Annotated in this window: 86 protein-coding genes, 1 tRNA gene, 1 other RNA gene and 1 riboswitch (2 of these 89 only partly in view); of the genes, 38 read left to right on the top strand and 50 right to left on the bottom strand. The window is 42.5% G+C overall.

The annotated features are described in order from the left end of the window. Together IM792_RS04190 and IM792_RS04185 are read right to left on the bottom strand one after the other, a co-directional pair. Positions 1–561, bottom strand: the 5' portion of a protein-coding gene (locus IM792_RS04190; protein WP_194100528.1) for a peroxiredoxin. Its footprint begins 75 nt before the window's first position; only the first 561 of its 636 coding nucleotides appear in the window; the start codon lies at positions 559–561; the stop codon falls past the left edge of the window. 188 nt (positions 562–749) lie between these two features. Next, positions 750–1,187, bottom strand: a complete 438-nt coding sequence (locus tag IM792_RS04185; protein ID WP_194100527.1) for an Hsp20/alpha crystallin family protein — start codon at positions 1,185–1,187, stop codon at positions 750–752. Positions 1,188–1,328: 141 nt separating this feature from the next. Here IM792_RS04185 and IM792_RS04180 point away from each other — a divergent pair, with 141 nt between their 5' ends. Then, a complete protein-coding gene (locus IM792_RS04180; protein WP_194100526.1) occupies positions 1,329–1,775 on the top strand; it encodes a thioesterase family protein in 447 nt (148 codons plus the stop codon). Here the strand turns inward: IM792_RS04180 and folB are convergent. Continuing rightward, the gene (gene folB / locus IM792_RS04175; RefSeq protein WP_194100525.1) at positions 1,772–2,137 is read right to left on the bottom strand and encodes a dihydroneopterin aldolase; all 366 of its coding nucleotides are present in this window, start codon (positions 2,135–2,137) and stop codon (positions 1,772–1,774) included. The two genes, IM792_RS04180 and folB, sit on opposite strands and share 4 nt — an antisense overlap. Positions 2,138–2,556: 419 nt before the next feature. On the opposite strand from folB, the gene IM792_RS04170 reads away from it, so the two are divergent. Together IM792_RS04170 and IM792_RS04165 are read left to right on the top strand one after the other, a co-directional pair. Next, positions 2,557–4,461 carry a tetratricopeptide repeat-containing sensor histidine kinase gene (locus IM792_RS04170; RefSeq protein ID WP_194100524.1) on the top strand — a complete coding sequence of 635 codons (1,905 nt, stop codon included), beginning with the start codon at positions 2,557–2,559 and terminating at the stop codon, positions 4,459–4,461. Positions 4,462–4,577: 116 nt separating this feature from the next. Further along, positions 4,578–5,399 carry a HAMP domain-containing sensor histidine kinase gene (locus IM792_RS04165; protein ID WP_194100523.1) on the top strand — a complete coding sequence of 274 codons (822 nt, stop codon included), beginning with the start codon at positions 4,578–4,580 and terminating at the stop codon, positions 5,397–5,399. A 9-nt stretch (positions 5,400–5,408) separates the two neighbouring features. Here IM792_RS04165 and IM792_RS04160 read toward each other — a convergent pair whose 3' ends face one another. After that, on the bottom strand, positions 5,409–6,767 hold the full coding sequence (locus IM792_RS04160) for a GH1 family beta-glucosidase (protein WP_194100522.1): 1,359 nt from the start codon (positions 6,765–6,767) through the stop codon (positions 5,409–5,411). A gap of 294 nt (positions 6,768–7,061) precedes the next feature. Between IM792_RS04160 and IM792_RS04155 the strand changes: the two genes are divergently transcribed. From IM792_RS04155 to IM792_RS04130, 6 genes are all read left to right on the top strand, one after another. Then, positions 7,062–7,529, top strand: coding sequence for a DinB family protein (locus IM792_RS04155; RefSeq protein ID WP_194100521.1), 468 nt, complete (start codon positions 7,062–7,064; stop codon positions 7,527–7,529). A gap of 29 nt (positions 7,530–7,558) precedes the next feature. After that, complete coding sequence (locus IM792_RS04150; RefSeq protein ID WP_194100520.1) at positions 7,559–7,972, top strand: hypothetical protein; 414 nt, start codon at positions 7,559–7,561, stop codon at positions 7,970–7,972. Further along, positions 7,972–8,625, top strand: a complete 654-nt coding sequence (locus tag IM792_RS04145; RefSeq protein WP_194100518.1) for an SCO family protein — start codon at positions 7,972–7,974, stop codon at positions 8,623–8,625. The genes IM792_RS04150 and IM792_RS04145 overlap by 1 nt, the downstream gene beginning before the upstream one ends. Continuing rightward, positions 8,622–9,041, top strand: coding sequence for a cytochrome c (locus IM792_RS04140; RefSeq protein WP_194100516.1), 420 nt, complete (start codon positions 8,622–8,624; stop codon positions 9,039–9,041). Before IM792_RS04145 ends, IM792_RS04140 begins: the two co-directional genes overlap by 4 nt. A gap of 116 nt (positions 9,042–9,157) precedes the next feature. Then, positions 9,158–9,536: RNase P RNA component class A (gene rnpB, locus IM792_RS04135), an RNA gene on the top strand. A 144-nt stretch (positions 9,537–9,680) separates the two neighbouring features. Next, positions 9,681–11,063, top strand: coding sequence for a sigma-54 dependent transcriptional regulator (locus IM792_RS04130; protein WP_194100514.1), 1,383 nt, complete (start codon positions 9,681–9,683; stop codon positions 11,061–11,063). A gap of 42 nt (positions 11,064–11,105) precedes the next feature. Here IM792_RS04130 and IM792_RS04125 read toward each other — a convergent pair whose 3' ends face one another. Further along, positions 11,106–11,354, bottom strand: a complete 249-nt coding sequence (locus tag IM792_RS04125; protein ID WP_347343791.1) for a DUF3820 family protein — start codon at positions 11,352–11,354, stop codon at positions 11,106–11,108. 12 nt (positions 11,355–11,366) lie between these two features. Beyond that, complete coding sequence (locus IM792_RS04120; RefSeq protein WP_194100512.1) at positions 11,367–12,308, bottom strand: MBL fold metallo-hydrolase; 942 nt, start codon at positions 12,306–12,308, stop codon at positions 11,367–11,369. 162 nt (positions 12,309–12,470) lie between these two features. Here IM792_RS04120 and IM792_RS04115 point away from each other — a divergent pair, with 162 nt between their 5' ends. Then, positions 12,471–12,704 (top strand): hypothetical protein, encoded by a 234-nt coding sequence (locus IM792_RS04115; RefSeq protein WP_194100511.1) that lies wholly within the window; start codon positions 12,471–12,473, stop codon positions 12,702–12,704. An 85-nt stretch (positions 12,705–12,789) separates the two neighbouring features. Here the strand turns inward: IM792_RS04115 and IM792_RS04110 are convergent, their stop codons facing one another. From IM792_RS04110 to xerD, 12 genes are all read right to left on the bottom strand, one after another. Beyond that, positions 12,790–13,605: a PKD domain-containing protein gene (locus tag IM792_RS04110; RefSeq protein ID WP_194100509.1), complete on the bottom strand. Its 816-nt coding sequence runs from the start codon at positions 13,603–13,605 to the stop codon at positions 12,790–12,792. 17 nt (positions 13,606–13,622) lie between these two features. Continuing rightward, complete coding sequence (locus tag IM792_RS04105; RefSeq protein ID WP_194100507.1) at positions 13,623–15,065, bottom strand: PA14 domain-containing protein; 1,443 nt, start codon at positions 15,063–15,065, stop codon at positions 13,623–13,625. Between the two features lie 38 nt (positions 15,066–15,103). Continuing rightward, positions 15,104–16,801, bottom strand: coding sequence for an alkaline phosphatase family protein (locus IM792_RS04100; RefSeq protein WP_194100505.1), 1,698 nt, complete (start codon positions 16,799–16,801; stop codon positions 15,104–15,106). Between the two features lie 37 nt (positions 16,802–16,838). Next, complete coding sequence (locus IM792_RS04095; protein WP_194100504.1) at positions 16,839–18,458, bottom strand: DUF5008 domain-containing protein; 1,620 nt, start codon at positions 18,456–18,458, stop codon at positions 16,839–16,841. A gap of 16 nt (positions 18,459–18,474) precedes the next feature. Next, complete coding sequence (locus tag IM792_RS04090; protein WP_194100502.1) at positions 18,475–19,206, bottom strand: hypothetical protein; 732 nt, start codon at positions 19,204–19,206, stop codon at positions 18,475–18,477. 10 nt (positions 19,207–19,216) lie between these two features. Further along, complete coding sequence (locus tag IM792_RS04085) at positions 19,217–20,743, bottom strand: RagB/SusD family nutrient uptake outer membrane protein (protein ID WP_194100501.1); 1,527 nt, start codon at positions 20,741–20,743, stop codon at positions 19,217–19,219. 11 nt (positions 20,744–20,754) lie between these two features. After that, positions 20,755–23,901, bottom strand: coding sequence for a SusC/RagA family TonB-linked outer membrane protein (locus IM792_RS04080; protein WP_228084924.1), 3,147 nt, complete (start codon positions 23,899–23,901; stop codon positions 20,755–20,757). A 20-nt stretch (positions 23,902–23,921) separates the two neighbouring features. After that, positions 23,922–25,010, bottom strand: coding sequence for a DUF5007 domain-containing protein (locus IM792_RS04075; protein WP_228084923.1), 1,089 nt, complete (start codon positions 25,008–25,010; stop codon positions 23,922–23,924). Positions 25,011–25,046: 36 nt separating this feature from the next. After that, positions 25,047–26,156: a fasciclin domain-containing protein gene (locus IM792_RS04070; protein ID WP_194100498.1), complete on the bottom strand. Its 1,110-nt coding sequence runs from the start codon at positions 26,154–26,156 to the stop codon at positions 25,047–25,049. An 11-nt stretch (positions 26,157–26,167) separates the two neighbouring features. Further along, positions 26,168–27,667 (bottom strand): RagB/SusD family nutrient uptake outer membrane protein, encoded by a 1,500-nt coding sequence (locus IM792_RS04065; RefSeq protein WP_228084922.1) that lies wholly within the window; start codon positions 27,665–27,667, stop codon positions 26,168–26,170. A gap of 34 nt (positions 27,668–27,701) precedes the next feature. Further along, positions 27,702–30,509: a SusC/RagA family TonB-linked outer membrane protein gene (locus IM792_RS04060; protein WP_194100496.1), complete on the bottom strand. Its 2,808-nt coding sequence runs from the start codon at positions 30,507–30,509 to the stop codon at positions 27,702–27,704. A 726-nt stretch (positions 30,510–31,235) separates the two neighbouring features. Then, entirely contained in the window at positions 31,236–32,138 is a 903-nt protein-coding gene (gene xerD, locus IM792_RS04055) for a site-specific tyrosine recombinase XerD (RefSeq protein ID WP_194100494.1), read from the bottom strand. A 42-nt stretch (positions 32,139–32,180) separates the two neighbouring features. Here xerD and aroQ point away from each other — a divergent pair, with 42 nt between their 5' ends. Then, positions 32,181–32,594, top strand: coding sequence for a type II 3-dehydroquinate dehydratase (aroQ, locus tag IM792_RS04050; RefSeq protein WP_194100492.1), 414 nt, complete (start codon positions 32,181–32,183; stop codon positions 32,592–32,594). 76 nt (positions 32,595–32,670) lie between these two features. Here aroQ and alaS read toward each other — a convergent pair whose 3' ends face one another. Further along, entirely contained in the window at positions 32,671–35,361 is a 2,691-nt protein-coding gene (gene alaS / locus IM792_RS04045) for an alanine--tRNA ligase (protein ID WP_194100490.1), read from the bottom strand. A 149-nt stretch (positions 35,362–35,510) separates the two neighbouring features. Between alaS and lysS the strand changes: the two genes are divergently transcribed. Both lysS and IM792_RS04035 read left to right on the top strand, forming a co-directional pair. After that, entirely contained in the window at positions 35,511–37,232 is a 1,722-nt protein-coding gene (lysS, locus tag IM792_RS04040; protein ID WP_194100489.1) for a lysine--tRNA ligase, read from the top strand. A gap of 256 nt (positions 37,233–37,488) precedes the next feature. After that, positions 37,489–37,701 carry a hypothetical protein gene (locus tag IM792_RS04035; protein WP_194100487.1) on the top strand — a complete coding sequence of 71 codons (213 nt, stop codon included), beginning with the start codon at positions 37,489–37,491 and terminating at the stop codon, positions 37,699–37,701. Between the two features lie 54 nt (positions 37,702–37,755). On the opposite strand, the gene IM792_RS04030 is transcribed toward IM792_RS04035, so the two are convergent. Next, positions 37,756–38,307, bottom strand: a complete 552-nt coding sequence (locus IM792_RS04030; RefSeq protein ID WP_194100485.1) for a DUF2892 domain-containing protein — start codon at positions 38,305–38,307, stop codon at positions 37,756–37,758. Positions 38,308–38,382: 75 nt separating this feature from the next. Here IM792_RS04030 and ung point away from each other — a divergent pair, with 75 nt between their 5' ends. After that, positions 38,383–39,063: a uracil-DNA glycosylase gene (gene ung / locus IM792_RS04025; protein ID WP_194100483.1), complete on the top strand. Its 681-nt coding sequence runs from the start codon at positions 38,383–38,385 to the stop codon at positions 39,061–39,063. A 220-nt stretch (positions 39,064–39,283) separates the two neighbouring features. On the opposite strand, the gene IM792_RS04020 is transcribed toward ung, so the two are convergent. The 4 genes from IM792_RS04020 to IM792_RS04005 form a co-directional block, all read right to left on the bottom strand. Continuing rightward, positions 39,284–42,715 carry an efflux RND transporter permease subunit gene (locus IM792_RS04020; protein ID WP_194100481.1) on the bottom strand — a complete coding sequence of 1,144 codons (3,432 nt, stop codon included), beginning with the start codon at positions 42,713–42,715 and terminating at the stop codon, positions 39,284–39,286. Between the two features lie 21 nt (positions 42,716–42,736). Continuing rightward, the gene (locus tag IM792_RS04015; RefSeq protein ID WP_194100479.1) at positions 42,737–43,843 is read right to left on the bottom strand and encodes an efflux RND transporter periplasmic adaptor subunit; all 1,107 of its coding nucleotides are present in this window, start codon (positions 43,841–43,843) and stop codon (positions 42,737–42,739) included. Between the two features lie 26 nt (positions 43,844–43,869). Beyond that, complete coding sequence (locus tag IM792_RS04010; protein WP_228084921.1) at positions 43,870–45,225, bottom strand: TolC family protein; 1,356 nt, start codon at positions 45,223–45,225, stop codon at positions 43,870–43,872. Between the two features lie 81 nt (positions 45,226–45,306). Next, positions 45,307–45,924: a TetR/AcrR family transcriptional regulator gene (locus IM792_RS04005; protein WP_194100478.1), complete on the bottom strand. Its 618-nt coding sequence runs from the start codon at positions 45,922–45,924 to the stop codon at positions 45,307–45,309. Between the two features lie 156 nt (positions 45,925–46,080). Here IM792_RS04005 and purB point away from each other — a divergent pair, with 156 nt between their 5' ends. Together purB and IM792_RS03995 are read left to right on the top strand one after the other, a co-directional pair. Beyond that, positions 46,081–47,424, top strand: coding sequence for an adenylosuccinate lyase (purB, locus tag IM792_RS04000; RefSeq protein ID WP_194100476.1), 1,344 nt, complete (start codon positions 46,081–46,083; stop codon positions 47,422–47,424). Positions 47,425–47,528: 104 nt separating this feature from the next. Continuing rightward, positions 47,529–48,077 carry a NifU family protein gene (locus IM792_RS03995; RefSeq protein ID WP_194100474.1) on the top strand — a complete coding sequence of 183 codons (549 nt, stop codon included), beginning with the start codon at positions 47,529–47,531 and terminating at the stop codon, positions 48,075–48,077. 197 nt (positions 48,078–48,274) lie between these two features. Here IM792_RS03995 and IM792_RS03990 read toward each other — a convergent pair whose 3' ends face one another. The 6 genes from IM792_RS03990 to ppk1 form a co-directional block, all read right to left on the bottom strand. Then, entirely contained in the window at positions 48,275–49,063 is a 789-nt protein-coding gene (locus IM792_RS03990) for an inositol monophosphatase family protein (protein WP_194100473.1), read from the bottom strand. 24 nt (positions 49,064–49,087) lie between these two features. Beyond that, entirely contained in the window at positions 49,088–50,248 is a 1,161-nt protein-coding gene (locus tag IM792_RS03985; RefSeq protein WP_194100471.1) for a prolipoprotein diacylglyceryl transferase family protein, read from the bottom strand. Positions 50,249–50,278: 30 nt separating this feature from the next. Further along, a complete protein-coding gene (mtaB, locus tag IM792_RS03980; RefSeq protein ID WP_194100469.1) occupies positions 50,279–51,598 on the bottom strand; it encodes a tRNA (N(6)-L-threonylcarbamoyladenosine(37)-C(2))-methylthiotransferase MtaB in 1,320 nt (439 codons plus the stop codon). Between the two features lie 195 nt (positions 51,599–51,793). After that, the gene (locus tag IM792_RS03975) at positions 51,794–52,357 is read right to left on the bottom strand and encodes a UbiX family flavin prenyltransferase (RefSeq protein WP_194100468.1); all 564 of its coding nucleotides are present in this window, start codon (positions 52,355–52,357) and stop codon (positions 51,794–51,796) included. Between the two features lie 173 nt (positions 52,358–52,530). Further along, positions 52,531–53,418: an exopolyphosphatase gene (locus IM792_RS03970; protein WP_194100467.1), complete on the bottom strand. Its 888-nt coding sequence runs from the start codon at positions 53,416–53,418 to the stop codon at positions 52,531–52,533. A gap of 2 nt (positions 53,419–53,420) precedes the next feature. Beyond that, the gene (gene ppk1 / locus IM792_RS03965; protein ID WP_194100460.1) at positions 53,421–55,469 is read right to left on the bottom strand and encodes a polyphosphate kinase 1; all 2,049 of its coding nucleotides are present in this window, start codon (positions 55,467–55,469) and stop codon (positions 53,421–53,423) included. Between the two features lie 145 nt (positions 55,470–55,614). On the opposite strand from ppk1, the gene IM792_RS03960 reads away from it, so the two are divergent. Next, on the top strand, positions 55,615–56,106 hold the full coding sequence (locus IM792_RS03960) for a YajQ family cyclic di-GMP-binding protein (RefSeq protein ID WP_194100459.1): 492 nt from the start codon (positions 55,615–55,617) through the stop codon (positions 56,104–56,106). Between the two features lie 90 nt (positions 56,107–56,196). Here IM792_RS03960 and IM792_RS03955 read toward each other — a convergent pair whose 3' ends face one another. After that, positions 56,197–56,817, bottom strand: coding sequence for an NAD(P)H-dependent oxidoreductase (locus IM792_RS03955; RefSeq protein WP_194100457.1), 621 nt, complete (start codon positions 56,815–56,817; stop codon positions 56,197–56,199). 93 nt (positions 56,818–56,910) lie between these two features. Here IM792_RS03955 and IM792_RS03950 point away from each other — a divergent pair, with 93 nt between their 5' ends. Next, positions 56,911–57,828, top strand: coding sequence for a LysR family transcriptional regulator (locus tag IM792_RS03950; protein WP_194100455.1), 918 nt, complete (start codon positions 56,911–56,913; stop codon positions 57,826–57,828). 40 nt (positions 57,829–57,868) lie between these two features. Here the strand turns inward: IM792_RS03950 and IM792_RS03945 are convergent, their stop codons facing one another. From IM792_RS03945 to IM792_RS03935, 3 genes are all read right to left on the bottom strand, one after another. After that, positions 57,869–59,383 (bottom strand): M20/M25/M40 family metallo-hydrolase, encoded by a 1,515-nt coding sequence (locus IM792_RS03945; RefSeq protein WP_194100454.1) that lies wholly within the window; start codon positions 59,381–59,383, stop codon positions 57,869–57,871. 148 nt (positions 59,384–59,531) lie between these two features. Then, positions 59,532–61,934 carry a M1 family metallopeptidase gene (locus IM792_RS03940; RefSeq protein WP_194100452.1) on the bottom strand — a complete coding sequence of 801 codons (2,403 nt, stop codon included), beginning with the start codon at positions 61,932–61,934 and terminating at the stop codon, positions 59,532–59,534. 40 nt (positions 61,935–61,974) lie between these two features. After that, positions 61,975–62,556, bottom strand: a complete 582-nt coding sequence (locus tag IM792_RS03935; protein WP_194100451.1) for a HupE/UreJ family protein — start codon at positions 62,554–62,556, stop codon at positions 61,975–61,977. A gap of 117 nt (positions 62,557–62,673) precedes the next feature. Between IM792_RS03935 and IM792_RS03930 the strand changes: the two genes are divergently transcribed. The 5 genes from IM792_RS03930 (at position 62,674) to IM792_RS03910 (ending at position 69,905) form a co-directional block, all read left to right on the top strand. After that, complete coding sequence (locus tag IM792_RS03930) at positions 62,674–63,159, top strand: DUF6702 family protein (protein WP_194100449.1); 486 nt, start codon at positions 62,674–62,676, stop codon at positions 63,157–63,159. Between the two features lie 397 nt (positions 63,160–63,556). Continuing rightward, on the top strand, positions 63,557–66,643 hold the full coding sequence (locus IM792_RS03925; RefSeq protein WP_194100448.1) for a SusC/RagA family TonB-linked outer membrane protein: 3,087 nt from the start codon (positions 63,557–63,559) through the stop codon (positions 66,641–66,643). An 11-nt stretch (positions 66,644–66,654) separates the two neighbouring features. Further along, positions 66,655–68,181, top strand: coding sequence for a RagB/SusD family nutrient uptake outer membrane protein (locus IM792_RS03920; RefSeq protein ID WP_194100446.1), 1,527 nt, complete (start codon positions 66,655–66,657; stop codon positions 68,179–68,181). Positions 68,182–68,204: 23 nt separating this feature from the next. After that, the gene (locus IM792_RS03915; RefSeq protein ID WP_194100444.1) at positions 68,205–68,894 is read left to right on the top strand and encodes a hypothetical protein; all 690 of its coding nucleotides are present in this window, start codon (positions 68,205–68,207) and stop codon (positions 68,892–68,894) included. A gap of 27 nt (positions 68,895–68,921) precedes the next feature. Beyond that, positions 68,922–69,905 carry a DUF5007 domain-containing protein gene (locus IM792_RS03910; RefSeq protein ID WP_194100442.1) on the top strand — a complete coding sequence of 328 codons (984 nt, stop codon included), beginning with the start codon at positions 68,922–68,924 and terminating at the stop codon, positions 69,903–69,905. A gap of 125 nt (positions 69,906–70,030) precedes the next feature. Here IM792_RS03910 and IM792_RS03905 read toward each other — a convergent pair whose 3' ends face one another. The 4 genes from IM792_RS03905 to IM792_RS03890 all read right to left on the bottom strand — a co-directional run bounded on the left by IM792_RS03905 (position 70,031) and on the right by IM792_RS03890 (position 74,887). Continuing rightward, on the bottom strand, positions 70,031–71,860 hold the full coding sequence (locus tag IM792_RS03905) for a DUF885 family protein (RefSeq protein WP_194100441.1): 1,830 nt from the start codon (positions 71,858–71,860) through the stop codon (positions 70,031–70,033). Between the two features lie 3 nt (positions 71,861–71,863). Continuing rightward, the gene (locus IM792_RS03900; RefSeq protein ID WP_194100439.1) at positions 71,864–72,766 is read right to left on the bottom strand and encodes an AraC family transcriptional regulator; all 903 of its coding nucleotides are present in this window, start codon (positions 72,764–72,766) and stop codon (positions 71,864–71,866) included. A 901-nt stretch (positions 72,767–73,667) separates the two neighbouring features. Beyond that, a tRNA-Cys gene (locus IM792_RS03895) sits at positions 73,668–73,738 on the bottom strand. A 12-nt stretch (positions 73,739–73,750) separates the two neighbouring features. Next, positions 73,751–74,887, bottom strand: a complete 1,137-nt coding sequence (locus IM792_RS03890; RefSeq protein ID WP_194100437.1) for a cysteine desulfurase family protein — start codon at positions 74,885–74,887, stop codon at positions 73,751–73,753. A 75-nt stretch (positions 74,888–74,962) separates the two neighbouring features. Then, a riboswitch (SAM riboswitch) is annotated at positions 74,963–75,071 on the bottom strand. A 133-nt stretch (positions 75,072–75,204) separates the two neighbouring features. On the opposite strand from IM792_RS03890, the gene IM792_RS03885 reads away from it, so the two are divergent. From IM792_RS03885 to IM792_RS03875, 3 genes are all read left to right on the top strand, one after another. After that, positions 75,205–75,585, top strand: a complete 381-nt coding sequence (locus IM792_RS03885) for a hypothetical protein (RefSeq protein ID WP_194100435.1) — start codon at positions 75,205–75,207, stop codon at positions 75,583–75,585. A gap of 111 nt (positions 75,586–75,696) precedes the next feature. Then, positions 75,697–80,049, top strand: a complete 4,353-nt coding sequence (locus IM792_RS03880; RefSeq protein WP_194100433.1) for a CusA/CzcA family heavy metal efflux RND transporter — start codon at positions 75,697–75,699, stop codon at positions 80,047–80,049. 12 nt (positions 80,050–80,061) lie between these two features. After that, a complete protein-coding gene (locus IM792_RS03875) occupies positions 80,062–81,201 on the top strand; it encodes an efflux RND transporter periplasmic adaptor subunit (RefSeq protein WP_194100432.1) in 1,140 nt (379 codons plus the stop codon). A 34-nt stretch (positions 81,202–81,235) separates the two neighbouring features. Here IM792_RS03875 and gpmA read toward each other — a convergent pair whose 3' ends face one another. Continuing rightward, the gene (gene gpmA, locus IM792_RS03870; protein ID WP_194100430.1) at positions 81,236–81,925 is read right to left on the bottom strand and encodes a 2,3-diphosphoglycerate-dependent phosphoglycerate mutase; all 690 of its coding nucleotides are present in this window, start codon (positions 81,923–81,925) and stop codon (positions 81,236–81,238) included. A gap of 113 nt (positions 81,926–82,038) precedes the next feature. On the opposite strand from gpmA, the gene IM792_RS03865 reads away from it, so the two are divergent. Together IM792_RS03865 and IM792_RS03860 are read left to right on the top strand one after the other, a co-directional pair. After that, positions 82,039–82,629 (top strand): acetate uptake transporter, encoded by a 591-nt coding sequence (locus tag IM792_RS03865; RefSeq protein WP_194100429.1) that lies wholly within the window; start codon positions 82,039–82,041, stop codon positions 82,627–82,629. Between the two features lie 24 nt (positions 82,630–82,653). Further along, positions 82,654–83,037 (top strand): SRPBCC domain-containing protein, encoded by a 384-nt coding sequence (locus tag IM792_RS03860; protein ID WP_194100427.1) that lies wholly within the window; start codon positions 82,654–82,656, stop codon positions 83,035–83,037. 73 nt (positions 83,038–83,110) lie between these two features. On the opposite strand, the gene IM792_RS03855 is transcribed toward IM792_RS03860, so the two are convergent. From IM792_RS03855 to IM792_RS03840, 4 genes are all read right to left on the bottom strand, one after another. Further along, positions 83,111–84,478 (bottom strand): OmpA family protein, encoded by a 1,368-nt coding sequence (locus IM792_RS03855; RefSeq protein ID WP_194100425.1) that lies wholly within the window; start codon positions 84,476–84,478, stop codon positions 83,111–83,113. Positions 84,479–84,749: 271 nt separating this feature from the next. Then, on the bottom strand, positions 84,750–85,583 hold the full coding sequence (locus IM792_RS03850; protein WP_194100424.1) for a maleylpyruvate isomerase family mycothiol-dependent enzyme: 834 nt from the start codon (positions 85,581–85,583) through the stop codon (positions 84,750–84,752). Between the two features lie 16 nt (positions 85,584–85,599). Then, positions 85,600–86,781, bottom strand: coding sequence for an aminotransferase class I/II-fold pyridoxal phosphate-dependent enzyme (locus IM792_RS03845; protein WP_194100422.1), 1,182 nt, complete (start codon positions 86,779–86,781; stop codon positions 85,600–85,602). Positions 86,782–86,809: 28 nt separating this feature from the next. Further along, positions 86,810–87,238, bottom strand: coding sequence for an OsmC family protein (locus IM792_RS03840; protein ID WP_194100420.1), 429 nt, complete (start codon positions 87,236–87,238; stop codon positions 86,810–86,812). 314 nt (positions 87,239–87,552) lie between these two features. Here IM792_RS03840 and IM792_RS03835 point away from each other — a divergent pair, with 314 nt between their 5' ends. The 6 genes from IM792_RS03835 (at position 87,553) to IM792_RS03810 (ending at position 95,483) form a co-directional block, all read left to right on the top strand. Next, positions 87,553–87,903 carry a hypothetical protein gene (locus IM792_RS03835; RefSeq protein ID WP_194100418.1) on the top strand — a complete coding sequence of 117 codons (351 nt, stop codon included), beginning with the start codon at positions 87,553–87,555 and terminating at the stop codon, positions 87,901–87,903. Positions 87,904–88,024: 121 nt separating this feature from the next. Continuing rightward, on the top strand, positions 88,025–89,263 hold the full coding sequence (locus IM792_RS03830) for a spore maturation protein (RefSeq protein ID WP_194100416.1): 1,239 nt from the start codon (positions 88,025–88,027) through the stop codon (positions 89,261–89,263). Between the two features lie 119 nt (positions 89,264–89,382). After that, a complete protein-coding gene (locus IM792_RS03825) occupies positions 89,383–93,567 on the top strand; it encodes a PKD domain-containing protein (RefSeq protein ID WP_194100414.1) in 4,185 nt (1,394 codons plus the stop codon). A gap of 29 nt (positions 93,568–93,596) precedes the next feature. Further along, entirely contained in the window at positions 93,597–94,619 is a 1,023-nt protein-coding gene (locus IM792_RS03820; RefSeq protein WP_194100412.1) for a PorP/SprF family type IX secretion system membrane protein, read from the top strand. Between the two features lie 35 nt (positions 94,620–94,654). Next, the gene (locus tag IM792_RS03815) at positions 94,655–95,065 is read left to right on the top strand and encodes a hypothetical protein (protein ID WP_194100411.1); all 411 of its coding nucleotides are present in this window, start codon (positions 94,655–94,657) and stop codon (positions 95,063–95,065) included. Between the two features lie 10 nt (positions 95,066–95,075). Continuing rightward, positions 95,076–95,483 carry an OsmC family protein gene (locus IM792_RS03810; RefSeq protein WP_194100409.1) on the top strand — a complete coding sequence of 136 codons (408 nt, stop codon included), beginning with the start codon at positions 95,076–95,078 and terminating at the stop codon, positions 95,481–95,483. A 322-nt stretch (positions 95,484–95,805) separates the two neighbouring features. Here IM792_RS03810 and IM792_RS03805 read toward each other — a convergent pair whose 3' ends face one another. From IM792_RS03805 to IM792_RS03785, 5 genes are all read right to left on the bottom strand, one after another. Then, entirely contained in the window at positions 95,806–98,289 is a 2,484-nt protein-coding gene (locus tag IM792_RS03805; RefSeq protein WP_194100407.1) for a phospholipase C, phosphocholine-specific, read from the bottom strand. Between the two features lie 89 nt (positions 98,290–98,378). Continuing rightward, positions 98,379–101,081 carry an alpha-L-rhamnosidase gene (locus IM792_RS03800; RefSeq protein WP_194100405.1) on the bottom strand — a complete coding sequence of 901 codons (2,703 nt, stop codon included), beginning with the start codon at positions 101,079–101,081 and terminating at the stop codon, positions 98,379–98,381. A gap of 185 nt (positions 101,082–101,266) precedes the next feature. Beyond that, positions 101,267–102,466: an acetate kinase gene (locus IM792_RS03795; protein ID WP_194100403.1), complete on the bottom strand. Its 1,200-nt coding sequence runs from the start codon at positions 102,464–102,466 to the stop codon at positions 101,267–101,269. Positions 102,467–102,486: 20 nt separating this feature from the next. Continuing rightward, the gene (pta, locus tag IM792_RS03790) at positions 102,487–104,580 is read right to left on the bottom strand and encodes a phosphate acetyltransferase (RefSeq protein WP_194100402.1); all 2,094 of its coding nucleotides are present in this window, start codon (positions 104,578–104,580) and stop codon (positions 102,487–102,489) included. A gap of 224 nt (positions 104,581–104,804) precedes the next feature. Continuing rightward, entirely contained in the window at positions 104,805–107,450 is a 2,646-nt protein-coding gene (locus tag IM792_RS03785) for a PQQ-dependent sugar dehydrogenase (protein WP_228084920.1), read from the bottom strand. Positions 107,451–107,568: 118 nt separating this feature from the next. On the opposite strand from IM792_RS03785, the gene IM792_RS03780 reads away from it, so the two are divergent. Beyond that, positions 107,569–108,906 (top strand): sigma-54 dependent transcriptional regulator, encoded by a 1,338-nt coding sequence (locus IM792_RS03780; RefSeq protein ID WP_194100400.1) that lies wholly within the window; start codon positions 107,569–107,571, stop codon positions 108,904–108,906. A gap of 30 nt (positions 108,907–108,936) precedes the next feature. Here IM792_RS03780 and argS read toward each other — a convergent pair whose 3' ends face one another. Then, positions 108,937–110,703, bottom strand: a complete 1,767-nt coding sequence (gene argS, locus IM792_RS03775) for an arginine--tRNA ligase (protein WP_194100399.1) — start codon at positions 110,701–110,703, stop codon at positions 108,937–108,939. 387 nt (positions 110,704–111,090) lie between these two features. On the opposite strand from argS, the gene IM792_RS03765 reads away from it, so the two are divergent. Together IM792_RS03765 and IM792_RS03760 are read left to right on the top strand one after the other, a co-directional pair. Next, on the top strand, positions 111,091–112,527 hold the full coding sequence (locus tag IM792_RS03765) for an arginine deiminase family protein (protein WP_194100395.1): 1,437 nt from the start codon (positions 111,091–111,093) through the stop codon (positions 112,525–112,527). Positions 112,528–112,647: 120 nt separating this feature from the next. Beyond that, positions 112,648–113,565: an arginine deiminase-related protein gene (locus IM792_RS03760; protein ID WP_194100393.1), complete on the top strand. Its 918-nt coding sequence runs from the start codon at positions 112,648–112,650 to the stop codon at positions 113,563–113,565. 108 nt (positions 113,566–113,673) lie between these two features. Here the strand turns inward: IM792_RS03760 and IM792_RS03755 are convergent, their stop codons facing one another. Beyond that, entirely contained in the window at positions 113,674–114,780 is a 1,107-nt protein-coding gene (locus IM792_RS03755; protein ID WP_194100392.1) for an L-dopachrome tautomerase-related protein, read from the bottom strand. 202 nt (positions 114,781–114,982) lie between these two features. Here IM792_RS03755 and IM792_RS03750 point away from each other — a divergent pair, with 202 nt between their 5' ends. Further along, positions 114,983–115,343: the beginning of an arginine decarboxylase gene (locus IM792_RS03750; protein WP_194100391.1), read on the top strand. It continues 1,034 nt past the right edge of the window; only the first 361 of its 1,395 coding nucleotides appear in the window; the start codon lies at positions 114,983–114,985; its stop codon lies beyond the right edge, outside the window.

Raw genomic sequence — 115,343 nt, 5'->3', positions numbered from 1 at the left:
ATCCTCAGTTTTAATAGCGGGCACAACTACAACATCCTCCCCTTCTTTCCAGTCGGCCGGGGTGGCTACACTGTAGTTAGCGGTAAGTTGCAATGAATCTATCACGCGTAATATTTCCTGAAAGTTTCTGCCGGTAGATGCAGGGTAAGTAATGATCAGTTTAATACTTTTATCGGGCGCTATAATGAACAGCGAACGCACTGTCGCGGTTAATGATGCGTTAGGATGGATCATATCATACGATTCAGCAATTTCACGATTTTCGTCCGCGATTATCGGGAAATTTACTTCCACATTTTGTGTTTCGTTTATGTCGTTAATCCAGCCCTTGTGCGATTCAACACCATCAACACTCAAGGCGATAACCTTAACATCGCGTTTGTCAAACTCCTGTTTTAGCGATGCGGTACGGCCAAGCTCGGTTGTACAAACCGGTGTATAGTCCGCCGGGTGTGAAAATAGCACTCCCCAGCTATCGCCTAAATATTCATAAAAATCTATTTCACCTTCTGATGTTTGCGCTTTAAAGTTTGGCGCTTTGTCTCCTAATCGTAAGCTCATGATAAATGTATTTTGGGTTTATTGATGCTAAGTTATATTGATTTAAATAGAATATCTACAAATTCTATGGATTTTTTTCTGAGCATCTACAGATAATGATACTATCATGACGACAGACACAAAAAAAGAGGCCACCCTCTCAGGTGGCCCCCACATCAAACCAACTCTATTATGAAAAACAAAACTTATTATTTTACAGCGATCTCTCTGGCCTGTACTTTGGCTTCTTCTTTTTTAGCCACATTAAGTTTCAGGATGCCATCGGTATAATCAGCTTCAATGCGTGATTGATCGGCAGTTTCAGGCAAGGTAAATGAGCGTACAAATGAGTTGTAGCTGTATTCGCGTTTGCTGTATTTTTTACCTTCGTCAACATTTTCCGCTTTTTTCTCAGCAGCAATACTCAGTACGTTCTTATCCAGATTGATCTTAAAATCTTCTTTCTTTAAACCAGGTACAGCTAATTCAATGTGAAATTCATTTTCGGTTTCGGCAATATTAACCGCCGGAACGCGTGATGATAAACGATCGCTTACAAAAGCATCATTCAAAAATGAATCGAATACATCGCTAAAGAATGGGCTTACCGGACGTGTTTTGTGATTGCCAAATTTTACTAAAGTCATTTTTATATCCTCCTAAGTGTTTTTATTTTTTTATATTAACTTCGTTGCTGTATGTTCAACTGTTATACCAACTCAGTTTTCGGCATACACAGCCGACATTTTGTCGGTTAATACCAATATCTATCTGACTTTTTGACAATAATGACTGAAAATCTATCATACTATCGCTTTAAAACAGACATCCCAATCCGCTTTTCGGATCTTGATGCGTACGGGCATGTAAATAACGCCGTGTATCTTACCTACTTTGAGATAGCACGTTCAAGCTATTGGAGTGAAGCTATTGGATGGGATCAAAAAATGGCCGGGGTGATTTTGGGCCGATCAGAGATCAATTATTTGAAACCGCTTACGTTGAATGATAAGATATCGTGCTACGTACGTACTACCCGCATAGGCAACAGCAGTTTTGATATGATGCATGTATTGGTGAAGCATACACCCCACGGCGAAGAAATATGCACAACCGGCAAAACAGTATGTATCAGTTATGACTATACTTCAAACAGATCAGTAGCTATACCACTAAGCGCACGCCAGCGTATGATAGAGTATGACGAACCTCCGTTAATATTAAACACTAATTAATTATCGCCTTTGTTATAAGTTATTCGCACAGCCGAGTGGTTAACCGGGCCACTAAGCGGTGGATGCATCTTTTTAAGTAATACATCAACCTGTTCAACAAATGGGTATTGAGTAGTAACCTGGTTGATAATAGCTTGTGCTACGGTTTCTATTAGCTTACGAGTTTCGCTCATTTCGCTGCGGCAAATGGAATGAAGGGTTTCGTAGTTAACAGTATGAGTTATATCATCAGCAGATAATTCGTCGACAGGTTTAAACGCAACGGAAAGATCGACGATAAACCGCCCCCCTATTAATTGTTCTTCCTGATAAAAGCCATGGTAGGCAAAAAATTCAACACCGTTTAAACTTACTGTAAGCATCGGGCAAAATTAAAAATTGTTAAGTACACTATTCTACAATAATTAAAATCGTGGGCTACCACAACCTTGTATCAAGTTTTTACGTACAATAACGCCCTCGAAATATTTTAAATATTAGTTACTTTTTTTAAATACAACTATTAGTAATAATTATAAAATACATATATTTGTTACAAACTATTGGTTGTATCTCCTTGGCTATCTGTTTAAAAAATTTAAACCCTAAGGCAAACTGCGTTTACTTGCAGTTATGTTTTTGTGCGTTATTTTTCGCAATAACATCGTGCAAGCCAAAACCCAAAACAAGCAACCAAAGATTCTCTCCCGAATTTCAAAAAGTTTTAGATCAAGGCACCAAATTATTACAGGACGGTAAAAACACCGAAGGCTTACGATATATTGATTCTGGATTTCTAACCGTGCAATCGCCCACCATTGGCGATAATGTAAGGAAATATGGCTTACATTATATGGTATTACGTCGTGGCCAGGGCGAGGTTGAAAAAAGTCTGCCGTATGCTGATTCAATGGTGCAATATGCTACCCGTGATAAGCGCGATAAATTTTATGCGGAAAATCTTGCTGAAGCAAGTTTTTCAAAGGGAGATGCATTATTTGACCTGAAACGTTATGCCGAAGCGTATCATCAGTATTATGAAGCTTATCTTTCAGGACAAAATTCACTTAACCGTATTACGCTAAGCGAATTTACTTACCGTATGGGCCTCATCATGTTCAGGCAGGGCAATTACCGTTTATCCGAAAAGTATTTTCAGGACAGTTATAACCAAAGCTACGAGAATGGTGAATTTAACCTGTTTTATCGCCGCCAGGAGATACTTGATAATATTGGCCTTTGCTACAAAAAATTAGGGCAAAATAACGCAGCCTTAAAGTATTTCAACAAAGCACTGAAGTACATTAATGATAATGAGCCGTATTACCGTGGTAATGATGGGCAGCCTGTATACCGGCCTAAAGTAGTTGGCGATCATTTTGATGTGGCTCGTGGTGTTATTTATGGCAACATGGCCGAGGTATACCAACGCCAGGGCAAACTTGCCGAAGCCGCGGAGCTACTAAAAAAGAGCATAGCGATCAACCTACGTAAAGGAAACGATAGTAATGATGCTCAGCTTACGGAGATAAAACTCGCCAAGTTATATTTTCAACGTAATGAGATTGATTCGCTCAAAGCGATACTGGATATAATAAAATCACAATTTGATACCTTAAAGAATGAAGAAGCCATTGCCGACTGGAACCAGTTGATGGCCAAGTATTATTTAAGGCAGCAAAAGTTTGATGTAGCTTACAAATACCTGGAGATTTATGATGCTAAAAAGGATTCGATCAATAAAAAACTAAGCGACCTAATCGCCAGTGATGTTACTAAGCAGGTTATCAATTATGAAAATCAGCGCAAGATCACCTCATTAAGCAATAACAACAAATCGCAGCGTATATATTTAATTGCCGCTATAATAACCGGCGCTTTGTTATTATTGGTCGTATTCCTGATCTATCGTAACTGGAAACGCTCTCGCCATGAATATATGGTGGTTAACCAGCTGAATGAGCAGATCAACGAGCAAAACAACATACTGGCCAAAGCACTTACCGAACTCAATATCAACAGTCGCGAAAAGGACAGGATATTGCGTACCGTAGCGCACGATCTTCGCAATCCGCTGGGCGGAATTGCTTCATTAACCACAATAATGATAGATGAGGGGCACCTCACTACCGATCAGCAGGAGCTTATTAAATTAATTAAGGAAACCTCGTATAACTCGCTTGAATTGATCAACGAGATAATGGAGATAGCCAACAACAGCAGCAAGCCGCTGAAAATGGAGCAGGTTGAAATAAACTCGCTTGTAAGCAATAGTGTTGAGCTTTTACGCTTTAAAGCGGCAGAAAAGAAGCAAAATATAGAATTACACCTGCTCGACCATAATACAGAACTGTGCATTAGCCGTGAAAAAATATGGCGAGTGATAAGCAATTTGATAAGCAACGCCATCAAATTCAGTCAGTTTGGTGAAACCATAAATGTATATGTTACCGAGGATGCCGATGGTATAAATATATCGGTTAATGACCGTGGTATAGGCATACCTGACGATCTTAAAAATCAGATATTCAACATGTTCACTGATGCCAAACGCCCCGGCACCGGTGGCGAAAAATCGTTCGGCCTTGGTTTATCTATCTGTAAACAGATAGTAGAGAAGCATAACGGCCGTATTTGGTTTGAAAGCGACAGCGAAAAAGGCACCACATTTTATGTGAAATTGCTTACCACTCCGGCTGCGGCTTAAAATTTATCAACAAAGTATACGTTTTATTAATGTTGTGTTAAACCTTAACGCATGGTTTAACGTATACGCAAGTATATATCCCTATGTGTTAAAACAAAATTTGAAACCAATAGCTTATGGAAGCTAATTTCGTTAATTCATTTTCGGTACTTAGCGGCGCAGAGGGCGGCTTTAAGCATATTAGGCACAATGGCATGAAAGAGCCCGGCACTCCCAAAAAGGAAAGTAAGACTGCAACAATTTTAAACTTGCAGCCCGAAAGCAAAGATCGCAGCAAAACGCTGTATTCTATCGCTCATGATCTAAAAAATCCGCTTGCGGCAATTATATCATTAACTGAGCTTGTACTACGCAGAGGCGAGCTTACCGAGGAGATAAAGGAATACATTAACCATATACGCAAAATATCATGCAGCTCGCTTGAGTTTACCGAGGACGTGATCTATTCAGCCAATATTGAATCGCAAGCCAACAGTATGAAGCTTTGCGATATTAATGAGATAGTATCTGAAGCGCTTGATCCGTTAACATATAAAGCGCTCGAAAAAAATCAACAACTATCATTCGACTCCAGCCATGCTGCTGCCGAAGCTGTTGTAAATAAAGCGCAGCTAACACGCGTATTCAGCAATATTATTGGCAACGCCATCAAATTTACTGAGGATGGTAAAAATGTACATGTTGCGGTAAGTAACTTAACCGATTATGTTTTGGTAAGTGTTAAGGATGAAGGTATTGGTATACCTGATAAGATACGCGCGCATATTTTCGACCCGTTCACACACGCTAAACGAGATGGTACAGCGGGTGAAAGTTCATCCGGACTGGGATTATCTATCTGCCTGCAAATAGTTGAAAAGCATCATGGTAATATATGGTTTGAAGATGTAGCCGACCAGTCAGGTACTATATTTTTTGTACGTATACCCAAAAAGTGATCGGTTAGGTTATGCTCCTAAAAAGTCAGCATACCATTTGCCTGAGCCTTTTACAATGCGTTGTTGTGTAGTAAAATCAATATAGATCAACCCGAAACGTGGGTGGTAGCCTTCGGCCCATTCAAAGTTATCGGTAAGAGTCCATATAAAGTAGCCATCAACATTGCAGCCTTCGTTTTTAGCTTTTAACACTTGCTGAAGATGGGTTTGTAAGTACTCAATTCGTTTAGGATCGTGTACCTCATTATCCTTAACCGTATCCGGAAAGGCAGCGCCATTTTCGGTGATGATCAGTTTTTTGACGCCTTTATAAGCATCAAACTTTTTGATCACCTCGTATATGGCAGGTGGATATACCTCCCATCGCATATCAGTTAATTGCACTCCCCTGTTTTCGGCTTTTACTAATTTAGCGCCTATGTATGGCGTAAAGAATGAATATTTTACAATTTCGCGGGTATAGTTTTGTATACCGATAAAGTCAAAATCAAAACTTAGTCTATCCTCATCACCAGGATAAAAGTATTTGTGCAGTTTTTTTAACACCGGCAAATCATCCATCGGGTAACCCAACCCAAGTATGGGCTCAATAAATAAACGGTTAATAAGCGCGTCGGCACGCTTTGCCGCGTTAATGTTTCGTGGATGTGTGGAGTACGGCTCAATGTGTGAGCAGGAAAATGTAGTGCCGATATTTGCCAGCGGGCATAACTCACGCAGTATTTTAGCGCCGGCAACAATGCTCAGCACTGCATGGTGTATTGCCGGTAAAAAGCTACCTAAACCTGTTCGACCAGGGGCATGTATGCCTAAAAAATATCCGGCTCCGGTAAAAACAGCAGGCTCGTTCATCACCATCCAGTTTTTTACCCTATCGCCAAATGCATTTGCACAAATGGTAACCAATTCGGTAAACCAATCAACTACATCGCGATTTGTCCAGCCGCCTTTATCTTCAAGCACCTGCGGCAAATCCCAATGATATAGAGTTATCCAAGGCTCAATACCCACCTGCAGACAATAATCAATTACACGATTGTAATGATCTATGCCTTGTTGATTAATCTCGCCGGTTCCGTTAGGCAAAATACGTGTCCAGGCTACGGAAAAACGAAAGTTTGGGATGTTGAGTTGCTTGATCAAATCAATATCCTGCTGGTAAGTGTTATAGAAATCGCAGGCTGTTTGCGCGTGATCACCATTGAGTATTTTACCTTTCTTGGCGGTAAAATTATCCCATATTGATTCACCCTTTCCATCATCAGAGCATGAGCCCTCGGTTTGAAAAGCCGCAGTAGATACCCCCCAAGCAAAATCATCACCAAATGATTGCCTGAGCAGTTTTATATTTTGGGTAGACGTATCCATTAATTTGAGCTATAAAGCAGCTCAAAATGTGTATTTAAATTGTATTTACAAAGCAATTTGTAACACATTAATGAATAAACGATGAGCGCATACTTTTTAAAACCATCCATTCGCGCAAGTGGCCGAACAGGTAGGTTATGAATTTTAATGCTTTCATAGTAGTTGCATTTAGTTATATAAAGCTACGGGGCTTTTGTCAAATTACTGTACAATTCCTGTTATCAGATTGTTAATAAGCAAAATACTGACAATATTAAGGCAGTTCAAACATCCTTACCTGATTACATTTGCCCTATGCTGAATTTAAAGAAGTATTTTATAACCTTATTTGATTACGATTATAACTGTAATACCCTATTTAATACTATGCTGATGCAGCCTAATGCTTCAACACAGGCTGTAAAAATAATGGCTCACTTATTGGTAACTCAACATACCTGGTTAAACCGCTGCAAAGGGCTTGAAAATCCGCCTGATGTGCAGATATGGCCAGCCTGGAAACCGGTAACATTCAGCCCTGTTCTAAATCAGAACCATGACGACTGGACGGTGTTCTTATCAAACCTGAAGGATGATCAATGGACCGAGATCATCAACTACAAAACAACACAAGGTGTACCTTATGCTGATAGTCTGATCAATATAATAACCCATGTGGTTAATCACGGTACGCACCACCGCGCGCAAATAGGTCAGCTATTAAAAAATATGAATAATGTACAATTACCCCATACCGATTACATTGCTTTCATCAGAGAATAACTTGCCTATATTTGCCTGAGAATTTTGTTATGAAGAAAATCTGTTTTTTGCCTTTGCTTGTAATTTTGGCTGCCGGTTGCGGTAATCAGGAAGATGATAAAGCGCAGGAAAAAAAGTTGTTTGATGAGGTGATAGAGATCCATAACGAGGTAATGAATTACGAGGGTATGATACTCGAGAACAAAACCAAGCTGGATAGCTTTGTAAAAGTGGTTAACATACCTGCTATTAAGGATTCTGCAATATTGTTAAGTAAGAATCTCGCCGGTGCCGATGAAGCCATGGCCGATTGGATGCACAAATTTGAGCCTGATTATTCTGCTAAGCCTCACGATGAAACAATGAGATACCTGGCCGGGCAAAAAGTAAAGATATCCGAGGTTGATTCAGTAACTAAAAAAGCCATCAAAGCATCGTGGCAGTTTTTATCAAGTCATAAATAATGATCAAGTATTTTTTTATTCCTTTAGCGATTGTAGTCGCGCTGAGCTCTTGTAAATTCAACAGTTCAGAAAATAAGAAACTGCCTATTTTCGGCGAGCGCGAAGCCGTTACAAAAACGGTTAACGGCCAGCAACAAACAGATACGGTCTATCATACCATTCCATCATTCAGCTTTGTAAATCAATATCGTGATAGCATTACCGATAAAAGCTTGGAAGGTAAAATTTACGTGGCTGATTTTTTCTTTACCACCTGTCCATCAATTTGCCCGGTTATGCATCGTAATATGCTTAGCGTGTACAATAAATTTAAGGATGTGGGTGATGTAAGCATATTATCATTTACCATTGATCCTAAATATGATAGTGTGCCTGTACTGAAAAAGTATGCAGATGCGCTTAACATCACAGGCAACAGTTGGTGGTTGGTTCAGGGTAAAAAAGACGAAACCTATGGCTTAGCCAAAAGCTACCTGGTTACTACACCTCGCGAAGATGTTAAGGAGAAGTTCATTCATGATGGTTACTTCATTTTGATTGATAAGCAAAAACGCATCCGTGGATCATACATCGGTACTGACGAAAAGGAAGTGGCCAAACTGATAGAAGATATACAAACCCTACGTGCCGAACCTGAACAGCAAGGTAAATGAAAAAAGCGTGGGTAATATTTACAACTTTGTTGGCTGTGATCATCATAGCGGCGTCCTGCCAAAATGAACAACAGATTGAATACACCCGTTATTACACCGGAGGCAAGTTGCTTTATCAGCAAAGTTGCCAAAATTGTCATGGTAGCAAAGGCGAAGGGCTTTCGGCATTGATACCCCCGCTTACAGATACCGCGTACATCAGCAAAAACCGCACTAAGCTGGCCTGTATTATGCAAAATGGCATGAGCGGTTTTATCAGTGTACACGGAAAGATGTACGATAACAAGATGCCCCCATCCGGCCTCTCTCCTATTGAAATTGCTAAGGTTGCCACCTACCTGGGTAACTCATTCGGTAACAAAACCGGCTTGATCAGTGTTGAACAGGTTGAGAAGGATTTGAAGGAATGTAAGTAGTATTTCAGATCATAGTTGATGGTTCATGGTTAATAGAAACATGTTTTAGCTCCCATCAATTCCCTATGAACTATCAACTATGATCCATGAACTAAACTAAAAACCCTATCTTTACGCCTGCAAAACGTTCTATCGCTCCGTTTAGGCGGGGAGGAAAGTCCGGGCAACGCAGAGCATCCTGCTTCCTAACGGGAAGGCGCCGGCAGCCGGCGACAGCAAGTGCCACAGAGAATATACCGCCCGCAAGGGTAAGGGTGAAAACGTGAGGTAAGAGCTCACGGCTTTTCCGGGCGACCGGGATCGCGGTAAACCTCAGGAGTTGAAAGACCAAATAGGTCCTGATCAGTGAAGTTGCTCGCTTCCGTGCCGGTTTTACTATCGGGCATCAGGATGGGTAGGTTGCTTACGAGCCTGTTAGCAATGGCAGGCCCAGATAAATGATAGAAGCCATAAGCAATTATGGAACAGAACCCGGCTTATAATTTTGCTGCTGATAATGACCCTGTTGTGTTTTACACAGCGGGGTTTTTTATTTTCAAAAAACTAAAAGTGTTTATTTTTGTATACATATATTAGCATACAAATTCTTTTTGAATCCACACCTTAAAATACCGAGTAAGTTTTTGAACTTTTATACAAATGGCTAAAATTTTAATTATTGACGATGAGCGGGCGATCCGCAGCACCTTGCGCGAAATTCTGGAATATGAAGATTATCAGGTTGAGGATGTAGACAATGGCATTGATGGGCTGGAGATGATCCAGAATAATGATTACGACCTTGTACTGTGTGATATTAAAATGAACCGCATGGATGGCATGGAAGTATTGCAGGAAGGTTTGATAATTAAGCCCGATCTGCCATTCATCATGATATCAGGCCATGGCACTGTTGAAACCGCTGTTGAAGCCAGTAAAAAAGGCGCTTTCGATTTCATATCAAAACCACCCGATCTTAACCGTTTACTGATCACTGTTCGTAACGCGCTCGATCGTGGTAGTTTGGTGGTTGAAACCAAATCGTTAAAACGCAAGGTATCAAAGGTTCGTCCTATACTTGGCGATTCGCAGGGCATCAGCAAGATAAAGGAAACCATTGAACGCGTAGGCCCTACTGATGCCCGTGTGCTTGTTACCGGTGCCAATGGTAGCGGTAAGGAATTGGTTGCACGCTGGTTACACGAAAAATCAAATCGTACCAATGCTCCTTTAATTGAAGTAAACTGTGCTGCTATACCATCTGAATTAATCGAGAGCGAACTTTTCGGCCACGAAAAGGGCTCGTTTACCTCAGCTATAAAACAACGTATAGGTAAGTTTGAATCAGCCAGTGGCGGTACTTTGTTTTTGGATGAGATTGGCGACATGAGCCACTCGGCACAAGCCAAAGTATTACGCGCCTTGCAAGAGAGTAAAATAACCCGTGTAGGCGGCGAAAAAGAAATTGATGTTGATGTGCGCGTTATCGCGGCGACCAATAAAGATCTGTTAAAGGAAATTGAGGACGGCAACTTCCGTATGGACTTGTACCACCGCCTGAGCGTTATTTTGATACACGTACCACCATTAGCCGAACGTAAGGACGATATACCACTGCTTACCCAAAGCTTTTTAGATGAGATATGTGGTGAGTACGGCATGCCTACCAAACGTATATCTGACGGCGCTCTGGAAGCACTGAAATCCCTGCCGTGGACAGGTAACATACGCGAGCTGCGCAATATGGTTGAGCGATTGATTATCATGAGTGATAAAATGATTACCGAGAATGATGTACGCTCATTCGCTAACCCATCAGCACCGGCTGCCCCTGTTAACGGCGCACAGCCTGCTGCACCGCAAACAGATTTTAATCAGTTCAAAAACTTCCAGGAATACAAGGATTTTGCCGAGCGCGAATTCATAAAATTCAAACTGGAAAAAAACAACTGGAATGTATCAAAAACAGCTGATGATATTGATATTCAGCGAAGTCACTTATACAGCAAGATTGAAAAATACGGCTTAAAACGTGGTGAGTGATCACTAAAACATTAGCCAACAAAAAAGCGATAGGTTATGTACCTATCGCTTTTTTTGTTGCTCTACATGCGCTTTTATTTGCATTAATATAGGCGTAACTCCGTTGGTCTTTATCTCGAATATCGTTGATAGCACCATCCCCAATTTACCCGGCGGAAAGCCTTTATTGTGCAACCATTCGAGATAATAAACCGGTAGATCACACAACAAAGTTCCTTTATATTTACCGAACGGCATTTTCATGGTCACTGCATCAATCAGCACTTGTTTATCGGGTACAATATTTTCCACCCGGTAAATATACTATCTTTTACCTACCGCCTTGGTTATAATAAATGCAACGGCTGCTGCGCCAAGTGCAAAAGCTGCTGTTTTTAATTTTAGGTTGACGGTTTCTGTGTACGATGGTACATACTTTACACCGGTTTCATCGGCCATGGCAGCACGTTTAATATAGCGGCCATGCTTTGGTACTGCCAATTCTCTGAAGTTATTAGCCAGATAGCTCAATGCGGTTTGCAATTCCTTACCCCGCATCACAAAACCATGCCCGGTTGCTGCTATACGAGGTTGCAAAGCAGCCAATTTACGTACTGAACGCTCGGCGGCATGCCAATCGGTGGTCATATATTTTGGTGGGCCTGATAGATGTTTATTAAAGTTGAGCGCGTTCACCATTGATTCGGTATGCGTAGTGGTAAAAGCGTCACCGGCAATAAGCGTGGTGTTCAGCGGTAAAAATAATGAGATGTGCCCCGGAGTATGGCCGGGCGTGTGTATCACTTTCCATTCGGGCAATTCAGGTATACCTTCATATTTATCTATCGGTATAACTTTATTACCCAGGTTTATCGGTTTGTTAGGGTACGACCACGACATTAAACTCATTAATCCCCCACCTACTCCCGGATCGGCAGGCGGATAAGAGGATTTTCCCGTCAGGTATGGTAACTCCATCGGGTGAGCGTATACCGGCACATTCCAGTATTTCAGCAATTCTTCTAAAGCCCCCACGTGGTCAAAATGGCCATGTGTAAGTACTATAGCAGCGGGTTTGGTACCGGGGCCAAAAATACTTTCGGCCATGGCAATAATGCGTTTGGCTGTGCCACGTAAGCCAGCATCAACCAATACCCAACCCTTACCTGCCCCGCGCCTGTTGGCTATCATATAAACATTAACAAAGGTTACCTTCATCCCCCACACATTTTGGGCAACCTGAAAATAATTGGTCTTTTTCCTCATAATTCAAATAGATGTATTATATACAAACAATGCTTTTTATTTAATGGTTTTAATAAAAAGCATTACACATTTAACAATTACGAATTGTATTGTTAAATAAATGCAACAACAAATATTATTCAACAGTATTGCTATCATAACAATACTTTAAACATTACTACCATGAACGAAGAATTTGAAGCCATTTTAACCGGCTCGGACGGGCTAATTGACGGCATTGTTACCTCAGTAAATCAGGAGGTTGGTGAAGGATTTATCTTCAGATCAATTGATGGCACCTTAGAAATTATTATTGCCCGTAACGAGCGTGGCCATTGGGAACGCGTGGCGGGCAGCGAGCCTTATTTTTCGGGATGGGTTGATGAACTTGCTGAGCAAATAGCAAACAACAAATAACGTTTACTTGAGAGCTTAAAAATTCAAAAGCCGCTTAATTTAATACTAAGCGGCTTTTTTGTGATGGATTTAAGTATAGAGTAACTTAATCTGGTTGTTTCTTATTTACTGTCCATTCAGCCATCTGGAAATCGCGGCTACCATTGTTAGCCTTGATGCTAACCCTGTAATGTTTGTAAGCCACATTATTATTAAAGTGATATAATTTACGTTGGAAACGAGCCGTAAAATTTATACCCGACCGGCTATCCAGGTTAATCCATTTAATACCATCTTCTGAACCTGCCAGTATCCATGTTTTTGGATCACGGTCTGGTGAGTCATTTGCTGATGTCATGGTATAAGCACCGGCGACAGCAGGAGTATCAAGCTCAAACCTCATCACTAAATCGCCTGCGAAACCCGATTGAAGGAATTTGGAATTCACATCGCCATCAACCACTTTCTTTGAACCCTCACCACCGTTAGGTCCGGCACCATTATCGCGCGATACGGTTAATACCCCACCAATCGTTAAAAAGTAGTTTTCACCCACCTTGGTCGGGTCAAAATTAGGGTCGGCTACCTTCAAGACAATTTCACGGCTTGCTGAATAACCTTGAGAATTACGCGTGGTTAATACTACGTGGTAGTCACCATCAAATACATATCTGTGAGATGGAGCTTCTTCCGTTGATGTACTATCGTCTCCAAACTGCCATAATATCTCTTTAAAGTTAGTTGATGTGCTGGTGAATTTAAAGGCTTTATAATCTAACGTATCAGGTACCTCAACAGTAAACCCTGCTGTTGGCTTCGCCTCCTCAACCACATCTACAGCGACATTTTTCTCTTTTTTACAGCCTACAGACAGCATAGCTATCAGTACAATGGCTGACGAAATGCTAAATAACTTTTTCATATTTTTTATCTGATAGATTAATTTAATGGTGCCGGATATAACTGGCTCATCGGTACCACACGTTTACTAAATACATCTTTTACTTCATAAGCCAGTATAGCACGTTGGCCACCTACATTCTCACGGTGATGAACTTCAATTTTATAGCGTATACCTCTTTCTAAGTTAATTATACCTACGCGTTCAGGAATATCCCACCTATCGGTAAAATCATTGATAAGCGCTTTTCCATCTACATATAAGCGAGATCCGTCATCCCACTCTGTTTGATAAAATTTGTATTCGCCACGTACCGGTGCAAGGAATTCACCTGTCCAACGGGTTGAAAAATTATCACGACTTATACCCGGAGTAGCATCCTGCCATGGGCCATCACCTGTCCAGTTAATATTTTCTTCGATACGTACCAATGTTGGCTTTCGTCCATCCTGATCAAGGAACTGGTAGTCAGAAAAGTATTCAGCTTTCAATCCTGTACCATTGCCCGTGATGTATGAGTTATTATCAAGGTTAACCTCTGGTTGTACTAAAACAATAACGTTGTGTTTTACCGGATCGAGAACGTGTTTTGTTGGATCAGTAATTTTGAGCACGAAACCAAAACGCTTATTGGCCGCAATATTAGCATCAAATACAGGCCATCCTATTGCTAAGCGAGCTACTGCGCCACTTGCACCTGATACTACACGTATATTAGTATCAAGTGTAAATTCTTCGGGTTTAAGCGCGATAGTATTAGCCGGCAGAACGTGATTATCAATTAATGTTTGTAATGAATCTGTATCAAGTTCTATTTTCACATTGAATGCACCGGCTGGTTTACCTGCCAGATTAATAGCTATAGGTATAGTAATACCTCCTTGCCATATTGTTTTACTGTAATTTTTTTGAAAATCAACATCAAGTATACCACCACCATTTTGTATGGATATGTAATGAATATCGCTCTCTTTGATAAGGGCATCGCTATCCATAATTACCAGGATGTTTGAATTTTGGGCACTTATTTGATTGCCTTTACCTGGTTCACTAAGTTTAAAGGCGAATGCGATATCCTTGCCGTAATTTTTCTCAAGCACATTCAACCTTACAACAGCCTCGCCTACCGCGCTTGTTGCTCCGTATGGTACGTTGATCACACTTGGGTAATCAACAGCACCGGCCGGCATAACAATGGTATTTGTAAGTGTACCATTACTTATCAAGCCTACAACAGTATCGTTATTTAAGGTTATACCAACCTGAAACGCTTTTTTTGCCGGGGCGTTAAGTGTAATTTTAAATGGCACTCTTACTGATTCGTTATCAGCTACTACCCCCTCGGCAATTATCCCTTCGCCTGATACGCTGCGTTGCTCATTGCTAAGCGGATCAACGTTATCGAGCTTGTTTTTACTACACGATGCAATGATGACCCCTGCAAAACAAAGTATGGTCAAAACGTATATAACTTTTCTCATAATGGTTATATTAAGCTATCTCTCTCTTCTTTATTGGTTTATTGATCTATCCATACCCTACCATCAAGATCCCAGCTTTGGCGGCTTGCTATCCTGAACCAGTTAAATATTTGCGAAGGTATATCAGTTGTTTGCGGCACATATTGCGCAAGTGTTGCTGCCGATGGCGGGCAGATCAGGTCGTTAAAATCTTCCCATTGATAATCTCCTTGTAATTTAAAATCACGAGCCTGCGGGCCAAAGTCACGCATCAAGTCGCCTTGTCCATCTGTACATGGCCAGTAACCCGCAAGGAATGTATAGTACGGGTGGCCTTCATCGATAGTTGTTTGGCAAGCATATTGAGATATAGTCGCGTCTGGAAGATCTGTTTTAAAGAACCTTATATCACTCAGGTACACATTTGGCTCACCGTGACCATTACCATTCAAGTAGCCAAGTTTTAACTTGTTATGATTATCAAGGCTACCGGCATCGGTGATATCCATTTCGTTATCGTACTGGCCGTTTGTGTACGTACGTATATAGCGGCGACCTGCACGTATCTCACATTTTACTGTAAGGTTTTTCCACTGACCGGGTTCAAGGTCGCGACCACGGCACTGTCTGTAGCCATTAACATCTTTTGTACCACGCATTTCAAAGTACCAATATTTATCTTCAAGGTAAATTACCCATCCCACAGATGGGTGACCACTTGACCACTCGTTCCGTTTACCTAAGACACTTGGCCAATAAAACTTCTCCTCATTCTTTTTAACCTTTAATTCGATGGTAAATTCGGTAGTATCGCCCAGGTTAAATACATCGGCAGTATCAATCTCAGCCCTAACTGACTGGCCATACATACGTACCGTACGACCCAAGTAGCGGTTACCGGTAAACGGTTTAGTAATAATGCGTGGGTTATACTTTAAAGCGCTATATATAGTGAAAGTATTAGCCGCTGTATTACTAAATACCGTATTATCGTTTTGATTTGGCGGTATGGTGAACGCGCCACCACCGCTTGATGCAATAACTATCATCCAATCTTCATTGGCATAATCAGGGCGAGATTTTACAGCATTAAGTATTTCACCAACATAACCATCAAATGTTTCGATAGCTGCTTTATATTGCGGAAATGAGTTATCGTACCCATACTGAGCACCGGCATCATCAATATCATTAAAATGGCCGATAATTAAACTTGCTGTATCTGTTTCAATATTGCTTACTAACGCTGTTTTTACTTCGGCATCGGTACCATAAGCTTCACTGATATCAGCACCAGTGGTAAGGCTTGTTTTAAATACATTTGATGCTGAAAATGATGCTATTTTAATGGTTGGCGTAATTTCTTTAACGTACTCAAACATTGGTTTATAACGCTCAAGATTGTTGCCTTCCAAATCATTAGTTACAACACCATGCTTACTACTTTTAACACCTGTAAGCATATCGGCCCAATTGTGTACATCGGTTGTTGAATTTGGATCATTCAAACCAACCCAGCTATATATAGCCGTTGGTAATAACGATTTTATATTGGGCACATTGGCCGCATTAACTGATGTGCCACGAGCGCCATCAGCAATTATGTAAAGCACTTTGCGTTTACCGTATAAAACATTCACCGAATCATTATACTCTTTATCTGGCAGCACCCGGGCAAAATCCTTATTACAGGATACAATTGCTGCGGTTAACAAAGCGCAGATGAACAGCAATGCTACTGCTTTTGTTGTTTTCATTTTACTCATCTGTTTTGGTATATTATAATTTGGTGTATTATTCAATTGTAACCCTTATTATATTGTTACGATCCTCGTTGTCAAACTTATAGAAGCTACCCATAAGTAATAAAGCACGTTTGCCATCAGCTGATTGCGTTTCCACAACATCATATAAGCTGCCTCTGAATGGCCCAGTTGCATTATAACCGTCGGCAAGCTCACCTGTGGCTGTAAGTATGGCAAAACCATTACGAGTTACGCCATTGTATTTTTTAAATCCGCCTGACAGTACGATCAAACCATCATTTAGCTGACGTGCAAAGCCTAAATAATTATCAAATACTTTAGGTTGGAATGAATTATCAAGGCTGCCATCTTCATTAAGCAAAGCTATGCCAATAGCCGGCCTGCCACCATAGTTACGAAATGCTCCTGTAATAAGATATTTTTTGGTGACACTGTTGTAGGTTAATGATGATATACCATTATCAGCGCCAACACCTGTTTGGAATGACTCATCTACAGTTCCATCAACATTTAAGCGAACTATGTTGCCGGCTGTTTTACCATCAAAGGTTGTAAACTGGCCAAATACAAGCAGCTTCTCAAAATTAGCACCTTCGGTGTGCATGTATGATGATATATAGCCATTTGCTGACACCATACCTTTGTTGGTTGAGGTATTAAAACGATATGTTTTATCAAGTGAACCATCAAGGTTAAAGCGTAATACCTGACGTATCTCGGTACTATCAACAATAACAGTATCACGTGTAAAATCATAGTTAGGCTTACCATAGGTACGTTTTACATAATATCTGAAATTACCTGTAGCTAATATTTTATTTTGATGTTTATATATTTTGTCAATATAGCTATTGGTACCGCCATTAAATCGTGGGAACCATTTTAGCGTATCAATAGTTGAACTGCTTGATGTTGGGCGCTTATAAACCATTATACCGATTGAATCTACAGCACCTGTATTACTGAGCGCGGTGATATTACTGATATTTTCGGTACGTTGATTGTAGCCACTAAAACCACCTGAGATATAAAATTTATTATTGATCTCAATAACTCTTGATAAACTACCGTTTGCTGCTTTACCCGTGCGGAAACTACGATCATAATCACCGTCTGCCGATACTCTTGCTATACGGTTTATTGGTGTAATAACACCCTTGTTATCATAATTTGTAAATGAGCCTATTACCAGGCTGCGACCGTCTACTAACGGAAATACCTGGCTTACCGGACCATTGGTGCCAGCTGTTGTGCGGAATGAGGGATCTAAATTAACTAAGCCGGTTACTTTAAATTCGGGGCCAAGCACAAGCTGATCACCAACAACAATTGATGTGATACCTGTACTGCCCCATTGCGGAACTTTAACCTTGATCTCAGCATCAGTTATTGTTACTATTTCAGCCTCCTCGCCATTAAAGAAAAAGCGGGCAGTGCCGTCATATTCTTTAAGACCGGTTACTTTAAAAGTAACCTCGGTACCCGGGCCTCCGATTGCCGGTACCGGATCAGCATCCTTATTTAAGTTGATCCCCAGAGGTGCTTTACCATCAGCATACGGATCAACCAGCTCAACGTTCTCTTTACGACATCCTTGCGATGCAATGATGGCGATCAATAATATGATTGTATATAAATGTCTTTTCATAATTTATAATTTGCCATTAATTGCTTGATGTTAATCCTGTTACGTAAACATCATCAAAAAACTCACCGTAATTGTAACCAAAATAAGAGCCTGAATAGGCCAGTGTGTGTACCACACCGTTTCGTGGTTTAATATCTGATGATGATATATATGTTGGTGAATATGTTGCCGTAGGACTGGCTATATCAGGTATGTACATAATATGTAATCGGCGTGGGCCTATGTACCTTACACCATTGGCATCTCCGTATATAACACCTATGTTAAATACATCGTTACTGTTGCTGTAATAAAGCTGACCAGGATATTGGCTTTGTAAACCAAGATCAATTTGCGGATAATCTTTCAAACGATTAATGCCGGCAAACATATAGCGTGTCAAAAATTTACGCCATATAACCGGGCTAATGTCTGAAAGTTGCCTTACGGTATCACGACCTAAACGATATAGGTCTGCGTTAAGGCCGCCGTTTGTTAATGATCCTATTGTACGCTTAACAACATCATCATCCGGGGCGAAAAATGTAAAGTCGGCATTGCGGAAGGTGTCTTCCATTTCGGCCAGCTTAACAATTTGGGCGATGGTATCAAACGGAACAGGTTTTTGTTCCAGATATTCCATCATGCTACCCGGATAATCGGCCTGCGCTTTGCCGCCATCTATATAATATTCGTCGCGCTTACATCCGGCCAAAAAAATCACGAGGCCGGCAAAAACGATCAAAATAGCTTTCATATTTCTTTTCATTTACAGTTAATTAATTACCGCCATTTACCCAGTACGCATTCAATGTCATGAATGGATTGTTGATCATCGCGCTTGTACTTATTGGCCATGTCCATGCTCCACGATTAAACTTGTCCAACGTTAAAACGTTGTATGACCACTGACTGCTCAGTATGCGACGGGTACGTACCAGGTCAAAATAATGATGCCCCTCGCCCATTAACTCACGAGATCTTTCAAGAAAAATAAAATCTTTAAGATCCTGACCGCCACCACCATCATAACTACCGGCTTCGGCCCTGCCACGTACAAGATTAAGCAGCTCAATGGCTTCATTATCTTCATTCAGATCGGCCAAGGCCTCGGCGCAAAGCAATATCTCACCAGCGTATCTGAATATCATGAAGGTATTATCGGGGTTGGCATCTTCTTCACCGCTGGCAAATGAGTTAGCAGCAAATTTGAGCATCATAAACCGGCCGTTATCTGCATATATATCCTCATCAAACCAAATACGTGAGCGGGCATCTGATGCATCAGGATACAACTTTTGCATGTACTCACCACGGTAATAAGCAAAGCTAACACGGTGTGTATACTCCGGGCGTTTGTATGGGTAATGCAAAAACATATCGCCAAAAGGCGCTACGGCCGAATTTTGATCACCGTAGTTTATACTGCGGTAAAACTCAAACAAGCTCTCATCCGAACGGCCTTTTATTACTGTTGACCATTGTTCAATTGGTAGCAACTTATAAGCATTGCTTCGTATCAGTTCACGGCCAAGGTCAGCAGTTTCCTGCCAATATTTATTAGCATTAGCTCTGTCAAAACCAGCGTTCCACATATTCATATTCATGAGCAGAGCTATGATACTGCCTTTACTTGCACGCACACCTTTTAATGCCGGATCAGAATACGTCCATGGTAAAAAGTCTTTATAGGTTTTAAGATCGGCAATTGATTTGTTTAGTACCGATACCATGTTTTCGCGAGGCAGCGGTTCTGACTGAAAGGCATCAGTATAGTAAGCAACATCACCATATAACCTCACCATAAAAAAGTACGATAGTGAACGTATAAAAGCTGCCTCTGCCTTAAACTGGTTAGCTTCGGTCGCGCTAACGCCGGGTACCCCTTCGTTCAGTTTTTCAATAAGTATGTTGGCGCTTTGTATAACCTGGTAATAACCTGTCCAGTCGGTTATGCGTGCAAAATTGTAGAAACCATCCCAAGGCCTGCCACCACTTAAAAGGAATATCAGATCGTTACGGCCAAGCACCTCAACATACTCACGAGCCGGTCCGTTATCAGCCTGCGCTTCGTGCATTACTTCGCCCGCACGGTACTCGCCGGTAGCGCCTATAAAGTGGGTTTCATTGATCTTGCCAAAAAACCTTCTCGACATATCGTAGATGTTAGCTACTACGTCTTCTTTTGATTGATAGAAGTTATTACCTGTCAGCTTGTCAATTGGCTGTATATTCAGGAATTTTTTACATGATGGCAAACAAAAGCTGCCTGTAATTATCAATATAACTATGATGATCTTTTTCATGACTGCTGTGTTTATTTACCTGTATTAAGTTCAAGATTTAAACCAAGGTTATAGGTACGGGCCACAGGGTAACCATTTGAAATATCGCGACCTAACGTGGTCACGTTTTCGGGGTTAGGACCTGAATAGCCTGAGAATGTAACCAGGTTATTAGTTGAGAAATACACCCTTAAGCTGTTAAAACCATAGCGTCTGATAGCATTTCTGTTAAACATGTACGATAGTGTTACGTTGTTTAACTTGAAGTACGTACCTTCTTCAGCCCACAGTGTTTGATCAGGGCGCAATGGAAGTATCTGGCCAAAGCGCGAGAAATCATAAGGGTTAGGGTACCTGGTTACATCACCAGGATTACGCCAAATATTAAGGTTTGATAGTGGCACAACTGCTAACAGGGAGAACGGGTCGCGCATGATGGCCATACGGTCAGACAAAGCGTTGTTCAATATTGTTCTGTTAGCGGTAAATGTACCGTAGATATTTAAACCCCAGCTTTTATAAGTAATGTTAGTTGATACACCACCCGTTACCAATGGTTGTGAGTTACCTGTGATCTCGTAATCGCGATCATCAAGTATATAATCACCATTAACATCTTTAAATTTAGGGTCGCCACCTTCAAAAGCAGTACCATTAGTTTGGTAGCGTTTACCGGTAACCGGGTCAACAGGTACATCGGTATCATAAGCGTAAACACCTTCGTTTATGCGTAAATAGTTTGACAGAGTATTTTTACCCACACGATAAACAATGTGCTGACGGTAGTCGCTATTATCAAAACGTATGTACTGTCCATTGTATTCAACCGGTAATTTCAGTAACATATCGCGGTTTATTGCACCGTTAACTGATATTGTCCAGGTAAAATCCTTTTTAGTGATAGGCCTTGCTGTGATCATTAACTCATAACCATAGTTGGCAATACCTACATCATTACTGGCCAATCTGCCAAAACCTGTTGTGTTTGCCAAAAACCTGTCAAACAATAAGTTGTCAACGTGCTTGTAATAAGTATCAAACACCAGAGTAAGTTTTTCCTGAAACAAGCCCAGATCAAAACCTAAGTTATATTGTGTAGTAGTAGTAGGTTTTAATGATGGATTTGGTATAAAATCGTAATTAATACCAATGGTTGGGTTGTTGTTAAAGTTACCATTCAGGTTATACACACCATATATACTTTGCAGCGAACCGCTTGGTACAATGTTTTGACCCCAGGTTAAACGCAAGCTACCAAAACTTAACCATGGCAGATCACTTAAATAGTTCTCTTTGTTAAAGTTCCAGCGTAAACCCACTGATGGATTTTTTGAGTATGGATTTTCCAAACCGTTTGATGATGTACCATCAAGACGGTATGAGAACTCGGCAACGTACTTTTTCTTGTAATCGTAAGTGAATGAACCTGCGAAAGATGCGATAGTTGCGTTACGGTAGTTTGATAACACACCACCACCACGCGAATAATAAGCGTCATAACCTACAGGGCCTTGTAACTGATCATTCGGGGTACGCTCCTGGCGGATGATACCGCTTTGCGCGCCTTGCTTGTAGATCTCATTAAAGGTGTTTACAAATATGGTATGATCAGTACCAAAGGTTTTAGCGTAAGTTATAGCGTTACGATTGTATAAAGTAAAGTTGCGGCCTTCAAAATCATACACCTTAGCGTATTGTGAGTTGGCTGCCGCCGGTGTAAATGTAGCCTCAGCATCAGATGTATAATCATAGCTTATACTTGATGATAATGCCAGGCCGGGTATAAATTCATACCTACCATCAACGTTGGTACGTAAATTTCGGGAGCTATTGCTGTTTTGCGTACGCAAAGCCGATGTTACCCCGTTTGATGACAAGTAGAATGATGGTGGTGGCAATAAGGTTGATGCTTGCCCGTTTGTGGCCACACCTGATTGTAACAGACCCACACCATCGCCCTTAGCCTGGTTACCTACCGAGCCAAATAATGAACCAAAGAAGCGGAACTTATCATTCGGCTTAAATTCCATGTTCATGTTAAGATTATACCTGTCAAAACCAGTGTTTTTAATTACACCTTTTTGCGAGAAATAACCAACGTTAGCTTTGTAGTTAAAGCGTTGATCACCACCATCAAGCGCAAGGTTATGGCTTTGGTTATAAGTGGTAGCATAAAATACTGATTGCCAGTCGGTAGAGTTATTCCAGTACGCGTTCAAACTGTCGGCCAAGAAGTCAGTTAAACCTAACTGCCTTAATTGCTGCACAGTACGCGCATTTGATAATATCTGCTGAATTTTTGCCTGGCGCTCAGCATTACCACCCAATGTTTCTCGCAGCTTTGGCGGCGCCTCAACAAAGAAGTTGGTTGTGTAACGTACACGTGGCACTTTTGAGTTACCTCTTTTTGTGGTAATGATAATTACACCATAAGCACCGCGCGAACCATACATTGAAGTTGCCTGAGCATCTTTCATTACCTGTATGTTCTCAATATCCTCTTGCGGGATCAATGATAGCGGGCTCACACCCGGTCCCTGGGTTTGGAAACCAAACTCAGATGCCTTATCAGCATCCAGCGGCACACCATCAATAATATATAATGGCGATGTTGGCTGTAAGAATGATTCGTTACCACTACCCTGCACACTCAGGGTTGAAAGACCACGCACCTGAACCGAACCACGGAAACCCGGTGCACCGGTGTTGTTCTGGATGTTCAAACCGGCAACTTTACCTTGTAGTAATTGCTCAATATTAGCAACCGGAACATCTTGCACCTCTTTACCTGATATAATAGTAGTTGAACCCGAGGTTGTTTCTTTAGTACGATTTTGGTAGGCTACGATAATTACCTCATTTAAGGCTTTTTTATCTTCGCCCATATTAACCACCACATTTTTCATGCCTGCGGTGGCTTTTATTGTTTGGGTTGCGTAACCCATAAATGAAAATGACAGTATTGCATTTTCGGGTACGTTTACTGTAAAGCGGCCTTTACCGTCAGTTTGTATCAAGCCTTTGCCGTTTGATGCAACCGTTACACCCGGTAGCTCAATATTGGCGGCTTTATCTAAAACGGTACCGCTAACTGTAATAACTTTTGTTTGCGAATAAACTTTTGTGCCGCATATCATGCAAACAAGAAGCACTGTATAAAATAGTCTAAGTATTCTCATTGTGATGGCTTTATCGGTTTTTATTCGTCTTCAAACTTTGGATTCTCTTTCAGGAAATGGAAAACAACTTCCCAGTCGCCCTTTTTGTATATAGCAAAATCGATCCCGAAACTTGCGATTACGCGCACACCACTAAAGCCTATTCTGGAATAACTAAATTCAGCATGATCACGGCTTCCGCCAGGTGCATAATTTGTTGGTATTTCAACTAATGGTATCGGGTAAGCTACGGTGTATTGTACATACTCATTGGTTTTTTCCATATCAAAACCGTGTACTATCCTATCCCACTTTGTTTCATTAAACAACGCAGGGTTTATGGCTACTGAATCCTTATCCAGGAATTTGAAACGGATAGAGTTACCGTTACCACCTGTGAATGGGCGTATGTAAACTACAACCTCTTTATAATCGTCATTGCTGCGTAGCGGCTGTTCTGTCTGGTCGCCAATAACGTTATTCAAAAACGGACGAATATAGTTGCGGCTGTTAGGATTGTAAGGGCTTTTAGGATGTGGTGCCGGTCCGCCCGAATAAATATTAAAGTCATCAGATGGCTCATAAGGGCGCTCGCGGAATGGGCGTACCTGAAGATCGCGAATTATTGTGCTACCACCAGTATTAGTTATACGCACATCAAAAAAACGTGTATCCTGCGGAAAGTTAGTACTATCGGATGAACGTGGAGTTAACAGCTCATTAGTTGTTGAAGCCCACATAATAAATTCGCCTGATTGACGAACCTCAAACAGTGGGTGATCTTCAAGTTTACGCTTTGCTTCTATCTCCTCAATGCTTTTTTCAAGCCCGGTGTAAGCCTTTGTCCAAACGTAGGTTGGCTTAACCTGAAATAAGTCGGTTACCGGACGGCCATCTCCGAAACGGGCGTTGATTATCTCAAACTTTATAGGTTGAGTTGAATTATCACCGTTAAACCCACCCATTAAAGAATTACGGCCTATGATCGGATCAAAAATCTTATTGCTGTAATTTACATTTGAGCTTAAATAGTCCTTTTCTTCGGGCAGGTTAAATATCTTTTTACAACTACTTAGCGTTACAAAAGCCAGTAGCAGCAATGCAATTTGTTTTTTAACTTCTATATGCATGTCAGGAATCATGTTATATTTTTTAAAACCCATGTCTTAATTCGCACGGTTAATTGTCCACTCAGCTAACTGGAATGCACCGCTACCGTTAATTTCTGAGATATCTACACGGTAGTATTTGTAAGCAACTGTGTTATCACATCTGAATACTTTTTGCTGATACCTTTCTTCAAAAAAGAAGTTGCTGCGTCTGTCTAACTCAACCCAGGTTTTTCCATCCATTGAGCCTTCATATGTCCATGCTCTTGGGTCGCGGTCTGGCGCGTCATTAGCCGATATAAGTGTGTATACTCCTGATACAGCAGGTTCTTTAAGTTCGTACTGCATCCATATACGACCCTGAAATTCAGCTAGGAATTTGGTGTGGTCGTCACCGTCAATAACCTTTTTAGAACCTTCACCGTTATCGGCACCACCGGCGTTATCACGCAATACGGTAAGCTTACCACCAATTTCAAGCATCAGGTTTGGTGGCGGAGGTACAAATGTTAAGCGGGTAACAAATTCATCGAACCCGAAAATATGATCAGGACTAACTACGTGTACCACACCATTTCTGGTTAGTATGTTGTTTGAACCGGTTGTAGTGGTTGACCAATTGCGTATGAACTTGCTGCGTTTGGTGTTACTAAACTCAACCGCTACAGGGCCTGCACCTACATTGCCTGACGCTGAATTTCTGATCAGTTTACCATGCATCGGGAAAGCGAAACGCACACTTGGCAGATCAAGTCCATCCTGTAGCGTAAGCGAATCAGACGTGTATTTACCTCTGATGATATAGTAAGAGGCCATTGTATCCAGATGTACGCCATCAATGTTTGACAGGTAAAGCGGGTCTTTATCAGTTTGGCGGCGTAGTGTATTCAAGTTGGTTATAGCCAGTTGAAAACTTGGGTTTGTAACCGCGAATAAGGTTACGCTACTGTCGGTAAGGGTTTCTTTTAAACCCATACGATCAATAACTGCCACAAGCGAATCATAAACACCCGGCTTGCTTTTCAGGTACTCATAAGTGTTACCAGCAAACTGCGGATCATTATCAGCAGCATCGTAGTAGCCACCATCTTTGCTACAGCCTACTGATATTGCTGCCACACAAAACAGCAGCATAGTAGCTTTCATATATTTTTCTATAGTATTCATATATGTCTGTTTTATTTCCAGTATGGATTTTGAGTTAATTGATTGTTTTGTGAAATAAGCTTACGCGAAATAGGCCAGTAAATACCTTGCGAACTAATAAGTTGCATAAATGCCGGATTATTTTGCTTGATCTTATTATAGCGTACCAAATCGTACCAGCGATGGCCTTCGCCCATCAACTCTCTGCGGCGTTCCTCAAAAACCATATCGATGATCTCTCCATTTATTGTAATACTATTTATTCCACGGCGAGTCATGATATTAAGCACCTCATTTAAAGCTCCGTTTTGATCGCCCAAAACAGCCAGAGCTTCAGCACGCAATAAAACAATATCTTCTAACCTGGTGAATATCAATGCACTGGTGAAGTACCTGAAATTAGGATCGGTACTACCGCCCTGAATTACTTTTATCTTGCTGAAAATTGGGTACTTACCATTAAAATTAGTGAAGTAGTTCTCGTTACGGGGTTGACCAAGGGTATCTAAACTAAAGCGTTCATCATTTATTTGATCAAACACTTTAATAATAGTATCCTTCGGCATGTAAATGTCAGGTACATTTTTGGTAACAACCGGTTGTGCCAGAGTCAGCTCCTCAATGTGGCCGGTTACCGAACCATCAATATGGCCCCAGTCAGAGTTAAAGCCAAACATCTGGCTGTAGTTTTTATTCCAGAAGTAACCGTTTGAACGTGTAAGGTCATTGGTTGAATAAAAACCGATACGGCTACGGCCATAGTTATCTTCAACAAATTTTGCATAGGTAGCAACATCATCATAGTTACCTTGCCATGCAGCTACGTGTGCAAGTATGGCGTATGCTGAGTTTTTTGTGGCAAGCGCGCCACCCCATCTGCCATCACTTTCGCCATAATATGCGCCTGGTTGTTGCTCATCACTTGCGCTGTAAATAAATGGCAGATCATCAGCGGCGGCAAGCAGTTCCTGCTCAACCCAAACTAATATTTTAGCTTGCTGCTCACGTGGTTTATTTTCAAACTTACCATCGTGAGAGGTTACGATGAAAGGCACATCGCCCCAAATACGTACCATGTAGAAGTATGCAAAAGCACGTAATAAACGTACCTGTGCCTTATCAACTATCATGTTGTTTTCGGTATAGCGCCTGTCGGCGGCTTTAACTTCATCAATACGCTCTAAAAATATGTTCGCTGAGTTTATGATAGCGTAAAAGCGAGTCCAGTCTGATAGGGCATCAATAGTTTCGTATGAGGCATTCAACTGGTTTGATGTTACCGCTTTCAGATCCTGACGGTTAGGGCTAACAAACTCACCGGTGCGTACATCACCATATATCCAATGGCGATTATTGTCAGACAGTGCTGCTCTGGTAAGCGCGTAAACGCCCATTATACCAGCACGTGCATCCTCCAATTTATTCCACATGTTTTGTTCGCCAACCACACGTACCGAATCCTTATCCAGAATTTTGTTACAACCGGCAAGGGCGACTAAAAACAGCAGGCTTATGTATAATATCTTTTTCATTTTGTGTGCTTCAGATTTCTTTTAACATCCTGTTTTATAGATCCATTTTTACACCAAGCGTGTAGGTACGAGGTATAGGCTGGCCGTATCCGGTATCAAAACCATCATAGCTAACCAACTCGGGGTCCTGACCGGTGTAAGGTGTAATAGTGAACACATTATGTACCGAACCATACACGTATATGCGGTTAACCTTTACGTTCTTTTTGCTCAGGAATTTGGTCAGATCGTATCCTAATGCTATAGTGCGCAGTTTCAGGAATGATGCATTCTCAAGGAATAGGTCCTGATCAGTGCGGTAAGGAATAACTGTACTCCATGGATTATAAAGCGGGTATTTTGAGTAATCACCGCGTTTTTCCCAAAAAGTGATCTCTTTTACCGAGCTTATGTTACTGTTACCTTCGCGGTTTATAAAATCAAAGCGGTTAGCCATTTCCTGGTTTATCAGCTTACGGCCAAGGTTAAAGTAAAAGTTAAGGTTAAGGCTCCAGCTGCCGTAACGCAGGTTGTTATCAAACCCACCCGAAACAGTTGGCAGTGAATGGCCTGCTAATACTTTATCGCTATTATCAATATTATTGTCTCCATTGATATCTCTCCAGCGTGGGTCGCCGGGCTGTAAAGCGATACCGTTGTATTTAAGTGGCTGGCCACCTATAACAGGTATCTCACTGGTTGTAGTGTAAATACCATCGTTTTGTAACACCCAATACTGATCAAACGGCTGACCAACTCTCAACAAACGATTACCTATCACCAACTCATCCAAACCGCGTGGCAGGGCCTTTAATTTGTTTTTGTTGTGATTAAGGTTTAATGATGATGACCAACCAAAGTTGTTTTGCTTAATGATTTCGGCTTTGATGGTAAGATCAATACCCATGTTATTTACTGACATACCGCTTTCAAGCGATTGGCTGTAACCATATTCAGCAAAATCAGGCACACCCAGTATCAGATCCTTCTCTGTTTTTGAATAAACATCAACCGATAAGCGTAAACGGTTAGCAAGCAATCCCGCGTCAATACCAACATTTATTTGGTTTGAGTATGACCATGGAATACCATAGCCTATCCAACCGGCTGAGTATGGCCTGGTTAATACCGCGATCGCGTTGTAACCCGGCACGGTAAGGTTACCGGTGTAACCAGTGGTAGCAGTGTACTGAGGACCTTGAGCATAGTTATCATAAGCATTCAGGCGACCCATACGGCCAACACTTGCACGCAGGATCAATTCACTAAAGGTTTTGCTATCCTGTAAAAACTCATTCTTCATGCTCCAGGCAGCTGATAGTACCGGCGATATAAACCAGCGATCAGTAGGCTGCGCGTTTGATGAACCATCAGTACGCACTGTTGCCGAGAACATGTATTTATCGCTTATTGAATAATCGGCTTTACCGTAAAATGATATCAGGTTATCACCTGTTCTGTCAAGAAAGCGATAAGTTAACTCACGAGGGAAAGCAACCGGATTAAGGTAGTTTCCATTGTTAGGGTCTGATTCAAGCAGGTTTATCTTGATGTAATCATTAGCACCTTTGTAGGCGTAAGCATTAGTATATTTATAGGTATCCCACTGAATTGACTGACCTATCTCAAAATGCAGATCCTGATTTTTGGCCGGTTTAAAATCATAGGTACCTTTGTTATCAAGCATCAGGCGCTGGTTAAAGCCGTAGTAGTTTGATGCGTAGCTGTTGCCTTGTAATAATGTACGTGCGTAAAACACATCACGGTAACCTTCGTTATAATCAACACCAAAAGTGGTATTCCATCTAAATTTACCCAGCTCAACACCAATACGGGCATAGCCTTGTACAAGGTTTGTTTTGTTATCATCAAACCCTTTATCGTATTGAGTCAGATAATCAGCATAATATTGCTTGTTAGGCGGCAGCGGCGCACTCATATCAGGGAAGTAGTTAACCTGAGCAAAGCGATCGCGCAAGTAACGGTTACGATCACGCTCTAAACGGTTAGCGTTAACCATGGCCGAGAATACCAACCAAGGCACCGGCTTCATGGTGATATTAAACATAGCGCTGTACCTGTCAATACCGGTATCATCAGCTACACCCTGGCTTTTAGTATTACCTAACGAGAAACGGAAGTTCGCACGACTTGTACCACCCGAAATACCAAAGTTTATACCATGTACTAAAGCGTTACGATAGTAAAGATCGGTCCAGTTTGATGGGCCGCTATATACGTTGTTTAGTGAGTCGCTTAGGTATATCGGATAATTTTCATCATCTGAATAACGGCCATTGGTAGTATACAGATCGTAAAAGCGCTGCCTGAACGCGTTCTCGTATTTACCGTTGATGGTAGTAACCGACGGGCGTTGAGCTAAGCCAATGTATGAGTTAAAGCTGATGCTACGAATATTGCCCGGTTTTTTTGAGGTAAGCACAATAACACCGTTTACAGCGCGGGGGCCATAAACAGCGGCAGAAGCCAGATCGCCCAATACTTCTATCGAGGCGATATTATTCATATCAACCCCGGCAAAAACATTGGTTGCAGGGCCCGGCCTGTTAAAATCATATTGTTGAAGATCGAACGCGAAAGGGTGTTCGGTAATTAACGGAATACCATCAAGCACAACCAATGGTTGGGTTTGATATACCTCCTTACGCGAAAGCAACGGCATTGAAGCACCGCGTATAAACATGTTTTGAACCGTACCGGGTTCGCCTGATGGTTCCTGGATGTATAAACCGGCATACTGTCCCTTTACATATTGTTGCAGGGAAATTGCAGGAAAGGTGGTTAATTCATCCGGTTTAGCTTTAACAGTATCGGCAAAACGGTTATATAGGTTCCGTTGCATGCCAACTAAACTGTCTTTTAATAAGGTGTCTTTTGCAGAGGTATCTTTACGCACAGTGTCCTGTTGTAAAAACAATTCAAATTTGCCTATCCCTTCACTTTTACCCTTAGCCAAGCTTGTTGATGCTTTGATTGCAGTTACGAAAAAAACCGCAAAGCACAGCCATAAGTATCGCATATTAATGGATATTTTAGATTGTTGAAATAAAAGAAATGATTATCCGCGGCGCGGTATAGCCCTGATTAACAAGAAGTTAAATTTCAGCTTAAGCCGTAAGAGGAATGTGCAAAGTAAAAATTTTTCGCATAGAATAATGGTTTAGAAGTTTAATAAATGGTTGTTTAAAGAGCGTTTATTGTATCGATCACAAGTCTGAACGTTTTACTTGTGTCGGTGACGTTTATTTAATCGGTAAAACAAATTAAACCAACAAAAACGGTTTATCAAAATATTATTTTTAAAAAATCAATCTTTTTAGAATATATCATCAAATCAACCTTTATATTACGATTGTTACAATTTTATAGACCTTTTTTGATATTGTATTAGATAAATTACAAACTTAATTGTTTTAGCATTACGATTTTATTTAATAAATCTTCATGATAAGTATGATTTTTGATTAATCTCGAGAACGATTTATCAGATAATTATCATTTTTAGTTGACACCGCAAAACATTTTCATTCCAGAAACGTTACATCGCTCTGATTGATGATCGACAATATTATCTCCTTGGGTGATACTGATTAATGGTGGATCGTAAGAAATCCCTATCCAGATGGGTATAAATTTCGGTTGTGGTAATGCTTTCATGACCAAGCATTTCCTGTACAGCGCGCAAATCAGCACCCCCTTCTACTAAATGTGTTGCGAATGAATGCCTTAAAGTATGCGGACTAATATTTTTGTGTATGCCGGCAAGCACCGCCAAATCCTTCAATAACATGAATATATAAATCCGGCTTATCCTGCTGCCCCGCCGATTCAGAAATACCATGTCCTCCTCCCCTTTTTTTATCGACACGTGAACGCGTACTTCATCAAGCCATATTTTTAAGGCTTTAATAGCTTCGCCACCTATGGGTACCAATCGTTCTTTATCGCCTTTACCGGTAACTTTTATAAATTCAATATCAAGATACAGGTTTGATATTTTAAGTTCCGTTAATTCTGATACCCGCAAGCCGCAGCTATATAATACTTCAAATATGGCTTTGTTGCGAGGGCCTTCAGGCTTGGAAAGATCAATAGCCGCTATAATGCGATTGATCTCCTCATAGCTTAATGTATCTGGTAACTTGCGCTGAATCTTGGGCGCTTCGAGCAATTCGGATGGATCGGCAACCATGAGGTCTTCCATCAGCATATATTTATAAAAAGCCTTAATGCCTGAAAGTATACGTGCTTGTGATGATGGCAGCATACCCAACTCATTTACCCATATCAGGAAACGGCGCAGATCGGCCAGGCTTATTTTATCGGGATGAATGGTATTGTCAGCATCAACCGAAGCGAACTGCGCCAGCTTATCAATATCACGGGTATAAGCCTCAACTGAGTTAGCCGACAACGATCGTTCGAGCTTTAAATACGCCTGAAAACTTTTTATTGCCTGCTGCCAGTTCACCTGAATTTTACTTTTATTAATTTATACCTAAGTTTGGGCACCATGAATATACAGATAATTAACGGCCCCAATTTAAACCTGCTTGGTGTGCGCGAGAAATCCATCTATGGCGATGCCAGTTTTGAGAGTTATCTTGAACAATTGATAGCCCGCTATCCTGATATTACGATAAGCTATTACCAAAGCAATGTGGAGGGCGAAATTATAAATAAACTGCATGAAGTTGGCTTTAGCTTTGATGGCATTGTTATTAACGCGGGAGCGTACACTCATACTTCTATAGCTATTGGTGATGCTATTGCCGGTATTAATACGCCTGTGGTTGAGGTACACATCAGCAATGTATATAAACGCGAGGAGTTCAGGCATTCATCAATGCTGGCTAAAAATTGCAAAGGTGTTATAGCCGGTTTTGGTATGGATTCGTACCGCCTGGCTATTGAAAGTTTACTATAAATTATATTTAGATAGATACAAAAAATGGTCGGTTACCCTAAAGTAACCGACCATTTCTTTTTATACTGATATTTTGTTAAGCTACAAAGCTTTTCGCTTTCTCAAGCGCCCTGTCAATCCCGGTAACATCCTTACCGCCCGCGGTAGCATAAAATGGCTGACCACCGCCACCGCCTTGTATCTCTTTGGCCAATTCGCGTACTATGGTGCCAGCGTTCAAACCTTTATCTTTTACCAGGTTCTCGGCTATCATAACCGTAAGGCTTGGCTTGCCATCAATATCGGCAGCCAACACCAGGAACAGGTCGCTTACTATATCCTTAAGGTTATAAGCTAAATTCTTGATAGCATCGGCATTAGGCAAGGCCACTTTTTGGGCGATGAAGTTGATGCCGTTAATATTCTCGGCTGTTTTGGCCAGATCATCTTTTAAACCGGCAGCTTTTTCAAGTACGCTTTTTTCAAGTTCTTTTTTCAAACCTGCATTCTCGCTGATCAGGCTTTCGATGCTCTTAGTAATATCCTTCGGATTTTTAAGCAACTCTTTAAGCTGATTGATCAACAAGCTTTGCGCATTAATGTAGTTCTCGGCAGCGATACCGGTAATGGCTTCGATACGACGAACACCGGCAGCTACGGCACTTTCGCTGGTTATTTTAAAGAAGCCTATTTGGCCGGTTGCTTTTACATGCGTACCACCGCAAAGCTCCTTGCTAAAGTCATCATCAAAAGTAATAACACGTACAAAATCGCCATACTTTTCGCCGAACAGCGCAGTTACGCCACTATTCAAAGCTTGCTGATAAGGCACGTTCCGTTCTTCTTTCAGGGCGATGTTCTCGCGTATTTTGGCATTCACTATGGCTTCTATTTGTGCCAATTCCTCATCAGTTACCTTTGCGAAGTGCGAAAAGTCGAAACGCAGATAATCGGCATTAACTAATGAGCCTTTTTGGTTTACATGCGAGCCTAATACCTGCTTAAGCGCGGCATGTAATAAGTGCGTAGCCGAGTGGTTGCTCTCGCTGCTTTGGCGTAAAGCCGGCTCCACAATGGCTGTTAGCGCATCGCTTATGCCCTCGGGTAAGGTATCGGTAAAGTGTACGGTCAAACCGTTCTCTTTCTTGGTATCGGTTACATAAACAATCTCTCCATCCGGAAAAACAAGTTCGCCCTTATCACCAACCTGGCCACCACTTTCGGCATAGAAAGGTGTTTTATCTAAAACTATCTGGTATTGCTCCTTACCTTTAGTCGTTACCTTGCGGTATTTTATCACATGGGCAACAGCCTCGGTTTCGTCATATCCTACAAACTCAACGGCGTCGTTTTGTTTTAATACAACCCAGTCGCCGGTATCAATGGCGGTGGCAGCACGGGAGCGAGATTTTTGCTCTTGGAGAGCAACTTCAAAACCCACCATATCAACAGCCCAGCCTTTTTCACGAGCCATCAACTCTGTCAAATCAATAGGGAAACCGTAAGTATCTGACAATTCAAATGCGTGTTTACCATCTACTTTGTTTATATGATTTACATGAGTTTGTGAACCATCTTCATGTACAGTTGTTTGTCCGAGATAAGGCACAGAAGTAATTTCGTTGAATCTCTTGATACCAGATGAAAGCGTTCTCAAAAATGCAACTTCCTCCTCTTTTACCACCTTCTGAACAAAATCCTTCTGCTCCCACAATTCATCAAACACACCTTTAAATTGCTCAGCCAATACAGGCACTAATTGATTGATGAATGGATCTTTAAAGCCTAAGTATTGATATGAGTAACGCACTGCCCTACGTAATATCCTGCGGATAACATAACCGGCCTTGTTGTTTGATGGCAATTGTCCGTCGGCAATAGCAAAGCTGATAGCACGAATGTGATCAGCTAATACACGCATGGCAACCGCTTCGTTCCAACCTTCCTCTCCCGATTTTGCGGCAGCGTTATATTGTTTACCACTTTTATCAGCAATAAACTGAATCAGTGGTTGAAAAATATCCGTATCGTAATTTGATGTTTTGCCTTGCAGAACACGCACCAAGCGCTCAAAACCCATACCGGTATCTACATGCTTGGCAGGTAATTGTTGCAGCGAACCATCTTTTAAACGGTTGAACTGCATAAATACGTTGTTCCATATCTCGATCACCTGGTCGTGGTCGGCATTCACTAATTTAGCGCCATCCACCTCGGCACGCTCGTTATCCGGGCGACTGTCAAAATGGATTTCTGAACATGGGCCGCATGGACCGGTTTCGCCCATCTCCCAAAAGTTATCCTTTTTATTACCGGGCAATATATGGCTCTCGTCAACGTATTGTTTCCAAAGTTCCAGCGTTTCGGTATCTGCTTCAAGGCCTTCTTTGGCATCGCCCTCAAAATAGGTTACATAAAGCCTATCCTTGGGTAATTTATATACTTCGGTCAGCAGCTCCCAGCTCCAGGCTATGGCATCTTTTTTAAAGTAGTCGCCAAAACTCCAGTTACCCAACATCTCAAACATAGTGTGGTGATAAGTATCAATACCCACTTCTTCCAGATCGTTATGCTTGCCTGATACACGCAGACAACGCTGCGTATCAACCACGCGTGAGCTTTTCGCCGGGGCCTCGCCTAAAAATATATCCTTAAACTGGTTCATACCCGCGTTGGTGAACATCAGTGTAGGGTCGTTTTTAACTACAATAGGTGCCGATGGCACAATGGTATGGCCTTTAGATGCAAAAAAATCAAGAAAAGCTTTGCGTATCTCGTTAGCTGTCATGTATACTGAATATTTTTGGAGTGCAAAAGTAATTATTAATCGGTTTATTGTTGCCGAATTTATGTGTTTAATATAAGGTTGCGTGTTTAATATGGCCTTACGTAAAAAATACCTATTTTTGCAGCCTTTAATAAAAACACCTTTTTACTATGAGCATTGCGCTATCCGAACAGGAAATTTTACGTCGCAAATCGTTACAGGATCTACGCGATTTAGGTATTGACCCCTACCCGGCTGAGGAATATAAGATCACTGCATGGGCTAAGGACATTAACGAAAATTTTAGCAGCAACCCTGATGCCTATAAAGAGGTAACCATTGCCGGCCGTATCATGACGCGCCGTATCATGGGCAGCGCATCGTTTTTTGAGATACAGGATACCACCGGTCGTGTACAGGTTTATATAAAACGTGATGACATTTGCCCTGACGAGGATAAAACTTTGTACAATACCGTATTTAAAAAGCTGCTTGATATTGGCGATTACGTTGGTGTTAAGGGCTTTGTTTTCCTGACCCAAACCGGCGAAATATCAGTACACTTACAGGAGCTTACCATCCTTTCAAAATCGCTTAAACCGTTACCGGTAGTTAAGCGTGACGAGGATGGCAATATATATGATGGATTTACCGATCCTGAGCTGCGTTACCGCCAGCGTTATGTGGATTTGACCGTTAACCCGGAATTTAAACAGATATTTATCAACCGCTCAAAAGTGATCAGCACTATGCGTAATTATTTTAACGCGCAAGGCTGGATGGAAGTTGAAACCCCGATACTGCAATCAATACACGGCGGTGCCGCAGCAAGGCCTTTCATGACGCATCATAACACGCTGGATATGCCTTTGTATCTGCGTATTGCTAATGAGCTTTACCTGAAAAGGCTGATCGTAGCGGGTTTTGATGGTGTTTATGAGTTTGGCAAGATGTTCCGTAACGAGGGTATGGACCGCACGCACAATCCGGAGTATACCGCTATGGAAATTTACGTAGCCTACAAGGATTATGTATGGATGATGGGTATGTTGGAAGAATGTTTGGAAACTGTTGCCAAAGCCGTACATGGTATTACTAGCGTACAGGTTGGCGCTAACGAGATCAACTTTGCAGGCCCGTACGAAAAGCTATCCATGTATGATTCTATTTTGAAATACACCGGCATCGATGTATCGCAAATGGATGAGGCCGGTTTACGTAAGGTATGTGCCGACCTGGCTATTGAGGTGGATGAATCAATGGGTAAAGGCAAGTTGATCGATGAGATATTCAGCGCTAAAGTTGAAGCCAACCTGATACAGCCAACCTTTATTACCGACTACCCTATCGAAATGACCCCGCTTGCTAAAAAGCACCGCAGCAAGGATGGCCTGGTAGAGCGTTTCGAGTTGTTTGTTAATGGCAAAGAAATAGGTAACGCTTATTCAGAATTAAATGACCCGATAGATCAGCGTGAGCGCTTTGAGGAGCAATTGATATTGGCCGGTCGTGGTGATGAAGAAGCCATGGCTATGGACGATGACTTTTTACGTTCGTTAGAATATGGTATGCCGCCAACATCAGGCCTGGGTGTTGGTATTGACCGTTTGGTGATGCTGATGACCAATCAAAGCACCATTCAGGAAGTATTATTCTTCCCGCAGATGCGCCCTGAAAAGAAAGCAAAAGTGGCTTCGGTTGAAGATTTTGTAAACATTGGCGTTACTGCCGAGTGGGTGCCGGTATTGAATAAAATGGGCTTTAACACCATTGAAGAACTAAAGGCAGCCAACCCTAACAAGGTATTCAACGATCTTGGAGGCATGCGTAAAAAAATGAAGCTTGATATTGCTATGCCATCCAAAGATGATGTGATGGCTTGGTTTGCATAAATATTCTGAACCTGAATTTGTAGAATTTAGGAATTAACAGACTGAATGATGTTAAGCTATAATTTGTAGTTCAGGATACATCTTTTTATAAACTTAAGGTACAGCAACACAGCAAATTTCTTTAATAAATTACTGTGTTGCTGTACCTTAAATTTTTATTGATAACATATCTTTAACGAAACCTTAAAATTCATAAAACTTTCGTATTAAAACAGTTGTTTAATTTTATGGTTAACTACTTTAAAGAAGAAAGATTATGACTGGTTCAATCCTTGAAATAACGGAAAACGAATACCTGATAAAATTAAATAAGAGCACATTTGACTTGTCGCTTATCAGGAATATTCTGAAAATGGTTGAGGTTTCAAACCCAACGGAAGATGATTTTAGTTTCCCTGACAGACGCTACATGCCGGTACAAGGCAGTTCAGCAGAGCCGGGTTACTTTAGCACTATCGACGAAAAATAAAAAGCGATACATTATTTGTACCGCTTTTCTTTTTCGTCAATTTTTTTGTTTTGTTTAGAATTGGCGGTAACCACCACGTACCACCTGTTGCTTGTCCATTTGCGCCATTTGCGCTTTCATCATCTTTATCTGATCGGCAAGTAACTTATTCTTATCATCCTTAGCGGCTTCCTGTAAATACATTTGCGCTTCGCGCTTGTTACGTTTTGCCATGGCAATACCTGCAAGACTGATCTTAGCGAGCGCGATATTGTGCGACATGCCCATGCCCAGCGTAAGCGCCTTTTTAAAGAATTTCTCTGACTTTAACGGTGCCTTGCGCGATTCGATCAAGCCTACCAGCAGGTTATAATAACCGTGTTGCTTACGGTGCAATTGCTTTTCGTAATCGGTGATCTTGCCAAGCCACTGTTCGGCTTTTTCGGTATTTTCTTTACGCAAAAAGAATTGCGCTATGATCATGTTCTCATTAAAAAAGAAAGTTAGCAGCACCATGCCACCAAATAAAAATACAGGTATGCCCCAGCCCCAAAAGCCAAACCCACACAAGGTTACACCTGCACCCATAATAACACATGCTATTACTAAGCGAACAATATTTGACATAATTTGTAAAATAACAATTTGAAGCGCAAATATCCGTTTATTTGCACTCTTAATCAACATCTGCAAACAATATTTATGGCGATAGATTTAGAGCCTTCGTGGCTGAATGTTTTAGGCGGCGAATTTCAGAAGGATTATATGGTTAAGCTGCGTGAATTTCTGAAAACTGAAAAGGAAACCGGGCAAAAAGTATATCCTAAAAACAGCGATATATTTAACGCCTTTAATACTACTCCCTTTGATAAACTGAAGGTGGTTATATTAGGGCAAGACCCATATCATGGCGTTAATCAGGCACATGGATTATCATTCTCCGTACAAAAAGGCATCAATCCGCCGCCATCATTAAAAAACATTTATAAGGAGTTGGTTACCGATGTACCGGGCTTTACCATCCCATCGCACGGTGAACTTACCGAGTGGGCCGAGCAAGGCGTGATGATGCTCAATGCTACTTTAACAGTGCGTGCAGGCAGCCCGGGCTCACATCAAAAAAAAGGCTGGGAGCAATTTACTGATACGGTGATCAAAACCATATCCGACCAAAAAGAGGGCATCATATTTTTACTATGGGGCAAATTCGCGCAAGCAAAAGCTGAATTGATAGATGCCGGTAAACACCACATCCTGAAAGCAGCCCACCCCTCTCCCTACTCCGCCGACAGCGGTTTTTTTGGTTGCAAACATTTTTCAAAAACAAACGAGATATTAAGCAAAGAAGGCAAGCAACCTATTAACTGGCATATTAGTGGTTAGTGGTTAGTGGTTAGTGGTTAGTGGTTAGTGGTTAGTGGTTAGTGGTTAGTGGTTAGTGGTTAGTGGTTAGTGGTTAGTGGTTAGTGGTTAGTGGTTAGTGGAGAATAGCTATCGAGAACTTTGGTTTTATATTATTTCAATTATCTATTAGAATTTAGAGCTTAGTTTTTAGAATTTATAATAAATAATAAGGCCCGCATGTAGCGGGCCTTATTATTTATTATGCGTGTTTTGTTTCAATTATATGAGGTTCGGTTGGCGCATCTTCATCATGCTTTTTACCGGCAAGCCTGTCTTTGATACGGGTACGTATCAGGTATAAACATGGCACCAGTATCAGCGTGATGATGGTCGCGAAAGCCAAACCAAATATCATCGTCCATGATAGCGGGCCCCAAAAAGCTACGTTATCACCACCAAAGTGAATGTGCGGCTCAAAGGAGGTAAATAATCCCACAAAGTCAATATTGAAACCTACGGCCAGCGGTATCAAACCTAATATTGCCGCTGTAGCGGTCAAAATTACAGGAGTCATACGGGTACGGCCAGCCTCAACCACGGCATCATGCAGGCTCATACCTTGCTCAAGCAGTAAGTCGGTAAACTCAACCAGCAGTATACCATTACGTACCACCACACCAGCAAGGGCTATGATACCTACACCCGTCATTACGATGGTAACCGTCATACCGAAAATGCTGATACCGAGGAATACCCCGATTATACTGAACAATATCTCGCTGATGATGATAAAGGTTTTACCGATGGAATTGAATTGCATCATCAGGATAACCAATATCAGCATAAATGATATTCCTAAAGCTGTCATCAGGAATGTCGCGGCTTCTATCTGATCTTCCTGACCGCCGGTTTGACGTACAACGACTCCCTCCGGCAATTTGTAGTTGCTGATAGATTGCAATATTTGCTGGTTAACCTCATTGGCATTAAAGCCTTTAATAACGTTTGAGCCTAATGTGATTACCCTGCGTTGCTGTTTGTGCTTAATATTGCTATAGGTGTTTTTATACTGAATATCAGCAAAGGCCGAGATAGGCACCTGCCTTACAGTACCACCGGTAGCCATATCGCGATAGGTTATCTTTAAGTTGCGTATCGCGTCAATATCATGACGTTGCTCCTCTTTGGCCTGTACGTTTATCTCGTAATTATCCTCAGTAGTGTTACGGAAATCGGCAGCTTTAGCACCATAAATGGTAGCCCCCAAGGCCTGAGTAATTTGCCCTGTACTGATTCCCTCACGATTAGCACGCTCACGGTTTACGGCAAAAACTATCTGTGGTTTATTATCCTGTACATCTGGCATTAACTCCTCAATACCGCCTATGTTTTGTTTAACAATATAGTTTTTAAGCTGAACGGCGGCTTTGGTCAACGTATCCAGATCATCGCCAACTAACTCAATACTGATATCCTTTTGTGTTGGAGGGCCTCCGTTCTCCTGCGCTACCGATATTTGCGCACCTGGCACAACACCTCGTACAGATTTGCGTATTTTTGCCAATACCTCTTTTGTATCAGTACCATCACGCTCGCCAAACTCAACAAAGGCTACAGTTATTTTACCCTTGTTCGGATAATCGCCCTGGTCTTCATCCTGCGGATCGGTAACGCTTACCGTAACGTTTGATATTATGGACGATACGATGTGCTTGTACGGCTCAACTGTAGATGCGACTCGTTGCTCAAGCTTGCGGGTAACCTCGTTGGTAAATGCCTGATCGGTACCGGTAGGCATCGTGATATATACATAAGCAAAGTTAGGGTCGGCTTGCGGGAAGAACTCCACCTTTGGCGACCGTACAACCATGAAGCCAATGCTTAAAAAGAACAGTACAATAATACCCAGCAATATTTGCCATGGCCTGCGTACCGCCTTTTCTATCATGCGGCCGTACCAGTTTTGAAAACTCGGCCAGGCGTTTTTTTGGAACTTGTCGATCCATTTTATAAGCACAAAATGATTAAGCAAGTATAATAATGCCGCAAAAACCACAAAATTTCCAAGCCCAACATTAATCAGATAGCCTAAAACAGCTATAATACCCATCACAATTAGTACCCGTTTAACTGTACGGTCAAACTTCGGATTATCATGTTCACCCTCAATGTGTGGCTTCATAAAATCGACCGCGAAAACCGGGTTAATGATGTAGGCCACCAATAATGATGCAAGCAGCGTTATGATAAGCGTGATAGGCAGGAAGAACATGAAATGCCCTATCAAACTATTCCAAAATGCTAATGGCACAAATGGGGCCAACGTGGTCATGGTACCTGAGAATACAGGCAGGAACACTTCGCCCGCGGCTATTTTGGCAGCTTGTTTAATAGGTACCTTACCATTATCAAAAATACGGTGTGTATTCTCAATCACCACAATGGCATCATCCACCACAATGCCCAGCGCTAACAGGAAGGAGAACAGCACGATCATGTTCAGCGTAAAGCCAATGGCCGGCATAACCAAAAACGCTATGAAACATGATAACGGTACCGATAAGGCCACGAATATGGCATTGGTTGTACCCATAAAGAACATCAGGATAATGGTTACCAGCACGAAACCGATAATGATGGTATTTACCAGATCATTAATAGTTACACGTGTTTTATCACTCTGATCACCGGTTACGGTAATATCCAGTCCTTTTGGGAACTCGCTCTTTTGTTTTAGTTCGATGAGTTGATTGATCTTGTCCGACGCCTCGATCAGGTTCTCACCTGATCGCTTGCTGATGTTGAGCGTAATTACATTTTTAAAGTTCTTTTGCTCATTGGTTTTTAAGCGGGCATAACTCTCCTGCTCGGCAAAGCCATCCTTCACCTCGGCAATGTCGCGCAGGTATACGGCTCGGCCTGTTGGGTTACGGATCACCATGGCGGCAACTTCCTCGGCATTTTTAAAATCCTGCCTGATGTCTACACTCCTGCGCACACCATCCATCTTAATGGTACCGGCCGATGCGATGATGTTTTCACCGCCAATAGCGTTAATGATATCGCCATAACCTATTTGCGCGGCCGTCATTTTGTTGATATCAACATTGATCTCAATTTCGGGCTTAAGCGCGCCCACCGTCTCTACCTTTGATATCTCCTTGTAACTCTCTATCTCATCCTTCAGATTATCGGCATACTCCTTCAACTTTTTCAGATCGTAATTACCCGAAAGGTTGATGTAAAGTATGGGTAAGTCGGCAACATTGATGTCAGATATTGAGGACTCCTTAAGGTTATTATCATTTTGGGGCAAATCGGGCTTGGCTTTATCAACCGCCTCTTTAACATCCTGCTTGGCATCGCGTATATCAACATTGGCATTAAATTCAGCCGTAATTACCGATACGTTAGGCAACGAGTTGGATGTTACCTTTTTTAAGCCTTTGAGTGATTTTAATTGCTTTTCTATCTGCCGGGTTACCAGCAGCTCAATATTTTCGGGCGATTGGCCAAGGTATTGCGTGGTTACAAATACCTTTGATTGGGCAATATCCGGAAAATTCTCTTTCGGCAATGTAACGTAGCTCACCAAACCCAACAGGGTTATGATGAATACCAGCACATATATTGCCGTTTTATTATCAATAGCCCAACTGGATGGGCCGAATTCTTTTTCAGCATCTTTCATAACAGACCGGTTTAGTGTTTATTAGTTTACGCCCTGTAATATTTTCACCTTGTCGCCATCCTCAATATCGGCGGCGCCTTCAACAACTACCTGGTCGCCCGCTTTAAGGCCCGATAATATCTCGGCCTTACCGCCGGATACAGCGCCTTGTTTGATTGTTTTTTGACGGGCAACGCCATTAACATTTACAAAAACATAATCGCTGCCTTCTGATTTTTGAACTGCCTTTAACGGGATAGCCAAGGCATTAGCCTTAGTATAATCGGCTATTTTAAGTACGGCCGTCATGTTTGGGCGCAGACTTTTGCTGTTAGGTAACTTTACCTCTATCGGGAAACTACGTGATGTAGGGTCGATAGCTTTAGCGGCGAAAGTTACTTTGGTAGATAATGAATCCTTTATATCCGGAAAAACGATTTTTACATTGTTACCGGTGCTTACGCTTGCCGAGTATGACTCGGGTACGTTAGCCTTAACTTTCAGTATCTCATCATTAACTATCTGGATACCGCTACCCTGCTGACCAGGTGAAATGGCTTGCCCCAATTTCAGATCCATCTGATCGATAGAGCCATTGATAGGCGATTTAATACGGTACTGATCTGACTGGCGTTTTAATGCCGAAAGCGCCTTTTCATCAGCCTGTAAAGTAGTTTGAGCTTGAAGATATTGTACCTCGGTACCAATCTTTTGATCCCACAGGTTTTTTTGGCGTTGAAATAAGGTACGTGATAATTCAGCCTTTGCTTCGGCCTGTGCTATTTGCTGTTGCAATACCACATTATCTAATTGAACAAGTACCTGCCCTTTGCTTACATGCTGACCGGGTTTTACATAAATAGCGGTAATAGTGCCCGGTGCCTGCGAAAACGCGGTAACGTTTTCCTGCGCGTCAATACGTCCTTGTATCTCTACATAGTTATTGAACTGGCCGGGTTCAAGTTTGTAAACGGTAACATCCATAACCTTTGCCGAATCGTTACCACCAACCTCTGCCTGTAATTTGGCTACTTTTGAATTAAGCTCAGCCTGCTGTTTTTTCAGTTCGGCAAGCTCCGTTTTTTTATCCTTTTTACCACCGCACGATGCCAGGAACATCAGGGCGGCTATATATATTAAATTCTTCATTTGTTGCGTGTTGTAATGTGAATGATTTAGTTTAAACGTCCGTATGCTTTATCAAGATCAACCTTGCTTACAAGTACATTGTAAAGCGCTTGTATGTATTGGTTATCGGCGCTTTCAAGTTCATTTTGTGCTTGCGAAACCTCAATGCTTGACCCTACACCTTGCTGATACTTTATTTTGGTGACACGTAAAACCTCAAGTGCTAATTCACGGTTGCTACGTTGATTGTTAAGCGATTTAAGGCCGTTTATATAAGTTATGTTAGCTGTATTAGCTTGTAACATTAAAGCATTCTTTAAATTATGCAGATCATTCTGAGATTTGAGCACATTGATCTTTGACTGCCTTAATTGATTGGTACGCTGACCTCCGCTGAAGATCGGCACGTTTAGGCTCAATCCTACAAAGCTGAATGGATAGTTGTTATTGAATAAACGACTAAAATTATTCTCATAAAACGAGGTGGATAAATTACCAAATGCCGACAGCGAAGGAAGGAAACGAGCCTTCTTTTCTTTCATATCAAATTCATTTAGTTTTTTATTGGTTTCGAGCAAGCTGTATTCTATCCTGTTGCGGTAAAAGGCAGTATCAGTAACAGCCTCGGGCTTGTCACTAAAATTAACGCTCTCCAACTTGTCAGTAAGTATTAGCTGCTCATCTACAGGCATGCCCATTTGGAATTTGAGCATTTGGTTATAGATAATAATGCCTCCTTCAACATTTTCGCGATTGGTTACCAAATTGTTGTATTGCACCGCTAAACGGTCAACATCTATCTTTTCTACAAATCCTTGTTTATTTTGTTGCGTAGTTTCGTCAAGCTGTTGTTTTAACTGTTTGATGTTGGCATCATACAATTTGATCTGCTCGTAACTTACCAGTACCTGGTAATAAGCCTTAGTTACGTTGGAGTTGGTTTCGATCTTGGTACGGGTAAAGCTTTTTTGAGAGAGCTCCTTAAATACTTTAGCTGATTGTAGTCCAACTAAAAAAGTACCATCAAACAATAACTGTGTGGCTTGTACAGTGAGGGTTGTGCTATACTTCACCGCAAACCTCAGCGGAACTAACTCGCCCGGCCTCCCAAAAAAATCACCTGGAGCTACCTGAGCCGGAACCCTAAAGTAGTCCTGAAATTGGGCCGAACCATTTACCTGTGGCAACCCTATGCCAATGGTTTCCTTTACCTTATATTCGGCGCTCTTAACATCTAACGCGGCATTTTTTACCGAATCCTGGTGTTCATAAGCGTAATTAATGCAATCAGCCAGACTAAAGCTGTGTGCCGTGCTATCTCTCGGCGGCGATTGCTGCGCGAACCCGTTTGACCACCACAGGCAGCCCAACAAGCCCATTAAAAATTTACCCCTTTTGTTCATGTATATATAGTGATTGATGTATTGCTATTTTGTTTTTCATTGCAAATAACCGCACGGGGCCTGACAGCCCTATGTCAGCAGTTAATATTGCGGTATAATATTTTTACAATATTGCTCCAACAGTTTGTAGCCCTCAAGTGTACATACGCCAAAATTGAAGTGCTCCAAAAACTGGTACTGCACTTTCCAGCTATTAAATTCCGACGTTGGGAACAAGCGGGTATCAAACCCCATCTCAACCTGCGCTACCCGCATGCGGGCTATTATGCGCACATCTACCTCGGGGCGTATATAGCCTTGCTCCTTGCCCTTGGTTAGTAATTCTTCCAGTTTTTCAACTAAAAACTGACCTTTAAAGCCCTTAAATAATTCCCATCCTTCGGGATGATATTTTTGCAGATCGTGTATGGCTACAGGGTTTACCTGTGATAATATCTCGCCTGAGCATTTCATCATGTCGAGCATTTGTTGTACCACGTTACCTTCGCTTTTCATGATCTTATTAATCTCATTAATATCTTCTTCGAGTTTTTTGCGTACCAGTTTTATTACCAGCTCATTCTTATCCTTATAAAATTGATAGATGGTTTTTTTTGACATGCCGAGGTGGCGGGCAATGTCGTCCATCGTAATACTTTTAATGCCCGAATGCAAAAAAAGGTCTTCAGCTCCTTGTAATATCCTGTCTGCCTGTTCCATAACGTCAGCAAAACTAAGGAAACGTTTTTTGAATATATAGTTTCCAATGGTTATCAAATTGTCAAATAGTTGCCTATTTATTCAATTATTGGTTTTACGAGTGTCGTGTTAACTGTGTTTTAAAAATGGTATCTTTGCCAAAAATTCATATATACTATGCAGCTAAACGCTTTATCAGCAATATCACCTGTTGACGGCAGGTACCGCAATACAACCGCAGGCCTTGCCGCTTATTTTTCTGAATATGCTTTAATTAAATACAGGGTATTTGTTGAGATAGAGTATTTTATAGCATTATATGAACACCCGTTACCTCAGTTAGCTGATTTTGACAGATCATTATCTGATAAACTACGCGACATATATAAAAGTTTTAGCGAAGCTGATGCTGAGAGCATTAAGCAAATAGAAAAGACCACCAACCACGATGTTAAAGCGGTTGAATACTTCATCAAGCAAAAATTTGATGAGTTGGGCATTGAGCAATACAAGGAGTTCATCCACTTTGGCCTTACCTCGCAGGATATTAATAACACCGCTATCCCGTACTCATTCAAATTGGCACTTGTTGAAAGCTATTACCCTGCTATTACAGAATTGGTTGATACGCTTAAAGCTTACGCTTCCGATTGGCAAAATATACCCATGCTGGCACATACGCACGGGCAACCAGCCTCTCCAAGCCGTTTGGGTAAGGAGATCAGTGTATTTGTTGAACGTATAGAAAAACAATTACAGCAGTTGCAACAGGTGCCTTTCTCAGCCAAGTTTGGTGGTGCTACAGGCAATTTTAACGCGCATAATATCGCTTATCCGGCTATCGACTGGAAAGCCTTTGGGAATAACTTTGTAGATAACATTTTAGGATTAAGCCGCTCGCAATACACTACACAAATAGAGCATTACGATAATTTCGCTGCTCAATGCGATGCGCTGAAACGCATCAATAACATTCTGATCGATCTGGATCGTGATATGTGGACCTATATCTCCATGAATTACTTTAAGCAAAAGATCAAGGCCGGCGAAGTTGGCTCATCAGCTATGCCACATAAGGTTAACCCTATTGATTTTGAAAATTCGGAAGGTAACCTGGGTATAGCTAACGCATTATTTGAGCACTTAGCGGCTAAGTTACCAGTATCTCGCCTGCAACGCGATCTTACTGATAGCACAGTATTGCGTAATATAGGTGTGCCTGTGGCTCATACATTGATCGCCATAAAATCGACAGTTAAAGGTTTAAATAAACTATTATTGAACGAGGCCGCCATTAACGCCGACCTTGAAGCTAACTGGGCAGTAGTAGCCGAAGCTATACAAACCATACTACGCCGCGAGGCCTACCCTAACCCGTACGAAGCGTTAAAGGAACTTACCCGTACCAATACCCATGTAAATGCGGAAACTATAGCTGCATTTGTTGATACGTTGGATGTAAATGATAGTGTGAAAGCTGAGCTTAAACAGATAACGCCATCGAATTATACGGGTATTTAAGTGTATCGTCAAAGTCATTAAGCGGTCATAACTAAATTGGTTTGCGCATTTAACAAAAAAGCTGTTTAAATTTGTTATAAATACAAATAACAATCCCGAAAAAGATGAATATCAACGTATATACCGAAGCTACACCAAACCCGGCAACTATGAAGTTCATAGTGAACAAGTTGCTGATAAACGGCAGTGTTGATTATGCCACTAAAGAAAGCGCTGAAAGCTCAACCTTTGCTAAAGAGCTTTATAAATTTTCGTTTGTTAACGGCGTATTCTTTGCAAGCAACTTTGTAACCGTTACCAAAACTGAGGGTACCGATTGGGCTGATATTGAGCCGATACTTAAGGAGTTTGTAAAAGGCGCAGTTGAATCGGAACTTACGGTAAAAGCCGAAGAACACGTAGAAGTTGATTTTGAAGGCACCGATACCGAAATAAAAATTCAGCAAATACTGAACGATTACGTTCGCCCGGCTGTTGAGCAGGATGGCGGCGCTATCACCTATAAATCATTCGACGAAGGTATTGTAACTGTTGAGCTTCGCGGTTCATGCAGCGGCTGCCCATCATCAACCGTAACACTTAAAGCCGGTATCGAAAACCTGCTTAAACGCATGGTACCAGGTGTTACCGAAGTAGTATCTGAAGCTTATTAATGATAGGATTTCACTGATTATTTTTTGTGATTTCACCGATTAGATTGAAATTACACAGATAAATAATACGCATTAAAAAGTCCCATAGGTCAATCTATGGGACTTTTTTTATTTATAACGATCTGTGGAATCGATCTCTTAAAATCAGTGAAATCTCAAAATGAAATCCCATAATCAAGGAAATCAATAAATCATGGTCAGAAAAATTTTTGAATCGCCTGCAACATCTCCGCTGTAATATTGCCGTTAGTAGCTAATAACTCACGGGTTTCAATTACTTCATCGCCGCCTTTAAAGTTTACTACCTGTCCGCCTGCCTGTTTAACGATAACTATACCGGCGGCAACGTCCCAGGCATTAAGGTTATACTCGTAGAAACCTTCAAACCTACCACAGGCAGTATAAGCCAGATCAACCGCGGCCGAGCCCAAACGGCGTAAACCGTGGCAGCTACGCATCAGTTCGGCAAAGAGTTCTATGTATTGATCCTGCTTACTAAAATCATAATACGGGAATCCTGTTGCTAACAAACTATGCTCAAGGCTCGGCGCTTTGCTTACTTTAATTTCGTTGCCGTTTAAATATGCAGGTGCCCCTTTCCACGCGTAAAAGCATTCGTCGAGGTTTATTTCATACACCACTCCGGCAACAAGTTCATCATACTCCTTTAAAGCGATGCTGATAGAAAACGTTGGCAAGCCGTGTATAAAGTTAGTGGTACCATCCAGCGGATCAATGATCCAGTTATATATCTGACCTAAACGGATACTTGTTTTTTCCTCGGTGATAAAACCGGCTATGGGTAATATCTTTTCAAGTCCGGCTACTAACTGCTGCTCGGCGGTTTTATCAACGTATGATACCAGGTCGTTCAGACCTTTATACTCTATCTTATCAATACTAAATGTCTTTCTCTCCTGACGGATAAAATCACCCACCTGTTTAGCAAGCTCAACTGTACTTAATACAACCTCCTGTAAATTCATGTCAGCGTATAGTTTTAGATAAGATTATTGAACGATCTGTGTTTTTTTACCTTCGGTGCGCGCAATTAGAACAGCACCGCCAACAACCATAAATAACGAGATCATCTCGGCCTGAGTAAATGATATACCGAATAAATGGTATTTGGTATTTACACGGATAAGTTCAATAAAGAAACGCTCAACACCGGCCAATATCAGGTATATACCGAACAATGCACCAGGCTTTGATATTTTGTTACGTACGCCCCATATCACCAGAAAAAGTATAAGGCACATCACTACTTCGTAAAACGGTGTAGGGAAAACCGGCTGAGGTAGTTCGCTGCAATACTTTCCAAGACAATTGGCTATAGGCACCCCCTCGCTGTTAACATTATGAGGGTATTTAAAGGCCCACATCCAATCGGGTGCCCAGCTTAACCAGCCTGGTTTTGGGGCAAGGTTGGTTATTCCCCAGTCGCCATCGCCGGCCATTTGGCAACCAATACGACCAACACCATAGGACAGCATCATGCCGGGTCCGCCAATATCAAGCATCGTCAATGGCTTAATACCATTTTTGTTTGCTATATATAGTACGGCAGCGCCACCGCATATTAATCCACCGTAAAAGGTTAAGCCGCTGGTGCCGATAAGCATACCTACCGGATCAGCCATAAAGGCATCCCAGTTCTCAAGTCCGTTAAATAGCTTCGCTCCGGCAAAACCAAACACGGCTGCCCAAAGCAGTATGTTACCCATTAACTCGTGCGGATGCACCAGTACCCGTTTTTGAACAGGTTGTGGTAAACGCTGCTTCTTGTTTTCGGCGTAAGCCCAGTAAATGAATACCGCGGCCAATACTATACCACCCAACAGGTTACCTCGGGTTGATAGCAGAAAGCTCTGCGTATCATTGATCAGATCTTTATAATGCAGTATGGCCTCAAGAAATTTAAAGCCAATAATGAATCCAAAAATACCGTTTCCTATTATTTCACCTGTCGACAAGGGTTCGCCAACAGTTATTGTTTTGTGCAGCGGATGTATCTCGCCAAGCTTTTCGCGGCGTTTAAATTCCTGTACAAAAGCCCAATAAGCGGCCATAAAGGCAATCGCTACAAAAAAGCCAAATGTTTGTATTGGTAATGGTGGTACGTTTAACCCGGTAAGATAATGTATCAGCTCGGATATGGTAGGAAACATAAGCAGTATTTTGGGGACGAATATATGCTTTTAATGCACTAATACCTCAACTGCTTCTGTAATTTCTACATCACCGTCGGGTGATATATTTGTTAATTGAACTGATTTTAGCTCGTTAACCAATACAGGATCGTATTTAGCCTTCACCTTTACATAGTTACGGGTAAAGCCATGCATAAAACCATCCTTAATATCACCCTCAAATAGTACTTCTTCGGTCTTTCCTAATTGAGTATCGTAAAAGGCACGGCGCTTTTTATCGGATAGTATGTGCAACATCTTGCTCCTGTCGGCACGGGTTGAGCCCGGTACAGTGCCTTTCATTTCGGCGGCAAGGGTATTTTCACGTTCTGAATAGGTAAATACGTGCAGATATGAAATATCCATATCATTCAAAAAATTATAGGTATCTATAAAATCCTCACGTGTTTCACCAGGGAAACCTACTATAACATCCACACCTATGCAGCAGTCGGGCATTATGGCTTTGATCTTTGCTACCCTATCAGCATAAAGCGCTCGTTTGTAACGACGGCGCATTAAGCCCAATATTTTATCGGAACCTGATTGTAACGGAATATGGAAATGCGGCACAAACCTTTTTGAGGTAGCTACAAACTCAATGATCTCGTCGGTCAACAGGTTTGGTTCGATGGATGAGATACGTATCCTGTCGATACCCTCAACTTCATCAAGTGCTTTTACCAGGTCAAAGAATTTATCTTCACGCTGGCCATTGCGGATACCAAAATCGCCAAGGTTAACGCCTGTTAATACGATCTCCTTAACACCTGATTCCGCGATCTTACGAGCCTGATCTAAAACATTCTCAATGGTATCGCTACGGCTTGCACCACGCGCTAAGGGTATGGTACAAAAGGTACAAGAATAATCGCAACCATCCTGAACTTTAAGGAAGGTACGGGTACGATCACCAAACGAATAGGCGGGTACAAACTCATTAGCTTCGGACACCGGTTGATTGTAAACTAATGTTTTGGGCTGCTTGGTAAGATCGGTAATATGATCAATGATCTGGAATTTTTCGGCAGCGCCAAGCACCATATCAACACCCGGAATTTCGGCTATCTCTTTTGGTTTTAATTGAGCGTAGCAACCAACAATGGTAATGTAAGCGTTAGGAGAAACCTTTAAAGCTTCCTTAACTATCTTTTTGCATTTTTTATCGGCATTCTCGGTTACCGAACATGTGTTGATCACATATACATCGGGCGTATCGGTAAAATCAACCGTATCATAACCGGCATCGTTAAATAACCTGCCAATACTCGATGTTTCCGAATAGTTAAGCTTACAGCCCAGTGTATAAAATGCTACCTTCCTGTTCATTATTAATCGGCAAAGATAACCAGAATTTATTTTGGAGTGAGGGGAATTTTCAGAAATCAGAGTTTGATGACAGAAAGTATTTGTCTTGAACCAGAATTTATAGAATATATCTGAACCGGAATTTTCCGAATTGAAGAATTGACAGAATGAGCTTTATTCTAAAAATTCCTTAATTCTGTAAATTCGGGTTCAAGACTACTCCTCCCCCCATCTAAAACTATCATCCTCCAACCCTATCAAATCTATCACGCGGTTTACTACCGTCATGGCTACTTCTTCAATGGTTTGCGGGCGGCTGTAAAAGGATGGTATGGCCGGGCAGATAATTCCACCAGCTTCGGTAACGGTGGCCATGTTGCGTATTTGTATCAGGTTGAGCGGGGTATCACGAGCCACTAAGATGAGTTTGCGGCGTTCTTTTAATATCACGTCAGCTGCGCGGGTGGTCAGATCGTCGGACACGCCGCTGGCTATTCGACCGAGCGTACCCATTGAGCATGGCACCACAACCATGGTATCAAATTTAGCGGAGCCGGAGGCAAAGGGCGCGCTAAAATCGTACTTGTTATAAAATTTGTATGGATAGTTTTGATAGCTCTCATTACCTAACTCTACACGCCAAACCTCTTGGGCGTTTGTAGACATGATGATGCCAACCTCGGCTACCTGGCTCTGTAATTGCTGCAATTTATCCAGCAACAATTTGGCATAAATGGCTCCACTTGCACCTGTAATGGCTATAACTATCTTCTTTTTCATAACTGGATGCAAGTATAACAAATGCAGCGGGATAAAGTTGCGGGCACAAAAAAAGGGTCGAATACTAAGTACCCGACCCTACATCTACCTATGAAAAACATACCCTATTAAAGGGTACCACAAATATACTAAGATTTTTACAATAACTTAATAATTTATTTTCAAATAATTTCTTATCGGTATTGAGGGAAATTTTTCTCTATCAGGGTTTGAATTATACCATCAACCATACCTACACTCGGTACGTAAATTTGCTTAATACCAGCGGTTTTCATTACTGTTATGTATATCTCACAGGCGGGGATAATAACGTCAGCGCGATCATGGTTCAGGCCTAATACATTTATCCTATCTTTCAACGAGAATGAGCTCAGATAGCTATACAGCGATTTCAGCTTATTGAAAGGCATCGGCGATTTATCTTTCTGCTCAGCAAGGCGATATAATTTGTTGATGTTGCCGCCTGTGCCTATACCTGCAATATCCTTAAAACCACGGGTATGCTTACGGATGAATTCGCGCATTTCTTCCCAGGTTTCTTCCTTATCCTGATTATCGAGTATGCGTATGGTACCCAGGTTGAATGAGTGCGAAGCGATCAGCTCCCCTGCCGAAAATAACGACAGTTCGGTACTACCACCACCTACATCAATATAAAGATAGTTCTTGCTTTTATCTATCTCCTGCTCGGCATGACTATCGTAAATGATCTTCGCTTCTTTTTGACCGTGTACTATCTCCAGATCAATACCTGCTTTTTCTTTTATTTGTGCAACCACATCCGGGCCGTTCTTAGCTTCGCGCATGGCCGATGTAGCACATGCCATGTAATCGGTTACCTTGTAAACATCTATCAGGTTACTGAACGCCTGCATGGTTTTGATCAGATCGGCTGATTTTCTTTCAGAAAGATGCTGATTCAAAAACGCGTCGTCGCCCAACCTTAATGGTACACGCACAAGGGTGTTTTTTTTGAATGATACCGAATGGTTATTTTCAACGATCTCGGCAATGAGCAATCGTACTGCGTTCGATCCTATGTCAATAGCGGCGTATCTCACTTCTAGATATTTTTGTTTTTAAGATAATTATATATGTCAATTTGTGCACGGTGCGGGTTAACGTTCCGTGTACGATGGTATTTATTGCTGTTAGTTGATGTTATATCGCGCGATTTAGTATTATCCGCCAATTGCAGGTCTATAATATCCCGAACCTCTTTTTTCAAATTTTCATCAAATATCGGGAAACCAACCTCTACCCTGTTATCAATGTTACGGGTCATGAAATCAGCAGAGGTCAGATAGATCAACTCATTACCGCCGTTGCAGTATACATGCACGCGGGCATGTTCAAGATACTTATCTACAATGCTTATCACGCTGATGTTTTCGCTGTATCCCTTTACACCCGGTACCAAACAGCACATTCCTCTCACTATCATCTGTATCTTCACTCCTGCATTGCTGGCCTGATACAATTTTTCGATCATTTGCTCATCAGCAAGGCTGTTCATCTTAAATATCATGTAAGCCTCTTTGCCTGCTTTGGCATTCTTTATCTCGTTATCAATAAGCCTGTAAATGGCAGGGCGCGAATCTATAGGTGATACTATCAGGTTTTTAAAGCCTTTAGGCAAAATGCCTTTATTTATGCCCTTAAAAACCTCCGCGAGTTCATCAGTAATTTTTTTATTGACCGTGAACAGCGTATGGTCGGCATATATCTGGGCTGTTTTCTCATTAAAGTTACCCGTTGAAAGGCAGGCATAATGTACCAGCTTACTTTTTTCAAGCCTGGTAACCAAACATATTTTTGAGTGTACTTTGTAACCTGGTATACCGTATACTACCCGTACGCCTTCTTCCTCTAAACGGTTACTCCAGTGTATATTGTTCTGCTCATCAAAACGGGCACGTAGCTCAACCAAACAGGTTACTTTTTTACCATTTTTGGCAGCGTTTATCAGCGCGTGTACAACCCTTGAGTTATCAGCCAAGCGGTATACAGATATGCTGATCTCCTTTACCTTCGGATCAATAGCCGCCTCACGTAAAAAGTGGATAATATAATCAAACGACTGATAGGGGTTGCTTATCAGATAATCCTTTTTAGCGATAAGCCCCATCAAACTTTTGCCGAACGACAGATCATTTACCGGTAATGCCGGGTATTTATTATACTCCAACTCCGGCCTGCCAACATTGGGGAATTTTATAAAATCCTTAAAATTATGATAGCGGCTGCCGGGTATCATACTTTCGCCATGCAAACCCATTTTACCTACCAGGTGCTGCAACATATCGGCAGGCATATCGGTATCATAAAGTAAACGCATGGGTTTACCTTTTTTACGCTTTACCAGGCTTTTTGATAACGCGTCGATAAACTTTTCACTCAATTCCTTATCCAGATCCAGCTCGGCATCCCGGGTTAGCTGTATAGAATAGGCTTCAATACTATCATGATCAAATATGAAGAACATATCCTCCAGATTGTACCTGATAATATCATCCAGCAGGATAATGAACTTTAAGTTATTAGTTTCGGGCAGCACCACGAACCTCGACAGGTTATCTGGAAATTCGATAAGCGCGTAGCGCGATTTTTTATTTTTAGTAAGCTTTACAAAAAAGTAAATAGCCCTATCCTTTAACTCCGGTAACTGCGCTCCATCAATAAGCATAATGGGCACCAGTGTTGATAGCAGCTTTTCGCGAAAGTAACTCTTAACAAAGTTACCGCGGGCTACGTTCAATTGCTTTTCGTCAAGTATAAATATCTTTTCTTCGGCAAGTTGTTTGATGATGATATTCTCGTACAGGTTATTGAATTTACGTTCCTGCTTAACTACGATGTTCTTTATCTGATTAAGCAGCTTTTTGGGATTGTAACCTAATATCTGTTTTGATTTTTGATTGAGGTTAGCCAGGCGGTTCAATGTAGCTACACGTACACGGTAAAACTCATCAAGGTTGGACGAAAAGATAGCCAAAAATCGGATGCGGTCTATCAGCGGTACAGTTGGGTCTGCGGCCTCCTGCAACACACGGTCATTAAAATATAACCAGCTTATTTCACGATTAGTTAAAGGTATCTGTTTGGCATCCATATAGTAAACAACCCGGCTTCGCAGCCGAATTGACAAATGTGCTTATTTATTTGTTAATTTAGTATTAACTCATTGTTAGTATCGTTCTTTATTAAGTTTTATAGTCGGGTTTTTGTTTTATTTTTGCAGCCTAAACACTACCAATATGCCATCATTTGATATTGTAAGTAAGATAGACGGGCAAACCCTCGACAACGCGATAAACAACGCTAAAAAGGAGATATTGAACCGTTATGATTTTAACGACTCGAAAAGCACCGTTGATCTGGATAAGAAAACCAATGAGATAACCATTGTTACTGAGAACGATATGCGCCTTAAGGCCATAACCGACTCTATCATTAGCCGTATGATGAAGCAGGGCCTTGACGCTAAAGCGTTAGACTTTGGCAAAGAGCACTATGCCGCCGGTAACATGATACGTAAGGAGATAACGGTTAAGGAAGGTATTGACAAAGAAGCCGCCAAAAAGATCGTTAAGGCAATAAAGGACAGCGGCCTGAAAGTACAGGCATCTATAATGGATGACCAGGTGCGTGTACAAGGCAAAAAGCTGGATGACCTGCAAGCCGTGATCAGCCTGTGTCGCGGTGGCGATTTTGGCCAGCCCTTGCAATACATCAATATGCGTAGCTAATACTAATTACTACATAAAGCGCAAAGCCCGGTACTTATAATAAGTCCGGGCTTTGTTGTTATCACACATTAACAATTTTACGCTATAGAATTAAGCTGCAACTTCGGCATCGTTAGCTATGAATAGTTTATTCAGATGCGCTTCGTAGCGTTGCATATCACCTGGTATGTCCGCATTCTTTTCAACGTCGTGAAAGTGGATGCTCTCCAAAGGTTCCATGCCTGTAAAGGCATTCATGCGGTGAAAGCCGAATAACGGGCCGTCATCAACACTGCGCTCATTGAAAAACTCGCCGGGTAAGGTAAAGGCTGTAGCCGGGGCATTCCATGATGTGGTGAGCATATACTTTGTACCATGCATCATGCCGCCGGTACCGTAATTTATCTCGGGATTGGCTGACGAGCGACCATCGCTATGATAAATACCCGTGGCATGGCCTTCGGTAAATACCTCATCAATATATTGCTTGAAACCGTGAGGTAACTGAAACCACCAAACAGGTGTGTGGTAAATGATTACATCGGCCCATACAAATTTATCAACCTCTGCCCTTGCATCGTATGCCTCATTTATGTCGGTATACTGAACCTCAAACTCGGGTTTGTTATTAAAGAAAGCCTTAGTTGCCTCGAACAATGTTTTATTAAAACGACCGCCTGAATGACCAAATACCTGGCCACCGTTTATAATGAATATCTTTTTAGTTTCCATTTTTACTTTGATTGTTGAACAAAGTTACCTACAGCTAATTCATAATTAAAATAATATAATTTATACATTTGTATTATTAAAATAATAACAGACATGACCAATCTCGAATGGTTCAGAACCTTTAAGGCGATATATGAAACCGGCTCACTTACCGGAGCAGCCGACAAGTTGTATATTTCTCAACCCGGTGTAAGCTTACATTTAAGTTCATTGGAGAATTATGTGGGATATAAATTGTTCGACCGTAGTTCGAGGCGCATGGTGCCTACCGAGCGCGCCAAAGTGCTTTACAACTTTGTGCTCGAGCCAATGCTAAAACTTGAAAAAGCTGAAGAACTGTTTAGCCGTACAACCGAAAAGGAGAAGCCAACCATCAGCATAGGTATGTGCTTTGAAACGTTCCAGTTTACATTGGAGCCGTATTTACCCAAGCTGCCGTTTAACGTTATTATTAAGTTTGGCGAATACCCAGAGATGTTGAGCGATCTGGATAATGGCGTGCTGGATATGATCATTACCCCGCAAAAAGGAGATTACAAGAATTTGCAGTTCAAAGCATTTTCTAAAGAACGCATAATGCTGGTAGCAGGGAACCAAACCGATGCGACGATATTTAAACAACACATTGCCGCCGCCAATTACAGCGCTGCCGAAGACTGGCTGCAAACCCAAACCTGGTACGGCACCGCCGGAGATATGGAACACTTGCGCCGCTTTTGGCATCAAAACTTTGGTAAGCGCCCGGGTTTTAAGCCCAACTTTATTGTGCCTAATTTGAGTTCGATAATACGCTGCCTGAATGGTAACTCGGGTTTGGCCGTGATACCTGATTTTCTGTCAAAAAGAGAGATCGAAAAAGGACAGATATTTCCGCTATGGCAGGGGCATAATATTATTGAGAATACCTTGTATTTCGCCGCCCGTAAAAAAACCATGTACGCCGAAGAAATAAAACAAATTGAGGAGATTTTTGAAAAGGAAATGTCGACTACTGAATTATTGGAAGCATGATAGCAGCTATATGAAAGCATAGCTGCTATCAAACCGTTTATCATAACCCCTCAAACACAAAGGTTTCTTTTTTTAATGGTTTACGCGGTAGCATTTGCGTGCGTATACTGGTTTGATAAACAAACGAAGCTACTATTATGGCCGCCTGCTTCAGATCGTCGATCTGTAAATGGTCGTAGTCATCAAGGTTGCTATGGTGTGTGCGGGTTTCATAATCTATTTCATCCTGTATAAACTGAAAAGCCGGTATGCCTGCCCAATCGAATGATATATGATCTGTTGAGCCGGTATTACTCAATGTTACAGTTGATGCGCACAAACTGTTAAATGGCTTTAACCATTGTGTAAATATTGGGGCAACATCCTTGTTGTTCTGCGTAAAAATGCCACGTATCTTACCTGTACCGTTATCAAGGTTAAAATAAGCAGAAATTTTTGCCTGCTCTGGTTTTGCCTTGAACTTGGCAGCATCCATAAAGTGTTTTTTCACATAACCGTACGAGCCGTAAAGCCCTTGTTCTTCTCCATCCCACAAAGCTATACGTATGGTACGTTTAGGTTTAAGGCCCAATGAATCAAGCAACCTCACGGCTTCCATCATCACAATACAACCTGCGGCATTATCAGTAGCGCCTGTAGCGGCCTGCCACGAGTCGAGGTGACCGCCCAGCATTACCACTTCTGATTTTAGCTTAGGATCAGTACCGGGTATCTCGGCAATAACATTATACCCCTTTGTATCGGCAGTAGATGTTACACTTTTTATATTGATGGCTACCTCTACCGGATGCCCTGATGCGATAAGGCGCTTAATGCGTTGCCCATCCTCTACAGCCATGCTCAGTTGAGGTATCCCTTCCGGATCGTTTACACGGTACCCGCCGTATGCCTGCACAAACACCGCTCCATCCGCATTTGATCTGCCCGCGGTGATCACGCCCAGGGCACCACTATTCTCGATCATCTTATCAAGCTTTTTGTATATATCGATGTATTTTACAAAACCCTCTATCTCCTCACGTTTTACCATGTAGGTATCTTTCATATTGGCGAGAGCTGTATCAGCTAACCTGCCTGCAACCGGCTTAAACTTACTGTCGCTTTTTGGTGCATTACCCGCGACAAGCAGCCATTTGCCTTTAAATTCAGATGCGTGTAGGGCTATGTATGTGGTATCCGTATATTGCTGTGGCGATAACACCTGCACCTTCCCTTGCTGCACACCTTTAGTATTGGCCGACCATGGGTTTGGATATGCCCGTAGCGGAGCCACATAAGGCACTTTCATATTTATACTAAAATCATCTATATCCCACTGTTTACCAAACTCACCCCACTCCTCCAGGCCGGCATTCGCTAATCCCCATTTTTTCATGGTTGATACCGCCCAATTAGCTGCGCGTTTATACCCTTGAGAGTTAGCCAAACGCGGGCCGGATACATCAGTCAGATAATGTGCTATCTGTGGTATTTGCGAGCTGTTTAACTCTGCCGTCTTAATTCTATTAAAAACCGCGGTATCCGGCTCATTTTGGGCCATTGCAACGGTCGACATTAAAGCTAAACAGATTGCACTATGTAGTGCGGTGGTGATGAGTGATCTCATTGGCTTAAGGGATTATTTGATAAATATAATCAACTTACAATCAAAAAGAAAAGCCGCCGGTAGCTGTACCGGCGGCTTAATATCATAGCATAAAATATTACTTAGTGGCTGTAACCTGCATTGGGTTAACTCCAGTTGATTGCCCACGCACCGGCCCACCTGATTTAAGCTTGAACAGCTGGAATTTTGATGGCTGCGGCATTGAACCCCAGTAGTTATTGCTTTCATCAATATCGGCAGTTTCGCGCATTGGGTCGAGCTTGATGGATGCCACCTCTTTATCCTGCACGTAGAATTTACTTACATGCTTTTCGTTATGGCGCCATATCTGTGCCGGTATACGGTCTGTTTGTTTGCTGCCATCCTTAAAGGTAAACTCAACAATGATCGGCATTACCATACCGCCTTTATTGGTGAATGATAGCTCGTAAAAATATTTGCTGCCATATTTCTGTACATCCTCATCAGTCGGCGTATCTAACATGCTTGATGGCGATTGAGCTGCGGCGGTAGCTTTAACCTTATCGTTATATTTATTAGTATCTACCGACGCTAAACCACGATCATACTTCCAGTAAAAATCGCGCGCGGCAGTATCACGGTCGGTATAGAACTTGATGCCTTTATCCTGACGGTTCAATATCTTAGATATATCCTCGAAGCTGTTTACGGCAGGTGGATCAACCTTGGCCGGGCCACGACGCATACCACCACCCGGGAGTTGCTTAGCAGCCAGATCGGCACGGGCTGATTTTACTGAATCAAGCGCTATATCCACCGGATCGGTACCGTAGAACCAGCCTCTCCAAAACCAATCCAGGTCCTCGCCACTGGCATCTTCCATTGTGCGGAATAAGTCGGCTGGTGTTGGGTGTTTGAATGCCCAGCGTTTAGCGTATGTTTTAAATGCGTAATCAAATAACTCACGCCCCATAATGGTTTCGCGCAGTATATTTAAACCTGTAGCCGGTTTTGAATAAGCGTTAGGGCCAAAACGAACAATATTTTCAGAGTTTGTCATGATCGGCTCCAGTTCATCTTTTGGCAGCTTCATGTAGTCAACAATGGTATAAGCAGCCCCTTTTTTAACCGGAAATTTGTTGTCCCAAAGTTCTTCGGTCAAATACTCAACAAACGAGTTAAGGCCTTCGTCCATCCATGTCCACTGGCGCTCATCGCTGTTAACAATCATCGGGAAAAAGTTGTGGCCAACCTCATGTATAACCACGCCCAGCATACCGTTCTTGGTGCTTTCGCTGTAGGTTCCGTCCTTTTCGGTACGGCCATAGTTAAAGCATATCATTGGGTACTCCATACCGTTGGCCGCCTCAACACTTTGCGCTACAGGGTAAGGGTAAGGAATAGTAAAGTCAGAATATGTTTTGATGGTATGCGCTACGGCACGGGTTGAAAATTTGCTATACAGATTGTAAGCCTCCTTACCAAAGTAGCTCATGCACATCACATTCCTGCCTTCGATTTTCTGCCCCATGGCATCCCATACAAATTTACGTGATGATGTCCAGGCAAAATCGCGAACGTTGTTGGCCTGGAATACCCAGGTCTTTTTAGTTGCAATCGGCGATGTTTCAGCTTTTTTAGCTTCGGCAAGGGTTACTACTTCTACAGGCGCGGTAGCTGTTTTGGCTTTTTGATAACGAGCCAGTTGTGTTTGATTTAATACCGCGCTGTAGTTGATACATTCACCCGTACCACCAACAATATGGTCAGCCGGAACAGTCATCTGTACACGGAAGTTACCAAAGGTTAATGCGAACTCGCCACGACCGGTGAACTGATGGTTTTGCCAGCCCTGAAAATCGCTATACACACACAAACGCGGATACCATTGCGCCATAGTGAACAGGTAATTTTTATCTTCCGGGAAGTATTCATAACCACCGCGACCGCCATAGGTCATCCGGTCAGATATATTATACGTCCAGTTAACGGTGAATACATATTGCTGGCCTGGTTTTAAAACCACCGGCAGATCAATACGCATCATGGTTTTGTTAACGGTATATTTTAAGGCTTTACCCGTAGCATCCGTAAGTTTAATGATGTTGAAGCCATAGCCATTATCTTTAGCCGAAGTGATACCCTTATCGATCATTTGCAGGGTTGCAGCCCTTGGCATTGATGAGCTCGACTGGTAGTTGGCGTTTTTAAGATTATTGTGCTCGTTCTCATCCAACTGCATCCAAATATAATCCAGCGGATCGGGCGAGTTGTTGAAGTAGGTAATGGTTTCGGTACCGGTAAGCTTTTGCGCTTTTTCATCAAGCTCGCATTTAATGTTGTAGTCGGCACGTTGCTGCCAGTACTTTACGCCCGGTGCACCGCTTGCTGTACGTTGTTCGTTGGGTGTTGTTAAAATAGTGCCCAATTGTTCAAACTTATTACCGTGGTTGCTGCCAGGGTTGTTTTGTATGTCCTGAGCGAAGGTTGCCCCTGCTATCGACGAAAGGATAACTACTGTGGTAAATAGTTTCTTCATGGTGTATATTAATGAGTTCAGTTAATGCAAATTAAGTAAATTAAAACGGCAATCGTTCAAGCGCCATCTGCAATGTTAAAGCGAAAACACCTGCCGACAGGAAAAACACCCAATCGCGCCTTTTTATTTTGCTGAATTGAAGTACCAACATGGTTACTGTCAGCAATACGGCAACAACAACTATCTGCCCTGCTTCAAGGCCGACGTTGAAACCGAAAAGCCCCCAGCCCAAAGCCTGATCCTTAGCGAGCATTACCCTGATGGCATTAGCAAAGCCCATACCGTGTATCAACCCGAAGCCCAGGGCAAGATAATAGTTTGATCGTGCCTTACCGTTGGATGCAGCCTTAAGATTAAACAGATTGTTGAGCGCGGTTATAAAAATGGTACAGGGAATTAAAAACTCCACCCATTTACTATCAAACCTGAAAACATCAAGCACGCTGAGCACCAGCGTTAACGAATGGCCTATGGTGAAGGCCGTTACCAATATCAATACCTTTTTAATATCGGCAAAGGTGTATACCGCTACTAAGGCTAAAATAAATAACTGATGATCGAGCGCACCGGCACTGATGATGTGCTCCCAGCCTAAAGCAAAATAAAAATAGAGATCCTGCAAATTGAAATATCGGCTTTAACTAAATAATAAAACCTAAATTTAACGGTTTTTGTTAAAAAAGGAACCGGAGCAGGCTGTATGTACGCATTATTTATCCAATCGCTATTATTTTGTTACATGATATTTGGCACCACTGCCACAAAATCAGCACTTAACACAGCCTTTCATCCGCTGCACGTTAGCACTACTGATGTAAACTATAATGGCAAGGATAAAAAGTTTGAAGTGATATGCACCATATTTACCGATGATTTTGAAGCCGTGCTAAGCAAACAATACAAGGTTAAAGTGGACCTGACCGAACCTAAAGTACACGACGCGATGGATAAATTGGTAAGTGACTACGTAGCTCATCATGTACAGTTAAAGAATAACGCTGCAACAACCAAATTCAATTACCTTGGTTTTGAAAAGGTTAAGGAAGTTGTGAATGTTTACCTTGAATCGGACACAGCGCCCGCCCCTAAACGTGTTGATGGCAATATTAATTTGTTGTATGATATGTACGATGATCAGATGAATATTGTACATATAACTGTTAACGGCAACAGAAAAACCACCAAGGTAGATTATCCTCAAACACAGGTAAGCCAAACATTTTGAGCTACCCTGTAAATAGTATTCATACGTACTCCCACCATATTTACATAAAACGATCCGCTTGATTGTAATTCTCTTACTATAACACGCCCCGATTTGTATCATACCTGTTACAAATGATAATTCGTTTTATCTTTTTTATAGCAATTTCTTATCCCTAAGTAATTAAATATTATCACATTGTTAATATCGAATAATGAAATGTAACAAAATGGTTAAGATAGAGCCACTTTGAGATAATATTCTCAAAAAAATTGGATGCGTACGGAGATAGATTTGAGATAATAATTCAAAAATCTTTCACCATCGCAACAATTAATTTATGACAAAAAGATTTACATTTCTCAAGAGCTTCTTGGTTGTGTGCGGCTTTTTGTGCTGGTTGATCCCCAAAAGCACAATGGCGCAAACGGTGTTAAAAGGTACGGTAGTTGATAAAGACAACCTTGCCGTACCCGGAGCTACCGTAAAAGAAAAAGGCGGCACAGCCACTACCTCAACCAATGCTCAAGGCGAGTTTTCCTTAAAAACCACAACATCCAACCCGGTTATACTGGTAACCTTTGTTGGTTTTTTACCCGCCGAAATTGAGGTGGGCTCAAAAACAACCATCAAAGTATCATTAAAAGATAACCCGCAGCAGCTTAGCGAGGTGGTTTTGATCGGTTATCAAAAAATAGCCCGTAAAAAATCGACCGCGGCGGTATCCAGCCTTTCAGCAAAAGAGATAGCCAACCTACCGGCCGCGAGTTTTGATCAATTACTTCAAGGCCGTTTATCGGGTGTTAACGTGCAAAACTTTTCAGGCCAGCCGGGTGCCACACCAACAGTATCTGTTCGTGGCAACTCATTGGTTAGCCGTGGTTATAACGAATATAATGTGGTTAACAGTCCGCTTTACGTGGTTGATAACGTGCCACAACCTACCGAGGATTACGTTGGCCCCGGTACAGGTACAGGTGCCAACTTTTTGGCGGGTATAAACCCTAATGATATTGAAACCATTGACGTATTGAAGGATGCATCAGCAGCGGCGATATATGGCTCGCGCGCGGCAAACGGCGTTATATTGATCACTACCAAAAAAGGTATATCGGGTGATCCGAAAGTAACATTGAATACCTACTACGGTATTACCCAGCGCCCTCAATTAAGGGATGTTACTTTAGGTGCCGAGGAACGTCGCCAAAAAATGGCCATACTGCAAAGCCAGTTGAATTACGATCAGTTAAGGCAATTACCCTACATGCTTACCGACAGCTTGAACGAAGCATATAATGGCAATACCGACTGGCAGGATCTTTTTTACCAAACCGGTAAAATATCTAACGTTGACCTGGGTTTAAGCGGAGGCGGTGCCGGTAACATGGTATATCGCTTTAGCGGTGGTTATTATAACGAGGAAGGTATTATCAAAGCTACGGGCTTTAAACGCTACTCGGGCAGGTTAAACCTAACCTCACATGCCATGAACAATAAGCTGATGATTAACCCGATCATTGCCTATTCACGGTCAGACAAAGCGCGTGGTAATGGTGATAACGCAAGCCCAATAAGCCTGGGCGCTGGCAGTATGCCATCATCGTTATTTAATTTATCTGACGATAAAAAAGACTATTACTTAGGTGCTTATAATGCTAACCTTGATAAAAACATAAGCAACCAGCTAACTTTCAACTTAAACCTTGCTTACGAATTCAACAAACATTTAACATTGAATTCGCAATCATCATTCCTGCAAACCAATGCCCGCCGCGATCTTAGCCGCAGCAGCCTGCTGCAAAATGGCCAGGGTAACTATGCTTACAGCTATGCCGATGCGGGTATGCAGGCAAGCACCTCTACATTTTTTACCTATAACAATACCATTGGCAAACACACCATTAGCGGTGTAGCCGGTCAGGATATTTTGTATAATCAGTTTCAAACTACAATAGCTTCAGGCTACAATGGTCCATCTGATAATATTCAAACCGTACGTGGTTTCCAGCAATCAAAAATTGGGGCGAGTTCTGATTACCAGGCTTACGGTCTGTTATCATATTACGGCCGTGCCAGTTATGATTTTGATAGCCGCTACATGGTATCAGCCAGCGCACGTACCGATGGTTCATCGCGCTTTGGTAAAAATCATAAATGGGGTTTCTTCCCTTCTGCCTCGGTGGGTTGGCTGATCTCTGAAGAAGCATTTATGAAAGATAATGAGAACAATCCGTTCACGCTATTAAAGTTAAGAGCCAGTATCGGTACATCGGGTAGTTTACCACAAAGCAACTACCTGCAATACAACCTTTACAACGTAAACAATGGCGGCTTTGAAGGCAATGGCGGCGCTACATCATACAACGGTGTTACAGCCATTACACCAAACTTTTATGATGGCGCGGCACAAAGCAGCCTAAGCTGGGAGCGCTCAAAACAATGGAACATTGGTACAGATATCGAGATCAAGAACGGTAAGTACGCGGTATCGTTAGATGTGTACAATAAGGAATCGTCATTACAACTATTCAGTGTGGATCTGCCGGTAACAACCGGTTATGATCTGGCACTTACCAACGCTATTGGTGTACGTAACTCGGGTGTCGACTTAACCATATCGGCTAATCCGCTCGAAGGTACCTTCAGATGGTATTCGCGCCTGAATCTTACCTACAACAAAAACCGCATTATGAATTTGCCGAATGGCAACCGTGACCTGGTAATGAGCGGCGACAGGTTTGATAAATCGCACATCCTTTCAGTAGGTTCACCAATTAACGCGTTTTACTTATACCAAACTTTAGGTGTGTTCCCTAACATTGAGAGCATCCCTGTTAATCCTTACACCGGCGAGCGCTATCGCAACAGCAACGGCACATACAACGCGGGCGACTTTTACCTGGCCGATCTGGACGGTGATTACTTCATCGACATATTTAACGATGGCATAAACCCGGATAAAGTGCCGATAGGTGACCCTAACCCTAAATTTACCGGCGGTTGGACAAACGACTTTAACTACAAGAATTTCAGCTTAAGCATTTTCTCAACCTTTACTTTTGACAGGGATGTGCTTAACCTGTTCGAGTCTGACAGGTTTTCGAACACGACTGACGGTGACCCAATCAACAGGTTTGCCTATTATTCGATGCCCGATTTCAGCAAGCTGAACATTTGGCGCATGCCCGGAGATAATGCCCAATACGCTAAATACGATATAGGCACCTACCGCTACTATTATACAGGCGCTCAAACCTTCTTCCTTGAAAAAGGTGGCTATTTCCGTATCAAGAGTGTAAAACTGTCTTATGATCTTAAACCTACATTTTTAAGAAAGATAGGCATAAACCGATTAAGGGTATACGGCATTATGGATAACGTTAAAATGTTCCAGCAATCAAGCCGCTTACCTGATGCCGAAGCTGTAAACCCTTATGGTGAGTACAACGGCGCTGGTTACCCAATACCCAAAAAGATCACTTTAGGCCTTGATATTCAACTTTAATTAACATGATCATGATGAGAACAATATATAAAGCAGTAAGTGTGATAGGTTGCATAGCGGCATTATCAACCTTCAGTTCATGTAAAAAACTACTCGAACAGGAACCCAAAAATTCAACATACCTTGATGTTTACTGGAAAACATCGCAAGATGCGCGTAACGCCATTGCAGGTAACTATGCCTTGTTGCGTAATGCCATGAGCAATAAAGCCAACCGCTATTACATGTATGGCGATGCTATTGCCAAAAACTACTTTACCATACAGTATACCGGCGATGGTTTAGAGGGCATACAGGGTGGCGATTTCACCTTTCAATATAATCTGAATTCGCTGGCTAATTACACCTTGTATTTTAAGTCGGTAGCCATGTCGAACATCGTGCTCAAAAACGTTGAGAAGATGACCGACGAGCAATTTGATGATGTTGACAACCCCACCGCCTTCCGTAACAACATAATGGGCCAGGCTTATTTTTTACGTGCGCTGAGTTATTTTATGATGGTACGTGTTTGGGGCGATGTGCCTGTTGTTACCGCGGCTTATGACGACCCGATCAATGCGCCACAATTACCACGCAGCCCTAAAGCTGAGGTAATGAAAATGATAGAGGATGATTGCCACCGTGCCATCAATTTACTAACCTGGCGATACGATAACGTAGGCGATGCTAAAGTAACGGCCAACCGTGGTGCGGCTTATGCCTTACTAACCCACCTGTACCTGTGGCGTGCAACCATGCTTGATGTAAGTACTGACAACGTGAACATGACCGATGTTAACAGCGCCGATACTACCATCAATGCCTTGGTTGCCAACGGTGGTTATACCCTTACTGACACTGCTAACTACAAGAATATTTTTGTAGGCCGTTCATCTGAAGGGATATTTGAGATAAACATGAGCGAGAATACCCTTGAGGGTTCATCGGGTTCAATTGGTATGTACTTTCTTAACTCAAGCTACATAAACAATGGCACCAACAATCCGCGCATGTTTGTAACCCCGAGCTTTTTACGCTCACATTTTCCGGATAATGATACTACTGATGTTCGCTTTAAAAAGAACTTCGCCTTAACCACTACCGAAAAACCGATGTGTGTTAAATACGCCAACATTATTTATCGTAACCCCGGCCAAAAGCTTGATCCATTCCTGAGTAACAATATGATCGTGTTTCGCCTGAGCGACATTAGCCTGTTAAAGGCAGAAATAGCCCTGTACAGAAATGATGTACCTACCGCTATAAACATCATCAACGCATCGCGCACCAAACATAGCCCCACCCCTACACTGCTGGCCAGCAATCTTACTAAAGATGAGGTTATGGATGAATACATTGTTGAACGCGGCCGCGAATTGTATTTGGAAGGGCAGTTGTTTTACGATCTGTTACGCACCCGCAAATACGGCAACGTTGTAGATTGGCTTACCGAGCAGCGCTTCAGATTAGAGGGCTACTACTTCCCTATTGACCCGGCATTATTCAGGCAAAACCCTAACCTTAAACAAACTACTTACTGGTTAGGCAGAGTATAACATTAACTTAATTGAATATAGTTATGAAAAAATATTTAGGATTAATGATATGCGCGATGGTGGCCCTGACGAGCGCATGTAAAAAAGATGATTACAAGAATGATGGCGGCAAAAGCAACCCCTATGTTGATATGACCACGTATGACTTTTTGAAATCAAAACCACAGTTTGACTCGCTGGTTAAAATAATTGACCATGCCGGCTTAAAGGATGTGGTGAACAGCAATGTTACCTTTTTTGCCACCACAAATTACAGTATTGCACCTTATGTATCTGCAAAAAAGAATCAAAAGGCCATAGAGATAGGTAATGAAAACTTTGAGTTTGGTATTAATGATATACCGGCAACCGAACTAGCCGACTCCATGAAAACGTATCTTTTTGAGGGCAAGATCAATCGTGATGTGATCACCGTATCGGGGCAGGTATACCCTACGTTGCTAACCACCCCACCAAGCAATGTTACGTACATGATCAAATTTCGCCGCACGTTTGATTATAGCAGCTTTTTAGATCATGTGGATTACGTAAACTATGTAAAGATACGTGGTACACGCGATGATCAGGAGCCCGACCCGGAAGCTATACCTGACAATCAAAAAGACCAGGCTGTTGATTGCCAAACATCAGGCATTATTACACGAACAGGAGTTGTACATGTAATTGATGGTAACCACAGGTTATTTTTCAACGCACAATCCCTTGGGAATTAATCATCCATTAACTCAAAAATTAAAACGATGAAAAAAATTATCATAGGCCTATGTATCATGGTAAGCGCTGTTGCCTGTAAAAAGATAGACGATGGCTTTCAGAGTGATTACATTCGCTATAAAGACAATAATATTTATGCCAAGCGCGGTCTTATATTGTTTCAATCGGACAGAATAAACGCTGATGGCTCTACCCCACCTTACAAATACAAAATGTTGAACCTGCGTAGTGAAGACGGCAGCGCACTACCTGCTGAATTTAATACCGAGTACGAGATAACTTTGTTTAAGCCGGGCATGTCATTCAATGCAGAAACTGATACTACCATTGAACTGCTTAACCAAAAACGCGAAACCGTAAAGCGCCTACCAATGGAGTTCAATGAAACAAGCGGGCAACTAACATTTAATCGCGCATCAGCCAATCTGCCATTAGGCAGGTATGTATTTGATGTGGAGATGACCAATCCAACCGGTACAAAGCTTTATCCATCATTAGCTACCATTAACGTAGTTGAGCCTACAAGCGATGACCTCTTTACTATTACCGACAACGTATCGAACGCTTTTCATGATGTAACAGGTGTAGCTACCCCTATGAAGAACCCGACAATTACATGTACCAAGGTATCAAACGAGGGTGCCAGGGCTATACTTAAGATGGTTGACAAAAATGGCAGAACATTTAACCCTCGCGCTGGAGAGATCATTCAGCGTGGCGACAGGCCGGTGTTTGAAAATTATGCCAAATTTAACCCGGTAACATTGACAGATACGGCCATGATATGCGATTTTGAGATAGCCCCTTTCCCGCTAACAAAATACATTACGCCAACTACCGACTGGGGTTTCCTGATGTATTACCGTATACCAAGCCAGTTTGTAACCATTGATGGCTTCCCATCTACATTAGGTGCATTCTCGGTTAACCCACGCTGGTCATGGCAGTTAAAGCTTGAAGGTACTTATGTTATCCAGGTAAAATTTTCGGACGTAACCAAAAAAGGTTAATATTTATACAGTTTGATAGTGAACGGCTTGTGCTTAATTGCACAGGTCGTTTTTTTATGGGAAAAATACAGCGCATAAAAAAACGCCCCGTTTTTATGGGGCGTTCATAATAAGTAACTTGTTTTCTATTTCAGATCGTAAAAACGCCACTTAGTTTCAAAATCAGCGGTAAGGGATTGTTTGGTTAGAATGGCTCGCAGGATTTCAACAGGTATCAGGTTCTCTTTGATGGCCGTATCGTGAAATTGCTTATAGCTCATTTTACCACTATCAACCAATTCCTTTTTCAGGGCCATATATTGTAAGCCACCAAGCAGGTAAGCTACCTGGTACAACGGACTATATCCACCCTCAAATGACCGCCTCACCTCGCCTGTAGCATTGGCGCGTTCGTGGCCAACACGGTCAACCAAAAAGTCGATACATTGCTGTGGTGTCCATTTATTAAGGTGATAACTCATGGAGAATATAATGCGTGCACAACGATGCATGCGCCAAAACAACATACCTATGCGCTCCTCGGGCTTTTGGGCAAAACCCTGATCCCACAACAGCATCTCCCAGTATAACGACCAGCCTTCAACCGAAAACGGGGTAGAGAATTCATGGCGATATGGCTTATACCTGCTGTTCATAAAATATTGCAGATTGTGGCCGGGTATTAATTCGTGCTGCACGGTACCGCGAGAGAAGTATGGGTTATTACCACGCATGCTCATCAAACGATCATCATAAGCCATAGTATTTGTTGGGTATGATATGCTGATCTCCTTCCCCCCGGTAAAAAACGGGTTCACCAATTGCCGCTTTGGCGACATCATGATCATGCCCCAGGTTTCTTCGGCCAAAGGCGGTACAGTGATCAGGTCGCGGGCTTTAATAAAGTCGATAGCATCGTTGTATAATTTAACGATCAGTTCAGCCTGATGGCCAAGCGGCACATAGCTGTTCTTCACTTTTTCAAGCGCCTTTTTCCAGTCGTCACCAAAACCCATCTCGCGCGATGCTTTCAGCATTTCCTTATCGCACCAGGCAAACTCCTTATTGGCAAGCGTTATTAATTCTTCGGGCGTATAAGGGATGAATTCCTCATGCAGTTGTGCTATCAGTGCATCCCTGCCAATAGGTTTGCCTTTGATACCGCTACCATCATCATTTTGTGTAGTTGTAACCTTACCTTTTGTACCAGCCATATCAGCGTAGCCGCTTAACTGGGCATTAACGCGTTTGTACGGCGCAGGCACCCACCAGGTAAAATCAGGATCGTAAGTATTATAAAAATCAAAAAAGCTTTTTAGTCGGGCTTTCAACCCTGATGCAGCTTCGCGCAAGGTATTAGCCAAAGGCATATCCATACTTGGCACCTTGCTCAGCTTTGCCGAATCGGCGGCTATCTTTTTTGATAGTTCATCAAGTTGTTTGGCTATTTTTTCGCCATCAACCCAATCGCCGCGTCTGCGTTTTTGTTCGAGTGCGTAAATATCAGTGGCGAAGGTTATGTATTCCTTAATGCTGCCGTACTTTTTGGCTTCATCCTTTAAACCAGCCAAATGCTTGTTGATCTCTTTTTTAAGCATCAGGTAATCAACCTGCCCGTACACACTCATTTTGCCGAAATCCCTTTTTTTAATATCAGCCAGATAAGTACTATCCATCTGCATTAACCGGCTAAGTTGTTCAGGCGAGTTAACCACACGCATTTTGTATTGGTAATCGCTGCGTTCGCTAACTTCGTACGGAGAGTAAAAATCACGTATAGCGTCAATATCCTGCTCGTATTGTATAATAAGGCCTGCCATTTCGCTCGACTGTTCATACAGCTCGGCAGTTTGTGCAAGTGCATTGCCGGGCAAAGCCAGCAATGCACATAAAGCAGTGAACGGATATAGTTTAGATTTTTTTGTTTGCCTGATATAATACCTTATGAGTGTTCGTTTTTTTATAGGAGTGTTCATAGATCAGCTTGCGGCACGGTTTAGGTTTATCAGGTTATTGTTATAAGCATCGAGGTACCCGCGTGGCGAGTTACCGATTATAAACTTGAAAACCCTGTTAAAATTAGTGATGCTTTTAAAGCCGCATTTGTAGGCTATGATATTTATATTTTCAAACCGTTGCGATATTAGTTTTTTACAGGCCTCATTAATGCGTATCTCATTCAAAAATGATACGAACGTATGGCCGGTATGCTTCTTAAAATATCGACAGAATGATTCGGGAGTCATGTAAGCAACTTTGGCAACATCCTCCAATGTTAGCGGCTCGGCATAATGCTGAATAATGTAGTTGTATATTTTACCTATACGTATACCCTCGCTATCGGTAATTCCGGGCAAAGTTCCGTAGGTTGATAGCGGTTCGAGTTTGGTTTTTATGGCGCTCATGCACTTCATCAGGTTAAAAAACTCAACCAATTGATCCTGGCCCGCAGTTTTTTGCAGTGATGACATTACCTGCATAATTTCGTTAACTATGTAATGCGGAAACTTAAAGCCTTGCTGGTGCTGTTGCAATAGCATGGAATTAAACTTCATTTCGGGCAGGGCGAACAATGGCGCCAACGTACCTTCAGGGTTAAAAAAGATCGTCAATGCCTCGATCTGCTTACCGCTGCCTGCATTAAAATACTCCGGATTGCTCTTAAAAACGTGTGGTAAGTTTGCTCCAATAAAGAACACGTCGCCGGCCGAATAATCGTGCATATTGTTGCCGGTAATAAGTGTTCCCTCCCCCTTTTGTATCCAGGTTAACTGTACTTCTTTGTGGCGGTGCAAATAGGGGTAATGATGCGGAAGGCACACTTTTTCAACTACCACACTTTTATCGTATGGCATAGGGATGGTGAATTGTAGTACTTTCATCGTTAATGAGTTAGAGAGTTAATAGTTACTGTACAATTTACAGTTAATTACCCCTACCATACAACAATTAACCACACTTTGATAATATTCTGTTAACACTTGATAATATATTGCTATATACATTTCACCGTGTCACACAACCCGTAGTTTTAATTTTCAACTATCTGATAATCAGAATACATACACATACTATATTAAAATATAATTCAAGTAGTGTTTGATGCCTTTTGGGTGTAGTGAATAATGAGCTATTTCATTACACAGGCAATATCAAACTAAAAAAGCACCTCCATCGCGGCGGTGCTTTGTCCAACTTTTAACTGATCATATTTATGAACCGAAAACGGCTGCATTAAATACAATTAATGATCAGGGAGTGTAAGTATCTATAGTAACTCCCTTATTTAACAAATTTAATCATAGCAAAAGCCATTAAGCCGCAGGTTATTAACCGCTTGTAGCTTAATATTATCATAAATTTGTTACAAAGGAGTTTATTTGGACTCTGATTTAGAAGCAAAACAAAACATGCTGCTATAGCAGAGTAGCTAAGATCGATCAGAGTTAAAACAATAACAGTCGGTTTATTTACCGACTGTTATAATAGATAGTATTACCGCGGCGGCCATAGCAACGCCTACGCCCAATATGAATGTAACATTACGGGAGCCATACGGATACCTCACAAATTTCCTTTTCCTCTTTTGGCAATGCATTTTAATAGATATTTAGGTTCGTTATTTTGATTTATAAACGCATGGAGCGAATCAATGTTTCAAGATACGAATTTTTTAACAAATGTTTAATACTATTTAAACACAATTACTTACACAAAATAACCCGGCTGTTAAGGCCAGGTTAATTGTGTAAATGCACAACCATTAATATGCATTATAAATAGACGTCGCGGGCAGATTCGAACTGCCGTTAAAGGTTTTGCAGACCCTCACCTCTCCGCTCGGTCACGCGACTATTTTGTTATTATCAGGCTGCCTGCGTATTGCGCAATGCGGCTAACAGACTTACGGTATGCTCAACCTCGGCAACAGTATTAAACTTACTGAACGAAAATCTGATGGTTTGCTTTGATGGATCGACACCTATTGCTTGCAACACATGCGACGCTGAACCTGCTGAACAAGCACTACCACCCGACACTGATATATTGTTATCATCCAGATAACCAATGAGATTACCGTTTGCAAAGTTTAATGGGAAAGCGACACTTAATACGGTGTACAGACTTTTATCAGCATTGGCTGAGTTACCATTGAATTGCACATCAGGTATAAGATCGGTCAACTTGTGGATCATGGTGTTTTTTATTGACTGTATGTAAGCCGCATGCTCATCAATATGGCTGTAAGCTATCTCTAACGCTTTAGCCAAACCAACAATCCCGGGGATATTTTCGGTACCCGCACGTAATCTGCGCTCCTGCGAACCCCCATGTATCAGTTTTTCTAAACCAATGCCATCACGACAGTATAAAAACCCTATACCCTTTGGCCCGTGAAATTTATGTGCAGATGCCGCTATAAAATGTGCACCCAATTTTTTCAGATCGTGCTTGTAATGCCCCATGGTTTGTACGGTATCGGTATGAAATATGGCGTTGTGCCTACAACACTGTTCCGATATCAGTTCAATGTTATTGATATTGCCGATCTCGTTATTAGCATGCATTACCGATACCAAAGCACGGCCTTTGCTTTGCAGCAGATGCTCTAAATGATCGTGATCGATATTGCCAGCCTTGTCAATATTGATGTAGCTCAACTCTATCTCTCCGGCTGCTTGCAAAGCTTTTAAGGTATTCAATACCGCATGATGCTCATACGGCGTAGTTATTACGTGTTTTATGTTTTGCAAACGAATGCCTGATAACAATGCTGTATTATCGGCTTCGGTGCCGCCGCTGGTAAATATAATCTCGGATGGGTTGGCGTTGGTTAAACCGGCAATGGTTTCGCGCGATTGTTCAATAGCTTGCTTGGCTGCACGGCCATGCTGATGCGCTGATGATGGATTGCCAAAATTATCAATGAGGTATGGGGTGATGTGATCGAATACTTCACTATCAATACGGGTTGTGGCTGCGTTATCAAAGTAGATGCTCATGGTATATATTTCCTTTTATAAATTAATTTAAAAACAGTTTAACTTATCCAGGAGTCGAGCGTGAAACACAACATCATCTTATCTATCCCGGCATGTTACCGGGCAGGAATTAGCACCTTATACCTTTATAGTACAGGTTGCTAAGACGTCATAGGGCCTTTCCCTCCGTCTTTCTGGATAAGTATTTAAAAGAACAACAATGCAAACATACAAATATATTCTACTAATCACATAGAATTTATAGAATATTTTTTTAAATTGTTACAAATGGCTTTAATTAAGGTTTGGCTTAAGAATGTTTAAACATTACATTTGCAATGGTGAACAAACTTTACGTTTACATATTGCTATTGCTTATAGCGGCCGATACTACCGAGCTGCACCAGCTTTTTAAGCTGCCTATTTTGTTTGAGCATTTTGCCGAGCATAAGCAACGTGACGAAAGCGTAAGTTTGATGGATTTCCTATCCATGCATTATTGGGGCGATGATTTGAACGATAATGATAACGACCGCGATATGCAGCTGCCCTTTAAAAAGATGGATGCGCATTCGGCACATGTGTTTTTTTTACCGGTAGTTCGTACCATCACCATTAAAAGCCACTTTGAAGCTTTAAACAAAGCTTATCCTTTATACAGGCAAAGTTTTATTCCCGACCCTGCCCTCGCAGCCCCCTTCCGTCCGCCCTGCGCCTGATCTTGCCTCCCATTATTTCTTTAACCGGGTATTAATAACATACGCGTACATGTAAATGTGCACGCTGTAATTATTGTTTAAGCCCGTTCTGTTTCACTTAACAGGCAAATCATGCTTAATAAGATCATTCAATTTTCAGTTAAAAATAAACTGGCGGTTGGCATATTCATAGCGCTGTGGATAGTTTACGGCGTATTTGAAGTTAGCCGCTTGCCAATTGATGCCGTGCCCGATATAACTAACGATCAGGTACAGATCATTACCACCGCGCCATCATTAGGCGCGCAGGATGTTGAACGCCTCATTACCTTCCCTATTGAACAGGCCATGAGCAACATTCCTCATTTAAAAGAAAGCCGCAGTTTATCACGTTTCGGCCTGTCGCTAATTACTGTTGTGTTCGAGGATGGTGTAGATGTATACTGGGCACGCCAGCAGGTCACCGAAAGGCTGCAACAAATAGATATTAACGAGAACGCCAATAAACCCGAACTGGCACCGGTATCAACCGGTCTTGGCGAAATTTATCAGTACGTGCTGCGCCCAAAAGCAGGTTACGAAGATAAATATACCCTGGCCGATCTGCGTACTGTACAGGATTGGCTGGTGCGCCGCCAGTTGCTTGGCACCAAAGGCGTTGCCGATGTATCAACCTTTGGCGGCGAACTTAAACAATACGAGGTAGCGGTAAACCCCATGCAGTTAAAATCAATGGGGTTAAGCATAGCCGATGTATTCAATGCCCTGCAAAATAATAACCAGAATACAGGTGGAGCCTACATCGAAAAAGGACCTACCGTATTATATATCCGCAGTGAGGGCCTTGCAGGTAGTATTGCCGATATTGAGAACATTGTTGTAAAAACCACAACGGCGGGCACTCCCCTGCTTATAAAGAACATTGCCGAGGTAAAATTGGGTTCGGCTACACGTTACGGTGCTTTAACCTATCATCCTATTGGCGAGGTTACCGGTGCTATAGTAATGATGCTCAAAGGCGAAAACTCATCCGAAGTAATTAAAAATGTTAAACAACGCATCGAGGAGATAAAGAAAACCTTGCCCGATGGTTTGGAGATCGAGCCTTTTCTGGATCGTACCAAGATGGTGAACAATGCCATTGGCACGGTTGAACATAACCTGCTCGAAGGCGCATTGATAGTGATATTTGTATTAGTAATATTTTTAGGCAATCTGCGCGCAGGGTTGATCGTAGCATCGGTAATTCCGCTATCTATGCTGTTCGCCATCATCATGATGAACACCTTTGGTGTAAGCGGTAACCTGATGAGCCTTGGCGCGCTCGATTTTGGTTTGATAGTAGACGGAGCTGTTATTATAGTTGAGGCTATATTGCATCACCTGCATTTCTCCAAAAAGTATCAAAATACCGATCAGCTTACACAGCAGGAACTTAACGAAGAAGTAACCGGCTCAGCATCACGTATGATGAACGCCGCAGTATTCGGACAGATCATCATCCTGATCGTTTATCTGCCTATATTATCACTCACAGGTATTGAGGGTAAAATGTTTAAGCCAATGGCACAAACCGTAGCGTTTGCCATATTGGGCGCATTCATTCTCTCACTTACTTATGTGCCGATGATCAGCTCTATATTTATCAGCAAAAAAATAAGCCACAAACCCAACCTTGCCGACAGAGTGATGGCCCGTATCGAAAACGTTTACGAACGTTTGCTTACCCGCGCGCTTACCATTCGCAAAGTTTTAGTGGCAACAGCTTTTGGATTGTTCGCGGTAGCGGTATTTATATTCTCGCGCATGGGTGGTGAATTCATCCCGCAATTAGAGGAGGGCGATTTCGCGGTAGAAACACGCTTATTGGTAGGTACCAACCTGAGCACAACCATTAAAAGTTTCAACCAGATATCTACTTTATTAAAAGACAACTTTCCGGAGATAGAGAAAATAGTTTCGCGTATTGGCGCTGCCGAAATACCTACCGACCCTATGCCTATTGAAGGTGGTGATATGATCGTGGTACTGAAGCCCAAGGATGAATGGAAAAGCGCGTCGAGCTTTCCTGAGTTAGCCTCAAAAATGTCGGCCGTGGTGCAAAATGCCGTGCCGGGTGTTACGCAAAGCTTTCAGTTTCCGGTGCAGATGCGTTTTAATGAACTAATGACCGGCGCCAAGCAGGATGTAGTGTGCAAGATATTCGGTGAAGACCTGAACACCCTCTCCCGCTATGCAGAACAAATTGGCACCATCAGCAAAACTGTTGATGGCACTGCCGATTGGTATGTTGAAAAGGTTACCGGTATGCCGCAGGTAGTTATTAAATATAACCGCGCCGAAATAGCTAAATACGGCCTAAACATTAACGATATAAACCGCACCGTAAACTCAGCCTTTGCAGGTGCCGCCGCCGGACAGGTTTACGAGGGCGAAAAACGTTTTGACCTGGTGGTACGTGTTGGCAGCGAAGAACGCAAAAGCATTGAGAATGTACGTAACCTGATGATCAATACGCCGACAGGCAGCCAGGTACCGCTTTATCAGCTGGCTAATGTTGACGAGGTTGAAGGCCCTAACCAAATACAGCGCGAGGATGCCCGTCGCCGTATAAGTGTTGGCTTTAACGTTCGCGGGCGCGACGTGCAATCCATAGTTGAGGAGTTGCAGCAAAAAGTAAATGCAAAAGTTAAGCTCGAACCTGGCTATACCATTGTTTATGGCGGTGCTTTCGAAAACCTTACCCAAGCCAAAAAACGTTTGAGTGTTGCCGTGCCGGTAGCACTGTTGCTGATATTTATTATGCTTTATTTCGCATTTTCATCAGTAAAAGAGGGCGCGCTTATTTACACGGCTATTCCGCTTTCGGCTATTGGCGGCGTGTTCGCACTGGCTTTGAGAGGGATGCCATTTAGTATATCGGCAGGTGTAGGTTTCATAGCGCTGTTTGGCGTGGCGGTGTTGAACGGCATCGTACTGATATCTGAATTTAACCGGATTAAGAGCGAGGGCAAAATCACCGACATGCTCGAACTGGTAAAAACCGGAACCCGTAACCGCTTACGCCCGGTGTTGATGACGGCCGCAGTAGCATCATTAGGCTTTTTGCCAATGGCTTTAAGCAATGGCGCAGGCGCCGAAGTTCAGCGCCCGCTGGCAACTGTGGTAATTGGTGGCTTGATCACCGCTACCCTGCTAACTTTATTTGTATTACCGGCCTTGTACCTATTGTTTGATAAAAAGCGCAGCGTAAATAAAAATGTGGTTGCTACCGTTGTTGTACTTATTGCATGTACTTTTAGCGCTAACGCACAGGATGGCCATGAACCGATCAGCCTCAGCAATGCCATCAATACTGCCTTGCAAAAAAACCTGCAAGCTCAGGGTGCCGCATTGAATGAGAGGGCCGAACAGATCAGACGTAAAACATCATTCGATCTGCCTAAAACACAAATTAGCGGTGAGTATGGCCAAATAAACAGCATTTTGAATGATACTAAGTTTGGCGTAAGTCAGGCTATCAGCTTTCTTACAGTTTATAGCAACCAAAGGCGCGCGCTCAATGAGAACTATTTAAGCGCCCAGGCTCAAACCGCGTTATCAAAACAAGAAGTAAAAAGCAATGTAAGGCGACTGTATTATGATTGGGTATTGCTGTATCAAAAGCAAAAACTATTACAATATGCTGATAGCCTGTATGCGTTATTCGAAAAAAAGACCAACCTGCGTTTCAAAGTAGGCGAAGCCAACGTACTTGAAAAAACTACTGCCGAAGCACATCGCCAACAGATAGCCAATCAGTTACGTATGCTATCAACCGATATGGATATAACCCTGGCACAATTTAATATATGGCTTGGCGATAGCGTACATTATGTACCTGCGGTTGATACAGTAAGATTAGTTTATAACCCGACCAACAATAACACCGCCGATCTGCCTCAGTTACAATTGCTGGATCATCAGACCGAAGCGGCCAAATGGCGCTGGAAAACCGAAAAGGCCCGTTTACTCCCGGAGTTTTTTGTAGGATACAACAACCAAAGCATAGCAGGCAACCAGGTGGTGCAAGGTCAGGATGCCTATTTTAATACCAGCAGGCGTTTCAATTTTGTTAGCGCAGGCATTAGCGTGCCGCTGTTTTTCGGCGCGCAATCAGCTAAAGCATCTGTTGCTAAGGTAGAGTGGCAGATATCGCAAAAGCGTACACAGTTTGCCCTGCTCCAGGTACAAACCGAGCAAGCTAACGCTGCCAAGCAGGTTACAAAGTATGCCACCAGTGTTGATTACTTTGAAGCCAAAGGATTAAACAATGCCAATACCATCATTAGTACGGCCGATAAACAATTTGTTGGCGGTGAGATAGATTATCTGCAATGGGTAATACTGATAGACCAGGCCATAAACATTAAAAGCGAATACCTTGATGCCCTTAATAACTATAACCAGGCGGTTGTACAGGCGCAAAAAGTTAACAACCTATAGCATCTTAATACAATGAAAAAATACATCCCGATATTAAGTTTTGCCGTTTTGCTGATAAGCGCGTGCGGCAATAATAAGGATACCGAAAAACAACAGGAAGAAACTGTTGCCGATACCAACATAGTTAAACTTACTCCGCAGCAAATAAAAAACGCAGGCGTTGAAACAGGCACACCACAACATGGCGAAATAAGCGGCATGCTCATCTTACAAGGTAGTATTGATGTACCACCACAAAGCACTATCAGTGTAAGCTTTCCGTTAGGTGGATATTTAAAAAGCACTGAGCTGCTGCCCGGAGTGCATGTAAAGCGCTGTCAAGTGCTTGGCGTGTTGGAGGATATGCAATTCATCCAGCTACAACAGGATTACCTTTCGGCTAAAGAGAAATATCTGTTTGCCGGAGCAGAGCATAAACGCCAGTTAGAGCTAAATGCCAGTAAAGCCAGCAGCGATAAGGTACTGCAACAAAGCAAAACCGAAATGGAAAGCCAACGCATTGCCATGCAGGCCTTGGCTCAAAAGCTGAACCTGATCGGCATTAATCCTGCAAGACTTACACCTGCAAATATTTCAAAAAGCGTGAACATACTATCGCCTATTGATGGGTTTGTGGCCAAGGTGAATGTGAATATAGGCAAATACACCTCACCTACCGATGTACTATTTGAATTGGTGAACCCAAAAGATATTCATCTTGCCCTTAATGTTTTCGAGAAAGATGTTAATCAGTTACGCATCGGTCAGCGTGTAATAGCTTATACCAATGATCATCCTGAAAAAAAATATGAGGCTGAGATATTACTGATCAGCAAAAATCTTGACCAGGATCGTATGGCTACAGTTCACTGCCATTTTGAGGAGTTTGATTCGAGCTTGCTGCCGGGCATGTTCATGAATGCGGAGGTTGCCGTTAAAAACAAAAAGGCCCTTACCGTGAATGAGGATGCCGTGGTACGCTGGCAAAACAAACACTACGTATTTAAAGAAAGCGGCAACAATACCTACCGCATGAGCGAAGTTACCCCCGGCGAGGTAAACGGAGGCCGGGAAGAAATTAACGGTGCCGGTATTGACAGCGCCACCCGCATTGTCACCAAAAATGCTTACGCGCTACTGATGAAAATGAAGAACAGCGCTGAAGATGAATAATAAAAAAGCGGCAGTGATTTTCACTGCCGCTTTTTTATTCCAGGTAATAATGCCTTATGCGGTTCAACTCCTCATCCAGCTCATAAACCCAGGGTGTTGCTGTAGGTATTTCCAGATCGGTTACTTCCTCATCACTCATCAGGTCGATATATTTTATTAATGCCCGCAAACTGTTACCATGCGCGCAAATGATCACCTGCTTACTCTCGCGCATGGCATGCACTATCACCTCGCCCCAAAAAGGTAAAACACGCTCCATAGTTTCGCTTAGGTTTTCGGTTAATGGCAGTTCACGCCCTGTCAGGTTCTTATAGCGTATATCATGGCCCGGGTAACGCTCGTCATCCTTGGTTATAGCAGGCGGGTGTTCGTTAGGGTCGCGGCGCCATTTGTGCACCATATCCTCACCATATTTAGCGATGGTTTCATCCTTGTTCAAGCCCTGCAAGGCTCCGTAAAAACGCTCGTTCAACCGCCACGATTTGGTTACCGGTATCCATAAATGATCCAGCTCCTCCAAAACAATATGCAGCGTTTTGATAGATCGTTTTAATACCGATGTATATCCGGCATCAAAATTATAACCATGTTTAGCCAATATCTGCCCGGCACGGCGGGCTTGGGCATAGCCTTCTTCGGATAGATCGACATCTGTCCAACCGGTAAACCTGTTCTCTTGATTAAAAACGCTTTCGCCATGACGAAGCAAAACCAGTTTCTGCATAATTAATGTTACAACGGCAAAACACCATAGGGGTTTAAAAAATTTTGCCGAATGTTTTTTAAAACATACATTGCAGGTATCCAATAATATACCTTTTAACTTCATTTACAATTATGAGTACAACTACACCCGTATCAGTGGTTGATAGTACGGCCAACCCGGCGCCGCTGGGTTTATGCGCCTTCGGCATGACCACCGTTTTATTGAACATTCACAACGCCGGTTTTTTTGAGATCAATGCCATGATACTTTCCATGGGTATCTTTTATGGTGGCACGGCTCAGGTGATCGCCGGTATTATCGAGGCTAAAAAGAACAACACTTTCGGCCTGACCGCATTTACATCGTATGGTATGTTCTGGCTAACCTTTGTGGGTATGAATTTTTTACCCAAACTCGGTCTTGCCGAAAAAACCGCAAATAATGCCCTGGTAGCATTTTTGGCCATGTGGGGATTGTTCACACTACTATTATTCTTCGGTACATTAAGGCTGAGTAAGGCGCTGCAATTTGTATTCGGTTCGTTAGTTATACTGTTCGGTTTATTGGTTTGGGGCGATGCTACGGGAAATGAGAATATTAAACACCTTGCAGGCTATGAGGGAATAATCTGCGGTGCATCAGCCATATATACCGGTATTGCGCAGGTACTGAATGAGGTTTACGGGCGTGTGGTTTTACCGTTGGGTCCCGTAGCAAAATAGCCGGATTTAAGCTAACTTGCAGCCGTGAAAGATTTTAAAAAATATTATATCATACCCGCCACACCTGATGAGGTTTACGCGGCCATAACTAACCCACTAACTATTGAACTTTGGACCGGCGAATCGGCAGAAATGTCGACCGAGCCGGGTACTGAGTTTTCGATGTGGGATGGCAGCATATCCGGCAAGAATATTGAGTTTGAGGATGGTAAAAAGGTAGTGCAGCAATGGTATTTTGGCGAGCAGGAAGAAGCATCTATAGTAACTATAAAGCTACATGCCGACAAACACGGTACATCGGCTGAATTAAAGCACACCAATATTCCGGATGATGCATATGATGACATTGTTGAAGGCTGGACAGATAGTTACTTTGGCGGCATTGCCGATTTCTTTGCAGTGAACTAAATAACACTTCAATAAAAAAAACGCCGCATGGTATTGAACCATGCGGCGTTTTTAGTTTATATCATCGTCGCTATTAATATAAAGTGAATTCTACACGACGGTTTTGCTGACGGCCTTCGGCAGTTTTATTGCTGGCGATAGGCTGACTTTTACCATAACCGGTAGCTTCAACTCTTGATGCATTAGCACCTTTGCTTACCAAATATGATTTAATTGATTCGGCACGTGCTTTTGAAAGTTTCAGGTTTGCTGCGTCAGAACCTACATTATCAGTATGGCCAGCCAATTTCAGGCTAAAGTTTTTGTCAACTAATAGTTGAGCTACTTTATCAAGGCTTGGGTATGATTTTGAGCGGATAGATGCTTTACCAAAATCAAACTCCAGGTTATTGATCGCGTCTTTAACAACTTTCTTATCCTCTTCGGTTACGTAAACCTTAACTTCACGTTTACCGATAGGGCAACCAGAACCATCAACCTGTGTACCGGCCGGAGTTCCCGGACATTTGTCGTACATATCAGGCACACCATCTTTATCAGAGTCGGCACTTAATTTTGCAAGGTTTTCGTTAGTAGCGTTGAGGTCTGTACGCAGTTTAGCGTTTTCTTCTTTTTGAGTATTAAGCTGACCTTGCAAATCCTGTGCTTTGCGCAGGTATTCGGTACGCATTGAGTTTACCGGGTTGTATGTGGCCATTTCAGGTTTGCTGCGGCTGCCTAACGAGAATTCCAAACCTACGTGAGCGTATGAAAATTTATCGTTGTTACGTGCAAATGTGTAACCGTCCAGATCATCACCGTTAACAAAACCTACCTGGTAACCCAAATCAAGGTTGATACCGGAGCCCATGTTAACTTTAACACCGGCACCTACCGGGATGTACATTTTGTGGATGTTACCACCGCCATCATTAAATGAACTTACGGAACCATCAACATTAACCCTGTTTGGGCGATAAGCAATAACACCACCACCTGCTGTTATGTAAGGCTGGATAGCACTTTTCTTATTTCTCCAGTTAATGTTGGCCAGGGTGAACTGTCCGCTTAATGCTGCCGACCAGTTTAAATCGGTACTAAAGCTTTGTGGTGTGTTGAATGAGTTGGTTGTACCTTGACCTACACCACCTTCAAGTTTACCGCGAAGGAAATCGAGTTGTAAGCCGAATGATGGCATTAGTTGTTTTTTGATGTAAGCGCCGTAACCAATATTCTCGCGAGGGCTTCTAAAATCCTGGCGACTCATATTTACCAATATGGTTGATGGTGATAACATACCGCCATGGAAACCTATTGACCATGTGCGTAATTTATCGCCACCCGAAAACGGCTCTGCATAATTTGCTGACGAAATGGTAGTATCAGGAGTTTGTGCGAACAATTTGCCTCCCACCATAACGCCTGTTATCAGCAGCGAAGCTTTTTTTAAAGTTGTTTTCATAATTAATCAAGAATTAGTGGCTATGTACAGAACAAGCCACACACCCTGTCCAATTAAGATGCCATCCACAAGAAAATCAATCTTTAAGGAATAACTCCAATTGAGAACTTTAATGAAATTTTAATGAAATGTTAAAATTAATTCATTGAATTATAGTGAATAACCTACTCAAATTATCAATATAGCAATGGGTATTGCAATACTGAGTGGCCTGCATAGGCTAATTGCACAGTTATGCACACTATAAAATACACTTTGTAGCATAGTGGATTCAAGCCATTACAGCTATGGTATTGAAAAATTGTTTGGCAATTCGCTCATCTCCATTTATGGATGATAATTCAAAAGCTTGTTGTGGCACTATAGCCTTGGTGAACATTTGCCAGGCAGTTTCGGGTACGAGGGTTATTATTACGTCTGGTACTCCGATAAATTCATTTATCAATTGCCAACCGGGTTCGGCTTTACTTAAATACCATATACCACCGGCATCACCATTTATTTTGATGGCCAGCACAACACCTTGTTCAGCCTCAACATCACGATAATTGTGCGGCAATGCACGCATAAAGGTATCAATACATGGATGAAACAAATCACGTGTCATTAGGGCATCACTGCCTATGGCCTGGCGTATTTGCTGTTGATGGTGCCACTTTTCGGTATACTCACGGGCTATGTGAAACCAATTGGGCGATTGCTCCTCTCCTGCCCAGGCTACCGCATACATGGCCGGCGCGAATGGATCAAGCGATGAAAAATATTGATGATATCGCGGGCCTGTATTTTCCAACATATCGGTTATTTGCTGAGGGCTTATCCTATCCATCGCATCAATCCAAACTGCATTCAGGTGATTGAGGTAGCTAACCAGATCATGATATGAATTGATATGTTGAGGAGGCTTGCCGCTGTAGTTTTGCGAGGCGGATATGGCACGCATGTTACCATCAAGCAAATGGGCAGCAACATCTTTAACAGTCCATAATTTGGAAACCGTAGGGCGTTGCCAGTCGACAGGTGATAGTGATCGCAGCATGTCAATAAGCAGCCTGTCCAACACCGGGAATAAATGCAAGGTGGGTATTGGTATCAGGCTACTCATTGTAATTACATGCTTGTTATTTTGTACTTTGCTCTAAAGCCTGATTGATATCAGCTATAATATCATCAACATGCTCTAAACCGGTTGAAATACGTATCAACCCCGGTGTAATACCTACTGATTGGCGTTCTTCTTCAGTTAATTTAGAATGTGTTGTGCTGGCCGGGTGAGCCGCTATACTGCGGGTATCGCCAAGGTTAGCGGTAACCGAAAGCATTTTTAAAGAGTTCAGGAACTTGGCACCAGCTGCCGAACCACCTTTTATCTCAAAACAAAGTACACCGCCACCGGCTTTCATTTGCTTTTTGGCGATATCGTACTGCGGATGGCTTGGCAAAAACGGATACTTAACCCATGATACCGCCGGATGCTGCTCTAATGTTTCGGCAACCTTTAAGGCATTTTTGCTGTGGCGTTCCATACGTACGTCAAGGGTTTCTAAGCTCTTGCTTAAAACCCAGGCGTTAAAGGGAGATAAAGCAGGCCCGGTATGACGGCAGTACAGGTAAATATCCTTGATCAGATCGGCACGGCCAACAATTACGCCACCTAATACACGTCCTTGTCCATCTATCCATTTTGTAGCTGAGTGCACAACCAGGTCGGCACCAAATTCAATGGGGCGCTGTATAACCGGGGTGGCAAAACAATTATCTACATTTAATATCAGGTTGTGCTTTTTGGTGAATTTACCGGCCCATTCCAAATCAACAATACCTATTTGCGGGTTGGTTGGTGTTTCCAGATAAACCATTTTGGTATTAGGCTGTACGGCTGCTTCCCAGGCATCCTTATCATCAGCAGGCACTAATGTACAGCTGATACCATAACGCGGAAAATGTTTAGTTACAATAGTAAATGTGCTGCCAAATACCGAGCTGCAACATATCATGTGATCGCCTTGCTTCAACAGGGCGAAGAAAGATGAGAAGATAGCGCTCATACCTGTAGCGGTGGCAAAGCCATCTTCGGCACCTTCAAGGGCGCACATTTTGTTGATAAACTCATCAACGTTAGGGTTGCTGAAACGGCTGTAGATATTTTCATCCACCTCGTCGGCAAAAGCCGCACGCATAGTTTCAGCGTTCTCGAACGTAAAACTGCTTGTTAAATAAAGTGGTGTAGAATGCTCCTTTTGAGAAGTTTTTGAAGTTTGTATTCGTATAGCTTTTGATATCGGGTTCAACTGATCTGACATGAGAAAAATAACGTAATAAAATTAAACACTACTCGGCCGGGTGAATGATCACCTGCCAGGTTATTGCGGCACCGGCTTTTTCTAAAGTAGCCGCTACCGAACAATATTTATTGATAGAAAGTTCGGCGGCACGCTGCGCCTTATCGGCATCAATGGTGCCGTATAAATGGAATTCAATATCCACAGTTTGCCATAATGATGGCTCTTTGCCTGCCTCACGCTCACCGTTGATCACCATTTTATAATCCTTAACGTCCTGACGCTGCTTTTTTAAGATGCTGATCACATCAATAGCCGAGCAGCCGCCAATACCCATCAGTAACATTTGCATCGGGCGAACGCCAAAATTATCGCCGCCGCTTTCGGGGCTGGTATCCATACGTACGGTGTGTCCGTTCTCGTCATACGCTTCAAAGCCATAATCGCCATGAACGCGCGAAAGTTCTATTTTAGGCATAGTGTATTATTAAAGCAGCTAAGTTAGGAATTTACTGGTTTTATACAGTGATTTAATAGACTTTAATAACACCCGCCTAAACAGTTTTACTGTGCAATGATTAATAGCACCAAGGCATTTTTATCAGTACCTACTAAAAAATAAACTATATGTTAAAATACAATAAACTGTTAAAGTTTGCAGTTTGTTAATAAAACTTAAAAATGTTTATAAATAACAAAATCCAACATGGCATTCATTTCGTTTATCTCAAAAAACATTGAATGAGTATTTGATGTTAAAAACGTTAAATGAATCTATAACCTACTGAAAAAATGACAAACAACGCACACTACGGACAGCTGTTAGAATATGCTGTGCGAAGAAAAGGAATAAGCTTAACTGAACTCGCGGTTTCGCTTAAAGTAAACAGACGAACCATTTACAATTGGTTTGAGTCTCCTTATTTAAAGAATAATATTATCTACCGGATCGGCTTAGCCATCAACCACGATTTTTCGGTTGAGTTTCCGCAATACTTTACCAGCGATATGTTCAGCAGCGATAAAGTTCGCTCAGCAAACGAGATAAGTACTTATGCCGATTCATCTGATTGGAAAGATAAATACATCAACCTGTTAGAGAAATACAATCAGGTTTTAACAACAATGAGCGCAAGAGTTTAACATAATCAAAGCCCCTATAATCCGGGGCTTTTTTATTTATGGTGCTTCCTGAACCTGCTTCCTCTCACTCTCAATAATTTTAATAAAAACGCTATATTCACCCCACTATAGCAAATATCGAATGGTTTTAAATTACATCTGGATAGCTTTTTTTGTGATCGCCTTTGTAATCGGGCTCATTAAACTTGTTTTTTTAGGTGATACCGAGATATTTCAGCACATGGTTGAGGGCGTGTTCAACTCGTCCAAATCATCTGTTATGGACATTGCCCTGCCCCTGATTGGCAATATGGCCTTTTGGCTGGGTATACTCAACGTTGCCGAAAAGGCAGGCGCTATCAATTTTCTTTCGCGCATTGTTGGGCCATTTTTCCAGAGGCTGTTTCCTGAAGTGCCAAAAAACCATCCGGCCACCGGACAAATGCTGATGAACTTTTCGGCCAATATGCTGGGGCTTGATAATGCGGCCACTCCCCTTGGCTTAAAGGCTATGGGTAGTTTGCAGGAGCTTAACAAGGATAAAGAAACGGCATCAAACGCGCAGATCATGTTTTTGGTGCTGCATACATCGGGCTTGCAATTGCTGCCGGTTACCATTATAGCACAACGTGCCATATTAGGTGCCGCCAACCCTGCCGATGTATTGATCCCCTGTATTATCGCTACTTATGTTGCTACCGTAGTGGGCATTATCGCGGTAGCCATCAGGCAGAAAATAAACCTTTTTAACCGGGTTATATTAGGCTGGATTGGCGGACTAACCGCATTTATAGCCACTTTTATATGGTACGTTACCACCCATTTAAGTAAGGAACAGATAACCCTGGCATCAAACGTAATGAGCAATTTTTTGCTGTTTTTGATACCCGTGGTGATCATTTTAGGTGGATTACGTAAAAAAATCGACGTGTTTGATGCCTTTATTGAGGGTGCCAAAGGCGGCTTTGAAACATCGGTAAAGATAATACCTTATTTGGTGGCCATGCTGGTTGCCATCAGCGTTTTCCGCACCTGTGGAGCGCTCGATTATATTAATGATGGTGTACGTTGGGTGGTTACCCAATTTAATGCCGATACCCGCTTTGTTGACGCCATGCCGGTAGCCTACATGAAACCATTAAGCGGCTCAGGATCAAAGGGTATGATGATCGATGTAATAAAAACATTTGGGCCCGATAGTTTTGCCGGCAGGTTGGCCAGTACCTTCAACGGATCTGCCGATACTACCTTTTATATTGTGGCATTATACTTTGGCTCGGTAGGTATAAAACGCTCTCGTTATGCTATACCGGCGGGCCTTTTGGCCGACCTTGCCGGGGTTATTACCGCCATATTGGTATGCTACCTTTTCTTTGCCTGATACTTTAAATTTGTAACTATCCGCCCCATTTTCCGTACAAAAGAACATTAATTGCCGCCTGTAAAAACACAAGCACAAGTTTTACAGACCGGCAAGATCGCTTTTATCTTACGGACTTTATGGATAAACTTTTTACCCGGTTTTTTATATTACTGAGTATAATTGTATTTAGTGCAACGGTTACTCTGGCACAAACCATTACGTTACGTCCTGTTGATCCTGGCCCCTACGGACGAGGATCAAGCATTGGTGTATCATTCAAAATTGATTATACAAGCGGCTATTTTACCCGCACAGGCAATACCTTCAGGCTTCAACTATCCGATGCTAACGGCAACTTCGGCAACCAGGTAGAAATAGGCTCATATACAGGATTTTACAACAGTTATATAAACGGTGTAATTCCGTCAAATACTCCGGCAGGTACAAATTACAGGGTAAGGATAGTTGCCAATAGTCCGGGCGTTACCAGTACCGTATCAAACACATTCGCCATTGTAACTGCTAACGGCTTTACCGCGGCGGTTACATCGTCAGCTTATCTGCAAAATTCATCGGGTGCGTCTGATCCTAATATCTTCGGGCTTTGCGAGGGCATCAATAACCGAACATTCAATTTCACCAATGCTACCAGCGGTGCGCTGATGACCGCCAAGATGTATAACGAGGGCAACAACACCGCCCTGCCCGATCTGTTATTCGCGCCCGGCGCCAGTTTCACCGCCTCAACAACCAACTATACCATTATTGCCAGAGCCGAGAACGCTGGTGTTGTGGCCACAAAAGCTTATCCGCTGATCAATAACCGGGTATTCACTAACCTGGGTACATCGGGTACCAATATTGTTTGTAAGAATGATAATACCGAGTTGCCTTTCTTTATCGATTATGAATCGAGCGCTGGTATACAAAATAACTATCCCGGTTTAACTTACCGCATAAGCTATGGCGATGGCACTGCTGTTGAAACCTTTAGCTTTTTTGACATCAGAAACCGCGAAGGCAGGCTTACCCATACCTACACACAATCGAGCTGTGGTTTTGATGCCGGTGGCGATAAAAAGGGCGTATTCAGGGTTGAACTGCAAAGTGTTAGTCCGTATTGCGGTAACGTAGGTACCACCTCACCGCAATTTGCACAAGTATTGGAACCTGCGGTAAACCAATTTCAAGTGGCTGCAACGGGTTGTGTAGGCAAAGCCGTTGAGTTTACCAATAGCTCAAATCCCGGCCAAAGCCCAACATCAACCACAGGTTCGTGCGATAATCCGAATGCCTTATATACCTGGCGTTTTGATGATGGCACTGAGCTAACCAACCGGAAAATATCTGACCGTGTTACGCATATATTTACCACCCCGGGTGTGCATACCGTAACGCTTATTTACCAACCAAGCTCAAGCGACCGTTGTGATGTTGCTAACTACTCTAAGACTATATGTATCGTAAATCCGCCGGTACCTAAATTTACCATCCCCGCTACCGGATGTACCAGTACTGACATAGCGGTAGTAAACTCAAGCACTTACGATAACACCAGCACTTGTACTACCATAACCCCCACTTACCGCTGGACGGTTTCGCCTGCTACGGGTTTCACTTATGCTTCAAACACAAGCGCTACAAGTCCAAACCCTGTATTCAGGTTTAGTCAGGCGGGCAGGTATTCGGTACGCTTAACTATTACCGGTGGTTGCGATGCCATACAATCGGCAGCGCAGGTAATTACTGTTGATGCAACGCCTACCATCACCATGTCAAACGCCGTAACGTTTTGCCAAACCAAGTTGGATATACCGTTCAATGAAACATCGGGTGCTACAAAAACCGTTATTACAGGTACCGCCGCAAGCGAGTCAACCAATTACGAGTGGAGTTTCACGACCGTACCTGCCGGGGCCGCTCAGCCGGTGTTCATCAATAGCTCAACCAAAAACACACGTTACCCAACCATACGTTTTGATGGTGCGGGTACCTATGTGGTTAAAGTAACCCATAAAAACAATTGCGGTTTACTGGTTGAGCGTTCACAACAGATCACTTTACGTAACGCCCCGCAACTCGACCCTAAATTTACCGCGCTGATATGCCCGGATGATGTATCAAACCTTGATGCAAACCTTACGGCTGGCACATACAACACCTTACGCTGGCAAAGTAGTGATGCTAACGGAACGTTTGGCAACAACACAAGCGCTGTAACCACTTATAAACCATCTGCCGCCGAAATAGCTGCCGGCAGGGCCACTCTTAAGTTAGTTATCACTACCAATATCAGCGGATGCGAAACCATTGAATCATCACCATTGGTGGTATCCATCAGGCCGGTTAATGATATAACCAGCGCCGCCGCTAAAAATATATGTACCAATACCGCGGTTAACTATACTATTACATCCCCGGTTGCAGGTAGTACATACGAGTGGAAGGTAATAAGCAATTCGCCATCCATATCAGGCTTTACGGCATCAGGCACATCAAACAGAATTAACGATGTACTGGTAAACAACTCTACCGATATTGGTACCGTAGTTTATGAAATAACACCGATAAACGGCAACTGTACAGGTAACATACACCGCCTTACTGTAAGGGTTGACCCTACCCCTCGCCCGCAATTTGAGATAGTTGGCAATACTTATGGTTGCGGCGCTACTACTATTACCTTCCGCAATACATCGCCATCAAAAACAGGCACCTTTACCTGGGATTTTGGCGACGGCAACGGACTGGTTGAGATAAACGATGCCGAGTTTACCCGTACATTTCAACCATTTACCAATGGTGATGGATCTGACCGTGTGTACCAGATCACCATGACGCAACAGAATACCTGTTCGCCTGCAACTACACCGGCACAATCTATCCGTGTAAAGCCTGCCAACACGGTACCGCTTATTGCCAATGCGCCGGTAAAATCAAGCGATTGCGGTTCGTTTACCCTGACCGTTAAAAATGATTCGAGAGGCAGTGATGAAACCTATTTATTCAGGCTTGAGGATGAACAGGGAAACCTGGTGGCTACTACCATAGCATCGCCAAATCAAATTTCAAAAACAGATAAAACCGACGCGGTATTTAATGTTAGGCCAACGCAATCAACCACCTATTATGTAAACATGACCGCCACTAACAGTTGTGGTAATTCAGCCTCTATACCATTCAGGTGGCCTATCAATGTTTCGGTATCAGGCGTATCGGTGATGACTATTCAAGGCGGTAAAAGACAGGCTTGCGTTAACGAGGAAGTGGTATTCCAAAACGGATCGCAAGGGGCATCATTTAAATACACTATTTATAAGGATGATAACCCTACCCCATACCGCGAGTTTAGTGCTCCGTTGGGCTCATCACCCTACAGATTTACCGAGCCAGGAAAATACAACGTTACCGTAACATCAACCAGTGAAGGTTGTGGTGATGCAGCTCCATCAGACTATAATGCTAACGTGATAACAGTATATGCCACACCAACGGCTACATTTACAAGTGCATCACAAAATTGCAGCAGCGCTGTTGTTTTCACTCCTGTAGAAGCTACAAACAGCAGCTACATTTACGCTTGGGAATTTGGTGATGGTAGTACATCAAATGATCCGGCGCCAAGCCATACTTACGCGGCAAGCGGCACATACAATGTTAAACTAACCGTAACAAACACTTTGGGTTGTGGTGGCAATATCACTCAACCGATAATAGTTAAGCCCGATCTGAAAGCAGACTTCGCAGTTTCGCCGGGTCAGGAGATCACTATACCTGATTATCATTTTTCGTTCCGTGATAACAGCCAGGGCAACCCGAGCGAATGGTATTGGGAGTTTGGCAATGGCGCTACCTCCACACAACGCAATCCGGAGTATACATATCCGCAAACAGATATAGGTTCGCACGAAGTGAAGCTGACCATTACACGCCGTAACCCTGATGGTACACCATGTACTGATTTTATTGTAAAAACGGTGACTATATCGGGCACACCTGGTTCACTGTATTTACCAAATGCCTTCATTCCATCAAATAGCAGCAGCGTATTACAAACCTTTATGGCAAAAGGTGTAGGGATAAAAACCTGGCGTATGCAAATATTCAACAAATGGGGGCAGCTGGTTTGGGAAACCACCAAGCTTGGCGCCGACGGTGAACCTGTTGAGGGTTGGGATGGCACTTATAAAGGCACTCCGGCGCCGCAAGGTGCTTATATATGGCAGGTATCGGCAACATTTGTTAACGGTTCCGAGTGGAAAGGCATGTCATACGGTACATCATCGCCAAAACGTAACGGCGTAATAAACCTGATCAGATAAAAAATATAACAAATAGAGCTCTACTATAAATGAAGATATATAGCAAATTATTGGTTCTTGTTTTATTGCTTACAGCTGCAAAGGGCTTTGCGCAAGATCATCAATATTCGCAGTTTTTTAACGCGCCGGTATATTTAAACCCGGCACTTAACGGACAGTTTGAAGGCCAGCTGCGCATGAGCCTTACCTACCGTAATCAGTACTCAACCATTCCGGGCAACCTTAATTATTTGTCAGCTACTATTGATTATAACATCCCCCGCTTTGGTGGAGGCTTCGGCTTAATGTTTACCCGCAGCAGCGAGGGTACGGCTTACTTACGTAAGAACAGTATAATGGGTGTATACTCGTACAGTGTAGGCTCCGACGATTATGTGTTATCGTTCGGTTTAGCTGCCGGTGCCACTAACCGCTCGGTTGATATGAGTAAGCTTGTGTTCGGTGATCAGATAGACCCTAACTATGGCATTATTCCCGGTCAGCAAACCTCTGCCGATCTGCTGGCCTATAACAGTCGTTTTTACTTTGATTCAAGCTTCGGTATAAACCTGGTTACCGGCGGCTTTATGGTTGGCGCGGCGGCGTTCCACCTTAATCGTCCTAACGAATCATTCACCGGCACACCGGTTAAATTACCTATGCGCATCAGTACTCACGCCAGTTACCGTATCGACCTGAATAAGTATGATAACCTGGATGACTACGAAAAATCATTCGTGATACCATCGGTAGTTTACTACAAACAAAGCAACATTAACTCGTACAGTGCGGGTATACAATACAAACGCCGCAGTGTAAATGCCGGGCTTTGGTACCGTGGCGGCGGCGATGGCCCTAATGCCGTAGTGGTATCATTTATATTCGACATCTTTAAGAACCGTGAAACCGGCGACAGGCTTCGTGTTGGAGTGAGCCATGATGTACCTATGTCGAAACTAAGCTACGGCGGCACCAGCGGCACTACTGAGGGAAGCGTAGTTTACGAAACCCCTGGCGATGGCGACAGTAACTTTAAATTTAATGGTGCCTTAAGGTGCTATGATTTTTATTGATAAAATAGATAGTTTTGTGTTGCCAATTGTAAATCATGAGCAACGATTATCATCAGCTTAAAAAAGACAAAGGTAAAACCGCGCGTTTAGGAGTTTGGGTGATACTCATCCTGATCATATTGTTTGGCTTGATACTGATACGCTTTGCCACGTCGGGTTCAAACTCTAAAAGTAACAATACCGGTCTGCCATCAAAACAAGCCGCGTATGAGGTTGCCAAAGGCATTATAAAGCCATCACTCAAAGGCAGCGATGCCAAATTTAGCGATGATGGTTTTGAGTTTGGTAAACGATCTGACTCTGTTTATGTGATACGCTCGTACGCTGATGTTACTAATGCGGATGGCAGCCAAAGTCGCCAATATTTCAAAATAAGGATAAAATATAATGGAGGCCTGGCAACCAAAGCCAACAATTGGGAGTTACAGGGGTTAAACCTGGAGTAAATTTGATATAATGACCCAACAAAAGGAATCAATACTAACAGCACGATCAATCACCAAGAAAGAGAATTACCAAACCATTATTAACAGTGGTAACAACACCATTATTGCTGACGAGCCCCTTGATAAAGGCGGTGCGGACACAGGTATGGACCCATTTGGTTTATTATTAGCCAGCCTTGGCAGTTGTACAAGTATTACCCTGCGCATGTATATTGACCGAAAGATGTGGATAGTTGATGAAATAACTGTTGACCTTGAACTGTTTAGAACCGAGAACGGTGTACTGATAGAGCGGATGCTAAAGTTTAAAGGCGAACTGATACAGGAACAAATAGACCGGCTTTTGCAAATTGCCGACCACTGCCCTATCCATAAAATACTTACAGGCAATATTGATATTTATACCACGGTGGCCTGAAAAAACTCAGGCCGGGAAAACCCGGCCTGAACCAATCACTCTAAAACAATCACCTCTAACCAAAAGAAGTATTTTTAAAAGCAGCCTTGTGACGGGTGCTTTAATATTTTTGACACTGCAAATTTAACCATAATAAAATCGATTGCGTGTTTAAACTCGGGTATTTTACCCGTTACTGACATAACAATTTAGTTACATCAATTAATTAATAAAAAAGCAGTACGGGTAAGGTGGGTGTATGTTAATTTGATGTTATGGCAAAAATGTAAAGCCTCATTATTTAAACAAGGCTTTACATTGATATCGAAATCATACTAAGAGTTTATGCTCCTATTAATGGGTCGGTAATTCCATGCTTGCCTGTTTCAACACGACCTGCATAGCGCCTGGCAAAAACATCATGATCCTGAACTTTCAATTCTATATCATACCATGATCTGCTTTTTTGCAGACTGATGATATGGCGAAGTGTTTGCGTTGGTTTGATACTGAGCTTTTGATCTCCCTGTTTGTATGACCTATCAGTTAAATGAACAGAATAAGCACTTGATTTACTTTTGTTTACCAAAACCAATTCAATATCGCCATTAGTTTTATAATTGGTATTTATCAACAGATCGGGATCATTTTTATCACCGGCAAAGGTTCGGTAAAAACCATTCGGACCTGATAGCTCTAAGTTATAGCGGCTTTCGTTAAATGATTTAACAGGCCATGAATAATTGATCTCATCACCCGCTTTTACAGCAAACGCCCAGGTAGGCATTAGTTCGGCAGTCTTGCCTTCGTGCTGATAATTTCCGGGAGCACACACATTAAATGGAGCGCCTACCTTGCCACCCAATCTCATGTTTATGGTGAAGCTATCTTTATTATCACTCAAACCACCATCTGCAAAAAGCTGGTATGGTAATGCACATGAGTTACGTATGCCCTTCTCCTGTTTAGGGAAAGCCTGAACCGTTGCTTGCGCGGTATTTACTGCGGCGACATCATCAGCACCTAAAGCTTTAAAATTGCCGGGAAGTTTTTTGAATTTCGCGTTATAGATATCCTTTACGGTTTGATCGCGGTTAAGGGATACCGGGTAATTTACTTTTTCACCATTATATGGCCTGAAGATAGATGTCAGGTCGCCGCATACAGTACGGCGCCAATCGCTTATGTTAGTTTCTTTTATAGCCTTGCCTGTTTTCTTGCTCAGGAAGGTTTCCAAAAATTGCAGGCATGAGGTATGGTCAAATACCTGTGAATTAACCCATCCACCACGGCTCCATGGCGAAGCCACAACCAACGGCACCCTGAAACCCAAACCTATAGAGCTTTCACGGCGATCTTCTTCGGATATACCTTTTTCGGCTTGCTCGGCATTGGTTACATGCTCTGTGGCGGTATCTAATCCGGCTGAAGTTTTACCTGTTTCAGGTTTGGCGGAATGCGGCGGTACAAATGGAGCAACGTGATCAAAGTAACCATCATTTTCATCGTAGGTTAAAATAAAGATGGTCTTTTTCCATACCTCCGGGTTATGGGTAAGTATATCCAACACTTCCGAAACATACCATGCCCCATACCAGGGTGATGACGGGTGATCAGAAAAATTGGATGGCGCCGCCAGCCATGATACCGTTGGCAGCTTACCGGTTTTTACATCCTGCCTGAATTGGTAGAGTATATCTCCTTTTGGTACTTTAACCTCACGCTTTTCTCCATCCTCATCGTAAACCAATGTTTCAAGTTGATGATAGTTTGGATCGCTAACGTTAGTTACAAAGGCTTTCAGGTGAATATTTTTTTCATGATCGCTTAGCTTATCAAAACGTTCCTGCGTCCACTCTTTACGGTCTTTCTTTATCTCATTAAGTCGATTTTGCTTTTCACTGATCTTTGTAACTAATTCCGGCGTTTGAGGTTTTGCTTTCAGTTCATCCAGTTCCTTTTGAAACGCGGCTTCGGCCTTAACCAAATTATCTCTGAAAGCCTTGTGCAGGCGCACATTGTATTGCTTGTAAAACTCAATGTTATTGTCGGTAAAGTTACTCAGCCAGTCATCTTCCTCGCCTGTAAAGCCAACATCTAAACTTAGTTCATTCTGATATATCTTCCATGAGATGCCAGCTTCCTCAAGCCGTTCAGGGAATGTTTTTGCGGTCAGATCCTGATAGTTTATCTGGCCGTTGTATACCAACGCCGGTGAGCTTGCATCCTGCTGCTCACGGATGGTACCTGCCCAAAAGTATGAGCGGTTTGAACTTGTACCCGTTAACGACGAGCAAAAATGCTGATCGCAAACTGTAAATGCATCGGCAAAAGCGTAGTAAAACGGAATATCCTTTCTGTCGTAATACCCCAGAGTTAGCGGCATTTTCGCATACTCCTTATTTCCCGATTTTTTGCTTTCCAGCCAGCCGTCCATCTTGCCGTTGTTATGCGCGTCAACCTGGTTCTCCCACGAGTGGGGTAACGATTGCATCCAGGTGGCCTTGGAGTTTTTTATATCAAGATTAAAGGGTACATAAGTTTCGCCCGCCTTGTTACTTTGCAGCCATACCTTATTGTTGTTAGGCAGACGCATAGCACGCGGATCGTCAAAACCACGAACGCCCTGCAACGTACCGTAACAATGATCGAACGAACGATTCTCCTGCATCAGGAAAACCACATGCTCGGCATCAAGGTAAGTAGTACCCTTTTCAGGGGCAATTGCCAATGCCTTTTGTATCGACTCGGGCAGCACGGTAAACAACCCGGTTGAACCGGCCAGCATGGTTGCCTTTTTTATGAATTCTCTGCGTGTATCAGCCATAGCTATTTAAAAAAGCTAATGTATACTATCAATTCACCTTAAACTTTAACGATGTATTAAGTTTAAAATAATTAAACTTTGTTTATTAATTATTGCACCATAAACCTGTAAGTACCGGCAGCCACATGATATGGCTTGTTCGCAACTATGCTCTTTCCACTTAAGGTAACGTTTGTTGACTTTGCCGGGAAAGTAATATCGGCTGTTGAATTGGCAGGCACAACCACATCATAAACAACTTTGCCTTGCTCCCTTTTCCACGATGAAACAATGTTACCGTAAGGCCCTTTATGGCTCGATGTAAAATAGTTCAGTCCCTGTACAAAGTTTGGTTTAAGTAGTACGTTCTTGAAACCCGGTTTGTTTTCATCAGGTTTAATGCCTCCTAAACCTTTAAAAAACCAGCCGCCAATTTCACCAAACATCATGTGGTTGAGTGATATATCGCGAGGGGCATCCATATCCCAGTTTTCCTGCAAGGTTGTAGCGCCACTAACGATCCACCATCCCCATGATGGGTAGGTATCCTGCGAAGCCAGTTTGTATGCTATTTCTCCTTGTCCGTTGTCGCTCAGGGCGTTTAGCACTGCTTTGGCGCCTAATACACCAACATCAATATGCATGTTATCCTGAGCTACACGTTTGGCCAGGTTTTCAGCCAGTTTAAGGCGATATTCTTCGGGTACTACATTCCATTGCAGGGCCATGCTTAACTCTGTTTGCACACCGCTGCCGTATGTGCATTTGGCTTTATCAAAGTATTTATCGTTGATGGCTTTCCTGATCTTTACTGCAAGGGCTGAGTAATATTGCTGATCCTGCGTTTTGCCTAACAATGCAGCCGTTTTTGATAGAATGGTAGCATCAACATAAAAATATACTGATGAGGTATATTCTAAAGACGATGATGATTTAACTGGCACCCAATCACCACGACCAAAAGTAGTTAGGTTATTAGGGCTGATCTTGCTTACATAATTTACGTAGGCCTTTATATTTTCGTAGTTATCAGAAAGGGGCTTGGTATCGCCATAAAACATGTACAAATTCCACGGAATAACGGCGATGGTACTTGTCCAATCGGTACCGTTGGCAGTGCCGTAACCCCAACCGCCTGTAGGTATGATATCGGGTAACACACCATTGGGCTGCTGCTCGTCGCGGTGATCGCCCAGCCATTTCTCGTATACGGTGATACCATCGTAGTTGAATAAACCGGTTTCAATAGCGAAATGTCCATCACCCGTCCAGCCATTCTTTTCGCGCTGCGGGCAATCGGTTGGGTAGCCAAACAGGTTCGATAAATATGACGCGTTTGTAGCCGCCCATAATTTATTCACCAGATCGCTTGATGTATTCAGTTTGCCAGCCTCCTCAACATCGCTATGCATAAAGTAAGCTTTCAGGTCGGGCTGTTGCATTTTTATAGGTTTGTTACTGGTTACCTCTACATACTGAAACCCTTTATAGTTAAAGCTCGGCATAAAATCAACCTCGCCTTTGCCATTCAGTATCACCACATCGGTTTGGAAAAGATCGTTTTTATCTTTAGGGCGATAGTAAACATCAATGTTCGACATATCTACATGTCCCTTCGGTGTTCCCTCTTTGGTGTACAGCTTTTCGCCATGTTTTAGCTTTACTATGGTACCGCTATCCCCACGAAGTTTTACACGGGTAACACCGGCAAAGTTCCGTCCAAAATCGAACACGTAATTAGTATCATTAAACTTTATTATTGATTTGGCGGCGAACTCCTCTACATTCCTGATCGGTACCATTACCTGGCTAACTACCTTTTTTGCCGGTGCCGAACGCAATCCGGTACCATTCCATTTGCTATCATCAAAATTTATAGTATTCCAGCCGGGTATTTCCTCACTGCTATCGTAATGCTCGCCGGTGTAAATGCTGTTAAATACAATAGGGCCGCTGTGTGTTTTCCAACTTTCGTCGGTAAAAATGGTTTCTTTAGTGCCATCTTCATAGGTTATTTTCAGATCGAGGCAAAAGGTTGGCCTTTGGCGCCACGGTGCACGGTCAAAGTTCCATACCGCTATAGATTGGTGGTTGTACCAACCATTACCCAACACCACGCCGATAGCGTTAGCACCATCCTTTAATTGAGGGGTAACATCATAAGTAACGTAAAGATTTCGCCTGTCAAAACGGGTATACATCGGGTCGAGGCGGTGGTTGCCTATTTTAGTGCCATTAATAAATAACTCATATAAACCTGCCACAGCGATATATGCCCGTGCTGAACGTATCTTTTTACCGGCATTAAACACCTTGCGGAAGTAAGGCGCTTCTAAAGCGTTAATACTTTTGCGGTCGCTTATCCAGTTGCCGGTCCAGTTGGTTTGGCTCATCATACCGGTTTCAAAGTAGGCGGTTTGGCTTTGGCCAAGTGGTTTGCCATCCTTATCCCAGGTGCGCACCGCCCAGTAGTAACGGGTAAAAGGCTCTAAAGCTTTACCCTTATAAGTAATTAAACCGGCTTGCGATGCTACCTTACCTGTATTCCAAACCGCGCCACTGCCTGATGCCAACTGCGCCGGATCTTTTGATACCACAACAGTATACGCGCTTTGCAATGCACCCTGACGCTTATCGGCAAGTTGCCAGGCCAAGCGAGGCTGCGCCTCATCAACTCCAACCGGAGAAACCAGGTGTTCGCATTGCAGGTTTACAGCGCCTGTTTGCGCTTTAGCAAAATTTACATTCAGAGCAAAAGCTATCAATACTACAAATAGCCGGTTAAGTTTTGGATGGGTTGTTTTTATAAGCATCAGCAATAGGTTTTAGCTAACAAATTATGATAAAAGGATTTTAGTGCCCCCAATATCGAAATATGTTTTGATAGATGCTGTAAAAGTTTTGTTAGTTAAATAAAACGTTTTTGCTAATGCGACTAAATCAAACTAAAAAGGCCACGATGATTGATCATGGCCTTTGAATACTTTAATGGAAAATACTATTCCTCAAGCAGCACTTTACATTGTTGCGCTATTTCAAGTTCTTCGTTAGTTGGAATTACCATCACCTTTACTTTTGATGATGCGGTACTTATTTCACGGATACCCGGCTTACGCTGAGCATTTTCTTCAACATTTAATTCTATGCCGAAGAAATCCATATCGCGGCAAGCCATTTCACGCACCAGGTAATCATTCTCGCCAACGCCGGCAGTAAATACAATAGCATCCAAACCATTCATGGCGGCGGTGTACGAGCCTATAAATTTCCTGACACGGTAGGCATACATCTCATAAGCTAAAGCGGCGGCATCGCTACCTTCGTTTATCATCTTGGTGATGTCGCGCATATCGCTATAGCCGGTTAAGCCGTACATGCCACTCTTTTTATTGAGTAAAGCGGTCAGTTCAGAAGCATCATAACCTTGTTGCTCTATCAAAAACAATAATACCGATGCATCAATATTACCGCTACGTGTACCCATGATCAGGCCATCTAAAGGCGTAAGCCCCATACTGGTATCAATACATTTACCGGCATTAACAGCGGCCATACTGCAACCGTTACCCAGGTGTATAGTTATAATTTTAGCATCAGGCTTTTGCAGGTACTCAATTGCCTTTCCTGATACATACTTGTGACTGATGCCGTGGAAACCATATACACGGATACCATAATCCTTATAAAAATTTTCGGGGATGGCATAACGGTAAGCCTTTTCGGGCATGGTTTGGTGGAAAGCCGTGTCAAAAACCGCCACTTGCGTAGCTTTTTTAAAGATGCTTTGCGCTACCTCAATACCTTTTATGTGGCCTGGGTTATGCAATGGCGCAAGCGGATAGAGTTGCTTTATCTTCTCCTTTACCTCATCGGTAATTATAGTGGTTTGGGTAAGGGTTTCACCGCCGTGTACAATGCGGTGGCCCACTACATGAATATCATCCGGATTGTGCACTACGGCTATACCCGGCTGTACCAAAAGTTTTTCAACCTCGTACATACCCGCTTCATGATCGGGTATATCCAGTTCCAATTTTGTTACCTTTTCTTCTCCGTTGATGAATACGGCATGCTTTATCAGCGAATCGCCAAGACCAATTCTCTCAACCAAACCGCTACATACCGGGTCGACTGACTTGCTGTGAAATAACTGATATTTTATAGAGCTACTGCCCGAATTAATTACAAATATGTTCATGTATAAAAATCGAATGGTATTTAGTCGTTTTGGCTTTGTATCGCTGTAATAATAACGGTGTTGAATACGTCGTCAACCGTACAACCACGGCTAAGGTCATTAACCGGTTTATTTAAGCCTTGCAGCATTGGGCCAATGGCTAATGCTCCAGTTTCACGCTGTACGGCTTTGTAGGTATTGTTACCTGTATTCAAGTCGGGGAATATCAACACGCTGGCCTGACCTGCTACTTCTGATCCGGGGAGTTTTTGCTGACCAACAACAGGATCAACAGCGGCATCATACTGTATTGGGCCTTCAACTTTCAGGTCGGGGCGTTGCTGTCTAACCAGTTCGGTTGCACGGCGTACCTTCTCTACATCCTCACCCGCGCCTGATGTACCTGATGAATATGATAGCATTGCGATACGTGGCTCAATACCAAAGCGCATGCTGTTATCGGCTGATGAAATGGCTATCTGCGCCAGTTCTTCTGCTGTTGGATTCGGGTTAACCGCGCAATCGCCAAATACCGAAACCCTATCCTCCAAACACATAAAGAAAATAGATGATACCGTTGATATACCTGGCTTGGTTTTAATGAACTGCAATGCCGGGCGAATGGTGTGCTGCGTGGTATGTACAGCGCCCGATACCATACCATCAGCATGACCTTTGTAAACCATCATGGTACCAAAGTATGATACATCCGTCATCAAGTCGCGGGCCATTTCCATGGTCAGGTTCTTGCTTTTACGCAGTTCATACAAGGTTTCTACATAATCCTCATAATGGCCTGAATTTGCCGGGTCGATGATAGTAATATCATTTATATCCAGATCGATACCCAGGCGTTTGAGGGATGCCGCTATTTCTGTAGGGTTACCCAGCAACGTAAGCTTAACCAACTGCTGCGCAATCAGTCTGCCTGCTGCTAAAATAATACGGTCATCATTACCCTCGGGCAAAACAATATTCTTTATCTCCCTTTTAGCCCATTTGCTCAGCTGGTACTGGAACATGTGCGGCGTCATGGCATCAGAGTGGTAGGTAACCATCTTTTCGTCCAGCGCGCCGGTATCAACACAACGGTTAAATGTATCAATGGCTAACTGTATCTTCTTGGTATTATCAGGCGTAATACGAGATTTTACTGAGGCTATTTTATTAGTAGTTTCAAAGGTTCCGCCGTTAACCGCTATAATTGGCACCACATTCTGCAAACCTTCTATCAGGCGCAAAACAGGCTCCTCGGGCACCACACCGGCTGTTAGAACAATACCTGATACACGCGGATAGCTTGACGACATATTGGCCTGTAATGAGCTGATAATGATGTCGCCCCTATCACCCGGGGTTACTATTAATACATTTTCCTTTAAAAAGCTCAAAAAGCTGGGCACCTGCATAGCGCCGGTAACAAAGTTATCTACCTGGTTTGAAAGATGTTCGCCACCAAAAAGCAGACGACCATCCAGATGCTCAAATATATCGCTAACGGTAGGGTTTTGCAGAGCCTTATCAGCAGCAATAACCGCGCTGATCACGCCCTTCGGCAATTGAGAAGCTAACAACTTGCGAATATCATCGGCATGATCGGGCTGTACCTTATTGACAACCACTGCCAGCACCTGTATCTCGCGCGATTGATAGGCATGAAACAGGTTAAGGCCATCCTGTATAGTTTCAGATATTGATTTTCTATCGCCTGATACAACCAGTACAACAGGCGCATTCAGGTTGCGGGCTATCAGCATATTGCTTTCAAAATCAAACCCTGTTCCCTGACCGGTTATATCGCTACCTTCAATAACGGTAAAATCGTAGTTTTCCTCTATTTTTTTGAAACGGGAAATAATGGTATCGATCATTTCGCCCTGGCTTTGCTCATTTAATAGTTGCAGGGCTTCGGCACGGGTAAAGGCATAAGTATCTTCAAAGGCCAATGGCAATTGAAAATGCGACAGGATGGTTTGGATATGTACATCCTTTGATTCTGCCGGATCGGTATTAATGATGGGCTTAAAGTAGCCTATTTTTTGAGCCTTGCCCAGCAACATGTCAACTATACCCAGTGTTACAATGGATTTACCACTGTATGGTTCGGCTGATGCGATAAATATTGTTTTTGTCAACGTCGATAATTTTTAAAAGCCCGCGAATATAGCCAAAAAAGCTCATTTTTGAACTATGTTTTTATTTAGACTAATTAAATATTAAGTTATTTTGATAACCTATATTTTTAACGTTAAGCCTCCTGATTTGTTCGATATAAGTTTAAATCCTCATTTATAGAAATCAAAAAGCCGGTCAGAGTTTATCTGACCGGCTTTAATAAATTACCTACTGACTGTCGTTATCAATCACCAAACAGTATTGATTTAACTTGCCCGCCCTTGGTACTAAACACGAAGTAAATATCCTGCTTATCGGTAGTGGCAATATTGGCTTGTCCGTTAGATGCTTCGCCCAATAATTTACCTGTTGGGCTACCGCTGTGTATTGTAAAGCTGTTAATGTTATCGCCTCGCAGTTTAATGGTTTTAATACCCGTCAAATCAATATTCTTTAACTGAATGTAGGCCTGGGCATCTATTACTTTAGCTACCGATGCAGCCTTGTCAACATCCATGCCTTTAAAGCCATCAGCATCAGCGACTGGCATCAGTGGATTTCGTAATACCACTATGCTTTCCCCTATTTGTGGCGAGGCGGTCTTAGTACCCTTATCGCGATAAGCGGCACGGAATATAAAGCTGCCTTTGTTGGTTTGTTCCGGCTGTTCGTTGGTTACATATGTGCCTGTCACCGGCATGTTTTTAGGCGCTGCTTTTTTTTCGCTCAGGCTCAATACATATTTTACTATGGCGTTAACCTGCGCCTCGGGCATTGAGCTGTGTGCCGGCATCATGGCATCGCCCCAAACTCCTGAACCACCGGCGATAACTTTTTTGGTCAACCGGTCTTCGGCGCCCTTATCGCCTTTATATTTTATAGCCACCTGTGTAAATGATGGACCTAATGATTTTGCATCAACCGCGTGGCAGGCATAACAATCACTCTTTTTTAGCAGCATTTTAGCTGTAGCAAATTGCGCCGAGGCATCAAAGTTATTTTGCTTTTGGGCGATGGCCGTCATGTCATACCCCTCCGACAGATAATTTATAGATACCGATACCTGCGATGGCTGTATGCGTTTATTGGCCAGGCTACCATCCTCTTTATCATTAACGGTAACCTTATAGGCAACGGTTTTCCCCGGAAAGAAGAAGCTTGAATTGCCTTTGGTGAACAAAAACCTTACATCAGGCACTGCATTACCTGCCGACAGATCAATACTTTTACTATTACTTGCGCCGTGGCTATCACTAACTGTTAACGTTGCCCTGTATTTACCCGGCTTGGCCAAAACCACTTGCGGATTAGCCTCGGTGCTGGTTTTTACCAGTACACCATTGCGTGTTACATTCCATTTATAAGTTAGCTTGTCGCCATCGGCATCGGTTGTACCTTTTGATGATAACTTGGCCATAAAGGGCACAGCACCTGCCGTTTTATCAGCCGATGCCTGTACAGCAGGTTTGCGGTTGCCACCATTGTATTCTACCTTGATCAATTCCGCTTCGGGGTTATCCTTAAAATAACCGTTACCGTATTCCAACACATATAAGCTACCATCGGGGCCAAACTTCATATCAATAGGCCCGCGCAGGGTAAGATCAGGCAGAAAGCGCTCCATTGATACATAATTACCCTGATCGTCAAGCGTAACAGCCAATATCCAGCCGCGCACCCAATCGGTTATCAGCCATTTGCCCTCGTAATATGTCGGGAATTGATATTTAGCATTCTTAAAATCGTCAGCATGAAATATAGGCCCACCCACCGCGCTGCGGCCACCGCTGCCCATATCCGGAAACTTATCGCTCGCGGCATAAGGATACCATATCAGCGGATTTACGGTTGGAGGCAACACCTTTAAGCCTGTGTTATTGGGTGAATTATTGGTTGGCTTAGCGGGGTTCCACCATTCGCCTGATTTTTTGGTAGCGAAATCATAATAGCGATATGCCTCAGTACCATTAAAATATGGCCAGCCGAAATTGCCTGCCTTTTTGGCTACGTTAAATTCATCGTATGAGCGTGGCCCCCGTAAATCGGACGAGTTTGAACCATCGGGACCTACTTCGCCCCAGTATAACCAGCCTGTTTTGCTGTCAATGGTTAATCGCCAGGGGTTACGGTTACCCATGGTATATATTTCGGGGCGGGTTTGCGCTTCGCCTTTGGCAAACAAATTACCTTCGGGTATGGTATAACTGCCATCAGGCTCAGGGTGTATGCGTAGTATCTTTCCACGCAGATCATTAGTATTGGATGATGATTTTTGCGCGTCGCGCGGAGATTCGCCGGGCTGCTCATCGATCGGTGTAAAACCATCCGATGACCGGGAGAAAGTATTATCACCTGTACTTAAGTACAAATTCCTGTCCTTATCAAACAGCATACCCCCGCCCACATGGCAGCATTCCTCACGCTGCACCTTTACTTCAAGCACTTTCTTCTCGGTGCTCATGTCCAGCTTGCCGCCCTTCCACACAAAGCGCGAAAGGCGGTTAACCACCGCATCAGTTGGTGAATAATAAATATATATCCAGTGGTTCTTGTCATAATCAGGGTCGAGTATGATGCCTTGTAAGCCATCCTCTCCTTCGCTGTGCTCACCGGTTTTGCTTACATATTCGGTACTTACGGGTATCTCGCCTATCACATCCATTTTATGCGTGACGTTGTTGTAAAGTTTGATCTTGCCTTTGCGCTCAACATACAATACGCTACCATCTTTCAGTATCTGAAACTGCATGGGCTCCTCCAGCTTAGGTTGCAGTATCACTTTGGTAAAGCGATTATCATCAGGCTTTTGAGTTGTTTGCGCTTGCATGCTGCCTCCCCATAAGGCCACACTACTGCATAAATAAATAAAGGTTTGTTTAAAATTGGTCATACACAAGTATAGTAATTACCCGCTAATTATAAAATCGGTTTAGCAAATAATGTTTGAAATGCTGTGAATATATTTCAAAACTGTGCTTTTACAATATATTTGCACAAACAATATACTTATGAAACCGAAGGTTTTGATAATTGATGACGAGGAAAAACTAAGAGGTTTATTATCAAGAATTATCGGATTAGAGGGCTTTGAGGTATTTGAGGCAGCCACCGGCAAAGACGGATTAAAAATACTCGCCCGCGAAAACATAATGGCTGTATTGAGTGATGTTAAGTTACCCGACGTAAATGGCGTTGACCTGGTAAAAAACATTAAGGAAGTACGATCATACGTTGAAGTGATCAACCTTACCGCTTACGGCACTATAAACGATGCAGTAAAGGCCATACAGAACGGCGCTTTCAATTACATTATTAAAGGTGATGATAACGAAAAGATAATACCCCTGCTTAACCAGGCGGTTGAAAAAGCAGCCCTGCAACTTAAGGTTTACGAGCTTGAAACCAAGCTGAGCAGGAAATACAGTTTTGCCAACATTATAGGCCAATCAAAACAAATTACCGAAGCCATAGCATTAGGCCGAAAGGTTGCCGCTACCAATACCACGGTGTTACTATTAGGACAAACAGGTACGGGGAAGGAAGTTTTTGCGTCGTCCATACATTACGAGAGCGAACGCAGGTTAATGCCTTTTGTGGCTGTTAACTGTAGCAGCTTTACGCCTGAATTATTAGAGAGTGAGCTATTCGGCTACAAGGCAGGCGCATTTACCGGGGCTGTTAAGGATAAAAAGGGCCTATTTGAGGAGGCGCAGTACGGCACCATATTTTTGGATGAGATAGGTGAAATGAGCCTGGAACTACAAGCCAAACTACTGCGCGTATTGGAGAGCAAAACCTTTATTAAGGTAGGCGACACACAAACTACTAAAGTGAATGTGCGCATTTTAGCAGCCACTAACCGCGACCTGATGAAAGAGGCTGAAGCAGGACATTTTAGGGAAGATCTTTTTTATCGTTTATCGGTATTTACTATCACGCTGCCATCGCTTAATGAGCGTAAGGGCGATATTGAGTTATTGGCCAAACACTACGTGCAGGAGTTCGCCGCTAAGGTGAATAATCGCATCAGCAAGATGGACGAACAGTTTACTAGCCTGCTCAACAATCATCACTGGAAAGGTAACATCCGCGAGTTAAAGAACTGCATTGAACGCGCGGTTATTTTAGCCGAGGGAGATACGCTTACTGCCGATCTGCTACCGTCGGATTTCAGGTTCAATACCGATGGAACAACAAGTACTTCGCTCGATTTGGCCAGTGTTGAAAAGCAGCATATTTTAAAAGTATTGCAATATACCAGCGGCAACAAAACCGAAGCTGCCCGAGTGCTTGGTATCGGGTTAACTACCTTATACCGTAAGCTGGAAGAATATCAATTGAACTAAAACAAGAAAGGGCCTTACGCCCCTTTTATATTACATACGCTCCGGCACCTCAATGCCCAACAGCGCCATGCCTTTCTTAATTACATTAGCTGATGCTACTGATAATTGCAGCCTGAACTTTTTAGATACTTCATCCTCGGCCTGCAATATGGAATGTTCGTGATAAAACTTATTGTAGGCCTTGGCCAGTTCGTAAACATAGTTAGCAATAACTGCCGGACTATAAGCTTCGGCTGCTTGCGCGATTATTTCCGGGAATTGGTTAAGCAAAACGATCAGCTCACGCTCCTCGGCTGCAAGCGTGCTAACGCCGGTACGCTCCGTAAAATCAACCCCTGCCCTGTTTAGTACCGATTTGATGCGGGCATGTGTGTACTGTATAAACGGCCCGGTATGTCCCTGAAAATCTACCGACTCATTAGGATCAAACAACAAACGCTTTTTAGGATCAACCTTTAATAAAAAGTATTTCAAAGCACCCATACCTATAGTGTGGTACAGCGCGTTCTTTTCTTCCTCGCTGAAGCCTTCTACCTTGCCCAATTCTTCGGTGCGTTGCCTGGCGGTGGATTCCATTTCGCTCATCAGGTCGTCGGCATCAACTACCGTACCCTCGCGCGATTTCATTTTGCCCGATGGAAGATCAACCATACCATATGATAAGTGGAACAGGCTATTTGTATCAGCCTTACCCAGCTTTTGCAGTATCAGGAATAGTACTTTAAAGTGATAATCCTGCTCGTTGCCTACAACGTATATCGATTTATCCATACCAAAGTCGTTATATTTTAGCAGGGCGGTACCAATATCCTGGGTAATGTATACCGATGTACCATCAGCACGGAGTACCAGCTTTTGGTCGAGGCCATCCTCGGTCAGATCTATCCAAACCGAGCCATCCTCTTTTTTGAAGAATACGCTTTTTTCAAGACCTTCCTCAATTATATCCTTACCTAACAGGTAGGTGTTTGATTCGTAGTAGAATTTATCAAAATCAACACCAAGGCGTTTGTAGGTTTCATCAAAACCGGCATATACCCAGCTGTTCATGGTTTTCCAAAGGCTGATCACTTCCTCATCACCTGCCTCCCATTTTTGCAGCATTAGTTGAGCTTCTTTAATCAGCGGAGCATTCTTTTTGGCATCGTCTTCTGTTTGGCCTTCAGCTTTTAAAGCTTCTATTTCCTTTTTATATTCCTTATCGAATATTACATAGTACTTGCCCACCAGATGATCGCCTTTTAAGCCTGATGATTCGGGTGTTTCACCCTCACCAAACTTTTGCCAGGCCAGCATTGATTTACAGATATGTATACCCCTGTCGTTAACCAAATTAGCCTTGATTACCTCATAGCCTGCCGCGCCTAATATTTGCGCAACCGAATAACCTAACAGGTTGTTACGTATGTGCCCAAGGTGCAACGGCTTATTGGTATTGGGTGATGAATACTCTACCATTACTTTTTGTCCGTTGGCTTGCGGTTCGGCAAAATCAGCGGATAATATTTCATTATACAGCGTATTCAGCCAGTATTCGTCAGCAATAGAAATATTCAAAAATCCCTTTATTACATTGAATGCCGATACCTCGTTAACGTTAGCTTTAAGGTACTCGCCTATTTCGGTACCGGTTTGCTCGGGCGATTTACGTGAAAAACGGGTAAACGGAAATGTTACTATGGTTAGCTGGCCTTCAAACTCCTTGCGGGTTTCCTGCAAGCTAATGGCATCAGCGGTTATATCGGTATTATAAAGTTCCTTAACGGCCTTAATGGCGGCATCAGTAATAAAATTCATCCGCCAAAATTAATTAAATGATGCGAGTTAGGCATAATAATTACTTCTATATTTATTTCATGAAAGACGTTACATGTCCATGTTGTGGTTACATAACTTTAAGCAATGTTGGAGAATACAATGTGTGCCTTATATGTTACTGGGAGGATGACCCAGTTCAACGCAACAATCCTGATTACGATAGTGGAACAAATAAATTCATATTACGGCAAGCTCAAAAAAACTACATGGAATACGGTGTTTCAGATTACGATATGAAAAGACACGTTTTTAAAGCTGATAAGCATGACATAAAAGACCCTAATTGGAAACCATTTTAGAAGCTGCTTTAACACATACCAATTAGTATACCATATTTTGTGATAGATTTGTTGTTTATAACCTTTTATGACGCTTAACGATAAAGATTTCAGGATAGATGTAACCTCAGAGATAGGCAGCCTGCGCGCGGTGTTGATCCATAGTCCGGATAGCGGACTGGGCAAGGTGGTACCATCCAAAGCGCAGGATTGGCTTTTTGAGGACATCGTTCACCTGGATACCCTCCGCAAAAAGGAATATGATTATTATATAAAACTGCTGCTTTACTTTCTTGATCCAGATAAGATAAAGGGTAAACTGGCAGCTGTTGACAGTGACCGTTCATTTTTTAAGCCTGACAATAAGGACTTTCATGCCTCTACCAAGGTACTTGAACTGCAAACATTATTAAGCGATATTTTGCAGGAGAACGATATCCGCAAAAAGCTGGTAGCATCTGTTTGTGCTATTGAGGGTTGCAGCTACCGTCTGCAAACGGAACTGATAGATACCGACCCGATAAACCTGGCTAAAATATTTATATCGGGCGCGTTAAATGATGACGAGATGATATTCGCGCCGATACCCAACCTGATATTCTCGAGGGATATTGGCATCGCCATAAATAATTATGTGTTGCTTAACAAGCCTGCTAAGAAAGCCCGTTTCCGCGAAACATTGCTGATGCGTTATATTTTCTTTAACCATCCGCTGTTCGCTAAATTCCGCGAAAATATATTGGAGATACCTGAAACTGTACACCACTTTTTACGCCCCGGCGAGGATAATGAGCAGAAAACCACTTTGGAGGGCGGCGACGTAATGATGGTAAGCCCTGATCACCTGATAATCGGTTGCAGCGAGCGCACCTCAACCAGCGGTGCCGATGAGGCTATTAAGCTATTGTTTGAGAACAACGTAGTAAAAAAGGTAACGGTAGTTAAAATACCTAACAAGCGCGATTACATGCACATTGATACGGTGTTTACCCAGGTGCGCCGGGATATGTGGGTGGTACTACACTCGTTAGCCGTGGCCGAAAAACCGGAGAAAGAGGCAGGTCCTGCGGCATGGTTCGCGGATAAAAAGAGCAAAGAGAAAACTGAGATAGTACAATTCAGGCAAGGTAAAAAACCTAAGACCTTTGATAACATCGAGGAGCTGCTGACCGACATCAGCCATAAGGATCTGGGTTATGAGGGCGAAGTAAAATTCATATACTCGGGCAATAACACCTTCCCTTTTGATGCCCGCGAGCAGTGGACGGACTCGTGCAACCTGCTGGCCGTAAAAGAGGGTGTAGTATTGGGTTATGACCGTAATGATAAAACTGTTGAAGCCTTTAAAGAGCAAGGCTTCGATATAATACCCGTAGCCGAATTACTCCAAAAATTTGAGCACGATGAGTTAGATCCACAATCGTTGACCAATATGCTTGTACTAATACCCTCAGCGGAGCTATCGCGCGCACGTGGCGGCTTCCATTGTATGAGTATGCCGCTGTGGAGGGAGGCGATCGGGTAGTCCATGGTCGATGGTCAATAGACCATAGTAAAAAAAGAAAACTAATATCGATTATCAACTAAAGCTATTTAATCTACAAAAAAGCTATGGACCATGGTCTATAGTCCATCGACTAAAAACATGCAAACAACATCAAATATACTTATGATACGCCCGGTGGCTTTTGGCTTTAACGAGCAGACCGCCGGGAACAACGCCTTTCAAAACCGGGATGCGGAACAGGCTGATGTTCAGCAAAAAGCTTTGCAGGAGTTTGACAACTTTGTGCAATTGCTTCGCGATAATGGCGTGAATGTTATTGTAGTAAATGATACTATACAGCCGCACACACCCGATTCGATATTTCCGAATAACTGGGTATCATTTCATGCTGATGGTAGCGTGTACCTCTACCCTATGCAGGCCGAAAACCGCCGATTGGAGCGTCGGGAAGATATCATCCGTGACTTGCAGGAAGATTTTAAGATAGAGCACATTACCGACCTGAGCAGGTTTGAGGCAGAAAATAAATTTTTAGAAGCTACAGGCAGCATGGTGCTTGATAGGGATAATAAAATAGCTTATGCCTGCCTCTCGCCTCGTACGGATGAGGATGTATTACGTACCTTTTGCGAACAGGCCGGATACAAACCCGTATTATTTAACGCCTTTGACGCCAACGGACAAGCCATTTACCACACCAATGTATTGATGGCCGTGGCCACGCGATATGTAGTGATATGCCTTGATACTATAACCGACGACGAACAACTGGAAGCAGTAATAGATGCTATTGAATCGAGCGGTAAAGAGATCATCAATATCACGCCGGATCAAATGAACCACTTTGCGGGTAACATGCTCGAAGTACAGAACCAGGCAGGCGAAAGTCTGATCGTGATGTCGGCCAGCGCGTGGAACTCACTGGATGATGAACAACGTGAAATATTATCAAGCTACAGTAAACCACTTTATGCCGATATCAGCACCATTGAAACCAACGGCGGCGGCAGCGCCAGATGTATGATGGCCGAAGTGCATTTGCCAAGGAATAGTTAACAGTACTTTGTCATAGAGTCCATCGAAGTAAAAACACACTTTTACAGCGAACCAGCAAAAATTCTGTAAATTATCAAATTCGGTAAATTCCGGTTCAGACAATTAGCACTACGGCAACTTCACCTTATAAACTGAATATGGCAGCTCTGTTTTATCCTGCCCATTATTCCATTGCGGGTCACGGTTTAGTTGGGCGCACGAGAAGTACAGATAACCATCGGTACCTATGCCCATCGAATCAGGCCAGATGATGCGCGAATCCTGAACCAATGTATTCAGCTTACCATCAGGCGAAATATATTTTATGGTATAATCTATTGAAGTGGTTAAATATACATTTCCCTTGCGATCAGCTTCCAATCCGTGGGTTATACCTACCGCGCCCATGTCCTGCACTTTGGCGGATAGTTCATCGTCGCTTAATTTGGTATCTGCCAAATACTTGGTTTCTACACGATACAAATGTTCCTGGTTTATCGGCTTAAAATAAAAGAACTTATTGTCTTTAGTTAAAGCGATGCCGTTCACATTCGAGCGGAATGGCTTGCCATCTTTATCGCGCATTTCAACGCCATCATATTTTAACACCACATTGGTATCAGCCAGTGTTGAGGATTGCTTTTTTAATACGCTACGGGTTTTTCCACTCACCAGATCGAGCACTACAATGGCCGCCTGCCCGGGGTCTGACAGATAACCCAGCCCTTTCTCGGTATCAACCCTGATATCATTAAGTCCGGAATGTGCCTTATTCAGATCGTCAAAGGTATACACCTTATCAACCGTGTTAGTTTTCAGATCTATCTTAACCAGTTTAAAGTAACCCTGCACCGGTGTACCACCATCATTACCAAATATGGAACCACCGGATGATGGTTTGGAATCAAGCACCCAAAGCTTGTCGTTAATATCGATATACAGATCCTGTACATTCACAAAATGCTTATTATTATCGCCTGTTGTCAGGTTCCACGTATCATCAGGAAAAGGTGTTTCCTTACCGTTCATAATCTCCACTAAACCATACTTATAACTCGCCCCACGGTTTGGGAATGATACGAACAGTCTGTTATTAGATGATACCTTTACACCTATCGGCCGTCGGTCGCCAAAGGTGGCAACGGGTATCAGTTTATCGCTATGGTATTTTGGCGTTTGGGCTGATGCATTGAACATGGTAGCGGCTAAAATTATCAGGGAGAGTATTTGTTTCATAGATGCTGTTTTAACAGATAACCACAATAATGGACAAAATTGTTTTTAGCGATACTAAAATCGCAGAATTTAACCTTTTGCTAACAATGATTTAGACGCGCGTTAACTCCCAAATAACAAATTACATTCGGTACATAAATTGCTTCAACATTTTTCGGAAGAATTCCGTTTAAAAATTACATTTTTGCCAAAATTTTAAAGCATGCAGAGTTACCAGGAATTTCTTGACCTAAGTGTTGGCTTTCCGCAAGATGGTTTTGAGATAATTGACGATGAATTATACTTTCACGATCTTAATTTGATGGAAATGGTTGAAACGTACGGCACTCCCCTGCGTTTTACATATCTGCCTATCATCTCGAAAAAAGTGCAGCAAGCCAAGCTGTTATTTCAGCAGGCCATTATAAAAAACAACTATCGTGGCACTTATAAGTATTGCTACTGTACTAAAAGCTCGCACTTTAAGCATATAGTTGAAGAAGCGTTAAAGAACGAGATTCACCTTGAAACATCGTCAGCTTTTGATATGCCAATGATTGATGCGCTTGAGAAAAAAGGCACGG

Origin of the sequence: Mucilaginibacter sp. JRF (assembly GCF_015223065.1) — a bacterium.
GTDB lineage: Bacteria > Bacteroidota > Bacteroidia > Sphingobacteriales > Sphingobacteriaceae > Mucilaginibacter.
The sequence above is the reverse complement of the archived record's forward strand: the minus strand, read 5'-3'. Positions and strand labels throughout refer to the sequence as shown.

What these genes read in the sequence shown, in the direction of transcription:
- IM792_RS03885 (WP_194100435.1), top strand. Translation starts at nt 75,205, where the DNA reads ATGGTGAACAAACTTTACGTTTACATATTGCTATTGCTTATAGCGGCC.
- IM792_RS04110 (WP_194100509.1), bottom strand. Translation starts at nt 13,605, where the DNA reads ATGAAAAAGTTATTTAGCATTTCGTCAGCCATTGTACTGATAGCTATG.
- gpmA (WP_194100430.1), bottom strand. Translation starts at nt 81,925, where the DNA reads ATGCAGAAACTGGTTTTGCTTCGTCATGGCGAAAGCGTTTTTAATCAA.
- IM792_RS04160 (WP_194100522.1), bottom strand. Translation starts at nt 6,767, where the DNA reads ATGGATACGTCTACCCAAAATATAAAACTGCTCAGGCAATCATTTGGT.
- IM792_RS04070 (WP_194100498.1), bottom strand. Translation starts at nt 26,156, where the DNA reads ATGAATACTATAGAAAAATATATGAAAGCTACTATGCTGCTGTTTTGT.
- IM792_RS04185 (WP_194100527.1), bottom strand. Translation starts at nt 1,187, where the DNA reads ATGACTTTAGTAAAATTTGGCAATCACAAAACACGTCCGGTAAGCCCA.
- IM792_RS03900 (WP_194100439.1), bottom strand. Translation starts at nt 72,766, where the DNA reads ATGAAAGTACTACAATTCACCATCCCTATGCCATACGATAAAAGTGTG.
- IM792_RS04150 (WP_194100520.1), top strand. Translation starts at nt 7,559, where the DNA reads ATGAAGAAAATCTGTTTTTTGCCTTTGCTTGTAATTTTGGCTGCCGGT.
- IM792_RS03950 (WP_194100455.1), top strand. Translation starts at nt 56,911, where the DNA reads ATGACCAATCTCGAATGGTTCAGAACCTTTAAGGCGATATATGAAACC.
- IM792_RS03905 (WP_194100441.1), bottom strand. Translation starts at nt 71,860, where the DNA reads ATGAACACTCCTATAAAAAAACGAACACTCATAAGGTATTATATCAGG.
- IM792_RS04115 (WP_194100511.1), top strand. Translation starts at nt 12,471, where the DNA reads ATGAACGAAGAATTTGAAGCCATTTTAACCGGCTCGGACGGGCTAATT.
- IM792_RS03765 (WP_194100395.1), top strand. Translation starts at nt 111,091, where the DNA reads ATGACGCTTAACGATAAAGATTTCAGGATAGATGTAACCTCAGAGATA.
- IM792_RS03975 (WP_194100468.1), bottom strand. Translation starts at nt 52,357, where the DNA reads ATGAAAAAGAAGATAGTTATAGCCATTACAGGTGCAAGTGGAGCCATT.
- IM792_RS03990 (WP_194100473.1), bottom strand. Translation starts at nt 49,063, where the DNA reads ATGAATTTACAGGAGGTTGTATTAAGTACAGTTGAGCTTGCTAAACAG.
- folB (WP_194100525.1), bottom strand. Translation starts at nt 2,137, where the DNA reads ATGCTTACAGTAAGTTTAAACGGTGTTGAATTTTTTGCCTACCATGGC.
- IM792_RS04020 (WP_194100481.1), bottom strand. Translation starts at nt 42,715, where the DNA reads ATGAAAGATGCTGAAAAAGAATTCGGCCCATCCAGTTGGGCTATTGAT.
- ung (WP_194100483.1), top strand. Translation starts at nt 38,383, where the DNA reads ATGGCGATAGATTTAGAGCCTTCGTGGCTGAATGTTTTAGGCGGCGAA.
- IM792_RS03835 (WP_194100418.1), top strand. Translation starts at nt 87,553, where the DNA reads ATGACAAACAACGCACACTACGGACAGCTGTTAGAATATGCTGTGCGA.
- IM792_RS03755 (WP_194100392.1), bottom strand. Translation starts at nt 114,780, where the DNA reads ATGAAACAAATACTCTCCCTGATAATTTTAGCCGCTACCATGTTCAAT.
- IM792_RS03890 (WP_194100437.1), bottom strand. Translation starts at nt 74,887, where the DNA reads ATGAGCATCTACTTTGATAACGCAGCCACAACCCGTATTGATAGTGAA.
- IM792_RS03850 (WP_194100424.1), bottom strand. Translation starts at nt 85,583, where the DNA reads ATGAGTAGCCTGATACCAATACCCACCTTGCATTTATTCCCGGTGTTG.
- IM792_RS04060 (WP_194100496.1), bottom strand. Translation starts at nt 30,509, where the DNA reads ATGCAACGGAACCTATATAACCGTTTTGCCGATACTGTTAAAGCTAAA.
- IM792_RS04095 (WP_194100504.1), bottom strand. Translation starts at nt 18,458, where the DNA reads ATGAAAAGACATTTATATACAATCATATTATTGATCGCCATCATTGCA.
- IM792_RS04100 (WP_194100505.1), bottom strand. Translation starts at nt 16,801, where the DNA reads ATGAAAACAACAAAAGCAGTAGCATTGCTGTTCATCTGCGCTTTGTTA.
- IM792_RS03910 (WP_194100442.1), top strand. Translation starts at nt 68,922, where the DNA reads ATGAAAAAAATTATCATAGGCCTATGTATCATGGTAAGCGCTGTTGCC.
- mtaB (WP_194100469.1), bottom strand. Translation starts at nt 51,598, where the DNA reads ATGAACAGGAAGGTAGCATTTTATACACTGGGCTGTAAGCTTAACTAT.
- IM792_RS03875 (WP_194100432.1), top strand. Translation starts at nt 80,062, where the DNA reads ATGAAAAAATACATCCCGATATTAAGTTTTGCCGTTTTGCTGATAAGC.
- purB (WP_194100476.1), top strand. Translation starts at nt 46,081, where the DNA reads ATGCAGCTAAACGCTTTATCAGCAATATCACCTGTTGACGGCAGGTAC.
- IM792_RS04090 (WP_194100502.1), bottom strand. Translation starts at nt 19,206, where the DNA reads ATGAAAAGAAATATGAAAGCTATTTTGATCGTTTTTGCCGGCCTCGTG.
- IM792_RS03955 (WP_194100457.1), bottom strand. Translation starts at nt 56,817, where the DNA reads ATGGAAACTAAAAAGATATTCATTATAAACGGTGGCCAGGTATTTGGT.
- IM792_RS03810 (WP_194100409.1), top strand. Translation starts at nt 95,076, where the DNA reads ATGACCCAACAAAAGGAATCAATACTAACAGCACGATCAATCACCAAG.
- IM792_RS03820 (WP_194100412.1), top strand. Translation starts at nt 93,597, where the DNA reads ATGAAGATATATAGCAAATTATTGGTTCTTGTTTTATTGCTTACAGCT.
- IM792_RS04145 (WP_194100518.1), top strand. Translation starts at nt 7,972, where the DNA reads ATGATCAAGTATTTTTTTATTCCTTTAGCGATTGTAGTCGCGCTGAGC.
- IM792_RS04180 (WP_194100526.1), top strand. Translation starts at nt 1,329, where the DNA reads ATGACTGAAAATCTATCATACTATCGCTTTAAAACAGACATCCCAATC.
- IM792_RS03800 (WP_194100405.1), bottom strand. Translation starts at nt 101,081, where the DNA reads ATGCTTATAAAAACAACCCATCCAAAACTTAACCGGCTATTTGTAGTA.
- ppk1 (WP_194100460.1), bottom strand. Translation starts at nt 55,469, where the DNA reads ATGGATGCCAAACAGATACCTTTAACTAATCGTGAAATAAGCTGGTTA.
- IM792_RS04085 (WP_194100501.1), bottom strand. Translation starts at nt 20,743, where the DNA reads ATGAAAAAGATCATCATAGTTATATTGATAATTACAGGCAGCTTTTGT.
- IM792_RS04035 (WP_194100487.1), top strand. Translation starts at nt 37,489, where the DNA reads ATGACTGGTTCAATCCTTGAAATAACGGAAAACGAATACCTGATAAAA.
- IM792_RS03985 (WP_194100471.1), bottom strand. Translation starts at nt 50,248, where the DNA reads ATGTTTCCTACCATATCCGAGCTGATACATTATCTTACCGGGTTAAAC.
- IM792_RS03760 (WP_194100393.1), top strand. Translation starts at nt 112,648, where the DNA reads ATGCAAACAACATCAAATATACTTATGATACGCCCGGTGGCTTTTGGC.
- IM792_RS04010 (WP_228084921.1), bottom strand. Translation starts at nt 45,225, where the DNA reads ATGAACAAAAGGGGTAAATTTTTAATGGGCTTGTTGGGCTGCCTGTGG.
- argS (WP_194100399.1), bottom strand. Translation starts at nt 110,703, where the DNA reads ATGAATTTTATTACTGATGCCGCCATTAAGGCCGTTAAGGAACTTTAT.
- IM792_RS03960 (WP_194100459.1), top strand. Translation starts at nt 55,615, where the DNA reads ATGCCATCATTTGATATTGTAAGTAAGATAGACGGGCAAACCCTCGAC.
- IM792_RS03780 (WP_194100400.1), top strand. Translation starts at nt 107,569, where the DNA reads ATGAAACCGAAGGTTTTGATAATTGATGACGAGGAAAAACTAAGAGGT.
- IM792_RS03930 (WP_194100449.1), top strand. Translation starts at nt 62,674, where the DNA reads ATGATATTTGGCACCACTGCCACAAAATCAGCACTTAACACAGCCTTT.
- IM792_RS03995 (WP_194100474.1), top strand. Translation starts at nt 47,529, where the DNA reads ATGAATATCAACGTATATACCGAAGCTACACCAAACCCGGCAACTATG.
- IM792_RS04065 (WP_228084922.1), bottom strand. Translation starts at nt 27,667, where the DNA reads ATGAAAAAGATATTATACATAAGCCTGCTGTTTTTAGTCGCCCTTGCC.
- IM792_RS04005 (WP_194100478.1), bottom strand. Translation starts at nt 45,924, where the DNA reads ATGGAACAGGCAGACAGGATATTACAAGGAGCTGAAGACCTTTTTTTG.
- IM792_RS04120 (WP_194100512.1), bottom strand. Translation starts at nt 12,308, where the DNA reads ATGAGGAAAAAGACCAATTATTTTCAGGTTGCCCAAAATGTGTGGGGG.
- IM792_RS03915 (WP_194100444.1), top strand. Translation starts at nt 68,205, where the DNA reads ATGAAAAAATATTTAGGATTAATGATATGCGCGATGGTGGCCCTGACG.
- IM792_RS04140 (WP_194100516.1), top strand. Translation starts at nt 8,622, where the DNA reads ATGAAAAAAGCGTGGGTAATATTTACAACTTTGTTGGCTGTGATCATC.
- IM792_RS04080 (WP_228084924.1), bottom strand. Translation starts at nt 23,901, where the DNA reads ATGAGAATACTTAGACTATTTTATACAGTGCTTCTTGTTTGCATGATA.
- IM792_RS04105 (WP_194100507.1), bottom strand. Translation starts at nt 15,065, where the DNA reads ATGAGAAAAGTTATATACGTTTTGACCATACTTTGTTTTGCAGGGGTC.
- IM792_RS03785 (WP_228084920.1), bottom strand. Translation starts at nt 107,450, where the DNA reads ATGACCAATTTTAAACAAACCTTTATTTATTTATGCAGTAGTGTGGCC.
- IM792_RS03855 (WP_194100425.1), bottom strand. Translation starts at nt 84,478, where the DNA reads ATGAAAACAACTTTAAAAAAAGCTTCGCTGCTGATAACAGGCGTTATG.
- IM792_RS04030 (WP_194100485.1), bottom strand. Translation starts at nt 38,307, where the DNA reads ATGTCAAATATTGTTCGCTTAGTAATAGCATGTGTTATTATGGGTGCA.
- IM792_RS03845 (WP_194100422.1), bottom strand. Translation starts at nt 86,781, where the DNA reads ATGTCAGATCAGTTGAACCCGATATCAAAAGCTATACGAATACAAACT.
- IM792_RS04130 (WP_194100514.1), top strand. Translation starts at nt 9,681, where the DNA reads ATGGCTAAAATTTTAATTATTGACGATGAGCGGGCGATCCGCAGCACC.
- alaS (WP_194100490.1), bottom strand. Translation starts at nt 35,361, where the DNA reads ATGACAGCTAACGAGATACGCAAAGCTTTTCTTGATTTTTTTGCATCT.
- IM792_RS03830 (WP_194100416.1), top strand. Translation starts at nt 88,025, where the DNA reads ATGGTTTTAAATTACATCTGGATAGCTTTTTTTGTGATCGCCTTTGTA.
- IM792_RS03940 (WP_194100452.1), bottom strand. Translation starts at nt 61,934, where the DNA reads ATGAAGAAACTATTTACCACAGTAGTTATCCTTTCGTCGATAGCAGGG.
- IM792_RS03840 (WP_194100420.1), bottom strand. Translation starts at nt 87,238, where the DNA reads ATGCCTAAAATAGAACTTTCGCGCGTTCATGGCGATTATGGCTTTGAA.
- aroQ (WP_194100492.1), top strand. Translation starts at nt 32,181, where the DNA reads ATGAATATACAGATAATTAACGGCCCCAATTTAAACCTGCTTGGTGTG.
- IM792_RS03865 (WP_194100429.1), top strand. Translation starts at nt 82,039, where the DNA reads ATGAGTACAACTACACCCGTATCAGTGGTTGATAGTACGGCCAACCCG.
- lysS (WP_194100489.1), top strand. Translation starts at nt 35,511, where the DNA reads ATGAGCATTGCGCTATCCGAACAGGAAATTTTACGTCGCAAATCGTTA.
- IM792_RS03795 (WP_194100403.1), bottom strand. Translation starts at nt 102,466, where the DNA reads ATGAACATATTTGTAATTAATTCGGGCAGTAGCTCTATAAAATATCAG.
- IM792_RS04155 (WP_194100521.1), top strand. Translation starts at nt 7,062, where the DNA reads ATGCTGAATTTAAAGAAGTATTTTATAACCTTATTTGATTACGATTAT.
- IM792_RS03925 (WP_194100448.1), top strand. Translation starts at nt 63,557, where the DNA reads ATGGCGCAAACGGTGTTAAAAGGTACGGTAGTTGATAAAGACAACCTT.
- IM792_RS03880 (WP_194100433.1), top strand. Translation starts at nt 75,697, where the DNA reads ATGCTTAATAAGATCATTCAATTTTCAGTTAAAAATAAACTGGCGGTT.
- IM792_RS03825 (WP_194100414.1), top strand. Translation starts at nt 89,383, where the DNA reads ATGGATAAACTTTTTACCCGGTTTTTTATATTACTGAGTATAATTGTA.
- IM792_RS03815 (WP_194100411.1), top strand. Translation starts at nt 94,655, where the DNA reads ATGAGCAACGATTATCATCAGCTTAAAAAAGACAAAGGTAAAACCGCG.
- IM792_RS03805 (WP_194100407.1), bottom strand. Translation starts at nt 98,289, where the DNA reads ATGGCTGATACACGCAGAGAATTCATAAAAAAGGCAACCATGCTGGCC.
- IM792_RS04015 (WP_194100479.1), bottom strand. Translation starts at nt 43,843, where the DNA reads ATGAAGAATTTAATATATATAGCCGCCCTGATGTTCCTGGCATCGTGC.
- IM792_RS03920 (WP_194100446.1), top strand. Translation starts at nt 66,655, where the DNA reads ATGATGAGAACAATATATAAAGCAGTAAGTGTGATAGGTTGCATAGCG.
- IM792_RS04165 (WP_194100523.1), top strand. Translation starts at nt 4,578, where the DNA reads ATGGAAGCTAATTTCGTTAATTCATTTTCGGTACTTAGCGGCGCAGAG.
- IM792_RS03945 (WP_194100454.1), bottom strand. Translation starts at nt 59,383, where the DNA reads ATGTCGACCGTTGCAATGGCCCAAAATGAGCCGGATACCGCGGTTTTT.
- IM792_RS04075 (WP_228084923.1), bottom strand. Translation starts at nt 25,010, where the DNA reads ATGCATATAGAAGTTAAAAAACAAATTGCATTGCTGCTACTGGCTTTT.